Annotated in this window: 100 protein-coding genes, 1 tRNA gene, 1 other RNA gene and 2 pseudogenes (2 of these 104 cut by a window edge); 43 read left to right on the forward strand and 61 right to left on the reverse strand. The window is 70.4% G+C overall.

The window, feature by feature from the left end; translation table 11 throughout:
* From AB0H21_RS14325 to AB0H21_RS14365, 9 genes are all read left to right on the forward strand, one after another.
* A protein-coding gene (locus AB0H21_RS14325) for a fumarylacetoacetate hydrolase family protein (RefSeq protein WP_358516179.1) crosses the window boundary here: on the forward strand, positions 1-397 show its end. 461 nt of this gene lie to the left of the window's left edge; only the last 397 of its 858 coding nucleotides appear in the window; its start codon lies off the left edge, out of view; its stop codon occupies positions 395-397.
* 95 nt (positions 398-492) lie between these two features.
* Positions 493-729, forward strand: coding sequence for a hypothetical protein (locus tag AB0H21_RS14330; protein ID WP_358516182.1), 237 nt, complete (start codon positions 493-495; stop codon positions 727-729).
* Positions 730-742: 13 nt separating this feature from the next.
* Positions 743-1,741, forward strand: coding sequence for a hypothetical protein (locus AB0H21_RS14335; protein ID WP_358516185.1), 999 nt, complete (start codon positions 743-745; stop codon positions 1,739-1,741).
* 26 nt (positions 1,742-1,767) lie between these two features.
* Positions 1,768-2,676: a VOC family protein gene (locus tag AB0H21_RS14340; protein WP_358516188.1), complete on the forward strand. Its 909-nt coding sequence runs from the start codon at positions 1,768-1,770 to the stop codon at positions 2,674-2,676.
* A 17-nt stretch (positions 2,677-2,693) separates the two neighbouring features.
* Positions 2,694-3,203 (forward strand): VOC family protein, encoded by a 510-nt coding sequence (locus tag AB0H21_RS14345; protein WP_358516191.1) that lies wholly within the window; start codon positions 2,694-2,696, stop codon positions 3,201-3,203.
* 37 nt (positions 3,204-3,240) lie between these two features.
* Complete coding sequence (locus AB0H21_RS14350) at positions 3,241-3,486, forward strand: FAD-dependent monooxygenase (RefSeq protein ID WP_358516194.1); 246 nt, start codon at positions 3,241-3,243, stop codon at positions 3,484-3,486.
* 436 nt (positions 3,487-3,922) lie between these two features.
* Positions 3,923-5,560, forward strand: a complete 1,638-nt coding sequence (locus AB0H21_RS14355) for a DUF885 domain-containing protein (RefSeq protein WP_358516197.1) — start codon at positions 3,923-3,925, stop codon at positions 5,558-5,560.
* Between the two features lie 123 nt (positions 5,561-5,683).
* Positions 5,684-7,633 (forward strand): prolyl oligopeptidase family serine peptidase, encoded by a 1,950-nt coding sequence (locus tag AB0H21_RS14360; RefSeq protein ID WP_358516200.1) that lies wholly within the window; start codon positions 5,684-5,686, stop codon positions 7,631-7,633.
* A 1-nt stretch (position 7,634) separates the two neighbouring features.
* Positions 7,635-8,066 carry a M55 family metallopeptidase gene (locus AB0H21_RS14365; protein WP_358516203.1) on the forward strand — a complete coding sequence of 144 codons (432 nt, stop codon included), beginning with the start codon at positions 7,635-7,637 and terminating at the stop codon, positions 8,064-8,066.
* Positions 8,067-8,149: 83 nt separating this feature from the next.
* Here the strand turns inward: AB0H21_RS14365 and AB0H21_RS14370 are convergent, their stop codons facing one another.
* The 6 genes and pseudogenes from AB0H21_RS14370 to AB0H21_RS14395 all read right to left on the reverse strand — a co-directional run bounded on the left by AB0H21_RS14370 (position 8,150) and on the right by AB0H21_RS14395 (position 13,155).
* On the reverse strand, positions 8,150-8,440 hold the full coding sequence (locus AB0H21_RS14370) for a prolyl oligopeptidase family serine peptidase (protein ID WP_358516206.1): 291 nt from the start codon (positions 8,438-8,440) through the stop codon (positions 8,150-8,152).
* Positions 8,437-8,961 (reverse strand): prolyl oligopeptidase family serine peptidase, encoded by a 525-nt coding sequence (locus AB0H21_RS14375; RefSeq protein WP_358516209.1) that lies wholly within the window; start codon positions 8,959-8,961, stop codon positions 8,437-8,439. Before AB0H21_RS14375 ends, AB0H21_RS14370 begins: the two co-directional genes overlap by 4 nt.
* A gap of 49 nt (positions 8,962-9,010) precedes the next feature.
* Positions 9,011-9,262: pseudogene (locus AB0H21_RS14380) on the reverse strand (DPP IV N-terminal domain-containing protein); the annotation flags it as partial.
* A 261-nt stretch (positions 9,263-9,523) separates the two neighbouring features.
* Entirely contained in the window at positions 9,524-9,946 is a 423-nt protein-coding gene (locus AB0H21_RS14385) for a hypothetical protein (protein ID WP_358516212.1), read from the reverse strand.
* A gap of 85 nt (positions 9,947-10,031) precedes the next feature.
* Positions 10,032-12,260 (reverse strand): DPP IV N-terminal domain-containing protein, encoded by a 2,229-nt coding sequence (locus AB0H21_RS14390; protein WP_358516215.1) that lies wholly within the window; start codon positions 12,258-12,260, stop codon positions 10,032-10,034.
* A 403-nt stretch (positions 12,261-12,663) separates the two neighbouring features.
* A complete protein-coding gene (locus AB0H21_RS14395) occupies positions 12,664-13,155 on the reverse strand; it encodes a helix-turn-helix domain-containing protein (RefSeq protein ID WP_358516218.1) in 492 nt (163 codons plus the stop codon).
* Between the two features lie 294 nt (positions 13,156-13,449).
* On the opposite strand from AB0H21_RS14395, the gene AB0H21_RS14400 reads away from it, so the two are divergent.
* The 4 genes from AB0H21_RS14400 (at position 13,450) to AB0H21_RS14415 (ending at position 17,854) form a co-directional block, all read left to right on the forward strand.
* Positions 13,450-14,904, forward strand: coding sequence for an MFS transporter (locus AB0H21_RS14400; protein WP_358516221.1), 1,455 nt, complete (start codon positions 13,450-13,452; stop codon positions 14,902-14,904).
* 26 nt (positions 14,905-14,930) lie between these two features.
* Positions 14,931-15,362, forward strand: coding sequence for a hypothetical protein (locus AB0H21_RS14405; RefSeq protein ID WP_358516224.1), 432 nt, complete (start codon positions 14,931-14,933; stop codon positions 15,360-15,362).
* Positions 15,363-15,506: 144 nt separating this feature from the next.
* Positions 15,507-16,724 (forward strand): helix-turn-helix domain-containing protein, encoded by a 1,218-nt coding sequence (locus AB0H21_RS14410; RefSeq protein ID WP_358516227.1) that lies wholly within the window; start codon positions 15,507-15,509, stop codon positions 16,722-16,724.
* Between the two features lie 335 nt (positions 16,725-17,059).
* Positions 17,060-17,854, forward strand: a complete 795-nt coding sequence (locus tag AB0H21_RS14415; protein ID WP_358516230.1) for a helix-turn-helix transcriptional regulator — start codon at positions 17,060-17,062, stop codon at positions 17,852-17,854.
* A 341-nt stretch (positions 17,855-18,195) separates the two neighbouring features.
* Here AB0H21_RS14415 and AB0H21_RS14420 read toward each other — a convergent pair.
* Positions 18,196-18,267 (reverse strand) — tRNA-Arg (locus tag AB0H21_RS14420).
* 71 nt (positions 18,268-18,338) lie between these two features.
* On the opposite strand from AB0H21_RS14420, the gene AB0H21_RS14425 reads away from it, so the two are divergent.
* Positions 18,339-18,509, forward strand: coding sequence for a hypothetical protein (locus tag AB0H21_RS14425; RefSeq protein ID WP_358516233.1), 171 nt, complete (start codon positions 18,339-18,341; stop codon positions 18,507-18,509).
* Between the two features lie 24 nt (positions 18,510-18,533).
* Here AB0H21_RS14425 and AB0H21_RS14430 read toward each other — a convergent pair whose 3' ends face one another.
* Positions 18,534-18,953 carry a C40 family peptidase gene (locus tag AB0H21_RS14430; RefSeq protein ID WP_358516236.1) on the reverse strand — a complete coding sequence of 140 codons (420 nt, stop codon included), beginning with the start codon at positions 18,951-18,953 and terminating at the stop codon, positions 18,534-18,536.
* 1,724 nt (positions 18,954-20,677) lie between these two features.
* On the opposite strand from AB0H21_RS14430, the gene AB0H21_RS14435 reads away from it, so the two are divergent.
* Complete coding sequence (locus tag AB0H21_RS14435) at positions 20,678-21,223, forward strand: dihydrofolate reductase family protein (protein ID WP_358516239.1); 546 nt, start codon at positions 20,678-20,680, stop codon at positions 21,221-21,223.
* Between the two features lie 192 nt (positions 21,224-21,415).
* The gene (locus AB0H21_RS14440; RefSeq protein ID WP_358516242.1) at positions 21,416-21,814 is read left to right on the forward strand and encodes a response regulator; all 399 of its coding nucleotides are present in this window, start codon (positions 21,416-21,418) and stop codon (positions 21,812-21,814) included.
* 66 nt (positions 21,815-21,880) lie between these two features.
* On the opposite strand, the gene AB0H21_RS14445 is transcribed toward AB0H21_RS14440, so the two are convergent.
* The 3 genes from AB0H21_RS14445 to AB0H21_RS14455 all read right to left on the reverse strand — a co-directional run bounded on the left by AB0H21_RS14445 (position 21,881) and on the right by AB0H21_RS14455 (position 26,927).
* Complete coding sequence (locus AB0H21_RS14445; protein ID WP_358516245.1) at positions 21,881-22,399, reverse strand: YbhB/YbcL family Raf kinase inhibitor-like protein; 519 nt, start codon at positions 22,397-22,399, stop codon at positions 21,881-21,883.
* 119 nt (positions 22,400-22,518) lie between these two features.
* Complete coding sequence (locus tag AB0H21_RS14450) at positions 22,519-23,925, reverse strand: glycoside hydrolase family 16 protein (protein ID WP_358516248.1); 1,407 nt, start codon at positions 23,923-23,925, stop codon at positions 22,519-22,521.
* Between the two features lie 152 nt (positions 23,926-24,077).
* A complete protein-coding gene (locus tag AB0H21_RS14455; protein WP_358516251.1) occupies positions 24,078-26,927 on the reverse strand; it encodes a glycosyl hydrolase in 2,850 nt (949 codons plus the stop codon).
* Between the two features lie 854 nt (positions 26,928-27,781).
* On the opposite strand from AB0H21_RS14455, the gene AB0H21_RS14460 reads away from it, so the two are divergent.
* A complete protein-coding gene (locus AB0H21_RS14460; RefSeq protein ID WP_358516254.1) occupies positions 27,782-28,777 on the forward strand; it encodes a LacI family DNA-binding transcriptional regulator in 996 nt (331 codons plus the stop codon).
* 16 nt (positions 28,778-28,793) lie between these two features.
* Here the strand turns inward: AB0H21_RS14460 and AB0H21_RS14465 are convergent, their stop codons facing one another.
* From AB0H21_RS14465 to AB0H21_RS14485, 5 genes are all read right to left on the reverse strand, one after another.
* Entirely contained in the window at positions 28,794-30,011 is a 1,218-nt protein-coding gene (locus AB0H21_RS14465; RefSeq protein ID WP_358516257.1) for a hypothetical protein, read from the reverse strand.
* A gap of 47 nt (positions 30,012-30,058) precedes the next feature.
* Positions 30,059-33,442 carry a DUF4153 domain-containing protein gene (locus AB0H21_RS14470; protein ID WP_358516260.1) on the reverse strand — a complete coding sequence of 1,128 codons (3,384 nt, stop codon included), beginning with the start codon at positions 33,440-33,442 and terminating at the stop codon, positions 30,059-30,061.
* Positions 33,439-34,122 carry a response regulator transcription factor gene (locus AB0H21_RS14475; RefSeq protein ID WP_358516263.1) on the reverse strand — a complete coding sequence of 228 codons (684 nt, stop codon included), beginning with the start codon at positions 34,120-34,122 and terminating at the stop codon, positions 33,439-33,441. Before AB0H21_RS14475 ends, AB0H21_RS14470 begins: the two co-directional genes overlap by 4 nt.
* Positions 34,123-34,325: 203 nt before the next feature.
* Positions 34,326-35,978: a class I adenylate-forming enzyme family protein gene (locus AB0H21_RS14480; protein ID WP_358516266.1), complete on the reverse strand. Its 1,653-nt coding sequence runs from the start codon at positions 35,976-35,978 to the stop codon at positions 34,326-34,328.
* 142 nt (positions 35,979-36,120) lie between these two features.
* Entirely contained in the window at positions 36,121-37,179 is a 1,059-nt protein-coding gene (locus AB0H21_RS14485) for a helix-turn-helix domain-containing protein (protein WP_358516269.1), read from the reverse strand.
* A gap of 84 nt (positions 37,180-37,263) precedes the next feature.
* Here AB0H21_RS14485 and AB0H21_RS14490 point away from each other — a divergent pair, with 84 nt between their 5' ends.
* From AB0H21_RS14490 to AB0H21_RS14500, 3 genes are all read left to right on the forward strand, one after another.
* Positions 37,264-38,715: a carotenoid oxygenase family protein gene (locus tag AB0H21_RS14490; RefSeq protein ID WP_358516272.1), complete on the forward strand. Its 1,452-nt coding sequence runs from the start codon at positions 37,264-37,266 to the stop codon at positions 38,713-38,715.
* Between the two features lie 169 nt (positions 38,716-38,884).
* Positions 38,885-39,835: an LLM class F420-dependent oxidoreductase gene (locus tag AB0H21_RS14495; RefSeq protein ID WP_358516275.1), complete on the forward strand. Its 951-nt coding sequence runs from the start codon at positions 38,885-38,887 to the stop codon at positions 39,833-39,835.
* Between the two features lie 138 nt (positions 39,836-39,973).
* Positions 39,974-40,165, forward strand: a complete 192-nt coding sequence (locus AB0H21_RS14500; RefSeq protein WP_358516278.1) for a hypothetical protein — start codon at positions 39,974-39,976, stop codon at positions 40,163-40,165.
* A gap of 45 nt (positions 40,166-40,210) precedes the next feature.
* On the opposite strand, the gene AB0H21_RS14505 is transcribed toward AB0H21_RS14500, so the two are convergent.
* Positions 40,211-40,537, reverse strand: coding sequence for a DUF3817 domain-containing protein (locus AB0H21_RS14505; RefSeq protein WP_358516280.1), 327 nt, complete (start codon positions 40,535-40,537; stop codon positions 40,211-40,213).
* 377 nt (positions 40,538-40,914) lie between these two features.
* Positions 40,915-41,886: an SURF1 family protein gene (locus AB0H21_RS14510; RefSeq protein WP_358516283.1), complete on the reverse strand. Its 972-nt coding sequence runs from the start codon at positions 41,884-41,886 to the stop codon at positions 40,915-40,917.
* Positions 41,887-42,010: 124 nt separating this feature from the next.
* On the opposite strand from AB0H21_RS14510, the gene AB0H21_RS14515 reads away from it, so the two are divergent.
* A complete protein-coding gene (locus tag AB0H21_RS14515; RefSeq protein WP_358516286.1) occupies positions 42,011-42,181 on the forward strand; it encodes a hypothetical protein in 171 nt (56 codons plus the stop codon).
* Positions 42,182-42,335: 154 nt separating this feature from the next.
* On the opposite strand, the gene ggt is transcribed toward AB0H21_RS14515, so the two are convergent.
* Entirely contained in the window at positions 42,336-44,201 is a 1,866-nt protein-coding gene (ggt, locus tag AB0H21_RS14520; RefSeq protein ID WP_358516289.1) for a gamma-glutamyltransferase, read from the reverse strand.
* Positions 44,202-44,456: 255 nt separating this feature from the next.
* Here ggt and AB0H21_RS14525 point away from each other — a divergent pair.
* From AB0H21_RS14525 to AB0H21_RS14540, 4 genes and pseudogenes are all read left to right on the forward strand, one after another.
* Positions 44,457-44,672 (forward strand): annotated as a pseudogene (locus tag AB0H21_RS14525) (helix-turn-helix transcriptional regulator); the annotation flags it as partial.
* A 22-nt stretch (positions 44,673-44,694) separates the two neighbouring features.
* Positions 44,695-45,303 (forward strand): HD domain-containing protein, encoded by a 609-nt coding sequence (locus AB0H21_RS14530; protein ID WP_358516292.1) that lies wholly within the window; start codon positions 44,695-44,697, stop codon positions 45,301-45,303.
* 136 nt (positions 45,304-45,439) lie between these two features.
* Positions 45,440-46,618 carry a sulfite exporter TauE/SafE family protein gene (locus tag AB0H21_RS14535; RefSeq protein ID WP_358516294.1) on the forward strand — a complete coding sequence of 393 codons (1,179 nt, stop codon included), beginning with the start codon at positions 45,440-45,442 and terminating at the stop codon, positions 46,616-46,618.
* An 84-nt stretch (positions 46,619-46,702) separates the two neighbouring features.
* Complete coding sequence (locus AB0H21_RS14540) at positions 46,703-48,133, forward strand: sel1 repeat family protein (protein ID WP_358516296.1); 1,431 nt, start codon at positions 46,703-46,705, stop codon at positions 48,131-48,133.
* A 38-nt stretch (positions 48,134-48,171) separates the two neighbouring features.
* On the opposite strand, the gene ald is transcribed toward AB0H21_RS14540, so the two are convergent.
* Positions 48,172-49,284 carry an alanine dehydrogenase gene (gene ald / locus AB0H21_RS14545; RefSeq protein WP_358516299.1) on the reverse strand — a complete coding sequence of 371 codons (1,113 nt, stop codon included), beginning with the start codon at positions 49,282-49,284 and terminating at the stop codon, positions 48,172-48,174.
* Between the two features lie 83 nt (positions 49,285-49,367).
* Positions 49,368-50,759: an aspartate aminotransferase family protein gene (locus AB0H21_RS14550; protein ID WP_358516302.1), complete on the reverse strand. Its 1,392-nt coding sequence runs from the start codon at positions 50,757-50,759 to the stop codon at positions 49,368-49,370.
* 352 nt (positions 50,760-51,111) lie between these two features.
* On the opposite strand from AB0H21_RS14550, the gene AB0H21_RS14555 reads away from it, so the two are divergent.
* Positions 51,112-52,470: a M20/M25/M40 family metallo-hydrolase gene (locus AB0H21_RS14555; protein ID WP_358516304.1), complete on the forward strand. Its 1,359-nt coding sequence runs from the start codon at positions 51,112-51,114 to the stop codon at positions 52,468-52,470.
* 129 nt (positions 52,471-52,599) lie between these two features.
* On the opposite strand, the gene AB0H21_RS14560 is transcribed toward AB0H21_RS14555, so the two are convergent.
* A complete protein-coding gene (locus tag AB0H21_RS14560) occupies positions 52,600-54,303 on the reverse strand; it encodes an amidase (RefSeq protein ID WP_358516307.1) in 1,704 nt (567 codons plus the stop codon).
* Positions 54,300-54,605 carry a hypothetical protein gene (locus AB0H21_RS14565; protein ID WP_358516311.1) on the reverse strand — a complete coding sequence of 102 codons (306 nt, stop codon included), beginning with the start codon at positions 54,603-54,605 and terminating at the stop codon, positions 54,300-54,302. The genes AB0H21_RS14560 and AB0H21_RS14565 overlap by 4 nt, the downstream gene beginning before the upstream one ends.
* A gap of 247 nt (positions 54,606-54,852) precedes the next feature.
* Between AB0H21_RS14565 and AB0H21_RS14570 the strand changes: the two genes are divergently transcribed.
* Positions 54,853-55,812: a pyridoxal-phosphate dependent enzyme gene (locus AB0H21_RS14570; protein ID WP_358516314.1), complete on the forward strand. Its 960-nt coding sequence runs from the start codon at positions 54,853-54,855 to the stop codon at positions 55,810-55,812.
* Positions 55,813-55,902: 90 nt separating this feature from the next.
* Here the strand turns inward: AB0H21_RS14570 and AB0H21_RS14575 are convergent, their stop codons facing one another.
* Positions 55,903-57,489 (reverse strand): acyl-CoA synthetase, encoded by a 1,587-nt coding sequence (locus AB0H21_RS14575; protein ID WP_358516317.1) that lies wholly within the window; start codon positions 57,487-57,489, stop codon positions 55,903-55,905.
* A 291-nt stretch (positions 57,490-57,780) separates the two neighbouring features.
* Between AB0H21_RS14575 and AB0H21_RS14580 the strand changes: the two genes are divergently transcribed.
* A complete protein-coding gene (locus tag AB0H21_RS14580; RefSeq protein ID WP_358516320.1) occupies positions 57,781-58,740 on the forward strand; it encodes a LysR family transcriptional regulator in 960 nt (319 codons plus the stop codon).
* A gap of 91 nt (positions 58,741-58,831) precedes the next feature.
* On the forward strand, positions 58,832-60,322 hold the full coding sequence (locus AB0H21_RS14585) for a S1 family peptidase (protein ID WP_358516323.1): 1,491 nt from the start codon (positions 58,832-58,834) through the stop codon (positions 60,320-60,322).
* Between the two features lie 113 nt (positions 60,323-60,435).
* On the opposite strand, the gene AB0H21_RS14590 is transcribed toward AB0H21_RS14585, so the two are convergent.
* The gene (locus tag AB0H21_RS14590) at positions 60,436-60,993 is read right to left on the reverse strand and encodes a hypothetical protein (protein WP_358516326.1); all 558 of its coding nucleotides are present in this window, start codon (positions 60,991-60,993) and stop codon (positions 60,436-60,438) included.
* 354 nt (positions 60,994-61,347) lie between these two features.
* Between AB0H21_RS14590 and AB0H21_RS14595 the strand changes: the two genes are divergently transcribed.
* A complete protein-coding gene (locus AB0H21_RS14595) occupies positions 61,348-62,496 on the forward strand; it encodes a S1 family peptidase (protein ID WP_358516328.1) in 1,149 nt (382 codons plus the stop codon).
* A gap of 116 nt (positions 62,497-62,612) precedes the next feature.
* Here the strand turns inward: AB0H21_RS14595 and AB0H21_RS14600 are convergent, their stop codons facing one another.
* The 4 genes from AB0H21_RS14600 to AB0H21_RS14615 all read right to left on the reverse strand — a co-directional run bounded on the left by AB0H21_RS14600 (position 62,613) and on the right by AB0H21_RS14615 (position 67,829).
* On the reverse strand, positions 62,613-63,389 hold the full coding sequence (locus AB0H21_RS14600) for a decaprenylphospho-beta-D-erythro-pentofuranosid-2-ulose 2-reductase (RefSeq protein WP_358516331.1): 777 nt from the start codon (positions 63,387-63,389) through the stop codon (positions 62,613-62,615).
* Positions 63,386-64,711, reverse strand: coding sequence for an FAD-binding oxidoreductase (locus tag AB0H21_RS14605; RefSeq protein ID WP_358516334.1), 1,326 nt, complete (start codon positions 64,709-64,711; stop codon positions 63,386-63,388). The genes AB0H21_RS14600 and AB0H21_RS14605 overlap by 4 nt, the downstream gene beginning before the upstream one ends.
* 191 nt (positions 64,712-64,902) lie before the next feature.
* Positions 64,903-67,101, reverse strand: a complete 2,199-nt coding sequence (locus AB0H21_RS14610) for an acyl-CoA dehydrogenase (RefSeq protein ID WP_358516337.1) — start codon at positions 67,099-67,101, stop codon at positions 64,903-64,905.
* Positions 67,102-67,412: 311 nt separating this feature from the next.
* Positions 67,413-67,829: a nuclear transport factor 2 family protein gene (locus tag AB0H21_RS14615; RefSeq protein ID WP_358516340.1), complete on the reverse strand. Its 417-nt coding sequence runs from the start codon at positions 67,827-67,829 to the stop codon at positions 67,413-67,415.
* Positions 67,830-67,903: 74 nt separating this feature from the next.
* Here AB0H21_RS14615 and AB0H21_RS14620 point away from each other — a divergent pair, with 74 nt between their 5' ends.
* Positions 67,904-68,170, forward strand: coding sequence for a tyrosine-type recombinase/integrase (locus tag AB0H21_RS14620; protein WP_358516343.1), 267 nt, complete (start codon positions 67,904-67,906; stop codon positions 68,168-68,170).
* Between the two features lie 18 nt (positions 68,171-68,188).
* On the opposite strand, the gene AB0H21_RS14625 is transcribed toward AB0H21_RS14620, so the two are convergent.
* Positions 68,189-69,598 (reverse strand): hypothetical protein, encoded by a 1,410-nt coding sequence (locus tag AB0H21_RS14625; protein WP_358516346.1) that lies wholly within the window; start codon positions 69,596-69,598, stop codon positions 68,189-68,191.
* Between the two features lie 213 nt (positions 69,599-69,811).
* Between AB0H21_RS14625 and AB0H21_RS14630 the strand changes: the two genes are divergently transcribed.
* Positions 69,812-70,900 carry a trypsin-like peptidase domain-containing protein gene (locus AB0H21_RS14630; RefSeq protein ID WP_358516349.1) on the forward strand — a complete coding sequence of 363 codons (1,089 nt, stop codon included), beginning with the start codon at positions 69,812-69,814 and terminating at the stop codon, positions 70,898-70,900.
* 26 nt (positions 70,901-70,926) lie between these two features.
* On the opposite strand, the gene AB0H21_RS14635 is transcribed toward AB0H21_RS14630, so the two are convergent.
* The 7 genes from AB0H21_RS14635 to ftsE form a co-directional block, all read right to left on the reverse strand.
* Positions 70,927-71,262: a hypothetical protein gene (locus tag AB0H21_RS14635; protein ID WP_358516352.1), complete on the reverse strand. Its 336-nt coding sequence runs from the start codon at positions 71,260-71,262 to the stop codon at positions 70,927-70,929.
* Positions 71,263-71,436: 174 nt separating this feature from the next.
* Positions 71,437-72,120, reverse strand: coding sequence for an alpha/beta hydrolase (locus AB0H21_RS14640; protein WP_358516354.1), 684 nt, complete (start codon positions 72,118-72,120; stop codon positions 71,437-71,439).
* Between the two features lie 253 nt (positions 72,121-72,373).
* Positions 72,374-72,751: a transfer-messenger RNA gene (gene ssrA, locus AB0H21_RS14645) on the reverse strand.
* A gap of 367 nt (positions 72,752-73,118) precedes the next feature.
* Positions 73,119-75,032, reverse strand: coding sequence for a penicillin-binding transpeptidase domain-containing protein (locus AB0H21_RS14650; protein WP_358516357.1), 1,914 nt, complete (start codon positions 75,030-75,032; stop codon positions 73,119-73,121).
* 7 nt (positions 75,033-75,039) lie between these two features.
* Positions 75,040-75,507 (reverse strand): SsrA-binding protein SmpB, encoded by a 468-nt coding sequence (gene smpB / locus AB0H21_RS14655; RefSeq protein WP_358516360.1) that lies wholly within the window; start codon positions 75,505-75,507, stop codon positions 75,040-75,042.
* Positions 75,508-75,530: 23 nt separating this feature from the next.
* Positions 75,531-76,439 (reverse strand): permease-like cell division protein FtsX, encoded by a 909-nt coding sequence (gene ftsX / locus AB0H21_RS14660; RefSeq protein WP_358516362.1) that lies wholly within the window; start codon positions 76,437-76,439, stop codon positions 75,531-75,533.
* Positions 76,440-76,473: 34 nt separating this feature from the next.
* On the reverse strand, positions 76,474-77,163 hold the full coding sequence (ftsE, locus tag AB0H21_RS14665; RefSeq protein ID WP_114029179.1) for a cell division ATP-binding protein FtsE: 690 nt from the start codon (positions 77,161-77,163) through the stop codon (positions 76,474-76,476).
* Between the two features lie 236 nt (positions 77,164-77,399).
* On the opposite strand from ftsE, the gene AB0H21_RS14670 reads away from it, so the two are divergent.
* Positions 77,400-77,591 carry a hypothetical protein gene (locus tag AB0H21_RS14670; protein WP_358516366.1) on the forward strand — a complete coding sequence of 64 codons (192 nt, stop codon included), beginning with the start codon at positions 77,400-77,402 and terminating at the stop codon, positions 77,589-77,591.
* A gap of 212 nt (positions 77,592-77,803) precedes the next feature.
* Here AB0H21_RS14670 and prfB read toward each other — a convergent pair whose 3' ends face one another.
* Entirely contained in the window at positions 77,804-78,922 is a 1,119-nt protein-coding gene (gene prfB, locus AB0H21_RS14675; RefSeq protein WP_358516369.1) for a peptide chain release factor 2, read from the reverse strand.
* A 75-nt stretch (positions 78,923-78,997) separates the two neighbouring features.
* On the opposite strand from prfB, the gene AB0H21_RS14680 reads away from it, so the two are divergent.
* Positions 78,998-80,068 (forward strand): hypothetical protein, encoded by a 1,071-nt coding sequence (locus AB0H21_RS14680; RefSeq protein ID WP_358516371.1) that lies wholly within the window; start codon positions 78,998-79,000, stop codon positions 80,066-80,068.
* Positions 80,069-80,116: 48 nt separating this feature from the next.
* Here the strand turns inward: AB0H21_RS14680 and AB0H21_RS14685 are convergent, their stop codons facing one another.
* Complete coding sequence (locus AB0H21_RS14685; protein WP_358516374.1) at positions 80,117-85,060, reverse strand: NAD-glutamate dehydrogenase; 4,944 nt, start codon at positions 85,058-85,060, stop codon at positions 80,117-80,119.
* Between the two features lie 491 nt (positions 85,061-85,551).
* Here AB0H21_RS14685 and AB0H21_RS14690 point away from each other — a divergent pair, with 491 nt between their 5' ends.
* On the forward strand, positions 85,552-87,126 hold the full coding sequence (locus AB0H21_RS14690) for an FAD-binding oxidoreductase (protein WP_358516377.1): 1,575 nt from the start codon (positions 85,552-85,554) through the stop codon (positions 87,124-87,126).
* A gap of 135 nt (positions 87,127-87,261) precedes the next feature.
* On the opposite strand, the gene AB0H21_RS14695 is transcribed toward AB0H21_RS14690, so the two are convergent.
* The 10 genes from AB0H21_RS14695 to AB0H21_RS14740 form a co-directional block, all read right to left on the reverse strand.
* The gene (locus tag AB0H21_RS14695; protein ID WP_358516380.1) at positions 87,262-89,202 is read right to left on the reverse strand and encodes an acetoacetate--CoA ligase; all 1,941 of its coding nucleotides are present in this window, start codon (positions 89,200-89,202) and stop codon (positions 87,262-87,264) included.
* A gap of 659 nt (positions 89,203-89,861) precedes the next feature.
* Positions 89,862-90,326 carry an NUDIX domain-containing protein gene (locus AB0H21_RS14700; protein WP_358516383.1) on the reverse strand — a complete coding sequence of 155 codons (465 nt, stop codon included), beginning with the start codon at positions 90,324-90,326 and terminating at the stop codon, positions 89,862-89,864.
* Between the two features lie 34 nt (positions 90,327-90,360).
* On the reverse strand, positions 90,361-91,986 hold the full coding sequence (locus AB0H21_RS14705; protein ID WP_358516386.1) for a carbamoyltransferase C-terminal domain-containing protein: 1,626 nt from the start codon (positions 91,984-91,986) through the stop codon (positions 90,361-90,363).
* Entirely contained in the window at positions 91,983-92,849 is an 867-nt protein-coding gene (locus AB0H21_RS14710; RefSeq protein ID WP_358516389.1) for an AAA family ATPase, read from the reverse strand. Before AB0H21_RS14710 ends, AB0H21_RS14705 begins: the two co-directional genes overlap by 4 nt.
* A gap of 56 nt (positions 92,850-92,905) precedes the next feature.
* Positions 92,906-94,078: a Gfo/Idh/MocA family oxidoreductase gene (locus AB0H21_RS14715; protein ID WP_358516391.1), complete on the reverse strand. Its 1,173-nt coding sequence runs from the start codon at positions 94,076-94,078 to the stop codon at positions 92,906-92,908.
* Positions 94,079-94,080: 2 nt separating this feature from the next.
* Entirely contained in the window at positions 94,081-95,145 is a 1,065-nt protein-coding gene (locus tag AB0H21_RS14720) for a Gfo/Idh/MocA family oxidoreductase (protein WP_358516394.1), read from the reverse strand.
* Complete coding sequence (locus AB0H21_RS14725) at positions 95,142-96,104, reverse strand: sugar phosphate isomerase/epimerase family protein (RefSeq protein ID WP_358516397.1); 963 nt, start codon at positions 96,102-96,104, stop codon at positions 95,142-95,144. The genes AB0H21_RS14720 and AB0H21_RS14725 overlap by 4 nt, the downstream gene beginning before the upstream one ends.
* 17 nt (positions 96,105-96,121) lie before the next feature.
* Positions 96,122-97,360 (reverse strand): methionine adenosyltransferase, encoded by a 1,239-nt coding sequence (locus tag AB0H21_RS14730; protein ID WP_358516400.1) that lies wholly within the window; start codon positions 97,358-97,360, stop codon positions 96,122-96,124.
* On the reverse strand, positions 97,357-98,370 hold the full coding sequence (locus AB0H21_RS14735) for a glycosyltransferase (protein ID WP_358516402.1): 1,014 nt from the start codon (positions 98,368-98,370) through the stop codon (positions 97,357-97,359). Before AB0H21_RS14735 ends, AB0H21_RS14730 begins: the two co-directional genes overlap by 4 nt.
* Before the next feature lie 173 nt (positions 98,371-98,543).
* On the reverse strand, positions 98,544-99,116 hold the full coding sequence (locus AB0H21_RS14740) for a flavoprotein (RefSeq protein WP_358516404.1): 573 nt from the start codon (positions 99,114-99,116) through the stop codon (positions 98,544-98,546).
* A 113-nt stretch (positions 99,117-99,229) separates the two neighbouring features.
* On the opposite strand from AB0H21_RS14740, the gene AB0H21_RS14745 reads away from it, so the two are divergent.
* A complete protein-coding gene (locus tag AB0H21_RS14745) occupies positions 99,230-100,465 on the forward strand; it encodes a helix-turn-helix transcriptional regulator (protein WP_358516406.1) in 1,236 nt (411 codons plus the stop codon).
* A gap of 393 nt (positions 100,466-100,858) precedes the next feature.
* Here the strand turns inward: AB0H21_RS14745 and AB0H21_RS14750 are convergent, their stop codons facing one another.
* The gene (locus AB0H21_RS14750) at positions 100,859-101,074 is read right to left on the reverse strand and encodes a DUF397 domain-containing protein (RefSeq protein WP_358516560.1); all 216 of its coding nucleotides are present in this window, start codon (positions 101,072-101,074) and stop codon (positions 100,859-100,861) included.
* Between the two features lie 32 nt (positions 101,075-101,106).
* Positions 101,107-101,970: a helix-turn-helix transcriptional regulator gene (locus AB0H21_RS14755; protein WP_358516407.1), complete on the reverse strand. Its 864-nt coding sequence runs from the start codon at positions 101,968-101,970 to the stop codon at positions 101,107-101,109.
* A 191-nt stretch (positions 101,971-102,161) separates the two neighbouring features.
* On the opposite strand from AB0H21_RS14755, the gene AB0H21_RS14760 reads away from it, so the two are divergent.
* Complete coding sequence (locus AB0H21_RS14760) at positions 102,162-102,767, forward strand: ATP-binding protein (protein WP_358516408.1); 606 nt, start codon at positions 102,162-102,164, stop codon at positions 102,765-102,767.
* Between the two features lie 156 nt (positions 102,768-102,923).
* On the opposite strand, the gene AB0H21_RS14765 is transcribed toward AB0H21_RS14760, so the two are convergent.
* Positions 102,924-103,124 (reverse strand): hypothetical protein, encoded by a 201-nt coding sequence (locus AB0H21_RS14765; RefSeq protein ID WP_358516410.1) that lies wholly within the window; start codon positions 103,122-103,124, stop codon positions 102,924-102,926.
* Positions 103,125-103,318: 194 nt separating this feature from the next.
* Here AB0H21_RS14765 and AB0H21_RS14770 point away from each other — a divergent pair, with 194 nt between their 5' ends.
* Positions 103,319-103,501: a hypothetical protein gene (locus AB0H21_RS14770; protein WP_358516412.1), complete on the forward strand. Its 183-nt coding sequence runs from the start codon at positions 103,319-103,321 to the stop codon at positions 103,499-103,501.
* Between the two features lie 298 nt (positions 103,502-103,799).
* Entirely contained in the window at positions 103,800-104,507 is a 708-nt protein-coding gene (locus AB0H21_RS14775; protein WP_358516414.1) for a DUF6221 family protein, read from the forward strand.
* Here AB0H21_RS14775 and AB0H21_RS14780 read toward each other — a convergent pair.
* From AB0H21_RS14780 to AB0H21_RS14790, 3 genes are all read right to left on the reverse strand, one after another.
* Positions 104,463-104,780: a hypothetical protein gene (locus AB0H21_RS14780; RefSeq protein ID WP_358516415.1), complete on the reverse strand. Its 318-nt coding sequence runs from the start codon at positions 104,778-104,780 to the stop codon at positions 104,463-104,465. The genes AB0H21_RS14775 and AB0H21_RS14780 overlap by 45 nt on opposite strands.
* A complete protein-coding gene (locus AB0H21_RS14785) occupies positions 104,777-104,980 on the reverse strand; it encodes a hypothetical protein (protein WP_358516417.1) in 204 nt (67 codons plus the stop codon). Before AB0H21_RS14785 ends, AB0H21_RS14780 begins: the two co-directional genes overlap by 4 nt.
* Positions 104,981-105,499: 519 nt before the next feature.
* Positions 105,500-106,909, reverse strand: coding sequence for a hypothetical protein (locus AB0H21_RS14790; protein ID WP_358516419.1), 1,410 nt, complete (start codon positions 106,907-106,909; stop codon positions 105,500-105,502).
* Positions 106,910-107,161: 252 nt separating this feature from the next.
* Here AB0H21_RS14790 and AB0H21_RS14795 point away from each other — a divergent pair, with 252 nt between their 5' ends.
* The 3 genes from AB0H21_RS14795 (at position 107,162) to AB0H21_RS14805 (ending at position 110,014) form a co-directional block, all read left to right on the forward strand.
* The gene (locus tag AB0H21_RS14795) at positions 107,162-107,614 is read left to right on the forward strand and encodes an NUDIX domain-containing protein (RefSeq protein ID WP_358516420.1); all 453 of its coding nucleotides are present in this window, start codon (positions 107,162-107,164) and stop codon (positions 107,612-107,614) included.
* 158 nt (positions 107,615-107,772) lie between these two features.
* Positions 107,773-108,606 carry a hypothetical protein gene (locus tag AB0H21_RS14800; protein WP_358516422.1) on the forward strand — a complete coding sequence of 278 codons (834 nt, stop codon included), beginning with the start codon at positions 107,773-107,775 and terminating at the stop codon, positions 108,604-108,606.
* Between the two features lie 505 nt (positions 108,607-109,111).
* Positions 109,112-110,014, forward strand: a complete 903-nt coding sequence (locus AB0H21_RS14805) for a hypothetical protein (RefSeq protein WP_358516424.1) — start codon at positions 109,112-109,114, stop codon at positions 110,012-110,014.
* A gap of 385 nt (positions 110,015-110,399) precedes the next feature.
* Here the strand turns inward: AB0H21_RS14805 and AB0H21_RS14810 are convergent, their stop codons facing one another.
* Entirely contained in the window at positions 110,400-110,849 is a 450-nt protein-coding gene (locus AB0H21_RS14810) for a MarR family transcriptional regulator (RefSeq protein ID WP_358516426.1), read from the reverse strand.
* Between the two features lie 70 nt (positions 110,850-110,919).
* Between AB0H21_RS14810 and AB0H21_RS14815 the strand changes: the two genes are divergently transcribed.
* Positions 110,920-111,288 carry a VOC family protein gene (locus AB0H21_RS14815; protein WP_358516428.1) on the forward strand — a complete coding sequence of 123 codons (369 nt, stop codon included), beginning with the start codon at positions 110,920-110,922 and terminating at the stop codon, positions 111,286-111,288.
* A gap of 139 nt (positions 111,289-111,427) precedes the next feature.
* Here the strand turns inward: AB0H21_RS14815 and AB0H21_RS14820 are convergent, their stop codons facing one another.
* The 5 genes from AB0H21_RS14820 to AB0H21_RS14840 all read right to left on the reverse strand — a co-directional run.
* Positions 111,428-112,135 (reverse strand): haloacid dehalogenase-like hydrolase, encoded by a 708-nt coding sequence (locus AB0H21_RS14820; RefSeq protein WP_358516430.1) that lies wholly within the window; start codon positions 112,133-112,135, stop codon positions 111,428-111,430.
* Positions 112,136-112,425: 290 nt separating this feature from the next.
* The gene (locus AB0H21_RS14825; protein ID WP_358516432.1) at positions 112,426-113,067 is read right to left on the reverse strand and encodes an HAD family hydrolase; all 642 of its coding nucleotides are present in this window, start codon (positions 113,065-113,067) and stop codon (positions 112,426-112,428) included.
* 191 nt (positions 113,068-113,258) lie between these two features.
* Positions 113,259-113,765, reverse strand: a complete 507-nt coding sequence (locus AB0H21_RS14830; protein WP_358516434.1) for a hypothetical protein — start codon at positions 113,763-113,765, stop codon at positions 113,259-113,261.
* Positions 113,766-114,320: 555 nt separating this feature from the next.
* On the reverse strand, positions 114,321-114,971 hold the full coding sequence (locus tag AB0H21_RS14835; protein ID WP_358516435.1) for an HAD family phosphatase: 651 nt from the start codon (positions 114,969-114,971) through the stop codon (positions 114,321-114,323).
* A gap of 50 nt (positions 114,972-115,021) precedes the next feature.
* Positions 115,022-115,095: the 3' portion of a glycoside hydrolase family 3 N-terminal domain-containing protein gene (locus tag AB0H21_RS14840; protein ID WP_358516437.1), read on the reverse strand. 1,669 nt of this gene lie beyond the right edge of the window; 74 of the gene's 1,743 nt are visible here — the last part of the coding sequence; its start codon lies off the right edge, out of view — the gene reads right to left on this strand; its stop codon occupies positions 115,022-115,024.

A 115,095-nucleotide genomic window follows, 5' to 3' on the forward strand; every position in this document is an offset into this window, starting at 1 on the left:
CGAGCGCGTGGTGCAGCGCCGTGGTCCCGCGCCGCAGTTCAGCCTGGGCAAGTCGTTCCCGGGGTTCGCTCCCATCGGACCGTTCGTCGTCACCCCCGATGAGTTCGAAGATCGCGATGCGATTCCGCTCACGTCGACCCTCGAGACGGACGGGAAGGTGGAGGTGCTCCAGGACGGCACGACGGCAGACCTCATCTTCTCGGTCCCCGAGCTGATCTCGAGGCTGTCGGCCGTGGTCACGCTCTTCCCGGGCGACATCCTGTTCACCGGAACGCCGTCGGGCGTAGGGATCGGATCGACACCTCCGCGGTACCTCGCTCCGGGACAGACGCTGACCAGCACCATCCCGGGCATCGGATCGCTCGTCAACCCCCTCGTCGGGCGTTCGTCGTCCTAGTCGACGTACCTCAGCGAACTGTCACCAGAAGAAGCCCGGCGCGGCGCCGTCCAGAAGGGTTCGGCGGCGTCTTCGATCGGTCCCCCGAACCACAGGTGATCGTCGGCCACTGGGGTGACGTCGTGCTCTTCTACCTTGAGCGCGTGGAAGCGCTGGACGGGATCGCCCACCTGCGGCGGTCCCCCGCCGGCCGTGTGCGGGAGAACGTCTACGTCACCCCGAGCGGCATGCTCGGCCGGAGCTACCTGGTCGGTCCCTCGAGACGATCGGCTCCGCACAGGCATCCGCCGGTGAGATCCGACGACGGGTCGCGTATCGACCAGAAAGAGTGAGGAGACTCGCAGCATGACCAGTCAATTGAAGGTCGGGGTCTGGGACTACGACCACGCCCGTTCACTCTTCGACGGGACGGTCAAGATCGACGGCTTCGACGCGACCTTCGAGAGTGCAGGCATCGTCTCGGAGATCTTCGAGCGCATGGTCAGGGATCAGGCGTACGACGTGGCCGAGCTCGGCTTGACGTTCTACCTGCGCACCCTTGATCTCGAGGAGTCGCCCTTCATCGCGCTCCCGATCTTCCCCAACCGCCACTTCCGGCATTCGGCGATCTGGGTCAACACCGACAGCGGCATCACGAGCCCGAGGGACCTCGTCGGCAAGACCATCGGCGAGTTCGCGACCTACGGGCACGACGCCGGCATCTGGCCGAAGGGCATCCTCTCGGACGACTACGGGTTTACGCCCGACCAGGCCCGGTGGGTCGTCGGCGGCACCAACCGGCCGATGAAGCCGTTCGACTTCATCCCGTTCCTACATCCGTCCGACGTCGACGTCCAACTCGCGCCCGAAGGACGGACGCTCGGCTCGATGCTGGAAGCAGGGGAGATCGACGCGCTCATCTCCGCGCTGGTACCCCAGGAGGTCCTGCAGGGATCCACGAAGATCGCTCCGCTCTTCCCGGACTACGAGCTGGTCGAGCGCGACTACTACCGGCGCACCGGCATCTATCCGATCATGCACACGATCGTGGTGCGCCGGGAGTATCTTGCCCAGCATCCCGAGTTGCCTCGCGCCGTCTACGACGGCTTCAGCACCTCGCGGGACATCGCGGTGGGCCGGCTAGAGCACGGCCGCATGGAACAGCACATCGAGAGCCTCGTGCCCTGGTCCAGCCCGCTCTACGAGCGGAATCGGACGCTGCTCGCGAGCGACCACTGGGCGTACGGCGTCGAGGCGAACCGCGTGGCCGTCGACACGTTCCTGCGCTACACCTTCGAGCAGGGGCTCTCAAAGCGCCGGCTCACCCCTGAGGACATCTTCGTTCCCGACCTGCTCGACACCTGAAATCCCCTCACGGAAGAGGACCGGCAATGTCAGAACGGATCCAGCCGGCGGTCAACGCCAGCAAGCTGGGCTACGTGGGGTTCAAGACCCCGGACGTCGATCGTCTCGTCGACTACTACACGAAGACCCTCGACTTCGTCGTCGTCGAGCGCGATACGACCTCGGCGTATCTCACCACCACGTTCGATCACCACTGCGTGGTCATCGAGCGGGCGCACGACAAGCAGGCGCGGAGCTTCGTCGGCCTCCAGGTGCGCGAAGACCTCGACGACGCCGCTCGCCGGATCAAGGCGCAGGGCTACGAGGTCGAACGCCGCAGCGATATCGCGCCGTCGACACCCGACGTGCTGATCGTCCAGGAGCCCCTGACAGGCACGCCCATTCACCTGTACGACGGGCAGTCGTCCAGCGGTGTGGAGGGCTACACGCCGCTTCGGCCGACCAAGCTCGGGCACGTCGCCGCGTACACGCCCGAGCTCGCACCGCTCCAGTCGTTCTACCAGGATCTGCTGGGCTTCCGGTGGTCGGACACCGTCGCCGACTTCTTCGTGTTCATGCGCTGCAACGCCGACCATCACGCGGCCAACTTCATGGCCTCGCGCAAGTACCAGGGGATGCATCACATCGCCTACGAGATGCGCGACCTCAACCATCTCCAGACCATGCTCGACCACCTCGCCACGGTGAAGACGCGCATCGAGTGGGGGCCGGGCAGACACGGCCCCGGGCACAACATCTTCACCTACCACCGGGATCCCGACGGCAACAACATCGAGCTTTTCACGCAGCTCGACACCATGACCGATGAGGCCAACGGCTACTTCGAGCCCAGGCCGTGGCACACGGACTTCCCGCAGTACCCGAAGACCTGGGAGGCCGACCTCGCCGCCATCAACAGCTGGGGGCCGATCGACTTCAACCAGATCGACCACTGACCTCGGAGAGCGACGGCATGCCAGGACTCAGCCTTCATCACATCTCGATCAACGTCGGGGACCTCGCCGACGCCGCGACGGAGGTCGCCGCAGCCGTGGGCGCCGGCCCGTTCTTCCAGCTGCCGGACACGCGCTGGGACCGCATCGAGGCGGGCGACGGCGACGTGGAGGCGCAGTGGGACCATTCGATCGCGTTCGGCTATGCGGGAGAGACCCTGATCGAGCTTTCCGTGAACCGCGCGCTCGCGCCGACCGAGCTCGAGCGGGCCCTCACGGGTCACCAGGTGAGCCACCTCGGCTTTTCCACCGAGGACTTCCCCGGAGCGTGCGAGCAGCTGATCCGCTCCGGTGCGCGCCGGATCCTGACCGCGGAGAACGCCGCGATGAGCATCTCGTACTTCGTCCACCCGCTGCTCGGCACCGTCGAGATCGTCAGCGAGAGCGAGCGGAGCCGGAGGATGCTGGGCGTCTTCCGCGAGGCCGCGCAGGGGTGGGACGGCCGGGACCCGTTGCGGCGGTTTCCCTGACGGCGTCCGCGAGCGCACATCGACAACTCGGTGGAACATGCCGAATCTACAGAATGCGACTCGGGACGATGAGGTCTTCGACGTCGTCGTGATCGGCTACGGGCCGGTCGGGCAGAGCATGGCGGCGCTGCTGGGACAGCGCGGCCGCAGCGTGGCCGTTATCGAGCGGTGGCCCGGTCTCTACGGGAGGGAGGGCTTCTCCGAACGGGCGGCGACGCGCTCGCCGGCCATCTCTCACCGCAGGGGCGGGTGGACGGGCGGACCGGCCGATTCGACGACGTGATCGGCGCAGGTTGGGTGCTCCTCGTGCGAGGAGTGCTACCGCCCGCCCTTGAGGGGGGCGACATCGACGTCTCGCCCGGCTGAAGGCGCACGTCGTGACCATGGACTCGGCCATCGACGTGGACCGAACGTACGCGGACTTCTTCGACGAGCACGGCGTGACGGCGATCCTCTACCGACCCGACTTCTACATCTTCGGCAGCGCCGCGAGGCTCGAGGACGTCGGGCCGTTGATCGCCGACTGGCCACGCGGTTCTCTGCGGGCCTCAGGCCGGCGGACGAAGCGGACGGCGTGGCCGCGCGGTGAGCGGACTCGAGGGCGTGTCCCCGTCGCCCGATGTGCAGCACGCGACGCGCGACAGGCGTCGAAAGCCTGCAGCAGGGCGCTCGACATCTGTCGATGGCAGCCGGGTAGATGTCGGCTCTAACATGCCTAAATGTCGCCCATACAACTCCTCGCTGATCGCGTCTTCGCCTACCGTCTCGACATCGACTGGTACATGCGCACCCGGATGGGACTTCCTGTCGAGAGGCTGCGTGTCGAGGGCGAGGACTCCTCACGCGCGGATGCCGCATTCGCCGCGACGGTGCTGGCGGACCTGCGCGGCACCGTCGCGAACCAGCCTCTCTCCGAGGACGACCTGCTGACGGCCGGGTTCCTGGAGCACCTCCTCGTCGGCTGGGTCGAGCGCGACCGCTCGCCGCTCCTCGGCTTCACGGTGACGCCCTACTCGAGCTACGGGATCGCCCTCGCACTGCAGACGGTCTTCCCCGGCTTCAGCGGCCCCGCGTCGAAGTACGTCTCCCTCGTCGCCGACCAGCGGGACCAGGTCATCGAGCTCAGGGAACGGCTCGTGCGACAGCGTGAGGCCGGCATCCTCATACCTGCTCCGGCCCTCCCGGGTGTGCGCGAGTCGCTGCGTCGGTTGCGCGGCGCGTCCGCAGCCGCGTTGCCGGCGTCCGCACCGAGTGAGGTGAGGGACCGTGCGGCCGCGCTCGTTGAGACCGAGGTCCTTCCGGCGTACGACGCTCTTCTGTCTCTGCTCGACGAGGAGTACAAGCAGGCGGCGCCGACGCAGCTCGGTCTCGGTCAGTACGATGGTGGTGAGGCGTTCTACCGGGCACTCGTGCGGGAGCAGACCGCGAGCGACCGCTCCCCGGAAGAGCTGCACCAGCTCGGGCTCGACCAGGTCGCCGAGCTGACGGAGAAGATGGCCATGGCCCGCGCCGACATGGGGATCGCCGGCACGGAGCAGGAGTTCCACGCCGAGCTGGCGACCGACCCTCGGGTCCACGCGTCGGCTCCTGAGGAGGTCGAGGCCCTCTTCCTCAAGCACATGGCACGGCTCGAGCCGCTGCTCAGCAGCTGGTTCAGCGTGCTGCCACGTGCGCCGTACGGCGTCGAGCGGCTGGCGCCCGAGTCCGAGGTGGGCATGACCTACGGCTACTACGAGGCGCCGACGATGTCCCAGCCGGTCGGCAGGTACCGCTGGAACGGCTCCGCTCTGGAGACCAAGTCGCTGCTCACCTACGCGACGTTGATCTTCCATGAGCTCGCTCCCGGGCACCACTTCCACATCGCGCGCCAGGCGGAGAACGCGGAGCTGCCGGACCTGCGTCGGTACTGTGGCGAGCTGACCTCGTTCAACGAGGGTTGGGCGGAGTACGCCGCCGGTCTGGGTTGGGAGATGGGCCTGTACGACGACCCGCTTGACGGCTACGGCCGGCTCGTGCACGAGCGCTTCACGGCCCAGAGGCTCGTCGTCGACACCGGGCTGCACCTGCACGGCTGGAGCCGTGAGAAGGCGGCCGCGTACATGAAGGCCAACACGACCGAGTCGGACGCGCAGGTAGCGAGCGAGGTGCTGCGCTACGGGACCGATCTGCCGGCGCAGGCCCTGGCCTACCGGGCGGGCTTCGTCGAGCTGAACCGCCTGCGCGCCAAGGCAGAGCAGACGCTGGGCGCGACCTTCGACGTGCGCGCGTTCCACGAGCAGCTGCTCGGCCCCGGGGCGTTACCGTTCCCGGTCATCGAGGGCCATCTCGACCGCTGGGCGAAGGAAGTGCGGCCGTGACCGTGACCGCGGACCCCGTCGTCGCCGGCGCAGGCGTGACCGGCTCGTCGATCGCCTACGAGTCGAGCTGCTCCTGCTGCCATACGTCAGCGCCGTGAAGGCTACGTCATGAGAGAAGAGACCATGGACCTGAGTATCGACTCGTCGGAATCCCTTGCGTGGCAGGCCGATCGCGACGAGAAGGCGGCGGCTCGTCTCGCGGGTCTGCCGGGCCGCGAGAGCCTCAAGCAGCGGATCGCCGGGAACCTCACGGACACCCGCGTCGCGCCTGTGACGCGCCGCGGCGATCGGTGGTTCCAGCTGGCCGTGCTCGAGCCGGATGCCGAGCAGCCGGTGGCTGTCGTCCGGGACGCGCCCGCGGGCGAGCCACGCGTGCTCGTCGACCCGAACGAGCTGACGGCGAAGCGTGGCAGGCCCGTGACGCTGTTGGGGATCTCCCCGTCCCCGGACGGCCGCACCTTGGCCTACCTCCTCATGGAGGCCGGCACCGAGGTCAACGAGCTCCGCCTGATCGACGTGCGGACCGGCGAGGCCCTGTCCGATGAGCTGCCGTGGAACGTCACGAACTTCGGCTGGTTGGCGGACTCGTCCAGCTTCTTGTGCACCACCCGCGAGGTGATCGACGGGGTGTCCGAGTGTCCCGTCTACCGGCACGTGCTGGGCACGACGCCGGGCGCCCCGATCCCAGCGCCCAAGGGCATCATTGGCGCACGTCCGGTCGTCTCGGCTGACGGGCGGCACGTCGCCCTGATGACGGGGAACACCGAGCAGCGCCTGGACTGGATCGTCCAGGACGGCGATCTCAGGCCGTTCCTCCGCGACCTGCCGGGTGGGTTCACCGGCGCGTTCCACGGCGACGACCTCATCGCGCTCGTCGACGACGGCGCTCCTCGCGGACGGCTCGTGCGTATCCCCGTCGCCACTGCCGCCGATCCCTCCACCTGGGTCGAGCTGGTCGCCGAGTCCGAGGACGTGCTGCGTTACGTCGACGTCGTCGGCGACGAGATCGTGCTCGGCTACCTTCGCGACGCGACGTGTCGCGTCCGGCTGCTCGACCTCGACGGCACCGTGGTCGAGGAGCTCGACCTTCCCGGCGACGGCACGGTGAGCACGCTTCCCGGCGGTGCCTCGCACCCCGCGCTCCCGATGTTCGCGAGCGGCGACGACGAGATCTCCTTCATCTACTCTTCGTTCGACACGTCGTGGACGGTCTACCGCTACATCGTCAGCGAGCGCCGGCTCGAGGTCGTCACGCCGCCGGCCGTCAAGCTGGACGGGCTCGTCGTCACGACGATCACGGCAGTCTCCAGCGACGACACCCCGTTGCCCACGCACGTCGTCCACCGCGCCGACATCGACACGTCGATGCCGCAGCCGACGCTGATCTACGGCTACGGCGGCTTCAACCTGGCGTACATCCCTTCCTTCGTGGCGGAGCACGCGGCGTGGGTCGAGTCAGGTGGGGTGTTCGTCCTGTCGCACCTGCGGGGCGGCAGCGACTTCGGCGCCGAGTGGTGGCGCCAGGGTACGCGGGAGCACAAGCAGCAGACCTTCGACGACCTCTACGCCGTCGCCGAGCACCTCATCGAGACCGGCCGGACCACCCCGCAGCAGCTTGCCGTCAAGGGCGAGAGCAACGGTGGACTGCTCGCCGGTGCGGCCATCACGCAGCGCCCCGACCTCTGGGCGGCCGTCGTCGCCGACGTGCCGATCCTCGACCTCATCGGGTATGAGCGGGACCCGCTGACCTACATGATCGGACGCGTCGAGTACGGCGACCCGCGCGTCCCGGTCGAGGCCGAGTGGCTGCGGGCCATCAGCCCGGTCCACAACGTTCAGCCGGCGGCCTACCCCGCGGTCCTGGTCACCGCGGGTGCGAACGACCCTCGCTGCCCGGTGTGGCACTCGCGCGTCTTCGTCGACCTTCTCGAGCGTGCGCAGACGGGCGACGCACCTGTCCTCCTCCGCGTCTACAGCGACCAGGGTCACACGGTCACCGGCCTGGATGCTGCGTCGAGCAAGAACTCCGACTGGCTCGCCTTCGTCGCCGCGGCGACGGGGCTTGGGCTCTGACATGGACAACCTGCTGCACGCGCGGCTCGACCCCCGGGCGCGGGTCACCTTCGGCACGCCGCGCGCGCAGTGCATGGTGCAAGGCGTCGACGCGGAGACCGATGTCGTGCTGTTCGTCGGCTACCACGCCCCTGCCGGTTGCCACGGTGTGCTCGCCCATACGTACTCGGGCTTCACCTCGGTGCGCGTCAACGGGGTCGAGCAGAGCGAGGCCTCGGGGAACGCGATCATCTGTGCGGCACACGGGGTGCCGGTGGGCATGGTCACCGGTGACGACGTGATCTGCGCGCAGGCCCGGGAGCTCTTCCTCTCGGTGGAGGTCGTCGAGGTCAAGCAGGCGGAGGGCTTCGCGCAGGAGCCGGCGCCGGCCATCTCGGCGGCCTTCTCCCTGATGTCGATCGCGGTCGGCCAGTTCGCGGCGGGTCGTCGCTAGCTGGGCGTGTGGTCGCGCGTGAGGCTGCTGCTCAAGCAGCAGCCTCACGAAGTGGTTCCAGTGTGTCGGGGGTCAGCGCGACCTCATGGCCGCAGGTGCCGGGCGAAGAAGCCGCCGGCCTTGCGCCAGAAGTAGCGGTCGTGGACCGAGTCGAAGCCGTGGTACTGCTCGGGGAGGACCACGAACTCGTGGTCCTTGCCCGCGCGGATCAGCGCCTCGGACATCTTCACCGAGTCGCCCCAGGTCGCATGGTCAGACGTGCCGGTAGCGATCATCAGCTCACCCTGCAGCTGACCGGCCAGCGTCAGCGTCTGCGCGGCCTCGTAGGCGTCGGGGTGGTCCTGCGGCAGCCCCAGGTAGCATTCGTAGATCACGCTCCCGTACGGGTCGAACCCGGGGCGAACGCCACCCCGGCGGAGTACACGTCAGGACGGTCGGCCAGCAGCCGGAACGTCGTGTAGCCACCCCAGGAGTGGCCGGTGACCCCGGCGCCGCGGGAGAGGTCGATGAAGCTGTGCCGCTCGGCGAGCTGCTTCAGGGCCTCCGCGTGGTCGTCAGCGAGGTGCCCGGCCCAGCTGCGGTAGACGACGTCGTGGAAGGCCTTGGACCGCTCGGGGGTGCCCCGCGCGTCGAGCACCACGGTGACGTAGCCCAGCTGCGCCAGTGCTGTCGGGGCGGTGCTCCACCACGTGCTGAAGGCGTGCGGGCAGACCGCCCACTGCGGTCCGCCGTAGGTGTACTCCACGACGGGGTAGCGCTCGTCGGGGTCGAACCCGGCGGGGAAGTACATGGTCCCCCAGAGCGTCGTCTCTCCGTCGGCGGCCAGCACGCTGAACTCCTGGGGTGGTGTCCAGCCCAGGTCGGTGAGCTTGCGGGCATCCCCGGCAGACCTCACCGAGCAGCTGGCCGTCCATCCGACGCAGCGACGTCACGGGAGGCTGCGCCGGGGTGGACACCGTGTCCAGGAACACCTCCCCGGACGGCGAGAGCATCATGTGGTGCACCCCTTCGCCGTCGGTGAGCTGCTCGACCGGACCACCGGTCAGCGGGACGCGACACAGGTGCACGTCGTAGGGGCGGCTCTGGTCGATGTGCGCGGTGAAGTAGACGAAGCCGCCGACGATCGCGGTCACGTCGACCACCGGCCACTCGCCGCTGGTCAGCTGGCCCAGCAGCCGGCCTGCGCTGTCGTAGCGGTAGAGGTGCGTAGCCGGCCTCGAGCAAGCGCGACATCAGAGGACGCGGTGCGTCGAGCCAAGCGACCTTGTCGTAGCAGGTCCTGATCAGGATGACCCCATGCCTGATCCAGATCGCCCGGAGCGACGACGTCGAGCGCCAGTCGGACGCCGTCGCGCATCGGCACGAGCAGCTCGTTCAGCCGCTGGGTCTCGACTTCTTCCGAATGGGCGGCGTGCGCTTGCCACCGAGCCCGACCATGGCCATGTCGTCGCGGCTCATCACTCGTCCACCGGTTCGCTGCCCTCGGGCCAGCGCACGGGCACGGTGGCCTCCCGCTGCGCGGCGGCCATGACGCCCGCGACCTGCTCGAAGACGATCATGTCGCCGATGACCTCGACACCGGGATCGAGATCCTTGCCGGCACGAGCGGCACGCGACGCCCGCACCATCCGGATGTGGTCTCCCACGAACGTCAGGTCCGCGGACGGGGGTGCCTCAAGGGAGAAGCGCACGCCGTCGCGTCCCAGGTGCACCGACCAGTGCACCGTCTCACCGTCGGGACCGCCGGACAGCTCATAGGCGAGGTCGTAGGACCGCGACAGGGTGGCCGTCGCCTCGGCGACGGCGGGCGACGCGGCCAGGCGCTCGTTTATGGCCTCGACGTGCTCAGCGGACATGAAGAGGGGTGACTCGGTCGTCATCGCGCGGGCTCCTTGGCCGAGATGTCCTGTAGATTCATGGCAACCGTCCTTTTCGTCGAAGTCTTTGGTGGTTCCGCTCGCCGCATCACATGGGGCCGGCGCCAAGATGAGTGGTGAAGAAGCCGATGACCTTCTGCCAGAAGTAGCCATCATGGACCGTGTCGTAGGCGTGGTACTGCTCGGGCAGCACGACGAACTCGTGCGGCCTCCCGGCGCGGATCAGGGCCTCGCTCATCTTCATCGCGTCGGGCCACGTGGCGTGGTCCGAGGACCCGCACGCGAGCAGGAAGGCGGCCTCCATACGCGCGGCCAGCGGGTAGCAGGACGCCTTCTCGTACGCCGATCGCTCGGTCTGTGGGAAGCCCAAGTAGCACTCGTACAGCACCGACGAGTACGGGTCGAACCCAGGCGCTGAGGATACCGCGGCGGTGTACACGTCCGGGCGCTCGGCCGCGAGCCGGAACGCGGAGTAGCCGCCCCAGCTGCGCCCGATGACCCCGACCTTGGCGTCGGACAGGAACGCGCGTCGCGCCTTGAGCTGCTCCACGGCGGCTGCGTGGTCCGGGACGAGCCCGGCGGTCCAGTCGTGGAAGACGACGTCGTGGAACGCCTTCGACCGCCCCGGGGTGCCACGGCCGTCGAGCACGAACGTCACGTACCCGAGCTGGGCGAGCGCCCGGGCATCCCTCGCGTACCACGAAAAGAATTCGTGCGGCGCGACGGCGATCTGCGGACCGCCGTACACGTACTCGACGAGTGGGTACTTCTTGCTCTCGTCGAAGTCGGCCGGGAAGAACATCACGCCCCACAGCTCGGTCTGGCCGTCCGCCGCCGTGACCGTGAACTGCTGGGACGGCGTCCAGGCAAGCCGCGAGGTGTCCACCGTCGAAAGTCCTGTCAAGAGCTTCCCGTCGACGCGGCGCAGTACCGACCGCGGAGCCTCGGACGGCGTGGACCAGGTGTCGACGAGGACCTCGCCGGAGGGCGAGAACATCGCGCCGTGCACCCCCTCGCCCTCGGACAGCCGTTCCACCGGCCCGCCGGCCAGCGGTACCCGCGCCAACTGCACGTCGTACGGACGGGCCTGGTCGAGGTGCGCGGTGAAGTAGACGTAGCCATCCGCGATGCGGTGGACGTAGTCGACCGGCCACTCCCCGTCCGTGAGCTGCCGGACCAGCGTGCCGTCGAGCGCGTAGAGGTAGAGGTGCTTCCAGCCGGACCGCTGCGACAGCCACACGAGCCCGTCGCCCGAGGGGGTCAGGAACAGCCCGGTCTTCTTCCCGAAGTAGATGTCGTGGTGGATGCGTACGAACGTGTCACCGTGCTCGGAGAACACCGGGGTGACCGCACCCTTCGTGGCGTCGGCGAGGACGACCTCGACACGCCGGCAGTCGCGGCTCATGACGAACACGACCAGCCTCGACCCGTCCGGCAGCCAGGCGACCGGCACGGGGTAGGTGTCGGTGGTGTCGCCCAGGTCGATCTCGACCGGAGCGCGACCGTAGAGGTCGAGGACGTGCAGCGTTGTGCGCTCCAGCGTCCCGCCGGCTTGGCCGTGGACGCGCCACACGAGCTCCTCCTCACGCTTGAGGAAGTGCACCTGCGGTGCTTGGTGCACCCCACGGTTTTCGACCTTGTAGGCGACCAGCCGTGAGCCGTCGGGCGAGAAGTTGCAGACCGGGAACGCCATGCCGATCACGGCGACCATCGGGTCGACCAGGTCGAAGCGGTACTCGTGCTCGGGCGAGCCATCGGTCGTCAGTGGCACGGTCCGGCCGTCCTGGGTGGAGCGGACGTGGACGTCGCCGTCCACGGTCGAGACGAAGTGCCGGCCGTCGGGCGAGAGCAGCTCCTGTGCCTTGACCGGGTCGACCAGCGGCTGCGTGCGCAGGAACTCCTGCGGTGTCCGACGGTACGTCTCCGAGACGCCGAGGTACGTGTCCACCACACTGTCGCCTGGCTGCTTGGTCACCGCGCCGCTGTCCAGGTCGACCAGCAGCTGACACGCACCGACCATCGTGGCGAGCAGGCGCGGACCGGCGAAACCCACGTATGCGAAGGGCAGACCGCGGCCTGGGGGTGTCTCCCCGGTCGCGGCAAGGATCGCCGCGCGGAGGGCGGGAACGTCAGGGAACAGGGGCTTCTTGTCGCCGGTCGCCAGGTCGACGAGCCAGCCGGCACGCTCATCGGCGGGGCCCTCGACAAACGCGAGGGACTTGCCGTCGGGTGACCACGCAGGCGTAAAGCGCCCGCCCATCACGAAGGTCTCGAAGTCGACGCGGACGAGGTCGAACGCGGCGTGTCCAGTGGGCATGGCGACTCCTCAGCTCGTGGGAGCGGGACGAAGGGGAGTGGTGTGGTCGACGCACCTGCCGAAGCCGGTTACCGCGAGAAGAACAAGGCCCGCTGCCGGCCGTGGACCTCGAAGAGCTCCCCCAGGCTCGGGCAACTCCGGCGTCGGTTGACGACCAGCGCTCGGCGTGTTCCGGAATCATTGCACAAAGTCACTGAACGTCGCGCCCGACAATTGTCAAAATCAGACAGCTACGAGCTCGACAGTTGTCGTCGTGGCGCAACCCGGCGGACGCGAAGTCTGCGGGGTTGGCACGCTGAGAAGAGGCCGGAAACGGGCATCCGCTAGACCTGCGCCAGCGAAGCTCGGCTGACGGTTCTTGACGTTGACGGACCAGACGGGCTGACTGCCGGATTGCGTCGGCTCACCCTTCTTTCCGCCGCCGTTCGGCTCGCCACTTCTCGTAGCGGTCCAACAGCTCTGGCATTTCCTGGTTGATGAACCAGTAGAAGTCGCGCATGTCACGGATTCTCGTGATCGCCCTGCCGTTGGATGCCTGCGCGCGGTCGAGGGTTGCGTCGAGCAGGTTCAGGATGTCGTTGAGGATCTCGATGTCCTCGCTGTACAGGCGAATCCAGAGGTCATCGCGTATTCGATAGTGGTCTCGCCGGGTCTCCGGTGAGACCGTCCGCTCGACCAAGCCCATCTGGAGCAGCAGCCTGCCGGAGTTCGACACCGCCGCCGGGCTGAGGCCGAGCACGTCGATGAGTTCCTTGCTGGACAGATCCGGCTCGTCGGTGATCATCAAGGCCCCCAGCATGCGACTGGCCGCCTTCGGCATCCGACCCGCGAACCGTTCGGCGAACTGCTCGATGAACTCCTCCGGCCGATCCGGAACGGCTTCGGCTCGTCGCATAGCGTAATCATACCAGCAGGTGGCATTTACAATTTACTAAATGCCGTCTATGGTTCGCTGACCGGCAACTTCAGTCCTGTAGTTGAGCCTCGTGGATCGTCGCTTGGAGGCTTCATGAACGAAACGGCGATCCTCGGGCCCGGGGGCATCTGCTCAGACACGCCGCAGGTATCCGCATTCGCAGCGGCACACGTCACCGATCGTCACGGACTTGCGCAGGTCGCCGGACGTGGTCAGCACCGCGACCGGCACAGGGGGACTTCCTTACTCGCCCGACCCTTCCGGGAGACCATCGTGCCCGACATCAACCCGACTGCTCCCCGCGCCGGATCCACACCTGTCACCATCGCCGTCCTGGCAGCGCTCGCCATCGCGATCGGTGCCTTGGAGAGCATGCCGCTGCCCGCGCTTCCCCTCATCCAGCGAGAGCTGGGCCTGAACCCGGCGCAAGCCGGGCTGCTGTCCACCACACTGATGCTCACCGCCTCCGTCACAATTCCGATCATCGCTAAGCTCGCAGATGCTCACGGCGGACGCCGGACACTGCTCGCGCTCACCTGGTGCGTCGTCGGCGGCGGCGCGGTATCGGCGTTCGCCGGATCGCTGCCGACGATGCTCTTCGGCCAGTTCCTGCAGGGGCTCGGGGCCGGCATCCTTCCGGTCGCGTTCGTAGTACTGCGCGAGTTGTTCCCGGAACGGATGTCCGTGTCGGTCGGCGTGGTCATCGGGTTCTTCACCGTCGGTGGCGGCGTCGGCGTCCTGACCGCGGGGCCACTCGCGGACGCGCTGTCCCGGCGCTGGATGTTCCTGCTGCCCACGCTGATCGTGATGGTCGTGGGTGTCGTCGCCCACTTCGCGCTCCCCCACCGCACTGTCCACACGAGGCAGGCCGCGCGCCTGGACTGGCTGGGCGGCATCCTGCTGGCGGCGACCCTGGCCACCCTCATGCTCAACCTGTCCTGGATCCCGCAGAACGGGTGGCTCTCCTTCAACACCCTCGCCCTGCTGATCCTGACCATCGTGTTCGGTGCCGCCTGGGTACTGGTCGAACGCCGCGCCGCCAACCCCATGCTGGACCTCCGTATGCTGCGCAGGCAGGGCGTCTGGAGCTCCAGCGTCGTCGCGGGTGTGCTGGGAGCGGGCTATTCGGTGCCGTACTTCCTGTTCCCCCAACTGCTGGCCATGCCGCCGGCGGTGGCGGGCTACGGTTTCGGGGCGTCACCGAGTGACATCAGCCTGTACTTGTTCCCCACTGTCGTCGTCGCGATCGTGGTCGGTCCGGTGACCGGGCTGCTCGTGCGCCGGATCGGTTCTCGGGCGGTCGTCGTAGGCGGGCTGATCCTGACGGCATCGGGCCCTCTGATCGCGACGATCTGGCACAGCTCGCCCTGGCACATCGTGCTCAGCCTGCTGCTGACGATCGGACTCGGTGCTGGCGCCGCTTCCACCGCCCTGTACACCGGGGTGATCGACTCGGTCGAGCAGGCCGACACGGGCGTCGCGACCGCCATCAGCGGCGTCGCGCGCGGGATCGGATTGTCGCTCGGTATCCAGATCTCCGCCGCGATCATCACCGCGGGCGCCGATCCCACTACGCATCTTCCCACTGAGCGGAGTTTCCAGGTCGGCTTCCTGCTGGCCGCCGCGGTCATTCTGCTCCCCCTCGTGATCGTGCACCTCGTTCCGGGCAGTGCGCGCCGAGCATCCACCTCGCCGAGTGCAGAGGTCACCGCACCAGCAGTCCCGTGACCGGGCCGGTGGAAAGATATGAACGCATGACCATCCACCGGCAAAGCCGGTACGACACCATCCAGACCCACCTACCGACGACACGGGAAGACATGACCACCCAGCGACCGACTGACAGACTGGCCGAACTCGCCTCCGAGTACTTCCGGCGGCAGTGCGCAGCTGACCCCTTCTGGGCAACGATGTTCGGCATTCCCGGTCACGACGCGGAGGTGCCCGATCCGAGCCGCGCCGCCGACCAGCGACGGCTGGAGGTGTTGGACGGTCTGCTCAAGGAGCTCGACGGGCTCGACGCTGCCGGTTTCGGCGACCAGGACCGGGTAACGTACGCGGGCGCCGACCACGACCGCGAACCCGTGCGGTACAAGGGCATGCACACCGGACTGGCCGTCGACCTCGGCAGTTTCTCCCGCAAGCGCGAGCGCAACGCCGGCAGCTCCGGCACGGTGATGGGCTGACCGTCCGCCGCCGGTCACGCAGCGTGCGGGGGTGGGTTCGCTCGGTCGGGTGAGCGCGCGGTCTGGGCATTCCCGGGCCGCGCGGTCTACCTTGGACGGCAGTCGGTGACTGCCCCCGCCGGCGGTCGAAAGGGAAGGGGTTCCATGTCGGACGGCGACCTCCAGTCCATTGTGGATGAACTCGCCGAGCGGCTGCGGCGCTCGGTCGCGATCGACGACCCGTCGATCCGGCTGCTCGCGGCGAGCCGGCACTTCGGCGACGAGGACGCGGTCCGGGTCACCTCCGTGCTCAACCGCGGGGTCGACTCCGCCATCACCGACCGGATCTTCGCGCTGGGCATCGCCCGCTGGAGCACGCCGGGCATCGTGGACATCGAAGGGGCGATGCCGCGGCTGTGCACTCCGGTGCGCTGCAACGGCATGCTGCTGGGCTATCTGTGGCTGATCGACAAGAACGGCGTATTCACCGACCGCGAGATGGCCGCCGCGACCGAAGCGGCGGCCACCGCCGGCACCATGCTCTACCGCCGACTGCTCCTGCACGAACGCTCGAAGGCGCGGCAGGAAGGCATCCTGCGGGAACTCGTCTCCCCCGATGTCGCCGTGCGCACGCAGGCAGTCGAGGACTTGCGCGCCGAGCAGCTTTTCGGTGACGACTGTACGAGTTTCACCGTGCTCGCCGTGCAATGCCGGATCCCCCAGACGACCTCGGCCCCGCAGCAGGTCGCCTTCGAGGCCGCGATCGAGGACGGCGTGCGCGCGGTCAGCGCTGATGTCGCCCTGATGGTGGCCAACCGGTCGCGTGCGTGGATCTTGCTGATCCAGCGCCAGGCACCGGCGAAAGCGCTGGTGGATTGCGTGGCCGAGCGGATCACCAGCCGGTTCCGCAGGCTCACCGACGACACCGCGCGCCTGTTCTTCGGGCTGGGCGGCACCGTCGGCAAGCTCGACGCCGTGGTCACTTCCTACCAGCAGGCGTTGCTGGCCGCCCGCGCCGCGCTGTTGCTGCCCAGCATCGGCGAACTCGCCCGCTGGGGCGAGTTGGGCCCGTACGAACTGCTGCTCAAACTGCCCCTGGACGACCTGCTCGCCACGTCCCCGGTGCCTGCCCTGGTGGCGCTGGAGGAGGACAACCACCACGTCCTCCTCGAAACCCTGACCGATTTCTTCGACCACGGCGGCAACATCCAGCGCACCGTGGACTCCCTGCGCATCCACCGCGCCACGCTGTACCAACGCCTCAAACGCGTCGAACAGATCACCGGCTGCAACATCAACAACGGCGACGATCGGCTCATGTTGCACCTGGGCCTCAAACTTCGCGCCATCGCCGCCGCGTACCGCGACGAGTTCGGCGGCTGATCCCGCGCGGTGTCGGCATCAGCGGTGTAGAGCCCGGACTCCGCGACACCGCCGATTCCCCGCGGAGTCCGTCTACTTTCGGACAGTGTCGGCACGGCGCTCATGCAGCCACCGTGCTTCCTGTCGCGAGGGCGCGGAACCGGCTGCCGTGGAAGACCAACGGGGCCTCGCCCGGTCGTGACCTCAGGCCGAGAATCTCCAGGAGCACCCCGCGACCCGGACACGGGCCGACTGGAAGCAGCCTCCCACAACCGCAACAACAGCGCGGCCGTCGCATACTGACCTCGGCCGTCCGGAGTGGGGCCGGCCTGCCGCCCGACGGGCGCGTGCGCCGCGTGCCAGGCCTGCGGCGCGAGGAAGTCGCTCTGCTGGCCGGAGTCTCCACCGACTACTACGCCCGTCTCGAGCAAGGCCGGCGGATCACGCCCTCCGCTGCCGTGGTCGAGGCGATTGGCCGGGCTCTCGGACTCGACGCGGCGGGACGGGCACATCTCGAGGACCTCATCGGGCTGCCCGCGGCACCGGCTCAGCGACGCTCCCGCAGCGCGCAACGAGTGCGTCCAGGGCTCTACCAGCTCCTCGACTCTCTCGACGGCGAGCCCGCGCTCGTGCTCGGCCGCCGCACCGACATCCTGGCCACCAACAGGATGGCCAAGGCACTGTTCGCTGACTTCGACCGGCTGCCCGCGAAGCAACGCAACTACGCCCGCTGGATGTTCCTCGACGAAGACGCGCGATCACTGTTCATGGACTGGCCAGACATGGCCCGGGCCGCGGTCGAGAGCCTGCGATTCGAGGTCGGCCGCGACCCTGACGACAGTGCCACCATCGCCCTCGTCACCGAACTTCGCGAACAGAGCCTCGAATTCGACCAGTGGTGGGAACAACACCGAGTCCACCAACGCACCCACGGCTCGAAGCGGCTACGTCACCCGCTCGTCGGGGAGCTGACCGTCGAGTACGAGACGCTTGCCCTGCCCGGTGACCCGGACACAGCCCTGTACATCTACACCACCGAGCCGGGGTCACCCTCACGGCGGGCCCTTGATCTCCTCGCGAGCTGGGCGGCTTCCGGCCTGGGCCCCGATGCGGGGCGTCACCGTCAGACCGGCTCTATCGACGCTCAGTGACCAGCAGTACGAGCCGTTCGGCCGGTACGCGGACCTGGCCCGTGCTCGCAAGGCGAAGTCAGAAGAGCTGAACGCCCTGGCCGGCAAGCCACAGCCCACGGAAGGTCTCGGCCTCCTCGATGAACTCCCACGGTTGGCCTGGCCATGGTGCCCGAAGATCTGCAACGCCAGCTCTTCGACGCCTTCCATCTGGAGCTTCGCTATCGGTACGACGCCCACCAGATCCTGATCAGGATCACTGTTAAGGAGGCCAACTTGCCTGCGATCCAGGCGCTCACAAAGCAGACCGCCGACCCGCCTGATGGCGGATCGGCGCCGGGAGATCTTTCCCTTCTGCTGTGTGCCCCCTGCAGGATTCGAACCTGCGCACCCGGCTCCGGAGGCCGGTGCTCTATCCCCTGAGCTAAGGGGGCTCAACGAGTGATAAGGCTACCAGCATCTGGAGGTCGTTCGTCACTTGGAATAGGGATCACGATCATGGTGGGTGGGCGTGGTCGGCCGGGGCCTGTGTGGTTCCGGCGGCGTGGGGGCGCTGCGCGGGCGGGCCGCGGCCGCGGGCAGCGCGGGGGCGGCGGTGCTCTCCAGCGGCCGCGTCGTGTCCGGCATGGGAGATGCGTGGCCGGGGTCGGCGGGTTGGCGCGAGCCCCGGCCGTGATCGGGTTGAGTTGAACCTGAAGGCTCAGGTGCTCGGGTGGGTAGCGGCTCGGATGCTCGGGCGGGTGGCGGCTTGGGGGCTTGGGCGGGTGGCAGGCCGGATGGCGCCGCGGTAGCGGGCTCGGTAGTAGGGCGAGTGGAGGAAGTCGACCTTGCGGACCACGTCGCCGGTCTTCGGGGCGTGGATCATCACGCCGTTCTTGAGGTAGATGCCCACATGGGTCGGGTCGCCGGTGCCACCACCGAAGAAGACAAGGTCGCCTGGCTGGAGGCGCGAGATGGGGATCTTGGTGCCCCGGGCGAACTGGCTGCCGGTGTAATGCGGGAGGGAGACGCCGGCTCGGGCCCAGGCGTAGAGAGCCAGCCCCGAACAGTCGAAGCCGCCACGGGTCGCCCCTGAGGTCGATCCGCCACCCCAGACGTAAGGCGTCCCAAGCTGACGCAACGCGGCCGCTACGACGATCGTCCCCGCCAGGGTTCTACGAGCCTGGCCAGAAGCGTGGCTGCGAGGATGTTTTAACGACTGCGACGTGTGAGCCCCGGCGTGCAGCCCCGATGGGGCTGATGTCCGGGACGCCCCCGAGTCGCCCAAGACCTTGGAGGTGCCATGCGGCACCGATTCCGCGGTCGGCTTACCGGCAGCCGCGTGATTACCGGCTGCCGCGGGCTTGCCGCGTGCCGTCGGGTGTTCCTGCGTCGGCGCCTGAGCCGGCTGGGGAGCTTGGGCTGCGGGTACGCGGGGCCCTGGGCGGAGGAGTGGCACTGTGGACAGGAGTTGCGCCGCGCGGACCAGGTGGGCTGTCGAGAGGAGTCGGCCCGGCTGGAGGAGTTGCGCTAGCTCGGAGAGTTGCGATTGAGGTGCCTGCATTCGCGCCGAGGGTTGCGGTAGTCCGAGGATTCCTGGAGGGCTGGGTACGCGGGCCGGTTGGTGGACCTTGTGTACTGGATGGTCTTCATCGTCTTCGTCATGCTCGGCCGAGGGCTGTGGGCTGTGCATCGGAGCGGGAAGTGCCCAGGTGCGGGCGCCCGGTGTGCCGTGAGGGTCAATCTGGGGTGTGCGTGAGGGGCGTCGGTGCGTCGTCGTGGATGGGCAGGAGTCTGCCGCTGCTTCGTTTTCAAGGGAGGCGCCTGGCTGTGGGGATATCGCGATGGACTTCGCCGCATCTGTAACGGCCAACCGGGTGACCTCGGACTCAGTGGATCCGTCGGGCTTCGATACAGCCAGCCGAGCGGCCCCCGACACGGTGACCCCGTCCACCTCCGGCACGGCGAGCCGGGCGGGCTCCGAGGTGGTGAGGCGAATGGCTCCCGTCGCGGTGAAACCGACCGCGTCCGATGCGGTGGGTCTGGCGGTGTCCGGCCTGGTGAAGCCTGCTGCCTTTGATGCGGTAAGGCGGGTGGCCTTCGAGGTGGGGGCCGGTGCGGTGTTCGGAGACGGCGGGGAGGCGTGGGCGTGGTGGCCGGGGGGCCAGCGGAGGTGGGTGCATCGGGTGAGCCTCGGGCCGGGGGTGGCCTCGTTGGAACCTGGTGAAGTCTCCGTGGAAGCTGCTGAAAGGGCCGCCCCCGTGACGAGGACGGTGGTGACGAGCATCGTGATCACGGATGCCCTCCTTGGGCTCGATGAGGAATCGAGGCCCCAGGGTCCGACGAGCGGGGTCCTCGCCGCCGAGCCGAATCTCGCTCTGTGGATGAAGGGGAGTCGGCCGCTTCCCTGCGGGCTCGCCCGCACCGCCCTGACCTGGGACAAAGACAGAGACGGGACAGTATCCCTGGTGGGGTTGTGGATAACTCGCCGCCTCGCACCTGGCGCGGCGGCTGACCCGTCATCTCAGGATCGTCATGGAGTTGGGCGGATCGGGATTTGCCGGAGCCGGTGTCGTTTCTGTACAAGACCCGGGTGGTCGTTCGCACCTAAGCTCCCAGGCGCAGCCATCGTCATGGCGGAGGGGCTCGCGGCCGGGGTCGGTACCCAGGTCACGGTGCTGCTCGGCCGTCGTACGAACGACGGGGTGCCGGCCGGAGGCTGGACTGGGTGCCGTGCGCGGCACGCCGGTCGGCTCACTCCTCCGCTGCCGGTGCTCAACGAGGAGGTCGTCGTGACGAAGCTGGTAGAGCCGGGTCATGATCGGGGGCCACTCCTCGTCATCCCAACGAAACAGGAGCAGAGCTATGGCTAAGATCGTTTCCAACTTCTTCATCTCGCTGGACGGCGTGGTCGCCTCGCCGGACCAGTGGCACTTCCCGTACTGGAACGACGAGATGGGCGCCGCGGTCCAGGCGGGTATGGCGGACGCGAGCGGGTTCCTGATGGGCCGGAAGCTGTACGAGGAGTGGTCCGCGTACTGGACCACGGCGGACCAGGATCTGGACTTCGCGGCGTTCATCAACAACGCCGACAAGTACGTCCTGTCGAACACCCTGGAGAAGGCCGAGTGGAACAACACCACCCTCATCTCCGGTGACGTCGCGGCCAAACTGCGCGAGGTGAAGGAGCGGACCGACGGCACCATTCAGATGTCCGGCTCGGCGACGACCGTGCGGTGGCTTCTGGCAAACGGGCTGCTCGACGAGCTGAAGCTGCTCGTCCACCCGATCGCGGTCGGCCACGGCCGGCGGCTGTTCGAGGACGCCCCGACCCACCCGCTGAAGCTGGTCAGCTCCGAGACCTTCAAGACGGGCGTGCTCAACCTGACCTACGTTCCGGACGCCGGCTGACCGATGCCCCGGGGACGCCGCCATGGTCCGGGGCCGTGGACGGGCCGTGGATGGGCCGTGGATGGGCCGTGGTCATGGCGGCGTGCCACAGCCGGCACGAGACGTCCCTCAGGCGCCAGACCGTGTTGCAGGCGGGTGAGAAGTTCGGGGAAAGGGTCGCGTGAGGGCGGCTCAGGAGTTAGCCTCGCGCCCGTGGAAGAGCTTCTGGGACGCGTGCTGGTCGTGGACGACGACGAGGTGATTCGGCAGCTCATCGCCGTCAACCTCAATCTGGAGGGCTTCCAGGTCGAGACGGCGACCGACGGGCAGGACTGCCTTGATCGGGTGGGGGCGGTTCAGCCGGACGTCATCACGCTGGACGTGATGATGCCGCGGCTGGACGGCTGGATGACGGCCACCAAGCTGCGCGCCGACGAGCGGACCAGTCACATCAAGATCATGATGATCACGGCCCGCGCCCAGGAGGACGACAAGAAGCGCGGCCTCGCGATCGGCGTCGACGCCTACCTGACAAAGCCGTTCGACCCGGCCGAGTTGATCCAGGTCGTGAGAGATCTGGCCTTGTCCGCCCGCACGGGATCCGGCGGCTGAGCACCGCCCCGTCCGGCGACCGAGCGACGCGGTCTCCTGCGGCCGGAGCGCGCCGTGCGACGGCCCTCAGCGTGCGAACGTGCCGATGGTCTCCCCCGAGGCGATGGCCGCGTCCTTGATCCGCCGGTGGAGCGTCTGCGGATCGCCGGACGCCGTGACGGCCTCGGGCAGCGCGTACACGATGAAGTGGTAGTGGTGGACGCCGCTCGGCGGGCACGGTCCCTTGTACGCCGGATCGCCGCCGCTCCCCCGTGCCACCGTCCCGGGCGCCGTGCCCTCGTCGGCACGGGTCGTGGTGGCGGGGATGCCGGTCACGATCCAGTGGATGTAGGAGCCGCCGGGCGCGTCCGGATCGTCGACGACGAGGGCCAGCTCGCGGGCGGACGAGGGTACCCCGCTCCAGGTGAGCGGGGGCGAGACGTCCTGGCCGCCTCGGGCCGCGCAGGCGTACTTCTTCGGGATCTCGGCGCCCTCGGCGAAGGCGGGGCTCGCGACCTTGAGACCGGACGCCGGCGTGGCCCCCTCGGCCGAGCAGCCGGCGAGCGTGATCGCCGCGGCGAGCACCAGAGCGTTTCCGATCTTCATATTCCCAGCATAACCAGGCCGCCTGCCCCGTCCGGGGAGTGCCGCGCCACGACACCCCGTCACGAGGAAAGGGCCCGCGCCTCTTGGGGGGTGGAGAGGCGCGGGCCGTGGGGAGGGGGTCAGTTACCGAAGGTGAACCAGTTGAGGTTGACGTAGTCGGCCGACTGCCCGCTGGAGAAGGTGATGTAGACGGTGTGCGTGCCGGTCACCCCGGCGATGTTGGCCGGGACGGTGCGCCAGCTCTGCCATCCGCCGGTGTCGCCGATGGCGAAGTCGCCGATGGGCGCGGCGCTGAGGCTGTCGAGACGCACCTGGACGAGGCCGCTCGCGGCGCCCGCCCCCGACGCGACGCGCGCGACGAACTGGGTGGCCGGGGTGGACCCGAAGTTCACCCCGTCGTACCGGAGCCAGTCGCCGTTGGCGATGTGGGAGACGTTGCTGCCGCCCCCTGCGTCGGTGGTGGCCTCGGTCTGGGTGCCGGACTGCGCCTGGTAGTTCTCGGCCTGGATGGTGGAGCGCGCGTCCACGCCACCGCCGGGCGGCGGCGAGGTGGGCGGGCCGGTGGGCCCGGTGCCGCTCTGCCAGACGGCGACGTAGTCGACGACCATAGGGCGGCCGGAGACGGTCGCCGCCGTCGGGGTCTGCCCGCCGAGCGCGTTGGGGAAGGCGCCGCCCATGGCGACGTTGAGCAGCAGGAAGTACCCCGCGTGGCCGGTCATGTTGTTCCAGGTGCCCGCGTCGACCTGGTTCTGGGTGACGCTGTGGAACTGCTGGCCGTCGACGTACCAGCGCAGGGCGTTGGGGGTGGAGGCGCGGTCCCATTCGAACCGATAGGTGTGGAACGCCGACTGGCAGGTGGATCCGGGGCACGGCCGGTTGGCGCCGAGGCCGGTGGTCTCGTTGCACGGCCCGCCGGGGCTGACGCCGCAGTGCAGCACGGCCCAGACGGAGTTGATGCCGTTGACGTTCTCCATGATGTCGAACTCGCCGATGCCCGGCCAGTTCCAGTAGTTACCCCGGTAGGGCGCGCCGAGGGCCCAGAAGGCGGGCCAGTAGCCGAGGGCGGCGTCGCCGGTGACGTTGGGCATCTGGATGCGGCCCTCGATACGCAGGACGCGCCCCGCGTCGGGCTTGAAGTCGGCGCGGCGGGTCTCGATGCGGGCGGACGTCCAGTTCTGGCCGCTGCCGATCGGGGTGATGCGCAGGTTGCCGGTGCCGTCGAGGCTGACGTTGGACGGGCTGGCGGTGTAGTTCTGGATCTCTCCCGTGCCCCAGTTGGCGGGGCCGCCCGGGTAGGCGTGCCCGGTGTCGATGATCCAGTTGGCGGACGACGGGAGGGTGCCGGCCGCGCCGTTGAAGTCGTCGCTCCAGACGAGGCTCCAGCCGCTCGGCGTGGGGGGCACGGCGGCGCCTGCGGGGTTCGTCACGGCGAGGGCGATGAGGGGCAGGATCGCGGCGCCGATGACGATCAGCAGTGCGCGGATTCGGGGGCGGCGCCTTTCGGTGGGTCGGGTCGGTGAGTCCATGCTCGTCCTCATATCTCGGGGTGGATCGCAGATGTGCTGGAGATCAGAGCGGACCGTGCCGGCCCGGACGGGCGTCCGGGCCGGGGCCGGGTACGGGCCGGGGCCGGGTACGGGCCGGGGCCGGCGGGAGGTCACGGCCCGTACGGTGTGTGTCAGCGGAAGGGAAGGGTGATCACCGAGCGGTTGCCGGTGCCGACCGAGGCCGGGTTGTTGCCGATCGCGCTCCACACCTCGACGCGCACGCGGCCGTTGCTCAGGTCACCGAGGGCGCCGGTCGCGGAGGACGGGCCCGTCCCCTGCGTGTAGTGCTCGAAGCCGGTGACCGGGTCGGTGGCGAAGTAGGGGTAGGTCTCGACGCGGTCGTAGGTGCCGTCTCCGGTGAGGTCGTAGGAGACGCGCACCTGGATGCCGTTGGCCACGGCGGCCCCCGAGTCGAGGAACAGGTCGAACGCCGTGGCGGCGCCGGTGTACGTCATGGTGAGGCCGCTCGCCGTGTAGGTCACGGGGTTGAACGGCGTGCCGTCGTGGTTGGTGCCGCCGGCCGAGGGGATGATGTCGGCCCCGGTCGCTCCGGCGGTGGCGGCGAGCCCTCCGCCGGTCTGCAGGTAGCGGGTCGGCGAGCCCGGCGGGGGCGTGACGGTCGGCGTCGGGGTGGGGGTGACCGTCGGCGTGGGCGTCGGGGTCGGCGTGGGCTCGGTGCCTCCCGCGCTGGTCGCCGTCGAGCCGGCCGGGACGTTCAGCGTGCGGCCGTCCGAGAACCTGACGGTTCGGGCGGCGGTGCCGAAGTTGTGCGCGACGTAGGTGCGCGTCCCGTTCTGGTTGAAGACGGCGGCCGTCGGGGTGTCGGCCGTGACCGCCGGGTCGACGAGGCCGAGCCGGGCCAGGTTGTAGATCCAGTGGTACGCGTGCGCCTTGGAGTCCCCGGACTCGGGGGTGTAGTTGTTCCAGCCGGCGTCCCAGTTCGCCTTGGCGGCGGCGGGGTCGCCGAGCGCGCGGTACTGCCAGATGATGTCGCGCCATTCCACGGCGGGCCCGCCGTTGTTGGCCTCCATCTCGGCCAGCCCGGCGCGCACCTTGGCCGGGTAGAGGCCCTGGTACAGGGAGCCGGCGGTGATCGGCAGGTAGTTGATGCCGTGGATCTCCTCGGGGTTGCCGGTCCACCAGGTGCCGTACGCGGCGCCTTCGCCCCAGATCATGCCCGCGGTGTCGTGGCCGTAGTTCGGCGGGAAGACCACGCCGTCCACGTCGAACCAGTACTGGGCGATCGTGGCGCTCTGGGTGGTGTACAGGTAGATGCCGAGGTCGCGCAGCGCGGTGTCACCGGTGGCGGCGCCGAGCAGCAGGGCTCCGGCGGCGAAGTTCATCGCCTCCGACGACGACTCCTCGTTGTTCCCGGCGGCGAAGCCCTGGTGGCCCGAGGCCCAGCCGTTGCCCGCGTACGGGTCGAAGTTGCGCAGGAACGGGAAGCGCGTGTCGCCACGGTCCCAGTTGTTGGCGTCCCGGGCGAGCAGCTTGGCCATGCCGCCCCACTGGCCGTCGGCGGCCCATGCCTTGTCGTAGCGCGCGACGGTGGCGGCGGCCATCAGGTAGTAGCCGTAGTGGAAGTGGTGGTCGTTGACCTCGGTGTCGCTGCCGTAGGAGGCCGGGTAGCCGGTGAGGATGCCCCATGAGGCGTCGTAGCGGAACTGCTCGCCGCCCGCCGTGAACCAGCTCTGCAGCTTGGTCTTGAGCAGCTCGATCAGCTTGTCGCGCGTGGCGTTGTCGCCGAGCTGCTCGGCGATGGGCACGAGCTGGGCCAGCCGCCCGAGGGCCTTGCCCGCCCAGTAGGTGTCGCCGGCGCCCTTGTACGGGTCGGCGGCGTTGGCCTCCTGGCGGACGAAGTCGAGCAGCCGGGCGCGGTCGTAGGCGCCGAGGTCGGGCAGCGAGGGCAGGACGCCGTGGAAGGTCTGCCGGGTGCTGAACGTGGCGCCCTCGCGCAGCTTCATCGTGCCGCGGGACGAGGCGTAGGTGTACGAGGTGAGCGCGTCGGTGGTGGCGAGCCACTGGTGCCGGTAGAGGGCGAGCAGCGTGCCGGTCTGCGTGCCCTCCTTGGCCGTGGTGGCGGCGGTGTAGGTGGTGGTCACCCGGGCGTTCGCCTCGTCGTAGGACCAGCTCACGGTGGTGCCGGTGACGAACGAGTAGGCGTACTTGGCGAACAGGTCGAGGGCGGCGCGGGAGGGCAGCGCGGCGACGGAGAAGTAGTTCTTGCCGCCGAGCGCGACGGTCGCCGTCGTCCCGTTGATCGCCCAGTCGGTGCCGGTCGGGGCGAACAGGGCGTAGTCGTGCCCGTTGACGGTCGCGCCGAGCACGTTGCCGCGGTCGGCCCAGATGGTGGGCGTGGCGACGAAGGCCACCTGGCCGTCGCCTCCCGTCGGGGTGGCGTAGACGTACGGCGAGCCGTGGCCGATCGTGGCGCGCAGCGTGCGCGCGCCGTCCGACCAGTAGGGGGTGACCGTCCAGTCGGACCAGCCGTCGACCTGGGTCCTCGGCGCGTTGAGGCCGGTCACGCCGAGGGTGAGGTCGCGGGCGTGGCTGTAGGCGTACTGCGTGGCCGAGCCGCCGGGCGTGGACGGGTAGCTGACCTCCAGCCCTCCCGCCACGGCGTGGAAGGCGAGGGGGTGGGCGTACATGTTCTCGGAATACGGATTGCCCGGGTACCTCTGGAAGGCCAGGGAGGACCACCAGTCGTTGGTCGGGACCTTGGCCGTGACGGCGGAGGTGATCTTGGGGGCGACCTGCGCGCCCGTGTTGTCGGCGGGGCCGGAGGCTCCGGCGGGCAGGTCGGTGGTGTAGCTGCCCGCGCCGACGGCGATCGTGGCGGCCTGGGCCGGCCCGGCGGTCACGGTGGTCAGAAGGCCGGCGAGGAGGGTGACGACGGCGAAGCCGGCGGTGCGGCGCCTGCGCGGGAGGCGGCCGGCGGCGGGACGGTTGGGCGTGGTGCCCGTGGAGACCTGGTTGATCATGCGGAGAGACTTTCGTCCTGGGGGGTGAACCGGCCCACGCCCGGGCGAGGGGGCGAAGACCGGCGGTGGTTCGTACGGCGGGCCTCGACACCGTTCAAGGCCCGCACGGCGGCGCGAACCGATTGTTCGCGGTGACGTAACGTGCGTGTAACGCTCTCAGCGCCGCTGACGCTATTTGCGTCAAGAGCCCCTGTCAACAGCGTGAAAATGTTTCTTGAAGATCACGAGAGCGCTCTCATCCTCCGCGACGGCACCGCTACGGGCAGGCGTCACACCAGTACCCTTTTCACCAGGCATGACAGCGGCAAAGCGGAGCGGAAAAGCCGCGAACAGCGCACGACGCACGAAGTCGGATCACTTTCCGTCACCGGCGGCCTCCAGGGCCCGCCCCGACCCCTTAGGGTTGTAGTCGGAGAGCGCTCTCCATTCGGCGGGCCGACCCGCCGGTCGAACGGCTATATTGGACTGGTGAAAAACATGATATGAGCACCGCCCAATTACCCGTTTCCGCGGCCGTCACGACCCGCGCCCGGCGAACACGGGCGGCGGGTACACACTTGGCGGCTCCTGGGCTCGTCCCCGGAGCGCGACTGTAAGGCCCGGCGACCCCGCGTTACGTCCGGGCGGCGATCCGGCCCGACACGGCCTGCCATGGGCGATCGTTTGGGCCCTACTGATAATTTCCAGTGGCACGATGGGGAGCGGCGGGTTTCGTTATCGTTCACTTCGGTCTCGAAACCCAGTGGCGGCTTCTCATATCGACAGATATCGACAGCGGCTGTGGCACCGGCCGACCATCCCGGGCGGCTGCCGCACCCACGACCTCCATCAGAGGAAAGACAGGGCTCTAGCGAATGAAACGACCAACCCTGGAGGCGGTCGCCGCACGCGCCGGCGTCTCCCGGGCGACCGTCTCGCGGGTCGTCAACGGCCAGTCGACTGTCACTCCGGAGATCCGGGAGACGGTGCTGCGCGCGGTGAGCGAACTGGGGTACGTCCCCAACTCCGCCGCCCGCAGCCTGGTCACCCAGCGCACCGACTCCATCGCGCTGGTCATCTCCGAGCCCGCAACGCGGGTCTTCTCCGACGACCGGCTGTTCTCGACGGTGATCCGCACGGTCAGCAGCGAGTTGGAGGCGGCCGACAAGCAGATCGTGCTGATGCTCGCGAGCGCCCCCCGCGGCCACGCGCGCGTGGAGCGTTACATTTCGGGCGGCCACGTCGACGGCGTGCTGCTGCTGTCCATGCACGGCGCCGACCCCCTGCCGGGCGCGCTGACCCGCATGGGCGTGCCGGTGGTGTCCTACGGCCGCCCGGCCGTGGCGGTCGAGATGCCCTATGTCGACAATGACAACGTTGGCGGCGCGTCGGCGGCCGTACGGCACCTGCTCGACAGCGGGAGGCGCCGGATCGCCACGATCGCGGGCCCGCAGGACATGATAGGAGGTCAGGACCGCCTGACCGGCTACCGCGAGGCCCTGCGCGACTCCGACCGCCGCTCGATCGTCGCCGTCGGCGACTTCACCCGCGCCTCGGGCATCTCCGCGATGCGCCAACTCCTGGAGGACGACCCCTCGCTCGACGCCGTGTTCGTCGCGAACGACGTCATGGCGATCGGCGCACTGCAGGTGCTGCGCCAGGCCGGGCGCCGCGTCCCGGACGACGTCGCGGTCGTGGGCTTCGACGACATCGAGGCCGTGCGCTACACCGACCCGCCGCTGACGACCGTGCGGCATCCGATCCCCGAGCAGGCCACCGCGATGGTGCGGCTGCTGCTGACTCCCCCGCAGGAGCGCGCGAGCGACCGCGTGATCCTGCCGAGCGAGCTGGTCGTCCGCGAGTCCGCCTGAGGGGCCGCCCGGGGGGTCACGACCGGTGGCCGAGCGCCCCCGGGATGCGGTTCAGCACGCTGTACGGCACGAGCCCGTAGGCGTGGAAGTCCACGGCGTCGCCGCCGGCCGCCTTCACCGCGCGGACCTTCGCGGCCAGCCTGTCCTCGGAGTCGGTGTCGGGACGGCCCGGGCGCAGCACGACCCGCAGCTCGCGGTCGTTGCCCACCGAACGACGGTACGCGCCGACGTCGTCGGCCACCCGCGCGGCGTCCCTGGCGTAGGCGAGCACGCCGAACGACGGGACGAGGTCGCCGAGCGCGACCAGGTCCACGCCGAGCTGCCAGGCGTCGTGCGCCGCGAGCCCCGCCGGGGGCAGCCCGTCGGCGTACCCCTTGACCTGGCCGGTGCCGTCCATGAAGGTCAGCCGCGAACCCTCGGCGGCCACGGCCGAGGAGACCTCGCTGACCAGGGAGGTCACGGTCTCGGAGCGGGCGCGGGCGTAGGCCACGACCTCCGGGCCCGCGTAGGCGGTGAGCGCCGCCCGCGTCACCTCGCCCTGCGCGGGAGGGTCGCCCTCCAGCACGCCGCCGATGATCCTCGCGCACTCCTCGCGCGCGACCTCCGCCTTCACGCCGAGGTCGGCGGCGCGCCGCATGCACCACGAGCAGAAGCACAGGCCGAGCAGGAACTCGTCCATGGGGCCGAGGGGGACGTACGACCGGTCCTGCCGGTAGCCCTGGGCGAACGTCCCGAAATGCAGGGACTCGGCCACCACGCTACGCACGCCCTGGCGCGCCACGGCCCGCGCCAGCGCCACCGCGTACAGGCGGACGTCTGGCTGGGCCGGGCACAGCGCGGCCGGGGACCCGCGCCCGCCGAAGCAGTCCTGGACGGTCAGGTCGAGGTTGGCCAGGCCCAGCGTGACGTTCTGCAGGAAGACGGCCAGGCCGTGCAGGACCATGCCGTGGTCCTCGGCGGCCTCACGCAGCGCGGCGAGCGGCTCGGCCTCCGCCCCCGGCTGCACGGGCGGCGCCAGGCGCAGGTTCGCGAACAGATCGTCCGGGAGCGGGAAGTGGACTCCGTCGGAGCGCAGGGTCACCCGGGAAGCGCCGTGCGGGGTGACGTCGCGGGCCGCGTGGTAGGCGGCGGCCACCGTGACCTCGCGCACGCCGTACTCGGCGATCCTGCCGAGGACGCGGCGGGCGCCCTCGTCCCGCACGTCCTCGACGAAGACGTGAACCGAACCCTCCACCGCTGCCGAGCCTTTCCGGGAGGCCGCCGTGCGCGACCGTGAGTGACCTACGTCCCAGGCGACCCTATATCTTCACAGGTAAGCAGCGACCGGTCCAGCAACGGACGGGCCCGCAGCAATTCGCGGGCCTGCGAGCGGGCCAGGTTCCAGCCGTTCCACGGGTCCGCGTGGCCGAACTTGCCGGGGGCGGACATCTCGGCCAGCAGGCAACTGCGCGCCGGCTCGGGCAGCCGGTCCACGGCGGGCACGGCCTCGGCGCCGAGGTCCCCGAGGTAGTCGACGTCGAGCCGGGAGACGCCCCGCTTGTCGATCTGGCTCTCGGCCACCCGCAGGTCGGGGTTCCAGGCCGCGAAGATCACCAGGGTCAGCGAGGTGACCAGCACCAGCGTACGGGGCAGCCACCCGGCCCCGCGCCGGGCCATGCGCAGAGCGCCGGCGGCGATGACCAGCGCGAACACCGCGCCCAGCCACCAGATCGCCGCGCCGACCGAGGCCCGTAGCCGCGACATGCCGTAGGCGTCGGTGTAGAGGCCGAGCCGGTGCAGGGCCGAGGCGAGAATGACCATCGTCAGCCCGCACAGCAGGCCGAGCAGCCCGGCCAGCACCCAGCGCTGACGGCCCGCGGGCGCGAGCACGCCCGCCGCCACGGCGACGATCGCCAGCACGAACACGCTGACCGTGACCAGCTCGAAGAAGCCCGACCGCGCGTACTCCGCGTAGGTCAGCCCGGCCGTCTCGACGACCTTGCGGTTGCCGCCGAACAGCGTCGTGATCTGCACGACCACGAACGCGACGAACAGCAGGTCCACCGCCACCAGCGGGGTGATCCACAGCGTGGGGGTCACCTTCCTGCGCCGGACGAGCACCTGGGGCTCCACCGTGGGCCGCAGCGCGACCAGCGCGGCGCCACCGACGAGCGCGACGAACAACCCGAACACCAGCAGGCGGAACGGCAGCGCGGGCACCCAGCCGGGGGCCGTGAACAGGCGCCCCACCAGCGACGAGAAGACCGCGTCCGCCGAGGCGAACAGCATGCCGAACACCAGCATCAGCACCAAGGCCAGGCCCAGCCCGGCGAACACGGGCCCCAGCCGCCGGTTCACCCCCTTGAACGGGGCCGCGAGGAACCACGGGAGCGGCGCGAGCGCCAGCAGCACCGACAGCCCTCCCCGGATCACGCCCAGCCAGCCCCGCCCGCCGCCGGACACGGCGAGCGCCGCCAACCCGAACCCCGCGAGCGTCATCGGGCCGACCAGCCAGCCGGCGTCGCGGAACAGCGCCACCGCGACCATCACGTACGCCAGCAGGCCGAACGCCAGCGTCCACGGGGTGATCCGCGCCCGCGCCCACGGCAGAACGGCCGCCCCGGCGGCGACGGCCACCAGGACGAACCCGAGACCCGGCCTGCTCCCCGGCAGCGCCACGGCGGCCAGCAGGCCCACCGCCGCGGCCAGTCCCGGCAGGGCGCGGGGCGTCCTCGGCAGGCGGGGGCGCGGCAGCAGCGGCGGCGGCACGTACACCTCGGCGGGGTCCCCGGGCTTGGGATCGGTGGCCTGAGAGCCGGCGTCTTTGTAGCCCAGAGAGGCGCCGAGCATCGTGCCACCGGCCGTGAACAGCACCATCGCCACGGGCCCGTAGAGGCCGCCGAAGAAGTAGCCGAGGAAGAACGCGACGCACAGCCCGACGACGAACCCGCACACCAGCCCCAGCAGCCCGCCCGCGTACGCCTTCTTCCAGGACACGGACGCCCCGAAGTCGGGGCCGGGGCCATCGAAGCGGCTCCCCGTCCGCGTCCCGGGGGCCGGGTACGGGGGCGAGCCGGGGCGCGGACCTGAGCCGGGCGCGGGGTACTGACCGGGCTCTGGATAGGGCCAGGGCGCCGCGGCCGGAGCGGGGTGGGGCCGGAGCAGGGTGTCCTGCGGGGCCGGTGCGGCGGGCAGGTGGGTCGGCGGCGGATGTCCGGCGAGGGACGACGCGGCGGCCCCCACAGGCTGAGGGACCACACCGGCCCCCTCGGCACCGGACACCGCGGCGAGCTCCGCAGGACGGGCAGGCGTTTCGGCACGTCCGGAACCCGAGGAGGCGGCCACGGGAACGGCACCGGCATGCGACCCGGAGACGGTGACCGGCTCGGAGGCGGCCACGGACTCGGACGCGGTGACTCGCTCGAAGGCGGTGACGGACTCGGGGACGGAGACCGTCTCGGGCGCCTCGGACCCCACGACCAGGCCGGCGGCACCCGCGACCAGCACGTCGTGCGCGCCGCCATGGCCCGTCGCGCGCGGACGCGCTTCGGCGGCTCCCGGCTGGGCGGAAGTGGCGGCGGGCGTGACAGGGACGCCTTCGGCCGGGGCGGAAGAGGCGAGGGGCTCGCGCGGCCCCTGTGTCGCGCGAGGGTCCTCGGGGGCAGGTAATGGACCGTCCGAATCGGTCATGGCGGTTGTCCTTCCGGGAAGGTCGACCACCATGTGGCAGCCGGCCGGCGTGTCGGCGACGCTGATCGAGCCGCCGTGCAGTTCGACGATCTCCTTCACGATGGCCAGCCCCAGCCCGGCCCCGCCCGCGTCCGCCGCCCGCGCGCTGTCCAGGCGGGAGAAGCGTTCGAACACTCGAGACCGCTCGGTCTCGGGGATCCCCGGCCCCTCGTCCACGACGCCAAGGCGCACCCCCGTGCCCTTGGGCCTTGCTTCGAGCCACACCCGCCCGCCGGACGGGCTGTGCCGGACGCCGTTGTCCAGCAGGTTGGCGAGCACCTGGGCGAGCAGCGCGGGGTCGGCGTGCACGGCGAGGCGCGGGGTCACCAGGCTGGACAGCGCCACGTCGTCGCGCATCAGGCTCGCCTCGCGGACGGCCTGGCCGCACAGCGCGGCCAGGTCCACGGGTTCGCGCTCGATCGACCGAGCGCCGGAGTCGAGGCGGGACAGGTCGAGGAGCTGGGCCACCAGCCGACCGAGCCGCTCGGTCTGGGCCAGCGCGGTGCTGAGGGTGTCGAGGTCGGGCGCGGAGACGCCGTCCACAAGGTTCTCCAGCACGGCCTGCAGGCCGGCGATCGGCGTGCGCAGCTCGTGGCTGACGTTGGCGACCAGCTCGCGGCGCTGCCGGTCCACCTCGGCGAGGTCGGCGGCCATGGCGTTGAAGGCGCGGGCCAGCTCGCCGACCTCGTCGCGGGAGGTGGCGGACACCCGCATCCCGTACCGGCCCTTGGCGATGGTCTGGGCGGCGGCGGCCATCTCGCGCAGCGGCCCGGTCATGCCGCGGCCGAGCAGCTGCACCATGCCGATGCTGAGCAGCGCGGCCAGCCCCATGCGCAGGGAGGCGTCCACGCCGAGCGCCCGGCCGTACTCGTTGATGGTGACCGCCGTGGCGACGGCCAGCAGGATGACCAGGCCGAGCTTGACCTTGATGCGGCCGAGGAAGTCCAGCGGCCTCATGGGCGAACCAGGGCGTAGCCGACGCCGTGCACGGTCCGGACGATGCCGGAGCCGAGCTTGCGGCGCAGGGCGCGCACGTGGCTGTCGACGGTCCGGGTGGCGGCGGCCTCGGAGAAGCCCCAGATGTCGGACAGGAGCCGTTCGCGCTCGAAGACGTGCCCGGGACGTTCGGCGAGCCGCCTCAGCAGGTCGAACTCGGTGCGGGTGAGCTGCGCCTCGGCCCCGCGCACGAAGACCCTGCGCTCGGCGGTGTTGATCTCGACGTCGCCGATGCGGATGACGGTGTCCTCGTGGGCGAGCTGCGCGGCCCGTTCGACCCTGCGCAGCAGGGCGTGGATCCTCGCGACCAGCTCGCGCATGCTGAACGGCTTGGTCAGGTAGTCGTCCGCGCCGACGCCGAGCCCGACGAGCAGGTCGGTCTCCTCGGCGAGGGCGGTGAGCATCAGCACCGGGACGGGCCGGGCGGCCTGCATGCGCCGGCACACCTCCAGCCCGTCCAGGCCGGGCAGCAGCCGGTCGAGGATGACCAGGTCCGGCTCGGCCCTCGCGTACATCGCCAGGGCCTCCTCCCCGTCGCCCGCGATGCGCACGTCGAATCCCTCGGCGCCCAGCCGGCTGCGCACGGCCAGCGCGATGGTCCTGTCGTCCTCGACCACGAGAATGCGTCGCTGGTCTGTCACGCGAAGAAGCCTAGGACGGGCCCGTGCAGACATGACGCGGCAAGATGTGCAGATCCCATGCAGGACTTGATCAGCTCACCTCGAGAACCATCCCCCGCGTGGTGCCAGGTGCATGGGGACCACCTGGTCACCGTCGGGCACGACGCCCGGCCCGGCAGCGGCGGCGGACCGACCGAGGTGTTGCCGTTGGCCGGCGGTCTGGATCAGAGGCGCTCGCGCAGGTCCCTCTTGAGGATCTTGCCGACGGCGTTGCGCGGCAGGGCCTCGACGAGTTCCAGGCGCTCGGGCAGCTTGTAGGAGGCCAGGCCCTTGTCCCGCAGGAAGTCGACCAGCGCGCCGAGGTCGACGTCGTCGCGCGCCACCACCAGCGCGCACACCCGCTCGCCGAGCACCTCGTCCGGGTACCCGATGACGGCGACCTCCACCACGGCGGGGTGGCCGCCCAGCAGCCCCTCCAGCTCGGCCGCCGAGATGTTGATTCCACCCCGGATGATCAGGTCCTTCGTACGGTCGACGTACCGCAGGTACCGCCCGCCGTCGCCGGCGATCTCGAAGACGTCCCCGGTGACGAGGTACCCCTCCTCGTCGAACGGGTCCGCCGTGGCCGTGCCGGGGAGGTACCCCGCGAAGACGGTCGGCCCGGACAGCCGCAGCTCGCCCGGACGCCCCGGCTCGGTGATCTCCTCGCCCGTGCCGGTGTCGACCAGCCGGACGCGGGTGGCGGCCATGGTGCCGGGCCAGGTGCCGCCCGGGACGCCGGGCCTCGGGAAGAAGCGGGCGCGCTCCTCGGGGTCGGGGATGGTCACCGGGTCGGACAGCAGCGCGATGCCCTCGTTGGAGCCGAAGAAGTTGATGATGGCGATGCCGTGCCGCTCCTGCCAGCCCCGCACCATCCACGGCGGCAGCGGCGCCGACCCCGACCCGATGCGCGTCAGCGAGGAGATGTCGTACCGCTCCAGCATCTCCGGCTTCTGCAGCAGCATGGTCAGCAGCGCGGGCGGGGCGAGGGTGTAGGTCACCCGCTCCTCGGTGATCTGGTCCAGGTAGACGAGCAGGTCGAACGGGTGGTGCTGGACGAGCACGAAGCCGGTGCGCAACCACGGCAGGAAGACGCCGCCGATGCCGGCCATGTTCACCATGGGGAACGGGTTCAGCACGACGTCGTCGCCGGTCAGCGAGGGGGCCGCCGTGGTGTTGGCCTCGACGGCGAACCAGTCGTAGTTGCAGCGCGGCACGCCCTTCGGTGTGGCCTCCGTGCCCGAGGTCCAGCAGATCGTCACGCAGTCGTTCGGGTCGGTCCGCAGCCCCTTGACGTGTGCCGTGAGCGCGGCCGGGTCGGCGGTGGCCGTCTCCAGGTCGCGCGCCGGGTCGCCCCAGGCCAGCACGAGCGGCGGCGCGGCGACCTCCAGCCTGCGGACGATCTCGGCGTTCTCGCGGTCGCCCACGCGGTCGGCGGTGACGAACACCTTGGGCGCGGCCAGGGTGATCACCTGCGTGAGCTCGTACTCGCGGTACTGCACGGGCAGAGGGGTGAGGACGGCGCCGATCCTGGCCGCGGCGAGGAACGTCACGGCCAGTTCGACGCTGTTCGGAAGCTGGACGGCCACCACGTCGCCCGCGGCGAGGCCGGTGTCCAGCAGGACCGCGGCGATCCTGTCGACCTCGGCGTCCAGCTCGGCCCAGGTGAGCCGCCGCGAGGCGCCGTCCATCAGGCTCGGCTTGTTGGGCGGGTCGACGATCGCGACGGCGTCCGGGCGCTCGCTCACCCGCTCACGGAACAGCCGGTCGACGGTGTCGTCCGTCCACCATCCGTCGGTGGTGTACCGCTCGACTCGCTGGTGCGGGTGCAGCCCCATCGCGACTCCCATCACAGGCTGGAGCGACCTTACGGAGCCGGACGCGGGCGGGTCAATGGCTCCGGCGAGATCTTCGTCCGGCGGACGGCCGGCGTCGCGCGCCAGTGCCTTTTCCCTTGGTTTCGGCGGGTTTTCCCGGCGCTCAGGCGAGATCCGGGTATGCGGACAGGTCGAAATGGACGTCTCGGCGTTCCAGCGCCTCGTGGCAGTGGCGGCAGAGCAGCACCGGGTTCAGGGCGGACCCGCAGGGCTTGTGGGTGATGTCCAGATCGGACCCGGGTGGGCCGGGCAGCTCGCGCTGCGCCCAGTGCACAAGGAAGGCGAAGACCTCGAAGTAGGCCAGGCCCCGCTCGGTGAGCCGGTAGTGGCGGCCGGCGTCGGCCTGGAGCACCCCGAGCTCGACGAACCGCTTCAGCCGGTCGGTGAGCACCGAGGGGGCGATGCCGAGCTCGCCCTGGAAGTCGACGAACCGCCGCACGCCGAGGAAGGCACCCGCGAGGACGCTCGTGCTCCACCGGTCGCCGAGGATCTCCAGCGAGAGGGGGCAGTTGCCGACGTAGTCCGTGCGGAAGTCGCCGCGCGCGTTGGTGCGGCGGTGCTGCCGGGGCAGGCCGACACGGGAGAACGTGGCGAGCGGGCCGCGCACGGTGTGGGTGTCGCGGGCCGTCATCGGCTTCCTGCAGCTTCCGCAGGCGATGTACGGACGGGCGTCGCGCCCGCAGCGGTCGTGGATCAGCGTCAGCAGGTCGGGCCGGTCGGCCCAGTCGCGCTCCCAGCTGTGGATGGCGACGAGGAACGACCACAGCTTGAGCCCGGGCTCCGTCAGCCTGTATTCGAGGCGGGTGCGGCCGTCGCGGTAGGCCTGCTGCGTGAAGATGCCGTACCTGACCAGTTCCTTCAGGCGGGACGCGAGGACGGACTCGGAGATGCCGAGGTGGTCGCGCCAGCCCGCGAACGTCCGGATGTGCAGCAGGAAGGCCCGCTGCAGGATCAGCAGCACCCAGCGGTCGCCGAGGATGGCCAGCGCGCGGCCGATGCCGCTGAGCCCGGCCGCCGGCTCCCCCGAGCCGCCGGGCCGGTCCGGGGAGTCGCCGAGGTCGGCGCCACCCGGGGACGCGTCGATCGTGCCGACGCCTTTCGTCGCCCATCCGGCCGCGGGTCGCCCCGTCCCGACACCGGCCGGTATTTCCTTAGCGTTCACTGCGTCCACTTTAAACATCACCGGTGAACGGTGCGCCACGGTCGCGCGTTGACGGGCTGACTTTCTTTATCGTAGCTTCCTGGAATGAGGGAACCTCCGATGGCGGTCGCGACGGTCATGGACCGCTCCGGCGAGCCGAATCCCTACCTCCTGGGTGTTTACGCGCCCGTGCACGAGGAGGTCACCGCCGAGGACCTGACCGTCGTCGGCGAGATCCCGCGCGACCTGAACGGCGTGTACCTGCGCAACGGGCCCAACGCGCGCCACCCCATGCGGGGCCGCTACCACTGGTTCGACGGCGACGGCATGGTCCACGCCATGCACTTCGAGAACGGCCGGGCGCGCTACCGCAACCGCTACATCCGCACCCGCGCCTTCGAGGCCGAGTCCGCCGCGGGCAGGTCCCTGTGGACGGGCGTCATGGAGAACGCCGCGGACAACCCGTTCGGCAACGGCCACGGGCTCAACCTGAAGGACTCCGCCAACACCGACCTGATCTTCCACCGCGGCAAGGTGCTCGCCACCTGGTACCTGTGCGGCTCGCCGTACGCGCTCGACCCGCTGTCGCTGGACACCATCGGGGCCGAGACGTTCCTCGACACGCTGACCGGCGACTTCATGGCCCACCCCAAGGTGGACGCGCGCACGGGCGAGATGTTCTGGTTCGACTACGGGCCGCGCCCGCCGTACCTGCGTTACGGGGTCGTGGGCGCCGGCGGCACGGTGGAGCACCTCGTCGAACTGGACCTGCCCGGCGCGCGGCTGCCGCACGACCTGGCGATCACCGAGAACCACGCCGTGCTGATGGACCTGCCGCTGTTCCAGGACCGCGACGCCGCCCGCGAGGGACGGTACAAGCTGACCTTCGACCGCGAGCTGCCCTCGCGCTTCGGTGTGATCCCGCGCCGCGGGCTCGCCGGCGACGTCCGCTGGTTCGAGGCCAAGCCCTGCTACATCTACCACGTGGTCAACGCCTGGGAGTCGGGGGACGAGATCACGATGGACGTGTGCCGGGTGGCGCGCCCGGCCCCGATGGGCGCGCGCGGCCCGTTGGCGCGCATGCTGTCGTACCTCAAGCTGGACGCGCGCATGTACCGCTACCGGTTCGATCTGCGCACCGGGATCACGTCCGAGGGGTACGTAGACGCGGAGCAGAACACCGAGTTCCCGTCCATCGACGCCCGCCTGACCGGATACCCCACGCGGTACGCCTACAACGTGTCCGTGAAGGACGCCGAGACCAACCTCTTCGACGGGCTGATCCGCTACGACAACGTCACCGGCGAGCGGCAGCGGTACGACTTCGGCGAGCACCGCTACGGCAGCGAGGCGCCCTTCGCGCCCCGCGACGGCGCGATCGGCGAGGACGACGGCTACCTCGTCACGTTCGTCACCGACGAGCGCGAGGGCGCCTCCGAGGTCCAGATCCTCTCCGCCGCCGACCTCACCGCCGGGCCGATCGCCCGCGTCCTGCTCCCCCGGCGCGTCCCGCTCGGCTTCCACGCCACCTGGGTCCGCGCGGACCAGCTCCGGTGAACAGGCCCGAGGGCCCGCGCGGCCGATTACGTCGCGAGCGGATCACGGCGCGCACTGGTGGGGAGCGTCCCTTATGGGGTTGACTGTGCGTCGGGCATGCGCGGGGTTGGCGAGGGCATGCCACACGGGGCACGACGCCTCCCGCGGCGTAGGGCAGGTGTGTTGAAAGATGAGGCTCAGCGTCTCCCTCGGGCTGTGGCAGGACCGGCCGGCGGACGAGGCGGTACGGACCGCGCAGATCGCGGACGAGCAGGGCTATCCCGAGGTGTGGGTCGGCGAGATGGCGACGTACGACGCGTTCGCGCTCGCCACGGCCATCGGCATGCGGACGCGCCGTATCGGGCTGACGGTCGGGCCGCTGGCGGTCAGCGTCCGCGACCCGATGATGATCGCGATGGGGGCCGCGTCGGTGGCCGGGCTCACCGGCAGGCCGGTGGACGTCGCGCTCGGCACCTCCAGCCCGGTGGTGGTCGAAGAGTGGCACGGGAGGTCCCGCGCGGGATCCGCCACGGCGCTGCGCGAGGCCGTCCAGGCGCTGCGGCCCCTGCTCGACGGGGAGAAGTCCGACTTCTCCGGTACGCGGGTCTCCAGTAAGGGATTCCGCCTGAGGCTGCCGGCCCCCCGCTCCAAGCTCAGCGTCGCGGCGTTCGGCCCGGCCGCGGTGGGCGCCGCCGCGCTCGCCGACCGCATGGTGCTCAACCTCCTCACCCCCGCCTCCGCCGCGCGGCTCATCACCGACCTGCGGCTCCTCTCCCCTACGACGCGCGTCGCCGCGTGGGTGGTCGCCGCCGTGGACCCGGACGCCGCCGCCATCGAGCAGATCCGGCGCGGGACGCTGCCCTACCTCGCCGCGCCCGGGTACGGGGAGATGTTCACCGAGTGCGGCTTCGGCGATCTGGTCGCCTACGCCCGCACCCGGCCGCATCCCCGCGACCTGCTCGCCGAGATCCCGGACGGGCTGCTCGAATCGGTCGCGCTCATCGGCGACTCGGTCGAGATCATGGACCGCCTCGACGCGTACGCGGAGGCGGGCGTGGACGAGGTGGCCCTGGTGCCGGTCAGCACCGACACCGACCCGTACGGCGAGGCCACCCTCAAGGCCCTCGCCGACCGCCCCTGACCTCGTTGCGGACGGCCCTGACCCCGCGCCGGCCGGGCCGCGACCTCGCGGAACTCGGTCCACGGCGCCGCTCGTTGTCGTGAAGACGCAGAATGGCGGTGGGGACCTCCCCCGCTCGGCGAAGAGAAAGGCCCGGCCATGTCGCCACTCGGAAAGTACTACATAGGGGCGGCGATCGCCTCCGTGCTCGCCCTGCTGATCGTCCCGTCCCCGATATCCTGGCTGGTCGTGCTCGCCGTGCTCGGCGGGCCGGTGGTGGCGTACTTCATGCTGGACGAGTCGCAGCGCGCCCGCCTGCGCCGCATCCGCCGCCGTCAGATCGGCCGCTGACCTCGACGAGGTCCCTGGCCGGCCCGGACGACCCGGCCGGCCGGGTCACGCGGTGGCGACGGCGGCCACCTGCTCCTGCACGCGCTGGGCGACCTTGCGCTCGATGAAGAACGACAGGAACGGAACGGTGCCCGCGAGCAGCACCCCGACGGTGTAGGGCCAGGACCAGCGTGCCTTCAGCCCCAGGTTGAGGGCCGACAGCAGATACACCGCGTACACGAAGCCGTGCACGGGGCTGACGATGGTGGCGGGCGTGGCGTTGTCGATCGGGCTGTACTTCACGACCATGGCGGCCACGAGGGCCAGCAGCATGCAGCCGACGATATAAGCCATCACCCGGAAGGGCTTGAGCGCGGATTCCACGACGATCATTACCTCGCTAGCTGAACGGTCCCCACACGATATCCCGCCCACCCGATGGTCCCCGCCCTGGGACACCACACCACCACGCCCCACCCGGCCACGGACCCGGCCGGCCACCACCACAGCGACGCGCTCGCCGATCCGTGACACCGCGCCCCTTCCGGACCTGCCCGCGGAAACCAGAGGCCCACCGACCCCGCCCAGTGCCTCCGCAGCGTGGGGGCGTGGTGCCCCTGAGCCGGGAGAGTGGGATCGTCGCAACACCTGTGTTCCTTGGGGATGCGATGGACTTCGAGATGCGGACGGCGCGGCGGGGGCCGGGGCGGCTGGTGCGTGAGCGCGCGGCGTTCATGGAGTTGTTCGCGCAAGGGGCCGCAAGCGGGACGTCAGGCCTGCGGGGTCACGTCCAGCGCCGGGGCCGGGGATTCGGATTCCGCCTTTTCCGGCCCTTCTACGGTTTCCGGCTTATCCGACTTTTCCGACTTGTCACGGTCGGCCCGCACCGCGTCGCGGACGAAGTGGAACCACATGAAGACGGCGAACGCGGCGAAGATCCACCACTGGGCCGCGTACGCGAGGTTCCGCCAGGTGAAGCCTCCCGAGACCGTCGGCCCCGGCACCTCCACCAGCCGCACTTCCTGCCCTCGCGCGGCCCCGCTCTGCGACTGCCCCTGCGCGGTCGCGTTCTCCGGTGTCCCGCTTTCCCCTGCGGCACCGCTCGGGGGTGTCTCCTGCGCGGTCGTGTCCTGAGCGGTCCCTCCCGGCGCCGGGCGGACCTGTTCGGTGGCGACCACGAAGCCGTCCTGGAGGCGTACGCCGCTCCACACGTTGATCAGCTCGGCCGTCGAGACCGTGGCCACCTGGCCCGGCGGCAGCGGCGCGGTGCGGCGCTTGGCGAAGTCGCTGGGCTCCGAGGGCTGGACGCGCCCGGTCACCCGTACGGGCCCCTCGGGGACGGCCACAGCCGGGTCCGTGGCCGAGGCGACCCAGCCGCGCACGATCGGCACCAGACGGCCGTCGGACACCTTCAGCGGGGTGAGCAGCCAGTAGCCGGAGTTCCCGCCCGCGCCGCCGCCGGTCTCCACCGTGGGCGCGCGCTCGGCCACCAGCAGTTGCCGCGAGGCGTCGAAGGACCCCTCCGCCGTCACCCGGTGGCTGAGCGCCTCCACGGGGACGCGCGCACCGGCCGGCAGCAGCGTGGACAGCGCCACGGGAGCCGGGTCCGTGATCGCGTGCGGCCTGCCGGACTCCTCGAAGACGCCGAGCTGCCATCGCCCGAGGAGGGTGAAGGAGATCAACACCCCGATCGTCACCAGGTGGAGTCCCACAAGGCGAGGCGAGAACAGCGTCCGAAACATACGCCCACGGTATCCGCCCCACCCCATGGTCCGGCTCCCGGACGCCTGGGGCGGGCGGTTCCCCGGTGAGCCTAACTGGCATAAACGGCGTCAAGCGTCGCGCCGGGTGGCTAAAGTCGTGCCCATGTCCGAACCTCAGATTGATCCTGCGGGGAACACCCAGCAGTTCAAGGCCTTCGCCCAGCGCCAGGAGCCGGAGCCGGCCGCGCCGCAGCGGTCCTACCTCGTGCCGGCCATCGCGATCGTCGCCGCCGTCATCGTCGTCGCCGTGGTCGTCTTCCTGGTCGTCCGCTAACCAGTCCAAAACGCTCAAAGGGTGCCAGCGCCGCCGGAGTCAACCGTCGGCGCTATGTCCCGTGTCCGCGAGCCCCCGCCGGAGGGCACCCCAGCCCCCCGGACGACCCGCCCCCCTCATGGTGGGACGGGCCGCCTTCCCGGATGTGGTGGACCTACGGGCGAGGTGAGAGGACCAGGGCGCTGCCGCCGCCGCGGCGGGTGCGTTCGGCCACCGCCTGGATCTTGCCGCGGGGGAAGAACTCGAGGCCGGTGGCGGCACCGATCTCGCCGACCGGCGGGCCGGGGGCGATCGTCAGGGTGTGCCCCTTGGCGGTCAGCTCGGGGCCGTAGCGGTCGATGAACGCCTGCTCGGCCTGGGTGGCCGCGGTGTTGCGCTGGCTCGCCCGCGGAGCGAAGAGGGCGTCGGGCAGGGACATGCCGAACTCGAACCGGTTGACGAGGATCTGCAGCACCGTCGTGATGATCGTCGCCCCGCCCGGCGAGCCGACCGCGAGCAGCGGCTTGCCGTTCTTGAGGATGATCGTCGGGGCCATGGAGGAACGGGGACGCTTGCCGGGGGCGGGGAGGTTCGGGTCGCCGGGAGCCGGGCCGAAGGTGAAGTCGGTCAGCTCGTTGTTCAGCAGGAAACCGCGACCGGGGACCACGATGCCGCTGCCGCCGGTCTGCTCGATCGTGATGTTGTACGCGGCGACGTTGCCCCAGCGGTCGGCGACGACCAGGTGGGTGGTCTCGGGGCCCTCGGGCTTCTCGGCGGCCTCCGCGGCCTTGGCGGCGTCACCCGGCGTGGCCTGCGGCGTGATCGAGTTCCCCTCGAACTGGCAGCCGGTGTAGGAGCCGTCGGGCGAACCGGCCGACGCCGGGTGCGGCATCGCGAAGTCGCCGATCAGGCAGGCCCGCTCCTTGGCGAAACCGTCCGACAGCAGTTCCTTCAGCGGCACGTTGACGTAGCCGGGGTCGCCGACGAAGACGTTGCGGTCGGCGAAGGCGAGACGCGAGGCCTCGAGGTACTCGTGGTGGCCGACCTTCGGCAGCGCCTCCAGGATGTTCAGCGCCTCGCCGACCGTGGACCCGCCGGAGGACGGCGGAGCCATGCCGTAGACCTCCATGCCGTTGTAGACGACCTTGCTGGGCTCGCGCTCGATCGCGCGGTAGGCCCGCAGGTCGGAGGTCTGCATCAGGCCGGGGCGCACGACGCGCGTGGAGCCCGGCCGGACCGGGGGCGCCTTGACCGTGGCCACGAGCTCTTCGCCGAGCCTGCCTTCGTACAGCCATTCGCCGCCGCGGCGGCCGAGCTCGCGGTAGGTGGCGGCGAGGTCGGGGTTGCGGAAGGTGGACCCGACGGGCGGCGGCGCGCCGTTCGGGAGGTAGAGCGCGGCGGTGGAGGTGAAGTCGGCGAACCGGGCGGCGTTCTGGGCGGTCTGGTCGTAGAAGGTCTGGTCGACCGTGAAGCCGTTGGCCGCGACGTCGGCGGCCGGCTTGAGCGCCTGCTTGAGGGGGATCGTGCCGTAGCGGCGCAGGGCGAGTTCCCACTGGGCCACGCTGCCGGGTACGCCGACCGACAGCCCGCTGGTCACCGCGTCGTTGAACGGGATCGAAGCGCCGTTCTCCTGGAAGGCGGTCTCGGTCATCGCCTGCGGGGCCTTCTCGCGGCCGTCGATGGTGGTGACGCGGTGGCGACGGGCGTCGTAGTAGACGAGGAAGCCGCCCCCTGCCAGGCCCGCGGAGTAGGGCTCGGTCACGCCGAGCGTGGCGGCTCCGGCCACGGCGGCGTCCATGGCGTTGCCGCCCTGCCTGAGGATGGAGAGCGCGGCCTTGCTGGCGTCGAGGTCGACGGTCGAGACCGCGCCGCCGTACCCCTCGGCGACGGGGACCTTGGCCGGACCGCCGGGACCGCCGAGCGACAGCGTGTCGGCGGAGATCTGCGGGTCGAACGTCGCCTGGGCGTTGCCGGGCGGCACCACAAGGGAAAGGGAGGCGGCGACTCCCACGAAAGGCACGGCGAAGCGGCGGAAGATCATGGCAGGCCCTCATTCCTCCTAGATCGCACCAGCATTGACTCATAGCTTCACAACCGTGGTCAATCGCGATCGATCGACTCGGAAGTCACCGCAGGCACGGCCACACGCCCGGCTCGCCACCGCGAGGGCGGATCACCGGACCGGACACGCCGACCTGTTCCAGGTAGCCGGACGATCACTTTCGGTGAGTCTAACGCCCGCCCCCGACAGAATTCCGGGCCGTGCTCATGGGCTCGCTCCGCCCGCCGGGCGCGCCCACGCCGTTCTGGGCTCACCGAGCGCGAGCGCGAGCTCCTCAAGCTGGTCGGGGCCGGGATGACCAACGACGAGATCGCCGCCAAGCTGTTCATGGCGCCCGCCACGGCCAAGACGCACGTGAGCCGGGCCACGATGAAGCTCCAGGCCCGCGACCGCGCGCAGCTCGTCGTGATCGCCTACGAGTCCGGCCTGGTCAGGCCCGGGTGGCTTTGAGCAGATACGCCATGCTTGGCGGGTGAGACTCGACGACATCGCGATCCCCGCCTCCCCGGCCGCCCGCATGGCGCACGAGGTGGCCGCCGCCTACTGCTCCCCCGCCCTGCTCAACCACTCGGTGCGCTCCTACCTGTGGAGCGCCTCGTACGCCGCGCTGAACGGCATCGCCTTCGACGCCGAGTTGCTCTACGTCTCCTCGCTTCTGCACGACATCGGACTGGTGAAGGAGTTCGACAGCCACACGGTGCCGTTCGAGGAGGCCGGCGGGCATGTGGCCTGGGTGTTCTGCGCGGGCGCCGGCTGGGCTCCCGAGCGGCGCGCGCGGGCGGCGCAGATCGTCGTCCGGCACATGTGGGACGAGGTGGACGTCTCCGCCGACCCCGAGAGCCATCTGCTGGAGCTGGCGACGAGCCTGGACATCTCGGGGCGCCGCCCCGGGGACTGGCCCGGCGACTTCCGCGCCGAGGTCCTCCGCCGCCACCCTCGCCTGGACCTGGGCACGGAGTTCCTCGCCTGCTTCCGCGACCAGGCGGAGCGCAAACCGGGCAGTTCGGCGGCCCAGGCCGTGCGCGGCGGCATCGCGGACCGCATCGCGGCCAACCCGCTGGGTGGCTCCGGTCGCTCCTGACGCCGGGTTAGCGAACTGTCACTGGTCGTCATCGGCCGATTCCATTACTTTCCGTAAGGAAAGCTCTACGGAGGAGGATCCCGGTGCGCCCACACCGCCCGCACCACCGATACCGTCCATACCGTCCATACCGTCCATGCCGTCCGCACGCACGGCCCGGCGTCGCCGAAGCCGCCGGGTGACGCCGCTCGCGCTCCTCGCCGGCGGTCTCGCGGCTGGGCTGGTGGCCGGCGGCACGTCGTGCGCGGCGGTGCAGGGCGGCGTCATGATCGGTCTCGCCCGTCCCGGCGGGCCCCGCGCGGCCGTCCCGGCGTTCATCGCCGGGCGCCTGGTGGCGCACACGGCGCTGGGCGCGCTGCTGGGGATGCTCGGCGCGGCGGTGCGCATCCCGCCCCCGGCACGGGCCGCCCTGCTGGTGGCCGCGGGCGCGGGCATGATCGTCTTCGCGCTCCGGCTGGTCCGGAGCCGGGGTCCGGCGTGTTCGGGGGCCGCGCCGGCCGAGGACGGCACGCCGGCGTGCGCGGCGCCGCACCCGGGACGCGCGGAGCGGCCGGAGGTGCCCGGGACGACGACCGGCCGTACGACGCGGATCACCGCCCTCACGGACAGGTGGCGGCGGATCACGGCCGTGACGAGAAGGTGGCGGCGGATCACGACCCTCACGGGAAGATGGCGGGCGATGGGCCCGGTGGCGATGGGCGCGGGCACCGTCCTCATCCCCTGCGGGGTCACGTTGAGCACCGAGCTGGTGGCGGTCTCGGCGGGCTGGCTCGGGGGCGCGGCGGTGATGGCGGGCTTCGTCGCGGGCACGTCCCCCGCCTTCGCGCTGCTCGGCCTGGTCCTGCGCCGGATCGCCGCGACGAGGCTCGTCACGTTCGCCGCCGTGGCCGCGGTCGCGGCCGGATCGCTGACGGTCCTCGCGGGCCTGCGCCTCGGCGGCTGGCTTCCCGACCTCGGCGACCCCTCGAAGGCCACGGCGGCCGGCGTGCGGCTCGCGCCGGACGGGACGCAGGTCGTCACCATCTGGTCGACCGGCCACGGCTTCCTGCCCGGCGTCGCGGGCATCGAGGCGGGGCGGCCTGCCGAGATCGTCTTCCGCACCCGGGACAACCAGGGATGCACGCGCACGCTGACGATCCAGGGCCGTGACATCGCGCTCCCGGTCACGGGGGAGCGCGTCGTCCGGCTGGCGCCCCAGGAGCCGGGAAGGCTCCGCTATGTCTGCGGAATGGGGATGTACGTCGGTTTTATCAACATAAATCAACCGACCCTGCCCGCCCACGCCGCCGCGACCCCCGCCCCCGACCTCCGCTGACAGCAGGTCAAACGCGTTCCGCCGGACGGCAAGAAGCCGTCGATTCCGTTCCATCTCTTTGGATCACGTGCGACTCTGTCCCCCATGACGTGGTGGCATCGTGACCCCGAGGCGGCCGTCGCGCGGCCGGTCGTGCCGCCGCCCCGCGCGCCCGAGTCCCCCCGCCACGGCCACCCCACCGAGGCGGACCTGCTGACCGCCGCGCGGACCGGCGACTCGGAGGCCGCGCACCGGCTCGGCCGCCTGTACGCCCAGCGCGGCGACCGGTCGGCCGCGCGTCACTGGTGGGAGCGCGCCGCGGCGGCGGGCAACATCGACAGCGCCTTCAACCTCGGCATCTGGCACGAGAAACACGGCAGCCTCGACGAGGCGATCACCTGGTACGAGCTCGCCGCGGGCGCCGAGGACGCCGAGGCCGCGGTCAACCTGGCCACCCTGCTCCTCGAACAGCGCGGGGACGTCCCGCGCGCCCGCCAGTGGCTGGAGAGCGCCGCCGCGGCGGGGTCGCGTCCGGCGGCGCGCCGCCTCGCCCTGCTCTGCGAGGACGTCGGGGACGGCGCCGCGGCCCGCGACTGGCACCACCACGCGGCCTGCGCCGGGGACCTCGCCTCGGCCCACGATCTCGCGTTCATGAGCTACGCCGCGGGCGAGGAGGGCGGGGCGCACGCCTGGTGGGAGTACGCCGCACGTGGCGGGCACGCCGACGCCGCGTACTACCTGGGACGCCTGCTGCACGCCGGCCGCGACCCCGAGGGCGCGGAGGCGCTGTACCGCCTGGCCGCCAAGGTGGAGCACCCGGGCGCGGCCTCCCAGCTCGGCAGGCTGGCGCTGGCGCGGCGCGACCTGCGCACGGCCCGGGCGTGGTTCGAGCGCGCCGCCCACTTCGGCAGGGTCGAGGACCAGCGCATGGCCGGGTTCGTCTGCGTCGAGCTGGAGGATCCGCACGCGGCCAGCCACTGGTTCGGCCGCGCGGCGGCGAGCGGCGACCCCGAGTCGGCGTACAACTTCGGCCTGCTCCTGATCGCCGAGCACAACGACCTGCGCGGCGGCCAGCACTGGTTCCGCCAGGCCGCGTCCTACGGCCACCAGAAGGCCGCGGCGGAGCTGAGCACGCTGCAATCGGTGATCGGCCCCCAGGCCGCGCCCGTGGACGACGACCGGTGGACGGCGGAGCACGCGCCCGCCTGGGACCGGCCCGTCGAGCCGGAGCTGGTCGCCCGCGCCGAGCTGGCGGTCGCGGCGGCCGGCAGGCGGGGCGGCACGACGCTGCGCCTGGCCGACCTCGCCGAGATCCTCGGTACGTGGGACCTGCTCACCCGCCGGCTGCGCGAGCCCGTCGACGTGGTCGAGTGGCTGACCGACCAGAGCGGGCTGCACGCGAGCGCGATCGAGCACCTGTCCTCGGTGCGCCTGACGTTACTACGCCCGGGCACCGCGCCCTGGCCGACGCCCGGCGAGGTGGAACACGTGCTGGCGACGTCCCGCCGGCTCCGCAAGCGCCTCGGCCTGACCTGACCGGCCCTGACCTGACCGGTCCTGACCTGACCGGGCCGTCAGGCGAGCACGCCGGCGAGGGGCTCGAACGGCAGGCCGTGGGCCTCGGCGACCGGCTTGTAGGTGAGCCGCCCGTCGTGGGTGTTCAGGCCGAGCGCGAGGGCGGCGTCCGCCCGCAGCGCCTCCCGCCAGCCGAGGTCGGCCAGCTTGACGGCGTACGGCAGCGTGGCGTTGGTCAGCGCGTACGTCGAGGTGTTGGCCACCGACCCGGGCATGTTCGCCACGCAGTAGAAGACCGAGTTGTGCACCTTGTACGTCGGGTCGGCGTGCGTGGTGGGACGGGAGTCCTCGAAGCAGCCGCCCTGGTCGATGGCGATGTCGACCAGCACCGAGCCCGGCTTCATGCGCGAGACCAGCTCGTTGGAGACCAGGGTCGGGGCCTTGGCGCCCGGGATCAGCACGGCGCCGATGACCAGGTCCGCCTCCAGGACGGCCTGCTCGAGGGCGTAGGCGGTCGAGACGATCGTCCGCAGACGGCCCTGGTAGATCGCGTCGATCTGGCGGAGCCGGTCGATGTTGACGTCCAGGATCGTCACGTCGGCGCCCATGCCGACCGCGACCTGCGCCGCGTTCAGGCCCGAGACGCCGCCGCCGATGACGACGACCTTGGCGGGGGCCACGCCCGGGACCCCGCCCGGCAGCACGCCGCGCCCGCCGTTGAAGCGCATGAGGTTGTACGCGCCGACCTGCGGGGCGAGCCGTCCGGCGACCTCCGACATGGGGGCGAGCAGCGGCAGGGAGTTGCCCACCTGCACCGTCTCGTAGGCGATGCCGGTGACCTTGCGCTCCAGCAGCGCGTCGGTGCACGTCCGGGACGCCGCGAGGTGCAGGTAGGTGAACAGCACCTGCCCCTCGCGCATGCGGTGGTACTCCTCGGCGATGGGCTCCTTGACCTTCAGGATGAGGTCGGCCTCGCCCCAGACCGCGTCCGCGCCGTCGACGATCTTGGCGCCGGCGAAAAGGTAGTCCTCGTCGGGGATCTGCGAGCCGAGGCCCGCATCGCGCTGGACGTACACGTCATGGCCGTGGCGGACGAGCTCGTGCACGCCCGCCGGGGTGGCGGCGACGCGGTATTCGTGGTTCTTGACCTCGGCGGGCACGCCGATCTTCATCACGGATTTCCTTTCAGACGTTCTGGTGGCGGCCGGGTACGGACCCCGTACCCGGCGCGGCCGTGAAAGTCCCGAAGCGGGCGCTACAGACGGGCCCAGGCTTCGGTGAGGACGGAACGCAGGATCGACTCCATCTCGTCGAACTGCTGCGGGCCGCTGATGAGCGGCGGGGCGAGCTGCACGACCGGGTCGCCCCGGTCGTCGGCCCGGCAGTACAGGCCCGCGTCGAACAGGGCCTTGGACAGGAAGCCGCGCAGCAGGCGCTCGGACTCGCCCTCGTCGAAGGTCTGCTTGGTCGCCTTGTCCTTCACCAGCTCGATGCCGTAGAAGTAGCCCGAGCCGCGGACGTCGCCGACGATCGGCAGGTCGCGCAGCTTCTCCAGCGTGGCGCGGAAGACGGGCTCGTTCCGCTCGACGTGGCCGAGGATGTCCTCGCGCTCGAACAGGTCGAGGTTGGCCAGCGCGACCGCCGCCGAGACGGGGTGACCGCCGAAGGTGTAGCCGTGGGCGAACATGGTGGCGCCCTCCTTGAACGGCTCGAACAGCCGCTCGTGGGCGATCATCGCGCCGATCGGCGAGTAGCCGCTGGTCAGGCCCTTGGCGCAGGTGATGATGTCCGGCACGTAGTCGAACTTCTGGCCGCCGAACATCGTGCCGAGCCGCCCGAAGGCGCAGATGACCTCGTCCGAGACCAGCAGCACGTCGTAGGTGTCGCAGATCTCGCGCAGGCGCTGGAAGTACCCGGGGGGCGGCGGGATGCAGCCGCCGGCGTTCTGCACCGGCTCGACGAAGACGGCCGCGACGGTGTCGGGGCCCTCCATCTCGATGGCCTTGCCGACCTGGTCGGCGGCCCAGCGGCCGAACTGCTCGGGCGTCATGCCGGGGAAGCCGGTGATCTCGTCGGCCCGGTAGTGGTTGGTGTTGGGCACGCGGACCGAGCCCGGCACGAGCGGCTCGAAGAACTGCTTGAACATCGGGATGCCGGTGATCGACAGGGCGCCCTGCGGGGTGCCGTGGTAGGCGATGGCCCGGCTGATCACCTTGTGCTTGAGCGGCTTGCCGACGAGCTTGAAGTACTGCTTGGCGAGCTTCCAGGCGCTCTCGACGGCCTCGCCGCCGCCTGTGGTGAAGAACACGCGGTTGAGGTCGCCGGGGGTGTACCGGGCCAGCCGCTCGGCCAGCTCGGCGGCCTTCGGATGGGCGTACGACCACAGCGGGAAGAAGGCGAGCTCCTGAGCCTGCTTCGCGGCGGCCTCGGCGAGCTCGGCGCGCCCGTGACCCATCTGCACGACGAACAGGCCGGCGAGGCCGTCGAGGTAACGCTTGCCGTGGATGTCGTAGATGTAGGCACCGTCACCCCGGACGATGGTCGGCACCTCGCCGCCGCCGTGGGTACTGTGCCGGGTGAAGTGCAGCCACAGGTTGTCCTGTGCTGCCTTCAGGACGGCGGCCGTGTCGGTCTCAGGCTGCGTCATGGCTATCTTCCTCAGTGATCTCGGCTCCACCCAGTGTGCATGCTCAACATGGGTGATTACAACTGGTTGCGCAGCGACACTATGCAATAACCTCGGAATCCGCGATAGCGGTATGTAACAACGACGAAATCCGTTTGGGGTGTCAAGGATTTCGGTCTGCGGCGGGAATGCCGTGGACGACGGGGGCTCGGCGCGCCAGTGGGGATCTTCCGGCGTGTCGCCCGGACCGGAGCGGGTCGCGTCACGTCTGTGGTGCAATGTGTCGGATCAGACCAGAGACGAGGCGGTGACGGTCAGCGTGACTCCCGAGGAAACCGGCGACACCCGGCACACAGGGAACCTAGGGGACCCAGTGGACACAGAGATGCTCCATGACCTGGAAGGCATCGAAAGGTCCATCGCGGCGCAGATGCCGCGGGCGGTCGAAGAGCTGTCGCGGCTCGTGGCCATCCCCTCGGTGGCCTTCCCCGGCCACCCCGAGGAGCCGGTGCTCGCCGCCGCCGCCGCGACCGAGGAGCTGCTGCGCGGCGCCGGGCTGCCGCACGTCCGGCAGATCCCCGTCGAGGGCAGCTTCCCCGCCGTCTTCGCCGAGGCCCCCGCTCCCCCCGGCGCGCCCACCGTGCTGCTGTACGCGCATTACGACGTGCAGCCCGCCGGGGACCCCGCGCTGTGGCGCACGCCCGCGTTCGAGCCCACCCTGATCGACGGACGGCTGTACGGGCGCGGCGCCGCCGACGACAAGTCGGGCATCATGGCGCACGTCCTGGCCCTGCGGTCCTTCGAGGGCCGGTTCCCCGTGGGCGTCAAGGTCATCATCGAGGGCCAGGAGGAGTACGCCGGGGAGCGCCTGGAGGCGTTCGTCGAGAAGAACCCCGACCTGCTGCGCGCCGACGCCATCGTCGTGGCCGACGTCGGCAACCCCTCCGTGGGCGACGCGTCCGTTACCACCTCCCTGCGCGGCCTCGCCGCGTTCACGGTCGAGGTCCGCTCGCTGAAGGAGTCCGTGCACAGCGGCTCGTTCGGCGGCGCCGCCCCGGACGCCCTCGCCGCGCTGATCCGCATGCTCGCGTCCCTGCACGACGACAAGGGCGACGTCCGCGTGCCCGGCCTGCCGGGCGGCGTCTTCCCCGGCGACGGGCCCTCCGAGGAGGATTTCCGCGAGACCGCCCAGGTCGCGGACGGCGTGTCCCTCGTCGGCTCCGGCTCGCTGGCCGACCGGCTGTGGGCGTCCTACTCGATCACCGTCACCGGGCTGGACGTGCCGACGGTCAACGGCGCCATCAACGCCGTCCAGTCGGTGGCCCGGGCCCGCGTCACCGTCCGCGTCCCCCCGGCGGGCGACCCGGGCAAGACGGCCGTGGACGTGATCGACTTCCTGCGCGAGGCCGCGCCGTGGGGTGTCCAGGTCACCGTCACCGACCAGGTGCTCGGCTCGGGCTACCTCGCCGACTCCGGCGGGCGGGCGCGCGCCGCGCTCAACCGGGCCATGGAGCGCGCGTTCGGCCGGGCGCCGCGCGACATCGGCGCGGGCGGCTCGATCCCGCTGGTGTCCACGCTGGCCCGGCAGTTCCCCGCCGCCGAGATCCTGCTCTTCGGGGCCGAGGACGAGGCCGCGTCGATCCACGCGCCCAACGAGCGCCTCGACCTGGAGGAACTGCGGCGCGCGGCCACCGCCGAGGCCCTGTTCCTCGCCGAGTTCGGCGGCCTCTGACCTCCCCGGCCCGCGCCGGGGCCCGGATTCCGCATCCTGAGGACGGCTCGCCGCGACGTATGACGGCTCAGGACGCCTCGGAACACGAAAAGGCCGGGAGCCGGCGCGCGGCTCCCGGCCCTGCGGGCGTCACTGGGTCTGCTCGGCGGCCTCCTCGGGCGTGAGGCGGTCCCGGATGGCGGCCCGCGCGCGCAGGCGGGACGCCGCCGGGTCCACCGGGCGGCGCCAGTGCCAGTCCGAGACGGCCTGGTAGGCGCCGACGACGGACAGCAGCCGGTCCTCCGCGTACGGCTGCCCGCCGAGGATCGTGCCGATGGGCCGCCCGTTCGCCGTGAACCCGATCGGGAAGCCGATCTCCGGCAGGCCGATGGCGTCGAACGGCGTGGGCGAGGTCTGCACGACCACGTCGCAGCGCTCGAACACCTGGTCCAGCACCCGCTCCAGCAGCAACAGCTTGGCCCGCTGCCCGGTGATGAACTCGTTGCCTCCCAGCAGCGCGCCCTGCAGCCAGCTCGTCAGCGAGACCCCGAACCCGCGCAGGTCAGACCGCAGGTACGGCATGAACGGCTCGCTGCGCTCCGGCAGGCGGACGTTGTTGAAGTCGTTGCCGGTCAGCAGAGCCCAGTCGTCGGGGAACGGCACCTCGACGAGCGTGACCCCGCGGATCGCCGCCATGGCGTTGAGGAAGCCCCGGCGCGCCACGGCGGTCTCCGAGGTGCCGTCGGCGTAGCCGGGGAGCACGCCGATGCGGGTGTTCCAGCGCATCCTGAGCCGGTTGCCGCTGTACACCGGGGTGGCCGCGTCGATCAGGTTGGGCACCTTCGGCAGGCCCTGCGTGCGCGGGTCGTTCGGATCCTCCCCCGCCATCGCCGTCAGCATGATCGCGGCGTCCTTGGCGTCCCGGGCGAGCGGGCCGGGGTGGTCGCGCGAGTAGCTGAGCGGGATGATGCCGTAAAGGGAGACCCGGCCCATCGTCGGCTTGAGCCCGGTGAGGTTCTGGGCGTTCGACGGCGCGGTGATGGAGCCGCCGGTCTGCGTGCCGGTGCCCGAGGTCGCCAGCCGTCCCGCCACCGAGGTCGCGGTGCCGGTGGACGAGCCGCCGGGGTCGACGCTCGGGTCGCCGGGCGTCCACGCGTTCACCGTCGTGATCTCCCCGGCGGGGGTCGTCGCCCGCGTGGTGGCCAGCGGGCCCATCTGGGTCTTGCCGAGGACGATCGCGCCCGCGCCCTTGAGCGCCGCCACGGCGGTGGCGTCGAACGGGGGCACGAAGTCCTTGAACAGGAACGAGCTCGCCGTGGTGAGCACGCCCTTGGTGTAGTAGTTGTCCTTGATCGCCAGGGGTATCCCGTGCAGCGGGCCCCGAGGCCTCTGGCGTCCGAGCCCCTTCGCCGCCTCACGGGCCGCGTCGGCCAGCACGGTGTTGAAGGCCTGGTACGTGGCCTCGAAGGAGTCGATCCGCGCCAGGTGCGCCTCGACCAGCTCGAGCGGGCTGATCTTGCGGTTGCGGATCATCCACGCGGCCTCGGCCAGGGTCAGCTCGGTGGGGTCGGCCATGGCCTCCGGGCGGGGCTTCACGTAGGCGCCCGCCACGTCCAGGCCGGGCCCGCCGTGGCCCGAGTCGTGTGCCCAGGCGGGGACGGCGGGCAGGGCGGCGACCACGCCGGCGACCGTGCCGAGGGCGGCGGTCCTGACCAGGAACGCGCGCCTGTCCACCGTACGGTCGAGCGGCGGGTCGCCGGCCTCCTCGACGGTCGTGGCCCGCGCGGTCCGCGTGATCTGCGTGGTTCGGGTGGTGGGTGTCGTCTGGGCGGTCGTGCGTGCCGTCTCGCTCATCGCCGCCACTCCGTGCTGATCGACGGGTAGAGCATCGGCGCGCGCTGCTGGGACAGCGCGGCGGCGGTCGCGGCGTCCGGTGCGGTTCCTTGCGGGGCGGGCAGTTGGTAGGCCGCGAGGTTGGCGACCGTGCCGCGCATGAACGAGCGGAGCGAGGCGAGGACCGAGTCCCGGCCGGGCGACCCGGTCACGGGGTCGGACGTGGTGCCGGGCGGGAGCTGGGAGAGGTCGATGCCCAGCGAGGCGAGCCGGGCCGTGATCATGATGTTGAGTTCGGCGTCTGTGGGTGCTGCAGGTGTCACGTGGTACTCCAGGGGAAGGAAGCCCCACCACAATGAGATCACGGCGTATCACCCATATGTCCTATGGATCACTTGTTTGTGACATAAATCCGTCTTGGTGACATACGCACGATATGAGGCTTAAAGCCGTGTTCAACGGGACGGCACCCGGCGCGTCCCCAGCGCTCGCGCCCCCACGCCAGGCTCCGGCGCCGACACCGGATCAGGCGCTGGACCTGTGGACGCGTCGTACGCGAAGGTGGGGGGCGTGCATCCGACAGCGCCCTCCATCACCGACATCCTCCACGCCGCCCGGCTGATCTCCGCCCACCTGCCGGAGACCCCGATGTGGTCCTATCCCGTGCTGAACGAGCGGCTCGGCGCGGAGGTCCACGTCAAGCACGAGAACGTCCAGCCCACCGGCGCCTTCAAGGTGCGCGGCGGGATCAACCTCCTCGCCCGCCTGCCCGAGGCCCGGCGGGACAACGGCGTGCTCACGTACTCCACCGGCAACCACGCCCAGTCGATCGCGTACGCGGCGCGCCTCTTCGGCGTGCCGTGCACGATCGTGATGCCCGAGAACCCGAACCCGGCCAAGGTCGCGGCCGCCCAGGCCCTCGGCGCGGCCGTCGAGGTCAAGGGCGCCACCATGGTCGAGGCCGGCGAGTACGCGACCGCGCTCGCCGCGGAGCGCGGGCTCCACCTGGTCGGCGTCGCCGACGAGCCCGACCTCATCGCCGGGGTCGGCACCCTGTACGTGGAGATGCTCACCCGCCGCCCGGACCTGGACGTGGTGATCGTGCCGGTCGGGTCGGGCACGGGCGCCTCGGCCGCGCTGCTGGTGGCACGGGCGATCGCGCCGCGCTGCCGGGTGATCGCGGTGCAGTCCTCGCAGGCGCCCGCCGCGCACGATTCCTGGTGTGCAGGCACGCCGGTCCGCCGCCCGGTGGAGACGGTGGCCGACGGCCTGGCCACGGGCTCGGCCTTCGCGCTCCCCCAGGGCGTCATGCGGGCGCTGGACGACTTCGTGCTGGTCTCCGACGACGACATCCGGGCCGCCCAGTGGCTGTTGCTCACCGAGGCCCACACCCTCGCCGAACTCGCCGGAGCCGCGCCCCTGGCCGCCCTGATCGCCCGGGGCGACGACCTGGCGGGCCTCAAGGTCGGCCTGGTCTGCACAGGCGGCAACGCCGGCCCCGCCGAGTTGCGCCGCCTCCTGTCCTCCTGAGGGCACGCCACCGGAGCCTGTACGACAGAGCGGGAAACGATCCGAGTGGGGACGGCCCCCGCCGGGCCTAGCCCCGGGCTCAGAGGGACCTCAGAGGGACGCCGTGGCGGTCGAGTGGGCCCAGCGGTAGTCCGGCTTGCCGGAGGGGTGGCGGACCATCTGGTCGACGAAGACGTACGTGCGGGGGACCTTGTAGCCGGACAGGTGTCCCCGGCAGTAGGCGTCCAGTTCGCGGACCGTCGGGGCCTGCCCCTGCCTCGGCTCGACCACGGCGGCGACGCGGCCGCCCCAGCGCTCGTCCGGGACCTCGGTCACCACGGCGTCGAACACGGCCGGGTGCCCCTTGAGCACGGCCTCGACCTCCTCGGGGAAGACCTTCTCGCCGCCGCTGTTGACGCACTGGGAGCCGCGCCCGAACACCAGGATGGCGCCGTCCTCCTCAACCTGGGCGAGGTCGCCGGTGAGCAGCCAGCGCGTGCCGGCGGCGTCGGTGACGAAGGCGCGCGCGGTCCTGCCGGGGTCGTTGTAGTAGCCGAAGGCGATGTTCCCGGTCTTGGCGAGGGTCCCCGTCTCACCGGAGCCGGGCCTCACCGGTTCGAGGGCCTCGTCGAGGACGGCGAGCGTGGACGCCGCGTTGGGCCGGTACCTGAGCCCGGATTCGGGCGAGGACCCCGTGACGGCGGTGGCGGTGTAGCCGGACTCCGTCGAGCCGAACCCGTCCAGGATGACCAGGTGTGGCAGCAGCGCGCATAACCGGGCCCGTACCGTGCCGCTGAGGATCGCCCCGGTCGAGGTGACCACCCGCAGCGCCGACAGGTCGTAGCGCCCGCGGGCGATCTCGTGGGCGAGGGGCCGGGCCATCGCGTCGCCGGTGATGTTGACGCTGACCACCTTCTCGCGCTCGATCGTCCGCAGCACGCCGGCGGCGTCGAACCTGCGCGTGTAGACGGCGGTGCCGCCCAGCCACCAGGTGATGAAGGTGCCCATCTGCGCGGCCCCGTGCATGAGCGGCGCGGCGGGCATCATCACGAACCCTCCGGACGCGGCGGCGGTCTCGACGACCTGGCGCGGCTCGGTGTGCGGCGGCCCGTACGGATTGCCGCCGCCGAACGCCATGAACAGGTCCCGGGTCCGCCACATGACGCCCTTGGGCATGCCGGTGGTGCCGCCGGTGTAGATGATGTAGACGTCGTCGCCCGACCGCCGGGGGAAACCCTCGCGCCCGTCCGGCCGCCCGGCGACCGCCCGCTCGTACGGGACGGCGCCGGGGGCGCGCGCGGGGCCGCCGACGGCGACGAGCGTGGAGAGGCGGGGGCATCGGGACGCGGCGGCGGCCACGCGGTCGTCGAACTCCGCGTCGTACACCAGCGCGACGATGTCGGAGTCGGTGTAGAGGTAGAGCAGCTCGCTCTCGACGTACCTGTAGTTGACGTTGACCGGCACCGCCCTGATCTTCAGCGTGGCCAGCAGCGCGGCGGCGTACTCGACGCCGTTGTAGAGCTGGATCCCCACGTGCCGCCCCGGCCCGACGCCGCGTTCCCGCAGGTAGTGCGCGAGCCGGTTGGCGTGCCGGTCCAGCTCGGCGTACGTCAGGCGGTGCTCGCCGCACACCAGGGCCGGCCGGTCCCCGATCGCGTCGGCCAACGCCTCGAACAGGTCGGCGTGGTTGAACTCCATCGGCGGCTCCTCGTCGGTCCGTCCCGTCCTCCTGGCTCGCCGTCCCCGGCGATCCCATGGCGACGACCGGCGGGGCGTCGTACGGCGGCTTTCAGATCGTACGGTCGCGGCCCTCCCAGTAGGGGGCCCCGGAGCTTGAACTCAAAGATCAGGAGAACGTGTCCCACTGTGACGGCGGTATACGGCTGGGGCGTGAGTGGACAAAGGCTTCGGCATAGCCCGACAAATAACTGTAAATTTTCGTGACAAGCCGGTATTGCGGGCATAGATCGGTAGTCGTACGTTTCCGGTATGGATCTGGAGCTCCGACACCTCAAGATCGTGCGCGCGGTCGCTGAGGCCGGGAGCGTCACCAAGGCGGCCACCCAGCTCGGACTGGCCCAGCCGTCGCTGACCGCGCAGCTGAAACGCATCGAACGCACACTCGGTGGCGCTCTTTTCGAGCGCGACCGTAACGGCGCGCGCCCCACCCCCCTCGGTCAACTGGTCCTCACCCGGGCACGCGTCCTGCTGCCCGCCGTACGTGAATTACAGGAAGAGGCGGTGCGATTCGCCAACAGTTACGAAGGCATCCCCGGCTTCCGGATCGGCGCGACTCACGGCCCGATCCTGGGCGGCCTGGTCGACCGTCTCACCGCGGCCCACCCGCAGACCCCCGTCAGCACGAGCACCTCGTGGTCGGCGCGCGAGCTCACCTCGCTCGTCAGCGCGGGACGGCTCGACTTCGCGCTCATCGGCACGTGCGGCGACACCCCACCCCCGTCGGCCGAGTCCATGATCTGGAGCGTGGTGGGCACCGACCCGGTGTTCGCCCTGCTCAACCAGAGCCACCCCCTCGCCGGAGAGAAGGAGCTGGACCTGGCCAGCCTCGCCGACGAAGGCTGGGCGGTCGCGCCGGGCGACGGCTGCTTCGCCGACTGCTTCGCCGGGTCCTGCGCCCGCGCCGGGTTCGTCCCGAAGACGATGTACGAGACGGACGTGGCGACCTGCCTGCACCTGGTGAAGGTGGGCAAGGCCGTGGCGCTGTGCCAGGCGACCTTCGAGCTGACGGCCGACCTGGTGATGATGCCCATCACCGGGGCACCGCTGCGCTGGAGGCACCTGCTCGGCTGGCACGCCGACTCGGTCGCGGCGCGCGCGGCACGCGCGATATCCCACGACGCGCGGGAGGCTCACGACGACGCCATCCGGCGCAGCGTCCCCTACGCGGAGTGGCTGGCCCGTAACCCGCACTTCGGCACGGTTCCATAACGCGGCGGTAGGACCGAAAAGGTAGGCCCCCCAGGCGATGACCGCGAGCTACGGTGACGGCGCATCCCCCTTTTAACACCTGGGAGTCCCCATGCTCCGCAGCCGCGCGGTCATCGCCGCATGCGCTCTCGCGACCGGTGTCCTCACCCTCATGGCCACTCCGGCCACGGCCGAACCCGAGTTTTCGGGCAAGGCCGCCGCTTCCACCGTCAAGCCCCTGCCCGGCATGATCCAGGCGCTCCAGCGCGACCTGGGCCTCACCGCCGAGCAGGCCGAGTCCCGGCTTCTCAACGAGGCCCGACTGGCAAGCGTCGAGACCAAGATTCGCAAGTCGCTCGGCGGCGGTTACGCCGGCTCGTGGCTCAGCGGCCCGACCTCGTCCACGCTCACCATCGCCACCACCGACGCCGCCGCGACGTCCTCGGTGACCGGCGCGGGCGTCCAGGCCAAGGTCGTCCGTCACAGCCTCGCGTCCCTGAACGCCGCCAAGGACGCCCTGGACAAGGCCGGCGCGACGGCCGCTCCGAAATCGTCGCCGGTGTGGTACGTCGACGTACGCACCAACAGCGTCGTCGTCCAGACCGCCGACCCCGCCGACGCGGAGTCCTTCATCGCGGCCAGTGGCGCCGACCGCGGCGCCGTCCGCGTCGAGTTGTCCAGCGAGACCCCGCGGACGTTCTACGACCTGCGCGGCGGCGACGCGTACTACATCAACAACTCCGCCCGCTGCTCGATCGGCTTCCCGATCACCAAGGGCACCACGCAGGGCTTCGTCAGCGCCGGCCACTGCGGGTCGACCGGCAACTCGACGACCGGCTACAACCAGGTCTCCCAGGGCACCTTCCAGGGCTCGTCCTTCCCGACCAACGACTACTCGTGGGTCGCGACGAACAGCAACTGGACGGCGCAGCCGTGGGTCAACCAGAACGGCGGGAACCTGCAGGTCACCGGGTCGACCGTGGCCGTCGAGGGCGCCTCGATCTGCCGCTCCGGCTCGACCACGGGCTGGCACTGCGGGACCGTCCAGCAGCGCAACACCAGCGTGACCTACTCGCAGGGCACCGTCTACGAGGTGACCCGCACCAACGTCTGCGCCGAGCCCGGCGACTCCGGCGGCTCGTTCATCTCCGGCAGCCAGGCCCAGGGCGTGACCTCCGGCGGCTCGGGCAACTGCACCTCCGGCGGCACGACGTACTTCCAGCCCGTCAACGAGATCCTCTCGGTCTACGGCCTGACGCTGAAGACCAGCGGGGGCAACCCTCCGCCCACCGGGTGCAGCGGCTACCAGCAGACCGTGAGCGGCAGCCTGAGCAGCGGGGCGAGCGCCTTCCAGCCGAACAACTCCTACTACCAGTCCACCGTCTCCGGGACCCACAGCGCCTGCCTCGACGGCCCGAACGGCACGGACTTCGACCTCTACCTGCAGAAGTGGAACGGCTCGGCCTGGGTGGACGTGGCGAGCGGCACCACCTCCGGACCTGATGAGACCGTCACCTACTCCGGTACGTCCGGCTACTACCGCTACGAGGTCCACGCCTACAGCGGCTCCGGCTCGTACACCCTGGGCTTCAGCAAGCCGTAACCCCCGCCCCGGCCGCCAAGGCCGGGCGACGCTCCACAACGCCTCACAACGGCAGTAAAGCGGCGCCGCCGTCCATCTCTGGACGGCGGCGCCGCCGTGTTCCCAGGGGCCTCTCAGCCCAGCGGGTGGACCCTGAAGACGACGTCGCGCTGCGTCACCGTGACGCGCGCGGAACCGGTCATCCCGGCGTAGCGGCCGGTGCCGCCGAGGATGGCGGCCGTGCTCGTCCACGGCGGGGCGCCGAACCGGTCGTCCATGCCGAGAAGGGTGAGCTGACCGGCCTTGGTGCGCAGCACGCGGGTGCACTGCGCGATGACACCTTGCCGGGTGACCGACGCCGCGGTGCAGCGGGCGCTGCCGTCGCCGACCCTGTTCTTCCTCACGTCATAGAGCGCGAGATAAGCCACCCAGGAGTCACCGGGCTTCACGTGCGGGGGGCGCGTGTTCACCAGGAACTGCGCATAGTACACGAATTCGGGCACCCGGGCGGCGGGCTTTTGGACGGCCGGCGCGGCGGGCTTGAGGGTGATGGACGGAATGGCCGTCGTCGTGGCGTCGGGAATTGTCGCAGCGGATGCAGATATGGGCGGAAGTACGGCGAACGAGGCGCCGGACAGGGCCGTGACCAGCGCGGCCATGGCCCGCCGGCGACGTGGAGCGAATCCTGACATTTCTACTCCAACTCGGGAGATGAGGGAATGCGGAGGGATGCCACTTTCGCTGGGAAGCAGCGAAACGCGAGTGAACAGTCTGCCCGCCGCTTCCCCGGAATCGCAACGGCCATAATCGCGACATAATCACATTCAATTCACAACCCCGGGCGAAAATCATCGCATTTCCTGGAGCCCCGCCTCAGCCGCCCGCGAGCACCGCCGATTTTCCCCCTCATTACCAGATGCGCACAATGTCCGACAGTTCGTAATGAGGCAGGTCCATAACGCGGTGATATGGGCGAAACGATAGCTCCGCGTGACGCCCGCTCGCGGTTACGGTGACGGCACCCCCCCGAACAACGAGGAGAGCCCATGCTTCGCAGACGCACGGTCACCGCCGGATGCGCTCTCGCAATCAGTGCCCTCACGATCCTGGCCACTCCCGCGATGGCCGACCGCGACCCCCTCGCGGCCGGAACCTCGGCCTCGCAGCCCGCGCCCGCCATGGTCGACGCGATGAGCCGCGACCTCGGCATCACCAAGGAGCAGGCCGAGTCCCGCCTGCTCAACGAGACCCGCCTCACCGGCTCCGAGACGAAGATCCGCGAGAGCCTCGGCGGCACCTTCGCCGGCTCCTGGCTCAGCGGCCCGACCTCCGGCACCCTGACCGTCGCCACCACCGACGCCGCCGCGGCCTCCCGCGTGACCGGCACGGGCATCCAGGCGGCGGTCGTCGGCCGCAGCCTCGCGACCCTGAACTCGATCAAGGACACCCTGGACAACGCCTCGGCGCAGGCTCCCAAGTCGGCGCCGGTGTGGTTCGTCGACGTGCGGACCAACAGCGTCGTCGTCCAGTCGTCCCAGCCCGCCGAGGCCGAGGCGTGGATCGCCTCCACCGGCGTGGACAAGGCGGCCGTGCGCGTCGAGCTCTCCAAGGAGCAGCCGCAGACGTTCTACGACCTGATCGGCGGCCAGGCGTACTACATCAACAACTCGGCCCGTTGCTCGATCGGCTTCTCCGTGCGGCGCGGCACCACGCCGGGCTTCGTCAGCGCCGGTCACTGCGGCCGGGCGGGCAACTCGACCACCGGCTACAACCGGGTCGCCCAGGGCACCTTCCAGGGCTCCTCGTTCCCGGGCAACGACTACTCGTGGGTCGCGGTGAACAGCAACTGGACCCCGCGCGGCACCGTCAACAACGGTTCCGTCGCCGTCCGCGGCTCCACGGTCGCGGTCGAGGGCTCCTCGATCTGCCGTTCCGGCTCCACCACCGGCTGGCACTGCGGCACCGTCCAGCAGCGCAACACCAGCGTGACCTACTCGCAGGGCACCGTCTACGAGGTCACCCGCACCAGCGTCTGCGCCGAGCCGGGCGACTCCGGCGGCTCGTACATCTCGGGCAACCAGGCCCAGGGCGTCACCTCCGGCGGCTCGGGCAACTGCACCTCCGGCGGCACCACCTTCTTCCAGCCGGTCAACGAGATCCTCTCGGTCTATGGCCTGACCCTCGTGCTCGGCTGACCCTGTTAGGCACAGCCGGCACCCTCACCGTAGAACTCCGCAGAAACGTGGAAGCGTAGAAACGTGGAAACACGGCGCCGCCGTCCCCACCAGGGACGGCGGCGCTTTCCGTGCCCCTAACGCGGCAGGCGCCGCCAGAGCGGGCGGGGAAGGGCGCGCATGAGGGTGAAGACGAGGCGGAGCCTGGCCGGGGCCCACACGGTCTCGGCGCCGTCGCGCAGACCCTGGACGACCGCGTCCGCGACCTCGCCCGGCGTGGAGGACATGGGGGCGGGCGGCAGTCCGGCCGTCATCCGTCCCTTGACGAAACCCGGCCGTACCACCATCACCCGGGCGCCGGACCCGTGCAGGGAGTCCCCCAGGCCCTGCGCGAAGCCGTCCAGGCCCGCCTTGGACGCGCCGTACACGAAGTTCGCCCGCCTCACGCGCACCCCCGCCACCGACGAAAGGACGACCAGCGTGCCGTGGCCCTGCTCGCGCAGGCGGCGGGCCGCGAACAGGCCGGCCGAGACGTGACCGGCGAGGTTGACGGCCACGGACTCCGCCGCCGCGACCGGGTCCCGCTCGTAGGCGGCCTGGTCCCCGAGCACGCCGAAGGCGGCGATCACGACGTCGAGGTCTCCGGCCAGATCGGCGGCGGAGTCGATCACCTTGCCGTGCGTCTCGGGCCGGGCCGCGTCGAAGTCCAGCCGATGGACCTCGGCGCCGAGCGCCACGAGCCGCGCGGCCGTCCCGTCCTCGGGATCGCTCACCTCGGCGGACGTGCCGGGGCGCGCGGCGAGCACGACCTTGCGGGCGCCGGCGCGCACCAGGCGCTCCACCACCGCGAGCCCGATCTCGCTGCGCCCCCCGAGCAGCAACACCGAGTCCACCGAACCGAGGGCGTTCTTCACAGGCCCAGCCTCCTCGCCAGGTCGGAGCGGAACACGCCGCCGGGGTCCGCCATCTGCCGTATCTTCGCCCATTCCTGAAGCCGCGGGTACATCACGGGCAGCAGCTCGGCGCGCATCCGCGCGTCCTTGGCCAGGTAGAGGCGCCCGCCGGCCTCGGCCACCCAGGCGTCGAACTCGCGCAGCAACTCGGCGAGCCCAGGGTGACCGGCCGGGATGTCGAGCGTGAGCGTCCAGCCGGGCATCGGGAAGGACAGCATGCCGGGCGTGCCCGCGCCGAACCGCTTGAGGACGGTGAGGAACGACACCACGCCCTCGGCGGACAACCGGGACACGACCCGCCGCAACGCGCCTTCCCCGCCGAAGGGGACGACGAACTGGTACTGGACGAACCCCCGCGAGCCGTAGATCCGATTCCATCCCTGGACGAAGTCCAGAGGGTGGAAGAACGGCGCGATGTCCTGGATGATCCGCCGCTCGCGCGCCTTCGCGTACCAGGCCTCGTTGAACGCGCGCACGGTGAGCCGGTTGAGCAGCCCGTTCGGCGCCCACGGCGGCGCGGTCAGCCGCGAGGACGGCGCGAAGGCCAGCGGGTCGTGCCCGCGCGGAAGCTCCTCGCGGCGCGCGTGGTCACCGCGGGTCAGCACGCTGCGTCCCATGCGCGGGCCGCGGGCGAGCAGGTCGATCCAGGCCACGGCGTAGCGGTACCCGTCGTCGGTGGCCGCCATGACCTCCAGCGTGTGGTCCAGGTCGCGCGTGCGCTCGACGTCCACCCGCACGCGCGAGGTCTCGATCGGCACGCAGCCGAAGCTCGCCTCGACGATCACGCCGGTGAGGCCCATGCCTCCGACGGTGGCCCAGAACAGCTCGTCCGGCGGGGTCAGCGTGCGGATCGTCCCGTCGGCCGTGAGCAGCCTCAGCGAGCGCAGGTGAGCCCCGAGGGACGAGTCGACGTGGTGGTTCTTGCCGTGCACGTCGGCGGCGACGGCCCCGCCCACGGTGACGTACCGCGTCCCCGGGCTGACGGGGACGAACCAGCCCTTGGGCACCAGGGCGGTCATCAGCTCGTGCAGGCTCGTCCCCGCCGAGGCGGTCACCACGCCCGTCTCGGGGTCGAACGACCAGCGCGGCTCCAGGCGGGTGAGGTCCACGACGACCCCGCCCGCGTTCTGGGCGGCGTCGCCGTACGCGCGGCCGAGGCCCCGGGCGACGAGACCGCGCGGGGGCGCGTCGGCGACGAGCGCGGCGAGCTGTTCGGCCGTGCGCGGCGCGACGAGCGTGGCGGGCGTGGGGGCGGTGCGCCCCCAGCCGGTCAGGAGGGTCATCTCACCTGGATTCGGACGGCGAGCAGGACGATGCTCACACCCTAGAGGGTGACGGCATGGCCCCGCCGCGCCGGTAACCGAAACATTCGGTAACGCGAAATGTCCAGCATCTTCCCTCGCACCGGCCGATCCCCCCGGCCCGAGATTCGCTCACGGCGCCGAGCCGGCGGTCCGGCCCCCGTCCTCCTCGCCTACTTGCCCGGCTCGGGGTCGCGGGGAAGGCCCAGCATGCGCTCGCCGATGATGTTGAGCTGCACCTCCGTCGTGCCGCCGTAGATCGTCATGGCGCGCGTGGAGAGGACGGCCCGGTTCCAGTGGCCCGCGTCGCCCAGCTTCATGTCGGCGGCGATCACGGCGGACGTGCCGAGCAGGCTCACCGCGCACTCCGAGACGTGCTGCGCGTGCGAGGTGGACAGCAGCTTGCGCACCGACGCGTCCGCGCCCGGCTCGGACCCGGCGAGCTGCTTGAGCGTGACCCGCAGGCTCAGCGCGTTGATCGAGTGCCCCTCGCACACCACCCCGGCCAGCTCCAGCCGCTCGGCCTCGGTCAGCTCACGCCCGAGACGGGAGGCCAGGCCGAGCAGGTCGGGGACCGACGAGCCGGTGCCGCCCGACCCGGACGACAGGGAGACGCGCTCGTTGGACAGCGTGTTGCGCGCCACCCGCCAGCCCTCGCCGACCTCGCCCACCACCAGGTCGTCCGGGACGAAGACGTCGTCGAAGAACACCTCGTTGAACATGTTCTCGCCGGTCATCTCGGTGAGCGGCCGCACGGTGACGCCGGGCGCCTTCATGTCCACCAGGAAGTAGGTGATGCCGTCGTGCTTGGGCTTGGAGGGGTCCGTGCGGGCGATGCAGATGCCCCATTCGGCGACGTGCGCAACGGACGTCCAGATCTTCTGGCCGTTGAGCCGCCAGCCGCCCTCGACCTTCTCGGCCTTCATCTGCAGCGACGCCAGGTCGGAGCCCGCGCCCGGCTCGCTGAAGAGCTGACACCAGATCAGCTCGCCGGAGAGCGTGGACGGCAGGAACCGTTCCTGCTGTTCAGGGGTGCCGTACGCCGCGATGGACGGCACCACCCACGCGCCGATGATCATCTGCGGCAGGCGAACCCCCGCGGTCTTCAGCTCCTGCTGGATGAGCACCTGCTCCAGCGGCGAGGCGTCCCGTCCCCAGGGGGCCGGGAGGTGGGGCATGACGAAGCCCTTCGCCGCCAGGGCGCGCTTCTGCTCCTTGCCCTCCAGCGCCGCGATCGCGGCGATCTCGTCGCGGATCGCCGCGCGCAGCGCCTCGGACTCCTCCGGCAGGTCGATGCGCATCTCCCGCGTGACACCCGACAGCGCGTACGACGCCACCGCGCCCGCCCACGCGGCCGACGGGCCGAGCAGCGCGCGCAGAGTGAGCGCGCGGCGGTAGTAGAGGTGGGCGTCGTGCTCGAACGTGTAGCCGATGCCGCCGAAGATCTGAATTGCGTCCTTGGCACATTGCACGGCGGCGTCCGGGGCCATCACTCCGGCGACGGCCGCGGCGTAGCCGAGCTCGTCGCCGGTGGCGCGGGTCGCGTCCCAGACGGTCGCGCGGGCCTGCTCCAGCGCGACCAGCATGCGCGCCGCCTTGTGCTTGACGCCCTGGAACTGGCCGATCGGACGGCCGAACTGCACGCGCACCTTGGCGTACTCGGCGGCGGCCCGCACGCACCACGCGGCGACGCCGGCCGCCTCGGCGCCGAGCAGGACCGCCGCCGTGTTCCGGACGTCCTCGCCGGTGAGGCCGTCGAGGAGGCGGTCCGCCGGCACGGTCACGGCGTCGGCCTCGACCTTGGCCACCGCGCGGGTGAGGTCCAGGCTCCTGACGGGCGTGACGGTCACGGCGTCCCTGTCCAGGGCGATCCATTGCTCGCCCCGGTCGGTGCGCACCGGCAGGACGAGCACGTCGGCGAGCGTCGCGCCGAGCACCAGGTCGGCGGTGCCGCTGACCGTGAGGGCGCCGTCGCCGGACCGGGTCGCGGTGAGCGAGCCACCGAGGGCCACGGCGCCGGCCAGCGAGCCGTCTGCCAGGCCGGGCAGCAACTCGGCGCGGGCCTTGCCGTCGGAGGCGAGGATCACGGCCGAGGCCAGCACCGTGGGCACGTACGGGCCGGGCGCGACGCGCTCGCCGAGCGCCTCGACGGCCACCGCCGTCTCCAGCAGGCCGAAGCCGCCGCCGCCGAACTCCTCGGGGACGTGCAGGCCGAGCAGCCCCTGCCCGGCGAGCCCGGACCAGAAGGCGGGCCGCTCCGCGGCGTCCGCGCCGATGGCCGACCGCACGGCTTCGGGGGGGATGTTGCGCTCGGCCCAGCCGCTCACGGACTCGCGCAGCGCCTCGTGCTCTTCGCTCAACCCGATCGCCATGTCACCCTCCGGTTCGGACTCCAGACGTGACAGAATTATATTCTAGAAGATGCTTCCATGGTCAACCATGGACCGCCCAGTTACCGGCCGCCGACCAAGCTACCCGCTACACTGCGTCACCATGTGCGGATCCGCCCATCCGCCCGCGGCCCACCGGATCGCCGCGCATCTGGACGAACCAGGCGCAGGTGCACCGATACCACGACGCCACCCGCCAAACCGGCACGCTCACACTGAGTCACCCACCGAAGCGCCGGTTCCGGGTCAGAGGGCGCGGGTCGTCCAGAAGAGCATGTCGTCGACCCGACAGCTCAATCGGCTTTTTGGTCGCGGACCGGAATCGGCTCAGCTAGCGCAGCGCGCCCGGGAGGCGCGGGGAAGGGGTCGGCGAAGTACTGGGTCTCGTGCGTTACGAGACCATCGGTGATCTCCATGACGCTGAGCGAGTATGTGGGCACGCCCTCATAGGTGATCACGCACTCGCTCACCCAAAGGTCGCTGCCGCCCAGGATCCGGCGGATGGTGAAGTGGCGTTCGGCCGGGTGCCCGCCGCGTTGCGCTTGGATCCTTGACCGGCCTCTGAAGCGCTCGCCCGACTGCGGGTAGTCCAGGATCGCGTCTGCAGCGTAGATCGCGTGCTCAGCCTCGACGTCCCCGCGTTCGGATGCCTCCCAGTGCTGCTGGAGCCGAGCCCGGATATCGGCTTCAGGATCACTTGCGCTGTTCACCCGTTAGCCCCTCATGACCAGAAGGAATGTCGCCGGCTCGCACGACAGATGTTACCTGAGGGTTCTCGTGCAGCTTGGGACAAGCCATCAAGGCGACCGGCCTGCCGAAGGGCACCCGCTTTCATGATCTTCGACACTTCTATGCGTCGAGTCTGATCAGGGCGAACCTGAACCCGAAGGTGATCCAGTCTCGCCTTGGCCATTCGAGGATCTCCGAGACGATGGACACCTATGGCCACCTGTTCCCCGATGATGAGGATCTCGGGCGCAGCGCCATCGAATCCATGATCAAGCTTGCTTTGCGGAACAGCGACGGAACAGCGGTCGGCGATGCACGCTAAGACGCTGGTCAGAGGCGGTCAGAGGGCGCGGGTCGTCCAGAAGAGCATGTTGAGGTCGTAGTAGAGGGCCTTGCTCGTGTCCGGCACGCTGGCGAACAGCATCGCGGGCTTCTTCTTCCCGGTCGCGACGACCATCACGTACGCCTGCGACGTGTGCTTCTTCCCTCCGGCGACATAAGTGACCTTGTAGCCGAGCAGCCACCCGAGGTTGTAGCGGGCCTTCTGCGACACCGTCCAGGCGAAGCGGGAACCGGCGGGCTGGTACTTCAGGCTCCACTTGACCGCCTTGCCCGCCAGCTTGCGGTAGTCCTCGTACGTCGCGGGCGGCTTCGGCACGGCGACCGGCAGCGGGCCCGAGCCGATCAGCGCCTGCCGGCGTCCCGACCCGGCCTTCTGCGCGGCCGAGAAGCCGTCCTTGGACGTGTTCGCCCACGGGGAGTCGTACCGCGCGTAGCTGATTCCGGCCGTCCGGTCGGCCACGACGGACGTGACGCGCGAACCGGGGGCGGGGAAGACCATCATGGCCTTGGCTGCGGGGACCGGCGGGACGGCGATCGGCGTCGGCGCGCGCGGGGTCCGGGACGCGGGGCCGCCGGCCTGGGCGGGGGTCACCGGCACGCGTTCGGGCTTGTCCCCGGAGAACAGGGTGAAGATGAGGACGACGATGATCGCCGTGACGATCGCCGCGGCGATCCCGTACACCGCTCTTATGGGGATATCTCCGGCTCGGAGCAGCAGGGCCCGCACCCAGCGAGGCTGCCGGCGATCCCGGGCCGGGTCCTGGGCACGGACGACCGGATCCTGGACACGGTCAACGGAGCCCTCCGAGCGGACGGCGAGCCGGTCGAGGACGGGCGAGCGAGCGGCGGGCGGGGCGGCGTCAGGCACGAACCCGGGCACGGACTCGGGCACGGACTCAGCCCCGGACCCGGGCATGGATTCGGGCACGGATTCAGGCACGGATTCGGGCACCGACCCGGCGCTCCACACCGAGACTCCGGACGCCTCGCCCGGCTCGTTCTCGCCGGACCCCGGACGGCGCCGGGCGGGCGTACCGGCCCTGACCTGCCCGTTCGCGGCGGATCGGCCGTACGGGTGGAGGAACGGTCCACTTGGGCGCCGGACGTTCGCCGTGTCACCTGTGTCCTCGACGTCGGCCTCGTCGCCGGTGTCGTCGGGACCGTCCGTGGTTTCCGTGGCGACGGCTTCCGCGTTGCCGACATCGCCGGCGCCGTCTGCGCCGTCCGCGGGCTCACGGGCGAGGACCCGGCCCGCCGCCGAGCGGTCCTTGGCGGCCTGGACGAAGGCCTCCAGTTGCTCGGGCGTCACCCGCGGCATCGGCGTGGTCGGCGCGTCGTAGGACGGAACGTAGGAAGATGGCCGCCCCGAGCCAGGGCGGTCAGGGGTCTTTTCCACGCCGTCCGCCATGTCGGCAGACTACGTCAGAAATGGTGATCCAGGAGGCCTGGTATGCACGTCACGTAGGGCGAATCAGGCGTTCCACCAGGTAGAGAACGTGGTGCCTGTACCAAGAATTTCACGGTCCGTCGCGTCGGCCATGCTTCACCTAGGCTGCACCAAGATCTACCCATTGGCCCCAAACGGTGAGTATCTTCCACGAGGTCGGGAATCACCTCCCCCATGGCAACGACACCAGGTAACCGGCGTGTCCGGCGCGCGCGCCGGCACGTCATCACCGCCGGGGTGGCCGGGGTCCTGGTGGTCAGCGGGTGCGGCCTCACGGGACCACCCGATGTGACCGGCGGCCGAACGGGCAACGCGCCCACCTCCACCGGCCCCGTGGCGGAGGAGCAGGCGTACGAGCGGACCATCCGCCAGGTCCTGCCGTCGATCGTGCAGATCACCACGCGCGGGGGCCTCGGTTCGGGGGTCGTGTACGACACGAACGGGCACATCGTGACGAACGCCCACGTCGTCGGGAAGTCCACGGACTTCGAGGTGACGCTGGCCACGGGCGGCAAGCCGCGCAAGGCCAAGCTCGTCGCGTCCTACCCGCTCGGCGACCTGGCCGTCATCCGGGTCACCGACCGCTCGGGCCTGGCCCCGGCCACCTTCGGCGATTCCAACAAGCTGCGGGTCGGTCAGATCGTGCTCGCCATGGGCAATCCGCTCGGACTATCCGGCAGCGTGACGAACGGCATCATCTCCGCGCTCGGCCGCACGGTGACCGAACCCCAGGGCGAGGGATCGCCGGGCGCGACGATCACCAACGCGATCCAGACGTCCGCGTCCATCAACCCGGGCAACAGCGGCGGCGCGCTGGCGAACCTCGCGGGCCAGGTCATCGGCATCCCGACGCTCGCGGCGATCAACCCGGAGCTGGGAGGCGGCGCGGCGCCGGGCATCGGGTTCGCGATCCCGAGTAGCACCGCCAAGGACGTCGCCGACCAGATCATCAAGCACGGCCGGGTGACCAACACGCGCCGCGCCGCCCTCGGCGTCCGGGTCAACACCGTCGTCGGGCCCAACGGCCAGCCGGTCGGCGTCGGGGTCGCCCAGGTGGACGCGAACAGCGGCGCCGCCAAGGCCGGCATCCGGCCGGGCGACATCATCCTCAACGTGAACGGCAAGCCGACCCCGACCGCGGCGGCCCTCGCGGAGGTCCTCGCCACGCTCCGCCCGGGATCGAAGGCCAGCGTGGAACTACTCCACCCCGACGGGAAGACCACGACGGCGACGGTCACCCTCGGAGTCCTCTCGGGAGGCTGACCCCGCCGGGCTGTGCACCGGAAGTATCAGGACTTGGCGCGCCGCCATCTCCCGAGTAGGAAGGCGACCGCCGCCACGGCGAGGATCACCCACAGCACGGCGGCGAACCCCAGGTCGGCACGGCCGATGACGGCGAACAGGCCGCCCATCCCGAGCCCGCTGACCACGGCCGCCGCGGTGGGCGTGACCTTGAACGTCCCCGTGCGCCGCTCCTGGGTGGCGAGCTTGGCGTCGATGCGCTCGTCGATGGTGGTCCCGATGCGCTCAACGAGCGCGTCGGCGAGCGCGTCCTCGTAGTCGGTTCCGAGCTCACGCCGAGCCGCGAGCGTGGCGGCGACATCATCGCGCGGGATTGAGGCCATGGGACGGATTGTCGCGATCCCCCGCACTCCTTCCCTAACACCCGGGCAAACCCGCAGGCTCTGTGGCGTGTCGCGAACCCGCCGCCGCCCCGGCGCGACGCCCGCGGACGGTGACGCGGAGAAGCGGGCGGGTCCGTCTCTCCTCGGACGCCCGGGGGTGGTCGTCCGACTCGGTCAGCGGGAGAGGAAGGCGGTCACGGCGGCGAGGAACTCGTCCGGGCGGTTCTTGTGGATCTCGTGACCGGCCTCGATGGTGACCAGTTCGGCGCCGGGAACGCGCACCGCCAGGTCGGCGACCTGGTCCTGGGGCAGGTGGCTGGCCGCGCCGCCGGCGAGGACGAGGGTCGGCGCGGTGATCTCGCCGAGCCTCTTCAGCCACGCGGGGTCGGGGTTGTTGCGCTGATGGGCGGTCTGCTCGACCATCGCCCAGTCAAAGGGGAACGGATCGGCCGGCCGCTCGGGGACAGGCTGCCCGGCGGGGACCGGCAGCGGCACGTCCTCCAGCACCATCCGCGCGACGCGGTCCGGGTACTCCTCCGCGATCAGGACCGCGACCACGCCGCCCAGCGAGTGCCCGACCAGCGCCGCCCGTTGCACGCCGAGGTGATCGAGCAACGCCACCACGTCGTCGCGCATCGATTCCAGTGCGTAGTCGCCGGGCCACTCGCTCTGGCCGTGCCCCCGCAGGTCAGGGGCGTACACCCGCCAGGACGCGGCGAGCTGCCCGATCGCCTCGTCCCAGCTCGTGTGATCGGATCCCCGGCCCGGCAGGAGCACGACCGGCGGCGCCTCCGGATCCCCCTCGACCCGGTACACCAGCCGGATTCCGTTCACCCGCGCAGCCTGAAGATCACTCATGGCGCCAACGTAGCCGTGAACCGGCTTTACCAGAAGAGACGTTCGCGCCGAGACGAATACAAAACGGTGGCACCGGACACCATCCCGGAGCGCTGGATCATCCGTCGGCGCGGTGCGGGGGTCGACCTCGAGAAGAGCGGCGAGTTCGGAGCGGCCGCTGATACCGAGCTCGGCGTAGACCCGGGCTAAGCGATGGCCATGCCGCGCACAAGACGAGAGCCCCGTCCACGATGTGGGCGGGGCTCCGAATGGGTGGTGGAGGTGGCGGGAATCGAACCCGCGTCCTTCAACACCACGACAGGGCTTCTCCGGGTGCAGCCTGCTGCGATTTTCTCAGCCCCGGCGATCACGCAGGCAAGTCGCCGACGGGCTCAGTCACTGTTAGGTTTCCCTATCGGCCCCGTGACCGGGTCGATCGGTTTAGCCTCCTAGCGATGCCAGGTCCGGGCCGGAGGCGATCCCGGGCTGACAAGGGCGAGGTCCTCGCTCAGGCGGCGAGGGCCAGCTGGCCCTGAGTGCGCGTGTTATTGGCACTTATTTCTTTGCGGTCACAGTGTTAACGAGGTTATGTCCGCAGTCCTCGACCCGCTTCCCCTGGCGTGACATGCCGAAGTCGAAACCAGTCACCCCCTGGAGTGGCGCCCGATCTCTCTCGAGACCGAGCAAACCGAAGATACTCTAGGCAACACCCTCCGTGCCAACTTGATTCCCCGGAGGGCGGCCAGGCGAACATCCCCCGGATCCATAGCCGGGAGGCCGCGTCATCTCGCCTCGGAACGCCGAAACCCCCGGAGGCGTGGCACGAGGCGCACACCCCCGGGGGCCGACCGGCAGGGTCGAGCCGGTCCGGACGGCAGGGCTTCCCCCGAGATGAAGCCCTGGTCTCATCACGGCGACTGAGTCCGCAACCCCCAAGCGGTGCCCAGTCACCCAGAAAGACGCAGGACGAGCCCCCGATGGTTGCTCGCCCCGCGCAATATTTTTCTCCGCCGGGCCGCTCAGCTCGCGGGGGTCGTGGCGGGGGCCGCGGAGGCCGCGCGGAAGAACTGACCGGCCATCTGGGCGGCGGCGGGCGCGTTCGCGGTCTGGGTCAGGACGGCGACGGCGATGTCGCCCTGCCAGCCCACGAACCACGCCAGGTTCGCCGGGCGCTTCTTGTCCATGTACGTGAGGGCCGCGGCCACACCGTGGACGTCTTTGCCCGGGGCGGCGGCCATGGCGGCCGTGCCGGAGGTGACGCCCGCGCGCATCAGCGCGCGCAGGCCGCCGAGCGTGGTGGGGTCGAGCGGGATGGGCTTGGGCGGCGGCGCGGGGGCGACCTCCGAGGAGCTGTCCGGCGCCGCGGGCGAGGTGACGAGCGTGGGGGGCCGCCAGGTGCCGGACGCCACCGCGCCCGCGACCAGGGCCATGCTCAGCGGGCTGACCCGCACCGTCCTACCGGCGATGATCTTGGCCTTCGCGGCGTCCGACGCGGCCTGGGGGACCGTTCCGCTGAAGGACCGCAGCGGCAGGCTCCAGCCCACTCCGATGCCGAACTGCGCGGCCGTCTGGGTCAGCTCGTCGGCGTCCACCCGGCGGGCCAGCGAGGCCAGCGCGGTGACGCACCCCTGGGCGAACCCGGCCTTGATGGACGGCGACGTCCCCGCGGGGGCGGAGGTCTGCTGGAAGCGCGCGCCTCCGACGGTGCGGTCGGCCGGGCACGGCACCTTCTGCGCGGGGTCGACCCCGGCCCTGAGCAGCGCCTCGGCGGCGATGATCGAGAAGGTGGTGCCCGCAGGGTACTTGCCGGCCAGCGCGTCGCGCTCCTGGTCCATCTCGTGGGCGCCGACGGCGAGGATCTCGCCGGTGGACGCCTTGACCGCGACGAGCGTGGCGGGCGCCGTACCGCTGACGGCGAGGTCGGCGGCCCGCTGCACGCCCTTGTCGATGGTGGTCTTCACCGAGGTCGTGTTGGACCGGCCGGGCCACTTGGCGAGCTCGGCGACCGGCTCGCTGGTCTTCAGGTCGTAGGTGATGACCTTGGTGCCGGTGGAGCCGGTGAGCTGGTCCTGGTAGGCCTTCTGCAGGCCGCCCTGCCCGACGGTGTCGCCCGCCCGCTGCGGGCCGCCGAGCTGCTGCTCGGTCTCGGGGGTGATGGCGCCGACCTTGCCGATGATGTCGGCCGGCTCGGCGGGCGCGACCGGCTGCAGCTTCTTGTCGATCGTCAGGTCGGGGATCTCGTCCAGCCGGTTGCGAAGCTGGGCGTACTTGCGGCCGCCGAAGGTGACGAGCGGCACGAAGTCCTGCGGCGGGGCGGAGCGGATGCGGCTGAGCAGCCGGTCCTGGGCGAAGCCGGTGAGGTGGAACAGCCGCTCGCACACCCCGACCGGGTCCTTGACCCGGGCCGGGTAGACGCCCGCGACGTAGAGCGTGGCCTCCTCCTGGAGGGCGTCGCCGTTGCGGTCCTCGATGGGCTGGCGGCCCTCGGTGGAGACCTCCACGGCGAAGCGCTGCCCCTCGCGCAGCTCCGGGTGGATGACGCTCGGCGACCAGCGGACCTTCCACCGCCCGTCCACCAGGTGCAGCGGCAGGTGGTTGTCGTACTGCCACAGGGGGTTGTTGTCCCCGAGGTCGACCTGGACGCGCAACTTGGCGTCGGCGGTGTCGCCGTTGGTCGTCAGCCCCTTCAGCGAGAAGCGGATCGACGCGGCGTCGAGCTGGAGCCCGGTGTCCTCCAGGGCCTTCTTCACGACCTTGGGGTCGCCGTCGGCGCGCTCGGCGGCCTCGTCGAAGTGACCGGACTGCCAGCCGACGAGGAACTCGCTGACGGCCTCGTGCGGCGACGGCTCGGCGAAGCAGCCGGACGCCAGCGGGGCGACCACGGCGAGGGCGAGCCCCGACGACAACGCTCTTCTCATGCGCACGGCCAGCACGTCGTCCTCATCGGTTGCGGTGACGCAGGGCGCGTGCCATCTCGCGATCGGCCTGCTTCTCCGCGAGGTCGTGCCGCTTGTCCCACGTCTTCTTGCCTCGGGCCAGCCCGATCTCGACCTTGGCCCTGCCGTCCTTGAAGTACAGCGACAGGGGAACCAGGGTCAGGCCGGACTCCTTCGTCTTGGCGACGAGCTTGCCGATCTCCTTGCGGTGGAGCAGCAGTTTGCGCGGCCGGCGCGCGGCGTGGTTGGTCCACGTGCCCATGTGGTACTCGGGGATGTGGATGTTCATCAGCCACACCTCGTCATCCTTCACCTGGGCGAACCCGTCCGTCAGGCTCGCGCGACCGGCACGGAGGGATTTCACCTCCGTGCCCATGAGGACGAGCCCGGCCTCGTAGGTGTCCTCGATGTGGTAGTCGTGCCGGGCACGCTTGTTCTGGGCGATGAGCTTACGCCCGGTCTCACGTGGCATAACTGCGAGCCTACCGGGGCTCGTCACACCCTCAGGTATCGCCGGAGCGTGACGAAGGAGGCCAAGATACAGATCAGGACGCCCACCACGGTCGTCAGGGTGATGACCTGGGCGACCTCGCTCCAGCCGAGCTGGGTGGACAGCACGAAGTACTGCTTCATGCCGTCGAACAGCACGATCTTGGCGAACATCAGCATGACCGCCGAGATCACGCCGCCCACCAGGCCGGCGATGGTGCCCTCCATGACGAACGGCAACTGGATGTAGAGGTTGGAGGCGCCGACCAGGCGCATGATGCCGGTCTCGCGTCTGCGGTTGTAGGCGGACAGCCGCACGGTGTTGCCGATCAGCAGGATGGCCGCGAACACCTGGATCAGCGCCACGATCAGCGCGGCCCAGCGCAGCTTGCCCATGAGCCCGAAGAACTTGTCCAGGAGCTGCTGGTCGTTGACGACGTTGGACACCCCGGGCGAGCCGCTGAGCACGTCGAAGACCGCCTTGTAGTCATTCGGGTCCTTGAGCTTGACCCGGAACGACTCGGGCATGTCCTCTACCTTCACCGCGGAGAGGAACACGCTGTTGCTGCTGTAGGCGGCCTTGAAGTTCTCGTAGGCCCGCTGCTGGCCCTCGAAGTCCACCCTCTCGACCTGCGGCAAGCTCTGGATCTTCGCCTGCAGCGCCTGCTTCTCCTGGGCGCTGACCGCGCCGCGGCCCTTGCAGGCCTCGAAGGGGTCGTTCTTCTTGCACAGGAACGCCGAGAGCTGGACCTTGTCGGTCCAGTAGTTGCTCATGTTCCCGACCTGCGCGTTGATCATCAGCCCAATGCCGAGCAGCGCCATGCCGATGGCCACGGTCACGATGACCGCGATCGTCATCGTGAGGTTACGGCGAAGGCCGATCCAGACCTCAGAGAAGATGAAGTTTGCCCGCATGCTGTGGGTGTCCCCTGTTGTTCTCGCTGGGTGATCAGTACGCCTGGCCGTAGACGCCGCGCGACTGGTCCCGGACGATCTTGCCGTCCTCGAGTTCGACCACGCGCTTGCGCATGGAGTCGACGATGGCGGCGTCATGGGTGGCCATGACGACGGTGGTGCCGGTCCGGTTGATCCGGTCGAGCACCTTCATGATCCCGATGCTGGTGGCGGGGTCGATGTTACCCGTGGGCTCGTCCGCCAGCAGGATCATCGGGCGGTTCACGAACGCGCGCGCCATGGCGACCCGTTGCTGCTCACCTCCGGACAGCTCGTCGGGCATGCGGTGGGCCTTGCCTTCGAGACCGACCAGCTCCACGACCTCGGGCACCACCTTGCGGATGAACCGCCGGGGCTTGCCGATGACCTCCAGCGCGAAGGCCACGTTCTCGTACACGTTCTTGTTGGGCAGGAGCCGGAAGTCCTGGAACACGCAGCCGATGCGGCGCCGCAGGTGAGGCACCTTGAAGTTGGACAGGCGCGCCAGATCCTTGCCGGCGACATGGATGGCGCCCGAGTTGGGGCGCTCCTCCTTCAGGACCAGCCGGAGAAAGGTCGACTTCCCCGACCCCGAAGGACCGACCAGGAACACGAACTCGCCCTTGTCGACGTCCACGCTGACGTGGTCGAGGGCGGGCCGGTTCTGGTTAACGTAGACCTTGGTGACATTATCGAAATGGATCACAGGCGCATCACGGCATGCCAGTCTAGGGGTTAGGACGGTAGCGGGAGTGGCCGCGTGAGCCACATCGCATTGCTCGCCGGCCGGGGGGCGCCGGTCTTTACCATTGATCGACGTTCCGGTTGGCCGAGGCTCAGTCTAGGGGTAACACTGGCATGGAACGTCCATAACGGAAACAAAACGATTCCACGCTCGCTAACAGCATGGTAAAGCGATCATCGTGGAGAGGGAGATATCCCGTGAGCTGCGAACATCTCGTCTGCGCACAGTGCGCCGGCCCCGTGGTCGAGGGACGCTGCCCCGCGTGCCGGGCCACCAGGGACAGGCTGCACCATCATGGGCTGGGCGGCCTGTCCCCCATGCTCGTCGCGATCGTGCTGGTCGCGCTGCTGGTGTTCACACTGGCGCTCAAGCACCTGTACGGCGCCTGAGCGGCGCTCCGTTCCCGGGGTCGCGGCACGCCGGGCCCCGGCGCGCGCGAGCGGCGTAGAGCCGGAGTCAGGCGTAGGGTCCGCCCGGCGTCGTCAAGGGCGGCGGGCGGCCGTGAGCCGCCCCGGCCGGTGAGGGACCGCGCGGTGGTCAGCTGGCCGCGCCCGCCGTCACCCGCGCGCCCGCCGTCACGCCGGCCGCCACCGCCGGGCCGTCACTGGCCCGCGCCGGTCTCCTGACGGCGCATCCAGCGGATCTCGCCCTCGATGAACTCGTCCAGGTCGCCGTCGAGGACGGCGCTCGGGTTGCCCGCCTCCACCGACGTCCGCAGGTCCTTCACGATCTGGTACGGGTGCAGGACGTAGTTGCGGATCTGGGTGCCCCACGAGGTGGTGGTCTCTCCGCGCAGCTCGGACATCTTCTCGGCCTCTTCCTGCCGCTTGCGCTCCAGGAGCTTGGCCTGCAGGACCGTCATCGCCGAGGCGCGGTTCTGCAGCTGGGAGCGCTCGTTCTGGCAGGAGACCACGATGCCGGTGGGCAGGTGGGTGATGCGCACCGCCGAGTCGGTGGTGTTGACGCCCTGGCCGCCCGGGCCCGAGGAGCGGTAGACGTCGATGCGCAGATCGTCCTCGTTGATATCGATGTGGTCGGTCTGCTCGACGACCGGCACGATGTCCACACCCGCGAACGAGGTCTGACGGCGGCCCTGGTTGTCGAACGGACTGATGCGCACGAGCCGGTGGGTGCCGTGCTCGCCGCGCAGCGTGCCGTAGGCGTACGGCGCCTTGACCGTGAACGTGGCCGACTTGATGCCCGCCTCTTCGGCGTAGCTGGTGTCGTAGACCTCGGTGGGGTAGTTCTTGCGCTCGGCCCAGCGGAGGTACATGCGCAGGAGCATCTGCGCCCAGTCGGCGGCGTCGACGCCCCCGGCCTGGGAGTTGATCGTGACGAGCGCCTCGCGGGCGTCGTAGGGGCCCGACAGCAGCGTGCGGACCTCCAGCGCGTTGACGTCGCCGCGCAGGGAGGTGAGCTCGCGCAGGGCCTCCTCGCGGGTGTCCGCGTCGTCCTCGGCCTCGGCGAGCTCGAACAGCACCGCGACGTCATCGAGGCGCCGGACCAGCGTCTCGACGCGGTTGAGCTCGCCCTGCAGATGGGACAGCCTGCTGGTGACCTTCTGGGCGGCCTCGGGGTCGTTCCACAGGTCAGGCGCGGCGGCCTGCTCCTCGAGCTCGGCGATCTGCCTGCGCTTTGCGTCGAGATCCAGCACGTCCTGAATGCCCTTCAGCGTGCCGGTAAGCTCGTTGATCTCTTCTGCGGGATCGATGGCTGCCACATCTGCCAAGGGTACGCGACACCGGAGGCACCTCGCGCGTCGCTAGCATGGGCGGGGACTCATCAGGAGGCGAGCGTGACCAGGACCATGCGTGTCGCCCTCGTCGTGCTGCTCTTCGCCCTCACCGCCTGCTCCACCGGCGGCGCCAAGCCGTCCCTGGCCCCGGACGCCGTCTCGGCCTCCGTGCCCGCGACCACCACCGCCGTCCCCACCGCCTCTCCCTCCCCGACCGGCGACGTCCCGGCGGTGACGCCGGAGGAGGCCGCCACGATCGCCCGCAAGGTGCTCGGGGCCGACGACGCGGCGAGGCTCGAGGGCGCCGAGTCCTACGCCGTCGACCTGACCCGCGACGCGCAGCGCCTGTTCACCGTCACGGACTTCAAGTCGACGCGCATGAAGCCCGCCCGCTACACCTGGGGCGCGCCGCGGGTGCTCGTCCCCCGCCTCGACCGCGACCGCTACCCCCACTGGTTCGCGGCCGTCGCCGACCGGCGCGACGGGCAGGGCCGCGAACGAACGGCGGTGCTGGTCTTCATGCGGGAGTACCCGGCGTCCCTGTGGCAGCTCAGCTTCGCGTCGCTGCTGTACCCGGGCACCAAGCCGCCGGCCGTCCTGCTGGACCGCGAGGGGTACGCCACCGCGCTCGCGACCCGTGACGATTCGCTGGCGATCAGCCCTCACCTGATGGCGCCGCTGCACGCCACCATCGCCGAGGAGGGTCCCGGCGGGTTCGCCGCCGGCTTGATCGCGGCGGGCCCGCAGACGACGGGCTACTTCACCGAGGTCGGCAAGGCGCAGCCCGAGGCCAAGGGGCGCGGGCTGCTGTACGACTCGATCTTCGCCGCCACCACCCACCCGATCTTCGCTCTGCGGACCGCGGACGGCGGCGGCGTGATCATGTACTCGCTGAAGCGCACCACGCTGCGGCAGGTCAAGACCGACAACGCCCTGGGCCTGGTGCCGGTGCCGAAGAACGTCCGCTGGGCCACGAACGACAGGCCGGTGGTGCGGCGCAAGCTGCGCGTCGAGGAGACCCAGCAATACGTCGCCCAGGTCTCGCGCAAGGGGGCGACCGCCCCGGCGAAGGTGATCGCCTTCGCCGGCACCCCCACCGGTGTCAGCAGCGACATGCCGATCGACGAGTGAGCGGCCGCGCCCGGCCCGCCTTCGGTGGACGGGCCGGGCGGGCGCGCGTCAGCCCTCCGCGTGCGGCAGGTTACTCGTGGCGACCAGCGTGCGGATCGCCCGCAGGGCCACCGACAGCGTCGCCAGGTCGAAGTGGTCGCTCTCCCAGATCTCCGACAGCGTCTGGCGCGCCCGCGCCACCGCCGCCGAGTTGGCCTGCGACCACCCGGCCAGCCGCTCCTCCGGCGACAGCCCGGGCAGGCTGTGGGTGAGCACGTCCCGGGTCAGCGTCGCGTGCGCCGCGTACAGGTCGTCGCGCAGCGCGGCGCGGGCCATGGAGTTCCACCGGTTGTCGCGCGGCAGGGAGATGACGCGCTCCCGGAGCCGGGCGAGCTGGAGCCGGTCGGCCAGGTCGAAGTAGACCTCCGCGACCTCGCCGACGGGCCGGGCGGTACGCGAGGCGATCTCCACCAGGTCGAAGGTCGAGTACGCCGGGACCATCACCGCCGCCCGCTCGGCCAGGTCGGCGGGGACGCCCCGGTTGACGAAGCCGTCGCGGCGGTCCTCGAACGCGGCGAGGTCGGGGCCGGCCAGCAGCTTGGGCAGGTGGGGCAGCAGTCCGTCGGCGCCCTCGGCGAAGAACCGGGCGGTCGAGGCGAGGTCGAGCGGCGGCCTGCGGTTGCCGAGCAGCCAGCGCGCGCCGCGTTCGGCGAGCTTGCGGCTCTCCAGCAGCATGGCGAGCTGGGTGGCGGTGTCGACCTTGTTGTCCAGGGCCTCGACGGCGCGCCAGAAGCTCGGCAGCTCGAAGACCTCCCGGGACACCAGGTAGGCCCGGGCGATGTCCGGGACCGACGCGCCGGTCTCCTCCCCGAAGCGGAAGATGAACGTGGTGCCGCTGGAGTTGACCAGGTCGTTGACCACGCCGGTGGCGATGATCTCGCGGCGCAGCGGGTGGGCGTCCATGGCCGCGCGGAACCGCTCGCGCAGCGCCGTGGGGAAGTAGGACACCAGCCACGACTCCAGGAAGGGGTCGTCGGGCAGGTCGGAGGCCAGGAGCCGGTGGTCCACCGTCAGCTTGGTGTAGGCGAGCAGGACCGAGAACTCCGGGGCGGTGAGCCCGAGCCCGGCCTGGCGCCGCTCGGCGAGCATCTTGTCGGAGGGCAGGGCCTCCAGCTCGCGGTCGATCAGGCCGTCGCGTTCCAGCTTGCGCAGGTAGCGGGCGTGGATGTGCAGCATCTGGGGGGCCTGCGCGCGGGCGGCGGCGAGCACGACGTTCTGGGCCTTGTTGTCGCGCAGGACGAGCCCGGCGACCTCGTCGGTCATGTCGAGGAAGAGCTGGTCGCGCTGGCGCTCGCCCAGCTCGCCGTCCCGCACCACGCGGTCCAGGAGGATCTTGATGTTGACCTCGTGGTCGGAGGTGTCGACGCCCGCCGAGTTGTCGATGAAGTCGGTGTTGACGTACCCGCCGTTCAGCGCGAACTCGATGCGGGCGAGCTGGGTGAGGCCGAGGTTGCCGCCCTCGCCGACGACCTTGCACCGCAACTCGGAGGCGTTGACCCGCAGTGGGTCGTTGGCCTTGTCGCCGACGTCGGCGTGGCTCTCGGAGGACGCCTTGACGTAGGTGCCGATGCCGCCGTTCCACAGCAGGTCCACGGGGGCCTTGAGGATCGCGTTGATCAGGTCGTTGGGAGGCAGCGCGGCCATGCCCTCCTGGATGCCGAGCGCGGCGCGCATCTGCGGGGAGATCGGGACGGACTTGGCCGTACGCGGCCAGACGCCGCCGCCGGAGGAGATGAGGGCGGGGTCGTAGTCGGCCCACGAACTGCGCGGCAGCGCGAACAGGCGGGAACGTTCCTCGAAGCCACGCGCGGCGTCCGGCGAGGGGTCGACGAAGATGTGCCGGTGGTCGAAGGCGGCGACCAGCCTGATGTGGCGGGACAGCAGCATGCCGTTACCGAAGACGTCGCCCGACATGTCGCCGATGCCGGCCACGGTGAAGTCGGTGGTCTGGACGTCGACGCCCAGCGAGCGGAAGTGGTAGGCGACCGACTCCCAGGCGCCGCGCGCGGTGATGCCCATGGCCTTGTGGTCGTAGCCGACCGAACCGCCGGAGGCGAACGCGTCGCCGAGCCAGAAGCCGTACTCCTTGGCGACGCCGTTGGCGATGTCGGAGAACGTCGCGGTGCCCTTGTCGGCGGCCACGACCAGGTAGGTGTCGTCGCCGTCGTGGCGGACGACGTCCGGCGGGGGGACGACCTCGTTGTTCACAAGGTTGTCGGTGATGTCCAAAAGGCCGGAGATGAACTGGCGGTAGCAGGCCACGCCCTCGGCCATCACCTCGTCGCGTCCCCCGCCCGCGGGCGGGCGCTTGACGACGAAGCCGCCCTTGGAGCCGGTGGGCACGATGACGGTGTTCTTGACCATCTGCGCCTTGACCAGGCCGAGCACCTCGGTGCGGAAGTCCTCCATGCGGTCCGACCAGCGCAGCCCGCCCCGCGCGACCTTGCCGAAGCGCAGGTGCACGCCCTCGACCCGGGGCGAGTAGACGAAGATCTCGTACTTGGGCCGGGGCAGCGGCAGCACGCTGATCGCCGAGGAGTCGAACTTGACCGACACGTACGGCTTGCGGTGGCCGTCCACGCGCTGGAAGGCGTTGGTGCGCAGCGTGGCGAGGATCATCTCCAGGTAGGCGCGCAGGATGCGGTCCTCGTCGAGCGAGGCGACCTCGTCCAGCGCGGCCAGGATCTCCTCGTGCAGGGCCTCCCCGAGGTCCACGCGCGTGTCCTCGGTGCGGCGCGGGTCCAGCCGGGCCTCGAACAGGTTCACGAGCAGCCGCGCCAGCCGGACGTTGCCGAGCAGCACCTTCTCGATGTACCGCTGGCTGAAGGCCGTGCCGGCCTGGCGCAGGTACTTGGCGTACATCCGCAGGACCAGCGCCTGCTCCCAGGTGAGCCCGGCGGCGAGCACGAGCCCGTTGAAGCCGTCGCTCTCGACCTCGCCGCGCCACAGCGCCGCGAAGGCGTCCTGGAACAGCCGCTTGAACTCCTCAAGGCCGATCGCCTCGGACACCGGGCAGCGCAGGCCGAAGTCGTAGATCCACGCCGTGGGCTCCCCCGCGCGTGAGATCTCGTACGGCCGCTCGTCCACGACCTCGACGCCCATGCGCGACAGCAGGGGCAGCACCTGCGACAGGGACACCGCGGCGCCGATCCGGTACACCTTGAAGCGGAGCTGGCACTGGCTGCGGTCGTGCGGCTCGTACAGGTCCATGCCGATGTCGCCGGAGGTGCCGCCGGAGGCCACGGTGAGGTCCTCGATGCGGCGCAGGTCGGCGACGGCGGTGCGCGGCGAGAAGTCGGCCTTGTAGCCCTCGGGGAAGGCCCGCAGGTAGCGGCGGGTGAGCGCGGCGGCGTTCCGCTCGGACCACTCGGGCCTGCCATGGTCGCCGGACCGGCCCGGGGCGGTCGTGTCCGCGGGCGCGGGCTCGCCGATCGCGGTGACGAGATCGTCCTCCCAGGAGCGGGTGGTGGCGGCGATGCGCGCCTCCAGCTCGGGAAGGTCCACCTCGGCGCCGGCGAGCCGCTTGCCGCGCTCCCCGCGGATCACGATGTGCAGCCGGGCCAGCGGCGACTCGTCGATCATGGTGCTGTAGTCGAGCGACCGGCCGCCGAGCGCCTGCATCAGGATGTCCTGCATGCGGACGCGCACGTTGGTGGTGTACCGGTCGCGGGGCAGGTAGATCAGGCAGGAGATGTACCGGCCGTAGTCGTCGCGGCGCAGGAACAGCTTCACCTGCTTGCGCTCGCGCAGGCGCAGCACGCCGAGCGCGATCGTCGTCAGCTCGTCGGCCGGGATCTGGAACAGCTCGGACCGGGGGTAGGTCTCCAGGACCTCGATGACGTCCTTGCCGTCGTAGCTGTCGGGGCTGAAGCCCGCCTGGTCGAGCACCTCCTCCAGCTTGCGGCGCAGCACGGGGATACGCGAGATCGACTCGCTGTAGGCGACGTGCGTGAACAGGCCGAGGAAGCGGCGCTCGCCGATGACCTCGCCCTCGGGCGAGAACAGCTTGACGCCGATGTAGTCCAGGTAGGCCGGGCGGTGCACGGTGGCACGGCTGTTGGCCTTGGTGACGATGAACAAGTGTTTCTCGCGGGCCCGGGCCCGGATCTCCGGGGGCATCGCGGCGAAGCTCGCCGAGCCCGCCTTGTCGGCGCGCAGGATGCCGAGGCCGGTGCCGGGCACCGCGCGCAGCCGGTCGCCGTCGGGGGCGGCCTCCAGCCGGTACTCGCGGTAGCCGAGGAAGGTGAAGTGCCCGTCGGCCAGCCAGCGCAGCAGTTCGACGCTCTCGTCGACCCCGGCGGACGGCCCGGACGGGGGCAGCGGCGGCGGGTCGGCCTCCAGCTCGCCGGCGATCTTCTCGGCGAGGGCGTGCATCTTGGGGTGGTCCTCGACGGCGTACCGGACGTCGGCCAGGACGCGCTGCAGGTCCTTCTCGATCTCCTCCAGCACCGCCGGGTCGGCCTGCCGGTCGATCTCGATGTGCATCCAGGACTCGTCCAGGACCTGCCCGGTGTGGACGGTGTCGTCGTGGTCGAGCATCTGGCCGGTCATGTCGCGGCGGACCCGCATCTGCGGGTGGACGATCAGGCGGACGCCCACATCGTGGCGGTCCAGCTCCATCGTGGCCGAGTCGACGAGGAACGTCATGTCGTCGGTGACGATCTCGACGAGGGAGCACCCGAGGTCGAAGCCGTGCTCCCCCGCGGCCGGGGTGTACGCGCGGACCAGCGCGCGGCCCTGGGGGCGGTGCGCGGCGAGCCGGCGGTGCGCCATCGCGGGGGCGTACAGCTCTACCGCGGTGCGGCCGGCCAGCTCCTCTGGCGCGACATGCCGATAGTAGAGCCGGAGAAAGGTCAGGATCCCGTCGCGGTCGAGCCCGTCGCCGCGGTGGGCGTGGGCGCATTCTCTCGCGGCGGATCTCAGAAGTTGATCTTTCGCCTCGTCGAGGGGCATGTCGCTCTCACTCCTTTGTGAGGGATTCATGGTGGTCCGTCTGATCATGGCCGGGACCGCGCTTCCAGGTGGGGGAGGATCGCGACGATCATGTGCGGCCGCGCCTGCGGCTGAGAGGAGGGTAGGGCAAAAACGGCGTCCGAAATCCGCCTCGGCGGGTCACGCCGTGCGGCTCCTGCGACGTCGCGGATGTCTGCGGGCATGCCGATGACGGCAGCCCCCGACCTGCTCACGGACACCAGATGCCTCCCCCTGGCGAGCCGGTTCCCCGATCTTCGTTGACCGGGGCACTCACCCCGCCGTACCCGATACCAGCCCATCACACATAAAACGTCAACCAGCCCGAAACAGGCGTATTCCCTCGCCCCTCAGAGCTTCTCGCGATCCACCCGTACAGCTTGACCGATCTGTGATAAACCGGCGCGGATTTGGGGACGTCTCACTGAACAGGCGCGAGCTTTCGCGGCCGATGACCGTTATTGGAGGGTTCGGTGACCATCAGGGACCAGCTCGACCGGCGCGCCTTCATGCGCGTCTCCGCCCTGGCCGCGGCCGCCGCGGCGGGCGCCTGCGGAGGTCCCACCCCGCCCGGCCACACCGCCACCGCCTCAGGAGGCTCGGGAGGGACGACCGGAACCCCTTCCGCGACCGCCGCCACCGGCACGACCGCCGCCACCGGGGCGCGGACCGCCCCCAAGCCGTCCGACTGGAAGGCCCTCGGCCGGGGCCTGGCCGGGAAGCTGATCCGGCCGGGCGACGCCTCCTACGACGCCGCCCGCCGCCTCTTCAATCCGGCCTTCGACGGCGTGCGGCCGAGCGCCGTCGCCTACTGCGCCAACCCCTCCGACGTCGCCGAGTGCCTGGCCTTCGCGCGGCGGATGCGCGTCCCGCTGACTTCGCGCTCGGGCGGCCACAGCTACGCGGGCTGGTCGACCGGCACCGGCCTGGTCATCGACGTCTCGCGCATGAGCACGGTGCGGGCCACGCAGGGACGCGCGGTCGTGGGCGCGGGCGCGCAGCTCGTGGACGTCTACGACCGGCTCGCGGCGCAGGGCGTGAGCATCCCGGCGGGGTCGTGCCCGACGGTCGGCGTCGCGGGCCTCACCCTCGGCGGCGGCCTCGGCGTGGTGTGCCGGAAGTACGGCCTCACCTGCGACGCGCTGGAGTCGCTGCAGATCGTCACGGCCGACGGCCGGCTGCGCACGTGCGACGCGAACCACGACCCCGACCTGTACTGGGCGTCGCGCGGCGGCGGGGGCGGCAACTTCGGCGTCGCGGTGTCCTTCACCTTCCGCGCCCACGCCGCGGGCGACGTCACCGTCTTCTACCTGAGCTGGCCCTGGTCGCGCGCCCGTAAGGTCGTGACCGCCTGGCAGGCGTGGGCGCCGTCCGCGCCGGACGCGATGTGGTCCACCCTGCACCTCAGCCACGACCCCGATCTCGACGTGCAACTTGCCGGGGTCCACGTCGGCCCGCGCGCCGAGTGCGAGCGGCTGCTCGAACCGTTCACCGCCGCGGCCGGGGCCCCGTCCGGGCGCGCGGTCCGGCAGGTGCCGTACCTGCGGGCGATGATGGAGATGGGCGGCTGCGCCTCGCGGACGGTGTCGCAGTGCCACCGCCAGGGCGACCTGCCGGGGCGCACGCCGAACGGCCTCTTCCCGCGCGACTCGTTCAGCGCGAAGTCGCACATGGCGTACCGGCCGCTGTCGGCGGCGGGCGTGAAGGCGCTGGTCGACCAGATCGCCGCCGGAGGCCGCCACGCCGTGCTGCTGGACGCCCTCGGCGGCGCCGTGGGACGGCCGCGGCCGGACGCGACGGCCTTCCCCCACCGGCAGGCGCTGTTCAGCGTGCAGTACTACGCGCACATGGCGGGGGCCGCGGGCTGGCTGCGGGCCGCGCACGCCGCCATGGAGCCGCACTTCGGCCCCCACGCGTACGTCAACTACATCGACCCGGAGCTGAAGGGCTGGCGTCAGGCGTACTACGGCGGCAACGCCGACCGTCTCGCCAAGGTCAAGGCGGCCTACGACCCGGACCGGCTGTTCCACTTCCCCCAGGCCGTCTGACCGTTCCCTTAGGCCGTCGGACCGCTCCCCCAGGCCGTCTGGCCGGGCCCGCGAGCTCTCGGGCGCCCTCCGCCGCATGCGACCGGCGGGGGCGCCCGAGATCCGTCAGGGCTTCTCAGGAGCCGTCGAGGTCCGTCACGGCAGGAAGTGCTTCAGCACCTCGGGGTTGGCCATGGCGCCCGTGTTGGCGGCCTGCTCGACCGGCGTGCCGAGCAGGATCCTGCGGACGGGCACCTCCAGCTTCTTGCCGCTCAGCGTGCGCGGGATGCCCGGCACCTCGCGGATCTCGTTCGGGACGTGCCGCGGGGACAGCTCGGTCCTGAGCGCGTCCTTCAGCTTGGCCGTCAGCTCGTCGGTGAGCGTCTCGCCGGGGGCCATCAGCACGTACAGCAGCAGGCGGCCCTCCTGCCCGAGCTGCCCGGTGTCGATCACCAGGCTGTCCTCGATCTGCGCGAACCGCTCGACGACGCGGTAGAACTCGCTCGTCCCCATACGGACCCCGCCCCGATTGAGAGTGGAGTCGGACCGGCCGTAGATCACGCAGCCGCCGTCGGGCAGGATCTTGATCCAGTCGCCGTGCCGCCACACGCCCGGGTAGTCGGCGTAGTAGCTCTCGCGGTACCGCTCGCCGTCGGGGTCGTTCCAGAACATGACCGGCATGGACGGCATGGGCTTGGTCACCACCAACTCGCCCACCTCGCCGATCACCGGACGGCCCTCCGCGTCGTAGGACTCGACCGACGCGCCGAGGCAGCGGCACGGGATCACCCCCGCCCGCACCGGCAGCACCGGCACCGCGCCCACAAACCCCGTGCACACGTCCGTGCCGCCGGAGAACGACCCGAGCTGCACATCCGGCAGGACGTCGTACAGCCAGGCGAAGCCCTCGGGCGGAAGCGGCGAGCCGGTGGATCCGACGCCGCGCAGCTTCTCCAGGCCGGTGGGACGCAGCTCCGCGCGCATGGAGGCGATGATGTACGGCGCGCCGGTGCCGAAGTAGGTGACGCCCTCCTCGGCGGCCAGCCGCCACAGCGCGTCGGTGCCGGGGTGTGTGGCGGCGCCGTCGTAGAGGACGATCGTCGCGCCCACGAGCAGGCCGCCCACCAGGAAGTTCCACATCATCCAGCCGGTCGTCGTGTACCAGAGGAACACGTCGCCCTCGCCGAGGTTCTGATGGAAGCTGAGCGCCTTCAGGTGCTCCAGCACGATGCCGCCGTGCCCGTGGACGATGGGCTTGGGCAGGCCGGTGGTGCCCGAGGAGTACACCACCCACAGCGGGTGGTCGAACGGCACCGGCTCGAACTCCAGCGGCCCGGCCTCGGCGCACAGCTCGTCCCACGACTCGACCCGGAGCCCGTCCCAGGACCCGGCGCCCTCCCCCGTGCCGCCCTCTGTGCCGATCCCTGTGCCCACGATGACGGTGGCGGCGAGGCCCGGCAGCTTGGCGGCGATGTCGGCGACGACGGACGAACGGTCGAAGCGGCGGCCGTTGTAGGTGTAGCCGTCGACGGCGATCAGAACCTTCGGCGTGATCTGCGCGAACCGGTCCGTCACACTGGAAGCGCCGAAGTCGGGCGAGCAGGACGACCAGATGGCGCCCAGGCTGGCCGTCGCGAGAAAGGCGATCAGCGCCTCCGCGGTGTTGGGCAGGTAGGCCGCCACGCGGTCGCCCCGGCCCACGCCGAGCCGCGCGAGGCCCGTCCGCGCCCGGGCGACCTGCTCGGCCAACTCGCCGTACGTGAACACCCGGCGTCCGCCGGTCTCGTCGCAGGCGATAACCGCGCGCCGGGCGGGGTCGCCGCGCAGCGCGTTGCGCGCGTAGTTCAGGGTCGATCCCGCGAACCATTTCACGTGCTGAGTCGTCCCACTGATGACGGGCCCGTCACCACGCTCGCCTTCGACCGAGAAATAGTCCCAGACCGACGTCCAGAACTCCTCGGGAGACTCAACGGACCAGCGCCACAACCGCTCGTAATCCTGCCCGGAACGCCCCAGCCACTCGGCGAACCGGGTGATCCTCGCGTCCCGGATCGCCTCCGCGGACGGCTCCCACAGCAGTACACCTTCCTCAACCATGGCCCCATCCTGCCCCCGCCCCCGAACCCGCGCCATCCCGGGTACCCACACATCGGGACCGCGCGACTGGCGTCCAGACGGGGGGTCTTCTCTCCGGAAACCCGATCCGGGGCGGTCCCGCCGCTTACCCCGCGATATCGCCCGCTCCGGACTTGCCAGCGGCTACGTACCTGCATGCGCCCCGGCGGCAGGCCGTCGACCGATTCACCGAAACCACAGTCGCGCCGCTGGAAGCGTCCAAGCGCTCCGGGAGGCACCCCGAAGGACATCAGCCGCCAAAGAGTTCAAAGGGGTAGACACGAAGACTCCATCCCAGGACGTCAGCTGAGCTCCTGAGCGACGACCGCGACCTTCCTTGCCAAATCAGACAGAGGCAGTAATCGTGAACAAAACTCTGCATCGAGGGGGGGCGCGGCGGCCGGGGTGCCGCAGGGTACCGCAAGAACCGCACAACCCCCGCCCCAGCCCGTCCGCTCACCCCGCGCAAACCGCACCCGGCGGCCTTGTCGCAGGAGGAGCGTGACCGCGTCCGCGCCGTGCTCAACGAGCGGTTCGCCGACGCCGCACCCGCCACGGTGTGAACAACAGCAGGTGATGGCGTCGCACAGCAGGGCTCCGATCCGTAGAGGCGGCAGACGGCTGGTGCCGGACCTCGGGACTCAGCCCGGCAAGGTGATCGGGTGCACGGGTACTCCGTGGACGAGGTAGGTGTTGACGAGGTCGAGCAGTCCCAGCGGGTAGACGGGGTCGCTCGCTGAGGTGATCTCATCTCGGGTCCACCACCGGTACGCGGTGATCTCATCGGGCTGAGTGGCAGCGGCGAGGTCGAACTCGTCGGTCTTGATACGCACCAAGTAGTAGAGCTCCACCTGACGCACGGGGCGCCCGCCGACCGTGTGCTCCTTGACTCGTTCGGCCACCGCCGCCCCGAACGAGCCGTCGTAGGCCAGCCCAAGCTCCTCACGGAGCTCGCGGCGCGCGGCGAGCTCGTGGGTTTCGCCGGGTTCGAGCGAGCCGCCGGGCACCGCCCAGAACACCTGGCCTTCGTCGTAGCGCAGGAGCAGCAGGCGGTCGTCGTGGTCGAGGAGGATGACGCGCGCAGCGCGACGGATCTCGGCGGGCATGAGGAGAATTCTTCCAGCTCGACGGGGTGGGCAATCAGGATTTGGTAACGAGGTAGTCGCCGATGCACAGGGCGTCCAGGTCGGTGGCCTGGAAGGTGGCCAGCGCGTCGGCGGGGCTTTCCACGATCGGCTCGTTGTCGTTGAAGCTTGTGTTGAGCACCATCGGGATCCCGGTCAGGGCGTGGAAATGGCGCAGCAGGTCGGCGAAGGCGGGCTGGTCGGCGGCGTGCACGGTCTGGACGCGGGCGGTCTGGTCGACGTGCACCACGGCGGGGACCTTCTCGGCGACGCCTGGGCGCACGGCCGGGGCCAGCAGCATGTACGGCGAGGGGCCTGCCAGCTCGAACCAGTCGGTGGCGTGCTCGGCGAGCACCGCCGGGGCGAACGGCCGGAAGGGCTCGCGCTTCTTGATGCGGTCGTTGAGCGCCTGCTTGGTTTCGATGCTACGCGGATCGGCCAGGATGGAACGCTGCCCCAGCGCGCGCGGCCCGAGCTCGCTGCCGCCGGTGAACCAGCCGATGATCGCCCCGTCGGCCAGCAGCTGGGCAGCGGTGGCTGCGATATCGCTCTCCTTGCCCCAGGCGAACGGGGTGTGGCGACGCTCGCTCAGCCCCGAGCGCGGGTCTCGGCGCAGCGCGAGTTCGATGTCGGCGTCGTCGTAAGGTCGACCAAAGGCGTCGACGCCGAGCGTCCGCCGCGGCATCTGCCCGGTGAGCTGATGCCAGCCGTACAGGGCGCAGCCGAGCGCTTGGCCGCGGTCGGAGGCGGGAGGCGGCACGAACAGATCTTCCACCCCGGCCAGCTTGGAGATCTTGTCGTTGGCGACGCAGTTGAGCGCGACGCCGCCGGCCAGGCACAGCCGGCCGACGCCGGTGTGCTTGATGACCTGGCCGGTCAGCGCGAGCAGGATCTGCTCGGTCTGTTCCTGCAGGTAGGCGGCGGCGTCCACATTCTCGACGCGCAGGCCCAGACCGCCGGGCGGCCCGAAGTCCAGGCCGTGCTGCGCGGCGAAGGCGGCCACGCCGCGCGCGTGCCCGGCGGGCAGTCGGCCGATCACGTGCAGGTCGTCGGTGAGGCTGAACAGCGGCACGGTGTGCCGGGCCGGGTTGCCGAAGGAAGCCAAGGCCATGGTCTTGCCGGCTTCCTGGGCGTGCCAGCCGCAGTGCTCGGTGAAGGCCTCGTAGGTGGCGCCGATGCCGCCGTAGCGAGGGCGGTCCGGATCGTTCCCGCCCACCCGCTCGAGGCCGCCGGGCCCGGCCAGGTAGTAGGACTCGGTGTCGGTGTTGTTGCCCGCGCCGTCGCACACCACCACGGTGGCCTGCTCGAACGGCGACAGGCAGTAGGCGCTGTAGGCGTGGGCCAGGTGGTGGTCGGCCGTGCGGATGCGCTGCTCGGACACGCCCAGGTGGACCAGCCCAGTTTGGGCCGGGGTGAGCGGGTGCATGCCGTAGGTGCTGGCGACGAACAGGTCGACGTCCTCCAGCCTGAGGCCGGCCGCCTTCAGCACGTACAGCAGACTGGCCTGCCAGCCGGGGCTGTAGCGGTGACGGTTGAGACGTTCCTCGCTGATGGCGATCATCTGGGTGTCGGTGAGCAGGGCGGCGCCGCCGTCGTGGGCGCCGAGGTTGAGGCCGACGACGCAAGGAGAAGACGAACTCATCGGGAAACCTCCGAGGTCAGGATCGAGTGCGGGTCCCAGCGGGTGACACGCCCGCCGAACAGGAGCAGGCCAGCGAGCTCGAACAGCTGCAGGTACCCGCCGCGGTAAGGCAGCAGCGGGCTGACCGGCCGACCGAGCGCGCTCACTCCCCCGGCGGTGGCGTAGGCCGCGGACAGGGCCGGGTGCGGCCCGTCGGCCATCGGGAGAGGGCGCGGACCGGTCGGCAGCGCGACGCCGAGCCGGGCGATGACGTCGGTGACCCGGTCCAGGACGTCGCGGGCGGACAGGTTGTCGGTGTCGATGATGGTCAGGTGCGGCCCGGCCAGGGCCGGGGCGCGCTCGCGGTAGAAGTCGACGAGCCTGCCGAGCAGCGCGGGGTCGAACCAGTGCCGCCAGGACGGCTGGATGTCGCTGGCGGCACGGTGGCGGCGGCGCAGGCTGGTCTGAACCCCAGCCATCAAGATCACCGTGTGGTGGCGGGCGGGCTGCCGTGCGGCCAGGTGCGCGTGGTAAAAGGCGAGCGCGTCAGTGTAGGGCATGGTGTCACCGCGGCGGCTGGCGTAGGCATAGGCCAACACGCCGAGGTGGGCCCGGTCGCACACCACCAGGTCAACGTCGGCGCCGGTGGCGGGTAACGCGGCCAGGGCATCCAGCCGGTCACCTTCGTGCTCCAGGTACCACTGCGTCAGCTCCCTGCCGGTTGATCCGGCCGGGCCGCGGCCGTCGGCGGCGGCCAGCGGTGCGTTCGGCTCGGTCCAGGCCAGCGCCCGGTTGCCCAGGGCGTGCGCGAGCGCGGCCAGCAGGGTGGTCTTCCCGGCCCCGGGCGGCCCGTCGAGCACCAGAACCGGCACCGGGTCTGGCACAGGGCCCGCCCTCGACACGGGCCCGGGATCCGGTGGTGCGGGGCTATCCGGCGGCGTCACAGACGGCCCTTCGGCGTTGTCCCGACAGCGCTGCTAATGGCCGGGACGTGGGCGGCATCGGCAGACGCCAGCGTGGCCGCGGCGACGGAAGACCCCGTAACCGCGGGGACCGGCATCCAGGCACCGTCGTGGCGGGAGGACTCCCAGGCGGCCTCGGCCAAGGCCAAGCTCCGCAGATGATCGCGGCCCTCGTGCGGCGGCCGGGTGCCGCGGGCCAGCGCGTCGACGAACGCGGTGTAGGCGCCGGCGATGCCGTCGGGCACCCATTCACCGGGCGGCTGGACCACGGCCGGTTCGTGGTCGGGCAGCATCAGGCCCGCGCTGTCGTAGGTGAGGTGCGCATCACCCCGCGTGCCGTTGACCCACAGATTGCTCGCCCACGCGCCCTGCGAGCAGGTGGCATTGTGCAAGGTCAGGCTGGCCACCAGCGGCCCATCGAACTTGAGCATGATCGTGTAGGACAGCGGGCAGCGGGCGCGCTGGCCGGGGGTGAAGGCGGCGCGGGCGGTGACCTCGAGCACCGGCCGGCGGGCGTACCAGCGGACCATGTCCAGGTAGTGCAGCCCGTGGTCGAGGAACAGGTAGCCGGGATGGTCGGTGTACCAGGCTGTCAGGTCCTCGCTGAAGTGGTGCACATGGGCCAGGTGCACCAGGTCGCCGAGCAGGCCGTCGTCCAGCCACTGGGTCAGCAGCCGTTGCGGCGGTGACCAACGCAGGTTGTGGTTGACAGCCAGCGGCACCCCGGCCCCCTCCGCCTCGGCCACGATCAGCTCGGCTTCGGCCAGGGTGTAGGCCAGCGGCTTTTGTACCAGGAGCGGCTTGCCCGCCGGCAGCAGCGCCCGGATGAGCTCCAGCCTGCCGGTCGGGCGGGTGGCCACGTCGATCAGCTCGACGGCCGGGTCGGCGGCCAACTCGACCGCGCTGGTGTACAGCCGCGGCCGCCCCGGCCCGCTCCACTGCGCGGCCAGCCGCTCGGCGCCCGCGCTGGTGCGGCCGCAGATCGCGGCCACGGGCACATCGGCGGCCGCGTAGGCGGGCAGGTGCCCAGTGCGGGCGATGCGGCCGGTACCGATCAGGCCGACGGCCAGCCGCCGGTGACCTTCTCCGTCGGCGGTCGCACCGGCAGCTGCGGCGTCGGGGGCTGCTTCTGGCTCGGGAACAGCGGACATGCTCATCGTGAGGGGGCCTTCATCGGTTCGAGCCCGGCCAGCTGGCCAGGCGTGGTGGCGGGGCACAGGCGGGCCAGCGCGGCGGCCAGCCCTTCCACCGTAAGGGCGATGTCGCCGCTGGCCGCGAGGGAGAGCGCGGGCGCCGGGTGATGCATCCGGTCGGCAAAGGCCTGCCACATCGCGGCGAACGGGTTGCCGAACCCGCTCACGCCGACGCCCGGCCCGTCGCTGGGGGTGATCAGGCAGGCGGCCGAGCCCGGCCCGTACGGCGGCCCGAAGCTGAGCGTGACACTGGTGTTCTCGGCGAGCAGATGGACATGTTCGCCGTAGCCGCCCTCGGGATTGTCCCCGAGCTCGTAATCCCAGCGCGCCCCGGCCGAGCCGACCAGTTCGGCGCGCAGGCCGTGACCGCCCGCAGTGAGCGTGCAGGCGAGCGGGGTGAGTTCCGGGTCGGCGAGCACGGCCACGCTGAGCAGGTGGTAGCCCTGGCGCAGCAGCAGTTTGAGCGCCTGCAACTGCTCGCCTTCCAGGTCGGCCGGGTGCGCCGGGATCGGGTCGTGCTCGAAGGTATAGGGGCCGAACCCCGCAGGCAGGTACGGCGCGCGGGCGGTGATGTCGCTGGAATCGCGTTTGATCAGCCGGGCGTGCACGGTTGCGGAGCCAGCGGCGGCTAGCAGCGCGTGCACGGCCGGATCGTAGGCGCGCATCACCCCGACCTCCAGCAGCAGCCCGGCCTCCGCCGCCGCGGCCAGCAGCCGCCGCGAGGTGGCCAGATCGAGACTGACCGGCTTCTCGACGAAGACGTGGCGCCCGGCGGCCAGCGCCTGCTCCACCAGCGGCTCGTGCACGCCCGTCAGCACGGCGACCAGGTCACAGGTGCGCAGCAGCGTCCGCAGGTCCCTGGCGCGCGCCCCGAATCGGGCGGCAGCGGCTTCGGCGCGGCCGGGGTCGCGGTCGTGGACGGCGGCCACGGCAAAGTCGGGATGGTCAGCCAGAACCGGGAGGTGAATGCCGAACGCGGCCCCTCCGCACCCGACCACGCCGACCCTGATCTGCGAGCCGGTCATGATCCACAACCGGGGAAACAGGCCCGGGCCCCGGCCAGCGACCGCGCCGCGATGTCGGCGACGGGCGCGGCGCGCAGCTGCGGGTTGAACAGCTCGACCGAAACTGGGCCGAGGTAGCCGGCCGCGGCCAGCGCCGTACGAAACAGCGGCCAGTCCAAGCTTCCGGTCCCGGGGTAGTGCCGCATCTCATCGGTCCACCCCGTGCGGTTGCCGGGGGTGCGCGGCGTGTCGGCGATCTGGACATGCACGATCGGCGCCTGCGGACCGGTCAGCTGTTCGGGCATGCCGCCGGTGGCCGCCCAGTGGTAGCTGTCCACCAGCACGCCGAGCGCGGGATGGTCGGCCCGCTGAATCAGCTCATCCAGCTCCATGGGCGTGGTGCACACGCTGAACTGGCCCCCCAGCGATGCGTCCAGGCCCCGGCGCACCCCGACGGCCTCCACCGCCAGGCGCAGCCCGAACTCCTCGCACGCGTTCGCCAACTCCCGCAGGCGGCGCACCGCCAGGTCGCCGGCGTCTCGGCCAGGCAGGCTGCTGCGCGGGTTGACGACGATGGTCGCCACCGGGCAGCACAGGACGCTCATCGCGTCCAGCCGCTCGCGCACCGACGCCAGCGCCGCCTGGTAGAAGGCCTCCGGGATGAGCAGGGGCGCCGGCAGGATGTGATCGGCCGGCAGGATGCCGCTGGCCGCCGCCACCGACAGCCGCCGCTCCTGCAGCGCCTCACGCAGCCGGTCCAGGCCGAACGCGCGGGCCTGCTGAATCGACATCTCGATCAGGCCGAACCCTGCCTGCCTGGCCGCGTCCAGGAACTCGGCCACCGGCAGGCCACTGAGGGTGGCCGGGTTCAGGCAGGCAGGGAAGCATTCTTCGTCCGCGCTCGCGGTCGCCGACCTCAGTTCGACGTCTCGCCCAGTGCCGGTGCCGTCGGCCAGGCATGGGTTGCGTGATGCGATCATGTGGGTTCTCCTGTCGGTCAGGCGGTGGCCAGGGCGTTGTCGAGCAAGCCCTGGCGCAGGGTGTCGAAGTCGGCCATGACGTCACCGACGACACCTTCGACCAGCGCACGATCGAGCGGCTGGGAGCCGGAGTGGTGCACGAGAACCTGCCAGGGATCGTCCAGGTCGCGACCGGACTGGGAGACCAGAGCGACGGCGAGGCTGGCGCCGGTCAGCGCGTGCAGCCGGTTCGCGGCCTCCTGAGCGGCGAGGTTGTAGAGCTTGCCGACGTGGTAGACCGGGTTCTTGCCGGACACGCCCTCGGCCGACCACGGCCGTAGCATGGAGATCAGCCCGTTGGCGCGGTTGCCGCGGCCGACGACACCTTCATCGCCGGACTCCAGCGATGACCCGATCGCCGTCAGATACAGCTCGCACCGCTCGGCGTCGTCCCGGGTGTTGATCGCCACCAGCACGTCGTGGCCGGGCGCGGCCACCGAGGCCAGCGCGCCGATCAGCTCGCGCAGCTCCTCGCGGCGGCTCAGATACGTGGCCAAGTCCGGGGTGTGTACGGCGATCTGCGGCACGCACGCCGTCAGGTGGATCTTCTGCCCGGTGCGGGCGACCATGAGCTTGATGTCGGTGCCCACGTGCGGGTGCTCTCGCAGGAAGTCCTCACCGGACAGGTGGGACTCCACCGCGATCGCCAGGTGCTCGGCTACACCGAGCGGGGCATAGCCGACCCCGGCGCTGGTGTCGTTGGCGAACATGCGGTGCCGCTCGGCCAGGTCGTCCAGCGTTCGCGGGGCGAACCAGCGGGTGCGGCCGGCGACCTGTTCGCTGCTCGGGCCGTGCACCGCGCCGGGGCTGGAGGCCTGCGTCAGCCGCTGCCGGATGACCAGGTCGTGCTCCACGTCCAGCAGCGGCAGCCGCGCGCTGAAGTAATCCCGGACTGCTCCCTCGACGATGTCGTCGACCGGCACCTGCTGTTCGCCGAGCGCGCGGGTCAGGCGGCCGTTGACGAGCACCGTGATCGGCTGGACGAGCTTGCCGGAGCCGAAGGACACCTCCGCCAGCCCGCCGAGCAGCGCGGTCTTGTCGGTGTTGTGGTGCAAGATCGCGCCGAAGGTGTCCAGGCAGTAGCGGCTGTAGGCCCGTGAGATGGCTTCGGCGACGCCGTCGGCCAGGGTGTCGGGGTGCCCGGCGCCCTTACGCTCGACGAGCTCCACCGGCATCAGGTCGGCGGCCAGCAGTCCGGTAGCAACAGTGGTGATCACGAAAGCCCCTTCTGGACGGGAGACGGAGATTCGGGTGGGGGTGGGGCCTCCGCCGGGATCAGGCGGCGACCGATCAGTAGCAGGCGGGTGCGTTCGAGCCGGTAGGCGGCGATCCGGGCCAGCTCCCGCAGCCCCTGCACCGCGCTGGCGCTGTCGAAGAAGAGGTAGGCGGCCAGCAAATGGGTCACGGCCGCGGCGACGTCGCGGCGGCCGACCCGGATCGCGGCCGCAGTGACGGCCACGCTGGTGTGCATCCGGGCCACACTCACCCCGTGACCGATCCCTTGCTCCAGGAACCAGCCAAGCCGGGTCTCACGCCGGTAGGCCGGATGCCCGGCCACTGCGGCCGGTTCGATCACGACTGTCAGGCCTTTCTGGACGGCTCGATCGACGAATTCCAGGTCCTCGCAGCCCAGCAGCCACCGGCCGCGGCGGCCCAGATCCGGCCGGAAGCCGCCGATCTTCTCGAACACCTCACGCTCGACGAGCAGGCTGGCGGTGGTGATCCAGTACGGCCAGCCGTAGGGTCGGCGCTTGGACGGCCAGTTCACCGGGCCGTGGCACTCGCGCAGGCCGTCGGTGAGAGGACGCGCCAGACCCTCGGGGTAATGCGTGATCGTGCGGCCGCCTACGATCGCGGCCTGCTCGTCGACGGCGGCCGACACCAGCGCTGCCAGCCAGCCCTCATCTGGGACGATGTCCGGGTCGAGGAGCGCGACGTAGTCGCCGTCGGCGATGCAGATGCCGCGGTTGCGGGCCCGGCTCGCCCCGGCCCGCACCTCGACCACCACGCGCACCCGGAACGGCCACGCCCGGCTGTGGACCGCGCCGGCAACTGGGCCCTGGGCCCACGGCGGATCGTTGTCCACGACGATGACATCGACCAAGCTCAGTGAGTAACTCTGCCGGGACAGCGCCTCCAGCAGCTCCCGCACACAGCGGCCGTTCCCGCGTGCGGGCACTACCACTGAGACACGCGGGTGCATCGCCTGATACGGATCATCCGACATGGACGCGACGCTAAGAGGGCATCGCTCTGCGACACCCAACTAGCTGTTGGGGATAGTCAGGCCCGCTTCCCTGTGCTAGGAGTCCCGCGCTGCGGCGGCCGAGAACTCAATGCCTCCCCTGCCAGAGCTCCTGCTGCCCGCACGAACAGACCCGCTGAGAGGATGCGACGCGATCAGACGGGCGCTATCCGGCCCATGCACACCTCATAGACCCGGCGGAGCTCGGACTTCAGCTCCTCCCACGGGAACGAGGCGGCGCCCGGCGCTCCGGAGGCGGGCTGGGGCAGCCGCTCAGGATCCAGCAGGACAGAGACCCCGCAGGAGGTGAGGCGCTCCACGCTCACGGGGAAGGCGGGATGGCGAGCCAGCGCCACGTTCGGCCACGGGACGACTACCAGCGGCAGACCCAGGCCGATCGCCTCATTCAACAACCCCAGCGCCAGGGTGTCGGAGATCCCGCCCGCCCACTTGTTGATCGTGTTGAACGTCGCCGGGACCACCGCCATCGCATCGGCCGGTGGCAGCACGTCCGGCTCTTCCGGCCGTTTGTAGTCGTCGCGCACGGGATAGCCGGTCAGCTCCGTCAGCCGCGCGGAGTCGGTGAACTTCCTGCCCGACGGCGTGGTGACCACGCACACAGTCCAGCCGTCGGCCTGCAGCGACGTCACCAGATTCGGAAGCTCTCCGGCCGGGCGGCCTCCACACGCGATCACATACAAAACGGGCTGCCTGCCATCGGTCATCATGTCAATCCCCTGACTATCGAGGTAAATGCAGTTAGCGTCCTTGGCGCCGCATCCGGTGCAGTCGGGGGTACATTACGGCCATCATGGGAGGGCCCGCCATGATCAAGAGGAACGTGGAGATCGACCCGGTCGACCGTCAGATCGGCGCCACAGTTCGGACGCTACGCATGAGCCGCGGGCTGAGCATGCGTGCCTGCGCCGAACTCTGCGGCTACACCGAGGAGTGGCTGCGCCTGGTGGAATGCGGCCGCCGACCACTGGACAAGCTGTCCACCGCCATCGCCCTGGCCGTCGTGCTGGGCCTCGACGACCTCGGGATCATGTTGGGCGCGCGGCTGCAGCGTCTGCGTTGCGCCCTCAGGGATACCACCCATCTCCAGCACGAGACCGTCCCCGCGCTGCGCCGGCTGCTGTCGACCCCCACTTACCCCAAGGCCTCCACCCGCGACCCCTACACCGAATCCGAAAGTATCCGTCGCCGGCTGTCCCTGGCCTGGTCGGCCTGGCACCGCTCCGACCGCCCCTACACCGCACTCGGCATCGTGGTGCCCGGCCTGCTGCGCGACACCCTCGCCCTGCACCGAGCCAGCCCGCCAGCCAGTCGCCGCCTCACCTGGCAGCTGCTCAGCGAGGCCTTCCAGATGGCACAGCGATTCCTATACTGCGTCGGCGAACCTGACCTCGCCGCCCGCGCCGCCGACCGCGCCATGGTCGCTGCCGAAGAGACCGATGACCCCGTGTTCATCTCTGTCTCCGCCTGGACCTCGACCATGGCCGCGCTCGGCCGCTCCCAAGCGGAAGAGGCCCATGCCATCGCCCGCGACGCCACCGGCCAACTCCACCGCGCCTTGCCGACCTCCCCCGCGGCTCTGTCCACCTTCGGGGCGCTCAACCTCTTCAACGCCATCGCCCTGGCCCGCCTGGGACGCCCCGCAGATGCCTGGCACAGCTGGAAGCTCGCCCACCGCTCCGCCACCGCTCTGGGAAAGAACCACCACCACCCGCTGACAATGTTCGGGGCGGCCAACGTCGCCATCTACTCCGTCGCCCTCCACATCGAAACCGGCCAGGCGGCCACCGCCATCAAGAACGCCAGCCGCATCGACCTGGCCACGATCCCTTCCACCAACCGCCGCGCCCAGCACCTCATCGACCTCGCCCAAGGGCATCTGCGCCGCAACGAGCCCGACGCCGCCGTCACCGCCCTGCTGGCATCCGAGCAGCAATCGACCGAGACCATCGCCTTCAACCGCGCCGCCCACACCACGATCATGGAAATCACCGAAGGGACCAAGCGACCTCCGCGCGCGGCGCTCGACCTGGCCGCCCGCATCCTAAAAGCCACCTGACCTCAGCCAGATCACCATCACGCGCTCGAACTCGGCGGCGGAGGAAACGAGCGTAAGCCAGGGCGTGAAGCGGGGGCGTGAAACAACTCTCCATATCTGTCCGCCTACTCTAGGATGCTCCTGCGGTGCGAGGAAACGTGATCGATGGCTCCACGTGCGAGTTCACGTGACGGAATGGCTGCTTCAAGCCTTCGGTGAGCGCGGGTGATCGCCGTGAGGCTGGTAACGGTCGCCTCGTCGATTTCAGATGGCCGCGCGACCAATGTGAGGCCGATACCCGAGGGCGCGATCGCCTTGCCGAAATCTCGCCGTTCATTTGGTCGTCATCTCCCCGAGAACCGAAGCGGATCATGTGAAGCAGGATCCCAGCGGTCCGCTATCCCCCGAAGGACGTCAGCCGCCAAAGAAGTCGAACTCCCCCGCGCGTACCCCAGCCGTGAAAGCCTCCCACTCGGCAGGGGTGTAAACGATCACCGGGCCGTCGGGATGGCGACTGTGCCGGACAGCGATGCGTCCGCTTCCATCGAGTACGGGGCCGGCCTCGACGCAGTCACCACCCCCTCCATCGGCGCTGAAGCTGCTGATGTGCCAGGCGACAGGAAGGTTCAAGGGGGCAGACACGAAGACTCCATCCCAGAACGTCAGCCGAGTTCCTGAGCGACGGCTCCGATGAACTCGACGGACTTCTCACTCGGCAGCGAATCTCGACTGATTGCATCAAACTTGAGCATAAGCCTCCGCGCCTGCTCAGCCTCGGCATAAATAGCGCCTGCCGGACTCGAAACATACGCGACCGTCGGGTAAGGCTCAGGCAGGTCATAGACCTTGAACGACCCATCCGGACTGGCATGCGCTCCGCTCGACTGCGGGAGAACCCTGATCTCGACGTTGGGCTGCCGTGCCACATCTACAAGCCGCTCCAGTTGCGCCCGCATGATCCTTGACCCGCCCACCGGGCGCCGCAGCACGGATTCGTCCAGCACCATCACCAGATGTGGCAGATTGCTCGCCAGGACTTGCTGCCGGATCAGCCTGAACTCGATCCAGCGCCTGATCTGCTCCTCAGACGGCTCCGCATCCGCGGCCCGCATGATCGCATTCATGTAGTCCCGCGTCTGCAGTAGTCCTGGCACCACCATCGCGTCGAACGAGCGGATTCCTTCCGCACGCGACTCCAGCCAAGCATTGTCCACGATGCCGAGATGCACGTCGTCGGCGTACGCGTCCCACCATCCGCTCTGCCATGCGTCTTGGCTCAGCCGAACAAGGCCGTCACGCTGCCGTTCATCCGCCACTCCGTAGAGGCCCAGGAGCGCCACCACTTCAGTGGAGCGAGCAGGGTAGATCCCAGCTTCGACACGACTGATTGTCGAGGCATCGCGCTGGAGGAAGTCCCCAGCGTCCTTGAGTGTGAGCCCTGCGGCTTCGCGTAGTTCGCGCAGTTGCTTACCCAGCCACTGAGATCGCAGGGTCACTCCGCGTCTAGCACTCATCGTCACCTCCACGTCACGTATTGCATTGGGCAGCGACCCTACAGGGACGAGCCAGGACTCCAGGGAGTATCTGCAATTTCCATGCAAGCTTGCCCAGCCGATGCCATGCTGCGAGTAATCGACAAGTCACTCTTCGGAGTCATCTGACGGAAGGCGGAACCGGTGAGCAGGAGAACGAACCGTCGCAGGGTAGGCATCCCAAGATGACCAGCACCACGTGGCGGCGCGAGTTCCCAGGCGATGCGGCTCAGCTCCGCGAGGTGCGACGCTTCGTCAACGGCGTGCTACTGGATCACCCGACCCGGGACGACACCGTGTCCTGCGTCGTAGAGCTGGCCGCCAATGCGATACGCCACAGCAGATCAGGGCAGGGAAGCACGTTCAGCGTCGAGCTAGGGCTGTCCGGCCAAATCGTACGGATAGCCGTGTCCGACGCCGGAGGTTCCGCAGTTCCATCCATCCAGCACGGGACGAACGACGAACTGCTGGAGGGAGGACGCGGCCTGGCGATGGTCGCAGCTCTGAGCAGCCGCATGGGCGTCGAAGGTGACGACCTGGGACGCACCGTTTGGGCAGAACTCCGCTGGGATGCCCTTGATAAAGCCTCTTCCTCGTACCCCTCCGAGCAGCCCATCGGTGTCTGCGGTTGGAGGATATGGTTTGGTGAAGCGACATGCCGTTGGTGGGCAGTCCCCTCCACACCACTCCCCATTCTGATCGAGGCATCCTCTCCCGAGGATTTGGCACGGGGTATCGGCATGGTCGAGGGCGGCGGCTTTGATGGCACGGCAACCGGCGTGTCTGAGTGACTTGTAGTCGTGCTCAGCTCGGATCGAAGCGCGAGGGGCGTTTATCATCGCTCCGCCACGCGGCCGTGTGCGCCGCCGACGCTTTCCGGCTGGACGAGTCGGCGTGACCCGGGCCGTCCAGCCGACCGGCGATTCACCCGGAGAAGGTCGCGTCCGTCACGGGATCGGGTGGTCACTGAGCCGGCAGCCGCGTGGCCGTTCGGGGCGGTCACCAATCCCGCCGGCTTCGGGCGCCCATGCCTGGTAGCTGATGGTCGTCCCCTTCGGGAGCCCCTCGGCGCTCTCGGCCGCGATCGGGGTGTGAGCCAGGACCGTGCCGGTCCGCGGGTCGAGGATGGTGGTGTACCGCTCGGCCACCTCGTCGTCGGCGCCGAACTCGGTGAAGAGCCCTCGCTCTTGAAGAAGGTGACCGCAATGCCCTTGCGTCCTAGAGGATCGGTGACCGGGCCGCGCACCTCGGTCGTGGGCAGCCCGGCGAGCAGGTGCAGGGCCACGGCCCGGACCGAGGGGCTGACCGGCAGCTCCAGAAGGACGGAGGCGAAGGTAAGGAAGTGCTCGAAACTCTCCTCCCTTCCGGACTTCCAGTACGTCCGGAGCGTCTCTCGCAGCCCGACTGCGTCGCCGGGCAGCGCGGCGAGGTCGGCGAGGGCGAGTTCGCCCAGCCGCCGGTCGCCCAGCACGCCGCCCGGCTCGGCCGCGCGGGTGTAGAGGCAGCCGGACGGCTCGGACCGTAGCCGCAGTTTCGGGCATGCGCTCGCTCGGGTGCCGGGTGTGCACACCCGCTGGACGGTGGCCGGGGAGCCCGCCGCCCGCCACGCGCGCTCGTCGGTCGTGGTGGCGGGTCGGGCGAACTGTTCACGCCGCTCTACCTGGACGGGGTCACGCGGGTTTCGCGGCTGCCAGAAGTCGATGCGCGCCGAGGTGAGCACGTTGAACGTCTGGCCGCCCGTCTGGACACGAATCAGCCCGTTGTTGAGCAACGGCCTGCGCCAATAGGCGCCGTCGTCGTCGGGCAGCTGTGCGACATGGTCGGTGGTGGGGAGCGCCTGGCCGCGCTGGCACTACATCGTCGCGTTCGACTCTGGCCGCCTCGATGACGAACTGCACCGCCCGGACGAGCACGAGACGCAGCAGCTGCGCTCCTTCCTGAACGAGGATATCCACCACTGGTACAACGACCGCTGGAAGGCGAAGCTGGCCGAGCGTCCGTTCGACATTCGAGGCGCTGGAGGGCCTATGAGCACCGATACAGACGCGTTCGTATCGTTCTTAAAAGCCCGACTCGCCGAGGATGAAGCAGCCGCGAACGCCACAGGCAACCTTCGCGGCCCAACCCCCACCGGCTACCGGGTCTTCGGAGTCCCCGGGAAACTGGCCTACAGCACAGGCAGGCTGCTTCGCGAGGTGGAAGCACGCCAGTGGATCCTCGCCCGTTTCGAGTACCGCCTCACCATGCAGCCCGATGACGCCCAAGGACCCGAGCACTGGGACGATCTGACGCGTCACCATTACGAGACCCTGTGCGACCTGGCGGCGTCCTACCTGACCCATCCCGGCTACGCCGCTGCCCTCGGGAAACTCGAAGCCAGGTGCCCTTGCGGGACCGACCCGTGCGAGTGGCGGGAGATCTGTGAGACTCCTGAAGAGGTCGCCGATGCGATCGCCGCACACCTTTGGAACACACGGCGAAGAGACCTAGTCCAGAGCGAACCCGCACCGCCCCGGATGGCCGAGTGGTAGAACGCACTGGTGCTCGGACTCCGGGTCTTCGATCTCGCACGGCGGCAGCACGCCGATCTCCCGCCCGCCTGCGTCGTCCCACAGGATCCACCACTCAACGTCGTCCTTGGCGGCTTGCCCTAGCGACATGTGCACGCCTTCGTGGCCTTCCTGGATTTCACACGGCCGAACCGATTCGACCGTGTGAGCTCCGTCAGGGAGGCCGTCGAGGAAGGCGACCTCTTCGGCGGTCAACTCGACGGGCACACAGCACCACGGCGGCAGTTCGGTCACGACGATCCGGTCCAGCAGTTCGAGCAGTACCCGTAGCGGAGCTTCCCCTTGACCGTGTCGGTCTGGCATCCCTTGCACTTCGTCGGCTGTTCAGCCTTGGGGATGCTGGAGGGGACGATGCCGCGTTCCCACGCGTACTTCTTGCGGTTGCCGGGCTTGCGGCCGGTGCGCTGCCCGTTGCGGGTCATGTCTCTCGCCATGGCCGTGGACGCTACAACCTCGCAGGTCAACGGCCTGTGCGACACGCGGTTCTCCCGTTGACTCATGGGCACAGCGCTTCGGAGTGCGTCAGACACAGCACTTCACGGCCCTTTACGTTCCAGACTGTCCGACTTGATCCCGCCGTGATGGCTGCACGTCCCGCGTCCACTTGAGGCGGACCGCCACCCGTCGGAGCACACGAACCCGGTGAGTCTCTGGGAGCTCCATTGCTCGACCAAATTGGCGAGCCCGTTGTCGCTCGGCTGGGCGCCCGTCGGGGTGGGCGCTACGAGCGGCAGCTTGGAGGGGTCCGAAGCCGACATGTTTCGGCGTCCGTTGACGACGAACGCCAGCGCCACACATCCGCCGACCACCCATCCACCCGTTCGCAAGAGTGTCTCGGCCCAGTCTCTTTTCGGCTTGGCTGGCGATTGCGGTCCAGGCATGGGTGTCTGTCCTCCGGGTGACGTTGGATTTCCGCCGAGTCCGTACTGAGACGCCTGATGCAGGGGAGTGGTTCACCCCGCCGGGCTGGTGCCGATCGCAGTAGCGAGTTCCCTGACGCCGGCCACCCGCGGGTGGCGGGTGACGAGGTCTGATGCGATTCGCTGGTTACCTGGTCTTTCCAGCACTTCGCCCGGCGCGTCGGAGAGGGCGCCCAGCAGCGCACGCGCGGTCTGCTCCGGCCGGCCTGCCGCCCACGCTGAACGAGCGACGTCGACATGGAATCGCGCCCGCCGTTCAGGCGTGGGGAACATCTGCGGCCGTAGCCCTTCGGTGACGTACAGGGCCTGCTCAGCGTCGCCGAGGGCGTAGTGGATGTTCGACCTGTACAGCTGGACGAACGGCAGACTGGTGACCGGCCCGGCCAGCGGGGACAGGCGGTTGGCGATTCGCTCGACCTCGCTGATCCGGTCCAACGCCTCCTGCTCCTTGCGTGCCCAGCCTGTGGTGTACGCCAGGGCGCACTGGAGACGGATGTACGTCGACGCCTGCGGCGAGGTGCGCAGCCCGGTGGCCTCCAACCCTGCGATTGCCCGCTCGACCACGCGGGCCGCCGGGTCGAAACGCTGCTCCTTGCGCAGGAGCATGCCCATGGGGCGGGATGCTGCCCCGATAGCCACCGCATCCCCGGATCGTTCGGCGATCAGCAGCGCCCGCTCGGCGGCCAGCCGGGCCGCTTTGCGGTGTCCGACCTTGTTGAAGGTGTGGACCATCAGCGCGTAGCACTCCGAGAGCAGGGCATGCCCGGCTGGGGTGTCGGCTCGGTCGGCCATTTCCCGGGCTGATGCGATCAGGGCGGGGAAGCCGGCCATCAGGGCGCTGAGCGCGCTGTGGTCGTACAGGTGGTGGGCCTGCTGGAGCCGCACCCGGACTTGCTGGGGGGTTTCGGGGCGCTGCGGTGCCGGTGGTGCTGCCAGGGCGTCGTCGACCCGCCGGAGCACGGCCAGCGGAATCACCAGGCCGGTGATGGTCATGAGCTCTCGGCGTCGCACGGGTTCCCTTTCGATGTGAGCCGCATCGCTACTCACCGTATCCACATGTAGCTGAGTGCGACTAGTGGGCGTGCGGCGCTTCGGCTCACCCAACCCCAACTGCGCTGCAGGAACCCCGTACAACCTGCACAGATCAGGCACATACGAGCGCGGGCTCTCCTCGCCGTGCTCCCACTTGCACAGCTTTCCCGGGGTCAGCGGAGGCCGTTCCATGCCGGCGTCGGCGTACAGCGCGGCGATCCCGTCGATCGCCTGGGCGCGGCTCCATCCATACGCCAAACGCCACGCCTCCAGCCGCGACATCGCGGGGAACTCGACGCGGATCGCCGCGCACGTCTCCTCAACACCCAAGCCCCGGCGCTGACAGGCGAGACGGATCTCCTTCGCCTGGCGCAGCACCGCGGCCCGTTGTGCTCGATCGATCTCGGCCACGTAGACCTCCGACGCGAACAACCTGAACTGAGAGTAGCGCGACGGCTGCGCTCAATCATTGCCTTCCTGGCAATGTTCTGACCGGGCTGGCATTGATGCGTTCATGTGCGCAGCAGCACGCTCGATCCGCACGCCACACCGCCGCGGACGGACACGCACCGCCGGCCATCCCAACTCCATGGCAGACCCTCCGCGGTTCCGCCATGGTGAGGCACAGCGCCCCCACGGCGCCACAACCCTTCGGAGGCCCACGTGAAAAACCTCGTCGCCCGGCTCTGGCGCGCCCTGGCAGGCCAACTCCAATGGCGGATCCTCTGGCTCCGCCACGCAAAGTTCATGGTCGGCGTCACCGCCGTAGTCAGAAACGACCACGGCCAAGTGCTGCTGCTCAAACACCGGCTATGGCCGGAGGGACGCCAGTGGGGATGCCCCACCGGCTACGCCAACAAGGGCGAAACCTTCCAAGCCACGATCGCCCGGGAACTACGCGAGGAGACCGGCCTGACCGTCGAAGTGGGGCCGCTGGTGAACCTCGTCAGCGGCTACAACCTGCGCGTCGAGGTGGCCTACGAGTGCAAAGCCGAAGGCGGCACCCTCCACCTCGACCCTCTGGAGATCCTGGAGGCGAGATGGTTCACACCGTACGACCTGCCGGACGGGCTGCAAGAGTCGCACCGGCTGCTCATCCTCGGCCAGCACGCTTAGGCTGCCTGGCACCCAACGAGCACCTCGACGGCGACCAGGCCGCGGTACGCGAGCACCTGGCCGGCTGCCGCGCCACCGCAGGCCTGGACCGCGCCCACCCGGATCTGACGTTCTCCCTGCTGCCGTGGGCTCTCGACGTCTGGGAAGACGCAGGCGAAGTGTTCTACGCCGGCGCAGCGGCCCTGGCCGCCCGGTACGAGCACCTCGGCCTGACCCAGCTGCTGCCCACCGACCGAGTCTGGGTCGGGGTCCGCTCCAACATCGAGGACGCGTTCGGCGGATTCCACCACCCAGACCAGGGATACCGGCACCTGCAGATGGGCGCCATCATCACCAGGTACGGCCCCCTCGACGGCTCCACGCCGTCCCCGCTCGCGGCGTTGGACCTGCTGCGCGCGTACGCCCACGACTGCCTGCACTACGGCTCCTACCGGCGGTACAGCATCCACGTCGGCCAGGTTGTCCGCACCCACTACGGCATCAACGTCCGCAGCGTGGACGGCACCACCTACTCGCCGCCGGATCCCGCCGGCGCCACGACGACCCGCAACCTCGGCGTCCTCATGGAAGGGGCTACCGACCGCGAAGCCCGCGCTCTGACCCGCTCCGCCGCCGCCCACGCCGACATCATCGGCGCCGAGCACGGCCCCGACTGGTACGGCTTCGGTGACGTCACCGGCCGGCTCACCACCGCCGACACCGCGGCGCTCGGTGACCCCGCCCACCGGGCGGCCATCACCTCCTCTGGAGAGGTCGACGGCTACCTGCGCCGCTTGGGCTCCTACCAGACCGGGGTGAACGCCCGCTATGAGACTTTCCTCGCCGAGCTAGGCGGCGGCGAACGCGAAGCCCTGCACGAGGAGATTCTCCGAGCGATGATCAGCGGCTCCATGGGTGGCCTGTGCGCCTGGCTCGACCAGCGGCACGGACCCGGCACGTTCGCCCGGTTGTTCCGCTCACCGGCCTATCTCGGCCCCGAACCTGGCTGCTGAGCGTTCTCAAACCTGCCCGCGTGCTGGACAATGGGCGGGCGATGCTCCCCTCCCCGCCCAAGCTCCCTGTAGACGTCCTGCGCCTGAAGAACGGCGACGTCTTCCTCTTGCCTGCCCTCTGGCCGGTACGGCTCACACCAGAGGAGCGGGTCCAACTGTTGAGCCGGAGATCGGGTGGGTCGGCCAGGTCATGTGGAACGGCCATGCGGGCGTCTCCGCTGGGTCAGGTGAATGTCGGTCGCCCGTTCTTGCCCGAAGTGCCGCAATGCTTTCACGAACGGGCCGGTGCGCCACTGCTTCGATACGCTCAGGTGGCGGTCGTCTCGGCGATCGTGCCACAGTGGGCGGTCGACAGCGCGATCGCGTCCGCGCCATCCTGTTCACTCACACCGACCACTCCGCCTACAGCCCTGGCTGAGCATCGCCTGTCGTATCCGAGGTCGTGTCGGTCGCGACTTCTTTCTCAGGGCTGAGCGACCGCCGACCGTGAACAGGGTGGTGCCCGATGCAGTGCCCTCGCCTCCTGTCGGACGACATGGCGCGCTCGCTCTCGTTCAATGCTCTCGGGCACCTCCGTGCGGCGCGGATCGCTCGGCACGCGGAGCTGTCCGTACCGGCCGGGGCGTTGCGTGATCTGCTGAAGCGGCGAGGGTTCCCGGTCCACGAGGCGCTCGTCGAGTTGGAGGGACGTGCGGGCGGCGCCGCGTTCCCCGGGGGTCGGCTGCTCGGGGTCGCGTGCTTCCTGCGGGCGTGCCCGTCTCTGCGGACCGCAGATCTGCCCGCGGCCGAGCACGGTACGGCGTTTCCCGTCTACGGCCTTGCGGAGCACCTGACCGAATGGGAGTCGCCGTTCGGCGTCATGGCCGCGTCGGACGGCATTTCGCTGTTCGACGCGCCGTTCGGCCCGGCCCCGGCGTTCTCGTCGCTGGAGCAGTTCCTGGAGGTGCTGGCGTTCGCCCCGTTGTCCGGGCGAGTCCATAGTTTGAGGGTCAACGCCCTGTGCGGCGAGACCCTGGCCGGTCTGCTGGAAGCTTTTCCGCACCCGGCGGTCATGGGCGAGCACACATCCGGGTGGATCGGCGAGGGTGTGTGGGTCAAAGAACTGCGGATCGCGCCGCCGGACGGTCGCGCCTGGTCGAGCCATCGAGGCACGTTCGTGTGCACCGAGCGTACGGATCTCGTTGTCGACGTCATCGAACTGCTCCTCGCGCAGGGTTACTCGCTCGGCTACCGAGGGCCCGCGTTCGAGCCCCCGCCGGGCGAGCCGCTCGCCTTCTCGTTCGTCGACGAGCATCCGGAGGTGGGGTATCGCGCTCGGATGCGGGTGAACGTGTGGGGCCGGCGAAACGAGTACCGCATCTCCACACAGATCGAACCGACGACGACGCCGCACCCACCTTCTGCGTGATCGAGCACGATCCCGGGTCTAGCCGGAGGTAGGGGATCCCGCAGAGGTGTTCCCGCCGCCCTCGCTCGCTCTCACGGAGCGCGCCGCGTCGACCCTCACCGCCCGGGGACCGGTTCGGGGCGGTGAACGACGCGCGCACGACGCTGCTGCGGGGACTCGGCGCTCTCGGCGGCTTCGCGCTGGGGTGGTGACGCCGCGCCAGGTCCGCGCCAACCGGGAAGGGCGGTTCATCGACCTGTTCAGCAAGTCCGTCGAGTGGTTGGCCCAGGACGGCTGTCTGGCGTCGCGCGTGTCGGACGCGGACCGAATGGCCTGGGGCGGATCGACGACGGCGCGCGTGGTCCCGGGCGAGGATCGCGCGCTCGTCTTCGCACGGCCGGCCGCGTCAAGGGCTCTCCGCGAGACTCCGGACGCAGGCTTCGAGGGCTCCGAGGAGTGCCTCTTGCTGTGCGAGGGTCAGGCCCGCGCACATCTTCTCCTGCACCCTGCGGATCGCCACGCTGGCCGCGCGCAGGTGGTCGCGGCCGGTCTCCGTCAGCTCGGTGGGCAGTTCCCGGCCGCGCGGCGAGGCGGCGGGCCTCGTGACCAGGCCACGGTCCTCTAGACCGCGCAGGACGACGTTCATCGACTGACGGGTCACGAAGGCGCCCCGGGCGAGCTCGGCGTTCGACAGTCCCGGGCGTTGCCCCAGCAGTTCCAGGCACGCGTACTGCGGCACGGTCAGGCCCAGCGGACGCAGCCCCACGTCCATGGCGTTGCGCAGCGCCACCGCAGCCTGCTTGAGGACGTAGCCGACCGCGTTCTCCACCGGGCCGAGCATTTCAGCTTGACGCATGTCAGCATCCTGACACATAGTTGCCTATGTCAGGACTTTGACATATCACTCAGGACTTCAGGAGAGAACCATGACGGTCACCGGACCCGACTTCATCGCCCTGCAGGTGCGCGATTTTGGCCGCGCCGCCGCCTTCTACGAAGACCGGCTCGGCCTGCGCCGCGCCCCCGTGAGCCCTCCCCACGCGATCGTGTTCGCCACCACCCCCGTCCCGTTCGCGGTGCGTGAGCCGTTGCCAGGGGTCGACCTGGACGCGGTGGACCGCCCGGGTCTCGGCGTGGCGCTGTGGCTGCACGCCTCGGACGCGCAGGACCTGCACGACGCGCTCAGTTCGGCGGGCGTCCCGATCGTGACGCCGCCCTTCGACGGCCCGTTCGGGCGGACGTTCACCTTCACCGACCCGGACGGATACGCCGTCACCGTCCACGACAAGCAGTAACCTCGGCCGGAGTTCGGCCCGGCCGCGGACGCGCGACCGTCTCTCCCGCTGCCGCCTGCTTACCGGAACGTTCGGGACGTCTCAGCCTTCCCGTCCTTCCTGGAGAGCCTTGCCGGAGAGTTCGGGCTTCCGGGGAGGTTCAGCCGGCCTTGCGGTCCATCGGGGTGGTCAGGCGGGCCACGGCCGCGACCACCTCGGACGGGTTCGTCAGGTCTTGGAGGACGATGTCCGCACCGGCGTCGCGGAGCTCGCTCGCGGTCGAGCGGCCGGAGGCTACGGCGATCATGGACGCGCCGGCGATGCGGGCCGTCTGGACGTCTCTGGTCGAGTCGCCGATGAGGACGGTGTTGGAGCCGTCGCAGGTGAAGCCGTACATCTGCTTTACCCGGCCCTGCGCGACCTGCAGCAGGGTGGCCTTGGGGTAGACCTCCTCGCCATAGCCGCCGACCTCGAAGTCGACGAACGCGTCCAGGCCGAAGGCCCTCAGCTTGTGGATGGCGTTGCTCTTGATCGTGCCGGTGAGGACGGACTGGACGACGCCCTCCAGCCGGGACACGGCCTTGAGCGCCTCCTTGGCGCCCGGCATGGCGCGGCCGTCCTTGTCCAGGCGCCTGCGCCGGCCCGAGAACGCGCCCGCGAGCGCGTCGATGAACTTCGGCAGATGCTCGTCGCTCGTGACGATGCCGTTGATCGCGAGGGTCTCGAAGATGATCTCGGAGTCGGGGCGGCCCATCGCGGGCGCCAGCTTCACCAACGGGCGCCCGGTGACCTGCCGGAACGCGTCCGCGTAGGCCTCACGGGTGACGATGGCCACGTCGACCAGCGTGAGGTCGACATTCCAGAGCACGAGACGGTTAATGGGGGGCCTCCGAACGCGCAAATGGTGTCCGCCCAGACTACGACGCCCCAACCCCTCCCCGCCGCACCCGATACCGAACTCGTCGTGCCCCTGAGTCGGCCCGCACAGACCCGCGCACCCCCGACGGTACCGAGCCCTCTTCGCACACCGGTCGCCTCCGGTGGGCCGGTCACCGGCCGGCGAAGCCGAAGAACGCCACAGCGAAGCAGGCCAGGGCCGAGGCGGCCACCAATGCCAGCGCCCCGCACTTACCAGCCTTGGCCTTGGGGAAAGACCGGTCAGCTCGTGTAGTCGAGGACGTGGCTGAGGGACTCGACGATGGGGAAGCCGGAAGCGGCCAGGTCGGCGCGGCTGGTCATGCCGCCGGTGTAGAGCACCGCGGTGGCGCCGACGTGCTGGGCGGCGTGGGCGTCGTCCAGGCTGTCGCCGACCACAAGGATGTTCTCGGGGTCCACGCGCAGGGCCGCGATGTGCGCCACCATGTGCTCGGCCTTGCCGCCGCCGGGGGACGTGGCCGCGCTCAGGCCGTCGATGCGGGCGAAGAACGCGTCGATGCCGAGCTCGGCGGCCTTGGCCACCAGCCGGTCGTGCGCCCACATGGACAGCAGCGACTGCGTGCGGCCGGAGTCGTTCCACGCGCGCAGACAGCCCATGGCGTCCTCGGCGAGGGCGCAGGTGAGCATCAGGCGGTGGTAGTGGTCGTGAAAGGCGGCGTCGAGCCGCTCCCACTCGCCCTCGTCGAGCGGGCGGCCGAGCATGCGCTCGTAGGCGACCCAGATCGGGCGGGTGTACGCGGCGCGGAAACCGTCGGCGTCGAACGCGGCCAGGCCGTACGGCCTGAACACTTCGTTGGTGGCTCCGACGACGGCGTCGATGTCGTGGAAGAGCGTGCCGTTCCAGTCCCAGATGATGTGCTTCATATCAGGGTCAAGGATAACCAGCCGCTCAGAGCCGTTCCTCAGGTTTTCCTGCTCGCAACGCCGTCGCCGCCCGCGGGTCCCGCCGACCTCAAGGCCCGGTCACCGCCGCGTCTGTGCCTATGGCCGCGCCTCCGGCACGGCGGTTCGAGGCGCCCCGGAGGCGGCGTTCTTCCGTCGTCACTCGAACGGGGTCAGGTGAGCAGGTCGGGGATCTCCTGGGTGGCGTACCAGAGCAGTTCGTGGGCCTCGGCGCCGTCGACGTCGAACTGGGCGTCTTCGTCGCCGTTGTCGGCGGCGAAGACGGCCGACAGGGCGGCTTCGATGTCGGGGGCGGCCTGGGGATCGTCGACGTGGACGGCCGCGACCTTGCCGAGCGGGACGGAGGCGGGGACGCGCACGCGCGAGCGCTCTTCCAGATCGACGCCGGCGGTCACCGAGCCCTCCGGCACCTCGGCGGCGATCACCACGCGCCGGGCCGGGACGTCCACGCCGTCGGCGCGGTCGGCGGCGAGCATGCGTAGGGACGCCCGGGCGGCGTCGGTGAGGGCAACGTATTCGAGTTCCTCGGTGTCGCCGGAGACGTACCACTCGACCAGGGCGGGGGTCACCGCGTAGCCGGTCAGCGGAGGGGGGCCGACCTCCCCGTCCGCGGCCACCCGCGCGAGCGCGGGCAACGTGCACGGCAAGTAAACGCGCATGCGTTCCTCAATCACGATATTTGCGAGTTTGCGAGTTTTGCGATCTTACGAGGTGTCGTGCCGCATCCCGGGTCGTGCGGGACTCGGGTGCGTGGCGTTCCACGATGCCGGCATCCGCCCCGGCGAGAACGCCGCCGATCACCAATGACCGATCACCTACGAGTGTGCCAGCGGATCACGACTGCACCGACCGATCAGGCCCCCGCCGAACGACACCGGCCACTCCCCACCACCCACAACCACTCCAACCGACACAACCCCAACGGCCCAATAGCCCAGCAAACCCAATAGCCCCAGCAAACCCAGCAGCCCCTGAAACCCAACGCGGCCCGGAAAGCCCGACACGGCCCGGCAAACCCAACGCGACGCGGGAAGCGCGACCGGGCTGGCAGCCACTGCGGGCTCGGGGGCCCCTGCCGGATTCGCCGCGTCCGCCGACTCGGCCGGGGTCAGCGCGCCGCCCGGGCCGGCACCGGCTGAGGAAGCCTGCGCGGCGCCAGCCGGACGCGTCTGCTGGACTCGCGGTCTGGCGGAGTGGTGCGGGGGTGGTGTTCGTCAGTCGAGTCTGAGTTTCAGGCGGCAGAGGGTTTCCAGGGACGTGATCGTGGCGTCGGGGTCGCTGTGGTGTAAGCCGATCATGCCGATGGCTTGGGCGGCGATGATGTTGGCCTCGATGTCGTCGATGAAGACGCATTGCTCCGGGGAGAGGCCCACCAGGCCGAGGGCGTGGTGGAATATGCGCGCCTCGGGTTTGCGCATGCCGACCTCGCCCGAGATGACGACCGCGTCGAAGCAGGCGTCCCACCCGTCCCTGAGGTAGTGGTCGCCCCAGGAGTTGGACACCAGGCAGGTGGCGATCCCCGAGGCCCGGGCCACGCGCAGCATCTCGTACATCGGCTCGACCGGCCGGAAGCCCGCGAACATCCGCGTGAGCAGCCCCTCGGCGACCGGCGGCCCGCCGTCGAGCGTGAGCAGCCGCGCGGCGAGGTCGCGCTCGAACGCTGCCGCGTCGATCTCGCCCCGCTCCAGCGCGTGGATGGGATTCTCGCCGTCGGCCCCGCCCTCGTATGCGTGGGCGATGAGGTCGCGCATCAGGTCGCGGTAATGCGCCGCATCGATGCCGTCGGCGGTGAGCCATTCGGTGATCGCTTCGTGCAGGCTCGTGGTGAGAACCCCATACCAGTCGATCAGCACACCCTTCAGCACATCTGCTCCCTATGTCTGCTCGGCCTTTCAGAGTAAGCCGAACCGTGTCGCTAGTGCTTGCCCAGCCCCACTGGAAGCGTTCCCTCGGGGGTCAGCGCGCCGCTCAGGGCCTTGGCAGCGGCCC

Origin of the sequence: Sphaerisporangium sp. NPDC051011, assembly GCF_040653595.1 — a bacterium.
Classification (GTDB): domain Bacteria; phylum Actinomycetota; class Actinomycetes; order Streptosporangiales; family Streptosporangiaceae; genus Sphaerisporangium.

Coding starts and splice junctions, on each gene's coding strand:
- AB0H21_RS14335 (WP_358516185.1), top strand. CDS start 743: ATGACCAGTCAATTGAAGGTCGGGGTCTGGGACTACGACCACGCCCGT.
- AB0H21_RS14340 (WP_358516188.1), top strand. CDS start 1,768: ATGTCAGAACGGATCCAGCCGGCGGTCAACGCCAGCAAGCTGGGCTAC.
- AB0H21_RS14345 (WP_358516191.1), top strand. CDS start 2,694: ATGCCAGGACTCAGCCTTCATCACATCTCGATCAACGTCGGGGACCTC.
- AB0H21_RS14350 (WP_358516194.1), top strand. CDS start 3,241: ATGCCGAATCTACAGAATGCGACTCGGGACGATGAGGTCTTCGACGTC.
- AB0H21_RS14355 (WP_358516197.1), top strand. CDS start 3,923: ATGTCGCCCATACAACTCCTCGCTGATCGCGTCTTCGCCTACCGTCTC.
- AB0H21_RS14360 (WP_358516200.1), top strand. CDS start 5,684: ATGGACCTGAGTATCGACTCGTCGGAATCCCTTGCGTGGCAGGCCGAT.
- AB0H21_RS14365 (WP_358516203.1), top strand. CDS start 7,635: ATGGACAACCTGCTGCACGCGCGGCTCGACCCCCGGGCGCGGGTCACC.
- AB0H21_RS14385 (WP_358516212.1), bottom strand. CDS start 9,946: ATGACGACCGAGTCACCCCTCTTCATGTCCGCTGAGCACGTCGAGGCC.
- AB0H21_RS14390 (WP_358516215.1), bottom strand. CDS start 12,260: ATGCCCACTGGACACGCCGCGTTCGACCTCGTCCGCGTCGACTTCGAG.
- AB0H21_RS14395 (WP_358516218.1), bottom strand. CDS start 13,155: ATGCGACGAGCCGAAGCCGTTCCGGATCGGCCGGAGGAGTTCATCGAG.
- AB0H21_RS14405 (WP_358516224.1), top strand. CDS start 14,931: ATGACCATCCACCGGCAAAGCCGGTACGACACCATCCAGACCCACCTA.
- AB0H21_RS14410 (WP_358516227.1), top strand. CDS start 15,507: ATGTCGGACGGCGACCTCCAGTCCATTGTGGATGAACTCGCCGAGCGG.
- AB0H21_RS14435 (WP_358516239.1), top strand. CDS start 20,678: ATGGCTAAGATCGTTTCCAACTTCTTCATCTCGCTGGACGGCGTGGTC.
- AB0H21_RS14445 (WP_358516245.1), bottom strand. CDS start 22,399: ATGAAGATCGGAAACGCTCTGGTGCTCGCCGCGGCGATCACGCTCGCC.
- AB0H21_RS14450 (WP_358516248.1), bottom strand. CDS start 23,925: ATGGACTCACCGACCCGACCCACCGAAAGGCGCCGCCCCCGAATCCGC.
- AB0H21_RS14455 (WP_358516251.1), bottom strand. CDS start 26,927: ATGATCAACCAGGTCTCCACGGGCACCACGCCCAACCGTCCCGCCGCC.
- AB0H21_RS14460 (WP_358516254.1), top strand. CDS start 27,782: ATGAAACGACCAACCCTGGAGGCGGTCGCCGCACGCGCCGGCGTCTCC.
- AB0H21_RS14470 (WP_358516260.1), bottom strand. CDS start 33,442: ATGAGGCCGCTGGACTTCCTCGGCCGCATCAAGGTCAAGCTCGGCCTG.
- AB0H21_RS14480 (WP_358516266.1), bottom strand. CDS start 35,978: ATGGGGCTGCACCCGCACCAGCGAGTCGAGCGGTACACCACCGACGGA.
- AB0H21_RS14490 (WP_358516272.1), top strand. CDS start 37,264: ATGAGGGAACCTCCGATGGCGGTCGCGACGGTCATGGACCGCTCCGGC.
- AB0H21_RS14495 (WP_358516275.1), top strand. CDS start 38,885: ATGAGGCTCAGCGTCTCCCTCGGGCTGTGGCAGGACCGGCCGGCGGAC.
- AB0H21_RS14500 (WP_358516278.1), top strand. CDS start 39,974: ATGTCGCCACTCGGAAAGTACTACATAGGGGCGGCGATCGCCTCCGTG.
- AB0H21_RS14505 (WP_358516280.1), bottom strand. CDS start 40,537: ATGATCGTCGTGGAATCCGCGCTCAAGCCCTTCCGGGTGATGGCTTAT.
- AB0H21_RS14510 (WP_358516283.1), bottom strand. CDS start 41,886: ATGTTTCGGACGCTGTTCTCGCCTCGCCTTGTGGGACTCCACCTGGTG.
- AB0H21_RS14515 (WP_358516286.1), top strand. CDS start 42,011: ATGTCCGAACCTCAGATTGATCCTGCGGGGAACACCCAGCAGTTCAAG.
- ggt (WP_358516289.1), bottom strand. CDS start 44,201: ATGATCTTCCGCCGCTTCGCCGTGCCTTTCGTGGGAGTCGCCGCCTCC.
- AB0H21_RS14535 (WP_358516294.1), top strand. CDS start 45,440: ATGCCGTCCGCACGCACGGCCCGGCGTCGCCGAAGCCGCCGGGTGACG.
- AB0H21_RS14540 (WP_358516296.1), top strand. CDS start 46,703: ATGACGTGGTGGCATCGTGACCCCGAGGCGGCCGTCGCGCGGCCGGTC.
- ald (WP_358516299.1), bottom strand. CDS start 49,284: ATGAAGATCGGCGTGCCCGCCGAGGTCAAGAACCACGAATACCGCGTC.
- AB0H21_RS14550 (WP_358516302.1), bottom strand. CDS start 50,759: ATGACGCAGCCTGAGACCGACACGGCCGCCGTCCTGAAGGCAGCACAG.
- AB0H21_RS14560 (WP_358516307.1), bottom strand. CDS start 54,303: ATGAGCGAGACGGCACGCACGACCGCCCAGACGACACCCACCACCCGA.
- AB0H21_RS14575 (WP_358516317.1), bottom strand. CDS start 57,489: ATGGAGTTCAACCACGCCGACCTGTTCGAGGCGTTGGCCGACGCGATC.
- AB0H21_RS14580 (WP_358516320.1), top strand. CDS start 57,781: ATGGATCTGGAGCTCCGACACCTCAAGATCGTGCGCGCGGTCGCTGAG.
- AB0H21_RS14585 (WP_358516323.1), top strand. CDS start 58,832: ATGCTCCGCAGCCGCGCGGTCATCGCCGCATGCGCTCTCGCGACCGGT.
- AB0H21_RS14590 (WP_358516326.1), bottom strand. CDS start 60,993: ATGTCAGGATTCGCTCCACGTCGCCGGCGGGCCATGGCCGCGCTGGTC.
- AB0H21_RS14595 (WP_358516328.1), top strand. CDS start 61,348: ATGCTTCGCAGACGCACGGTCACCGCCGGATGCGCTCTCGCAATCAGT.
- AB0H21_RS14605 (WP_358516334.1), bottom strand. CDS start 64,711: ATGACCCTCCTGACCGGCTGGGGGCGCACCGCCCCCACGCCCGCCACG.
- AB0H21_RS14610 (WP_358516337.1), bottom strand. CDS start 67,101: ATGGCGATCGGGTTGAGCGAAGAGCACGAGGCGCTGCGCGAGTCCGTG.
- AB0H21_RS14625 (WP_358516346.1), bottom strand. CDS start 69,598: ATGGCGGACGGCGTGGAAAAGACCCCTGACCGCCCTGGCTCGGGGCGG.
- AB0H21_RS14630 (WP_358516349.1), top strand. CDS start 69,812: ATGGCAACGACACCAGGTAACCGGCGTGTCCGGCGCGCGCGCCGGCAC.
- AB0H21_RS14635 (WP_358516352.1), bottom strand. CDS start 71,262: ATGGCCTCAATCCCGCGCGATGATGTCGCCGCCACGCTCGCGGCTCGG.
- AB0H21_RS14640 (WP_358516354.1), bottom strand. CDS start 72,120: ATGAGTGATCTTCAGGCTGCGCGGGTGAACGGAATCCGGCTGGTGTAC.
- smpB (WP_358516360.1), bottom strand. CDS start 75,507: ATGCCACGTGAGACCGGGCGTAAGCTCATCGCCCAGAACAAGCGTGCC.
- ftsX (WP_358516362.1), bottom strand. CDS start 76,439: ATGCGGGCAAACTTCATCTTCTCTGAGGTCTGGATCGGCCTTCGCCGT.
- AB0H21_RS14685 (WP_358516374.1), bottom strand. CDS start 85,060: ATGCCCCTCGACGAGGCGAAAGATCAACTTCTGAGATCCGCCGCGAGA.
- AB0H21_RS14695 (WP_358516380.1), bottom strand. CDS start 89,202: ATGGTTGAGGAAGGTGTACTGCTGTGGGAGCCGTCCGCGGAGGCGATC.
- AB0H21_RS14700 (WP_358516383.1), bottom strand. CDS start 90,326: ATGCCCGCCGAGATCCGTCGCGCTGCGCGCGTCATCCTCCTCGACCAC.
- AB0H21_RS14705 (WP_358516386.1), bottom strand. CDS start 91,986: ATGAGTTCGTCTTCTCCTTGCGTCGTCGGCCTCAACCTCGGCGCCCAC.
- AB0H21_RS14715 (WP_358516391.1), bottom strand. CDS start 94,078: ATGTCCGCTGTTCCCGAGCCAGAAGCAGCCCCCGACGCCGCAGCTGCC.
- AB0H21_RS14720 (WP_358516394.1), bottom strand. CDS start 95,145: ATGACCGGCTCGCAGATCAGGGTCGGCGTGGTCGGGTGCGGAGGGGCC.
- AB0H21_RS14725 (WP_358516397.1), bottom strand. CDS start 96,104: ATGATCGCATCACGCAACCCATGCCTGGCCGACGGCACCGGCACTGGG.
- AB0H21_RS14735 (WP_358516402.1), bottom strand. CDS start 98,370: ATGTCGGATGATCCGTATCAGGCGATGCACCCGCGTGTCTCAGTGGTA.
- AB0H21_RS14740 (WP_358516404.1), bottom strand. CDS start 99,116: ATGATGACCGATGGCAGGCAGCCCGTTTTGTATGTGATCGCGTGTGGA.
- AB0H21_RS14760 (WP_358516408.1), top strand. CDS start 102,162: ATGACCAGCACCACGTGGCGGCGCGAGTTCCCAGGCGATGCGGCTCAG.
- AB0H21_RS14785 (WP_358516417.1), bottom strand. CDS start 104,980: ATGGCGAGAGACATGACCCGCAACGGGCAGCGCACCGGCCGCAAGCCC.
- AB0H21_RS14805 (WP_358516424.1), top strand. CDS start 109,112: ATGCAGTGCCCTCGCCTCCTGTCGGACGACATGGCGCGCTCGCTCTCG.
- AB0H21_RS14810 (WP_358516426.1), bottom strand. CDS start 110,849: ATGCGTCAAGCTGAAATGCTCGGCCCGGTGGAGAACGCGGTCGGCTAC.
- AB0H21_RS14815 (WP_358516428.1), top strand. CDS start 110,920: ATGACGGTCACCGGACCCGACTTCATCGCCCTGCAGGTGCGCGATTTT.
- AB0H21_RS14825 (WP_358516432.1), bottom strand. CDS start 113,067: ATGAAGCACATCATCTGGGACTGGAACGGCACGCTCTTCCACGACATC.
- AB0H21_RS14830 (WP_358516434.1), bottom strand. CDS start 113,765: ATGCGCGTTTACTTGCCGTGCACGTTGCCCGCGCTCGCGCGGGTGGCC.